Here is a 113,870-nt window from a genome sequence, read left to right as displayed (position 1 = left end):
ACAAGATCCTGAATCGGCAGCTTGGCACCCTGCGCGTCTTCTACCATGCGGATGATTTGGGCCAGTGTCGTATCATCCCCGACTTTGGTTGCGCGAAACACCAGCGCGCCGGTACCGTTGAGGGTACCACCTACCACCTCTGCGTCGGGGCCTTTTTCAACTGGGACAGGCTCTCCGGTGATCATGCTTTCATCGACATAAGACGTGCCACGCAGGACGATCCCGTCGACCGCAATCTTTTCACCGGGACGCAGGTGGATCACATCCCCCTGCATGATCTGATCCACCGGTGTTTCAACGGGTTGAGCATCACGTTCAACCAGCGCGGTTTTCGCGCGCAAGCCTATCAGTTTTGCAATCGCCTGACCCGTGCGCCCCTTTGCGCGGGCTTCCAGATAACGGCCCAAAAGGATCAGCGTGACAATCACGGCGGCCGCTTCAAAATAGACAACCCGTGTGCCGGCGGGCAGCAGGGATGGGGCAAACAACGCAACTGTCGAAAATGCCCAAGCCGCACCTGACCCCAACGCGACAAGCGAGTTCATGTCTGGCGCGCGTTTTAATAACGCGGGTATGCCTTTGAGATAAAACTGTCGACCTGGCCAAAGAAGAACAATGGTGGTGAGCACGAACTGGATGGTCCAACTGGTTGCCATGCCAAGCGTGTTCATCACCCAATGATGGATCGCGGGCACCGCATGGCTACCCATTTCCAGAATGAATACCGGCAGAGTGAGCACCGTTGCCAAAAGCATCATGTGCCATAGGTGGGCTGCCTCAGCGGCCTTGCGGTCTTCCGTGTTCGTTGCATCGGTCTGATCGGTGATCAGTGTTGCGCGGTACCCTGCCGAGGTTGCGGCAGCTGCGATGGTCGAAGACGTGGTTCCCAATGCCTTGACTGTGGCTTCTTCGCTGGCAAGATTGACCGAGGCCGAGATAACGCCCGGTACAGCCGTCAATGCGCGTTCGACCCTGCCGACGCAGGAGGCACAAGACATGTTTTCTACGGAGAAGCGGAAGGTGTCCGCCCGCGCTGGATAGCCGGCCTCTTTCAGTGCAGCCTCGATTGCTTGGGCGTGAAGGTCCTCGTTTCCACTAACGCGAACAGTCTCATTGGCAAGGTTCACTTGCGCATCTTGCACTCCTTGCACAGCCAGCAGCGATTTCTCTACCCGCCCTACACAGGATGCGCAGCTCATGTTGCTTACATGAAAGCTAAGGGAATCTTCGATGCTCATTTTGAGCCTCCATTGTCTTTTATGAAGCAAAGATAAGGGTTCCAGTAAGGGGAAGGTCAAGGGCGCAGAGATACATCGACGTCAAATTAGCCGCAACGAATGCCCGCTGCGCGACAGGCGGACACAAAGGGGGCTCCGAACTCTTTATGACGAAGCTGTTCGGCAGGGCTTGGCGACCTCAAAAAGGGGCGCTATCACGGTCCTCCGATCCCGCCTCAGGAGATAGCCATGACCCTTGCTACAGACCGTATTGCCCGAACCATAGCCGAAGACATCGGCGCGCGGGTGGAGCAGGTGAATGCCACGGTTTCCCTTCTTGATGGTGGGGATACAGTGCCATTTGTCGCGCGTTACCGCAAAGAAGCGACAGGAGGGCTTGATGATACCCAATTGCGCAAACTGGCAGAGCGGCTGGAATATCTGCGTGATCTGGAAAAACGACGTGCGAGTATTCTGGGTGAGATCACCTCGCAAGGTAAACTGACAGATGCGCTGGCGCGTTCAATCGCGGCCGCTGATACGAAATCCGTTCTCGAAGACCTATACCTGCCGTTCAAGCCAAAGCGTCGCACGAAAGCAATGATCGCCCGTGAAAATGGACTGGAAGCACTGTTGCGCGCCATTATGGAAAACCGCAACGCCGACCCTGTCACGCTGGCCGAAAGCTATCTTGGCGAAGCGGTGCCCACCACCAAAGAGGCGTTGAATGGCGCGCGCGATATTCTGGTAGAGGAACTGGGTGAAAACGCAGCACTGCTGGGTCGTCTGCGGGAATTCATGCAGCAAGAGGCACTGATTACCGCGCGTGTGACCGCTGGCAAAGAAGAGATTGGGGCGAAATTCTCGGACTATTTCGATCACAGTGAAAAGTGGTCCGCGATCCCGTCACATCGCGCTTTGGCGATTCTACGTGCGGCGAAAGAAGAGATCGTGACCGTGAACATCGCACCTGAACCAGAGGCCGGTTTGCCGCGCGTCCACGCCATCATCGGGTCCGAAATTGGTATCGCGGGGCAGGGCGCTGGCGATGTCTGGCTGCAGGGGGTCGCGGTTTGGGCGTGGAGCGTTAAACTCAGCCTTTCGATGTTCATGGATCTGATGACTGATCTTCGTCGACGCGCCCATGATGCGGCGATTGATGTCTTTGCGCGGAATTTGCGCGATTTGCTGTTGGCCGCACCTGCAGGGGCGCGGGCCACCTTGGGTCTAGATCCCGGCATCCGCACGGGATGCAAGATTGCCGTTGTGGATGAGACAGGAAAGCTGCTTGATACCGCGACGATATATCCGTTCCAGCCCAAGAATGATCTGCGCGGCGCCGAAGAAACTCTCAACCAGATGATCCACCGGCATGGCATTGCGCTGATCGCCATTGGCAACGGTACAGCCAGTCGTGAATCCGAGCGGTTGGTTGCAGATGTCATCAAGAGGCTACCCGCAGGCACGCAGCGTCCCACGCCTGTCATCGTCTCGGAAGCTGGCGCATCTGTCTATTCGGCGTCCGAGCTTGCCTCGCAGGAATTTCCTGACATTGACGTGTCCTTGCGCGGTGCAGTTTCGATTGCGCGACGTTTGCAGGATCCGTTGGCCGAACTGGTCAAGATCGAGCCGCAGGCGATTGGCGTGGGCCAGTATCAGCATGACGTGGACCAGCGCCGTCTTGCGCAGTCCCTTGCGGCTGTTGTCGAGGATGCAGTGAACGCGGTTGGCGTTGATCTGAACATGGCCTCGGCGCCGCTGTTGTCGCATATCGCGGGCCTTGGGCCATCGCTTGCACAGGCTGTAGTTTCGCACCGCGATATCAATGGCCCATTCGCGAGCCGCAAGGCGCTGCTCAAAGTGGCGGGTCTTGGCCCCAAAGCCTATGAGCAATGCGCGGGCTTTTTGCGGATCAATAACGGGACCGAACCCTTGGATGCCTCCTCGGTGCATCCCGAAGCTTATGGTGTGGCGCGGAAAATTGTGCAGGCTTGCGGTCGGGATATCCGCGCAATCATGGGGGATAGTAGCGCGTTGTCAGGTCTGCGTGCTGAGCAATTCGTTGATAAAAGCTTTGGCTTGCCGACAGTGCGCGATATTCTGGCAGAACTTGAAAAGCCAGGTCGGGACCCGCGCCCGACGTTCAAGACTGCTACATTCGCGGAAGGGATCGACAGCATCACCGACCTTAAACCGGGAATGTCGCTGGAAGGGACTGTCACCAATGTGGCGGCTTTCGGCGCATTCGTGGACGTTGGCGTGCATCAGGACGGGCTTGTCCATGTCAGCCAGTTAGCTGACCGGTTTGTCAAAGATCCGCATGAAGTTGTGAAGGCCGGCGATGTTGTGCGTGTCCGGGTTACCGAAGTTGATGTGCCGCGCAAGCGGATCGGGTTGAGCATGCGCAAGGATGGGGGCGCCGCTTCTTCTCCGCGAAGCGATGCGCCGCAGAAGCCCAAACAAACCCGAACGCCAAAATCCGCTAGCGCGAAACCAGCGCGGTCTGAAAGTCAGGGCGCTTTCGGATCAGCCTTGGCTGATGCGATGAAGCGCACGAAAGGCGGCGGCTGACGCAAACGTCTATCGAAATACGCGCAAACCTGATAAGATAGGCGGTGTTACATCCGCTCTATGATGCCGCATATTCATAGAGATTTTTTGGCTTTCATTTTTGATGAATTTGGATATGTTAGCGCTAACTTAATTTTGATCTCGGGAGAATATCATCGTGAGCCTGAATGCCGAATTGACCAAGATCACCGATCGTATCGTTGCCCGCAGCGCCCAAAGTCGCGAGGCCTATCTTGCGCGGATGCAGGCGGCGCGCCGTCAGGGGCCGTCGCGGAGCCATCTCTCATGTAGTGGACAGGCGCATGCTTTTGCCGCAGCCGGCCCCGATCAGGGAAAGCTTGCCTCGGGGCAGGGCGGTAATCTGGGGATTGTCACAGCCTATAATGACATGCTCTCCGCGCACCAGCCGTATGAGAAGTATCCCAAGTTGATCCGCGATGCGGTGCGGGCGAAGGGTGGCACTGCGCAGGTCGCAGGCGGCGTTCCGGCCATGTGCGATGGGGTGACCCAAGGCGAGGCTGGCATGGAGTTAAGCCTGTTCTCACGCGATGTGATTGCAATGGCGGCTGGCGTGGCGCTGAGCCACAATACTTTTGATGCGGCCGTGTTCCTTGGTGTCTGTGACAAGATCGTGCCGGGCCTTGTGATCGGCGCACAGGTTTTCGGCCACCTTCCTGCAGTGTTCATTCCCGCAGGCCCGATGACCAGTGGTTTGCAGAATGATGAAAAGGCAAAGGTTCGCCAGCAATTCGCGGCGGGTGAGGTTGGTCGCGATGCACTGATGGCGGCAGAAATGGCGGCCTACCACGGGCCAGGCACGTGCACATTCTACGGCACAGCCAACACCAACCAGATGCTGATGGAATTTATGGGCCTGCACCTGCCTGCCTCCAGCTTCATTAACCCGGGCGAGCAAATTCGCGATGCGCTGACGGTTGAGGCCGCGCACCGCGCCTTATCGATGGGTGATCTAGGTGAAAACTACACGCCCGTTTGTGACATTCTGACGGAAAAGGCCTTTGTAAACGGGATGGTCGGCCTGATGGCCACGGGCGGTTCCACAAATTTGCTGATCCACCTTATCGCGATGGCGCGGGCAGGCGGTATCATCCTCGATTGGCAGGATTTCTCGGACGTTTCAGACATCGTGCCGCTTTTGGCGCGGGTCTATCCAAATGGTCTGGCTGATGTGAATCATTTTCATGCAGCAGGCGGGCTTGGCTATATGATCGGGCAGCTGCTTGAGGCAGGGCTACTGCATCCTGACACCAAAACAGTCGCGGGCAATGGGCTGCATCACTACACACAAGAACCGTTCATGGACGGCAGCGCGCTTGCGTGGCGCGACGGCACTGCCGAGAGCCTCAATAAAGGAATTCTGCGCCCCACGTCCGAGCCTTTTGCCACATCAGGTGGGCTTAAGCGTCTTTCGGGCACCCTTGGCACCAGTGTGATCAAGATTTCTGCTGTTGACCCTGCGCACCACGTGATCGAAGCGCCTGTTCGGGTCTTTCATGATCAGGATGAGGTGAAAGCGGCGTTCAAAGCGGGCGAATTCACCGGTGACGTCATCGTTGTTGTGCGTTTTCAGGGGCCGAAGGCCAATGGGATGCCAGAGCTTCACAGCCTCACGCCGCTTTTAGGTATTTTGCAGGGGCGCGGTTACAAGGTCGCGCTGGTTACCGATGGCCGCATGTCCGGTGCATCAGGAAAAGTACCTGCTGCCATTCACGTAAGTCCCGAAGCGCTGGACGGTGGGCCGATTGCCTACCTGAACGACGGCGATATCTTGCGCTTGGATGCCGCTGCTGGCACGCTTGAAATCCTCACCGACGGCGTTCTGGACCGCGCGGCTGTGACTGCCGACATGAGCCACAATCACTACGGTACGGGGCGCGAACTTTTCGCACCGTTCCGCAATGCCGTCGGCACCGCAGATACCGGCGCCTCTGTTTTCGGGAACTGAACTATGAAGAATGACACTGCTTATATTCGTGAACTTGCCGGTTTGGCGCCGATCATACCGGTACTGGTAGTTGAGGATGTTGCGCATGCTATCCCACTTGCCGAAGCACTGGTGCGGGGCGGTTTGCCCGTGCTCGAAGTCACTCTTCGAACAGATGCCGCCTTGGACGTGATGACCGCAATGGCCAGCGTAAAAGGCGCGCGTGTGGGTGCTGGCACCCTTGTTACTGCCGAAGACGTGGCCGCAGCGAAAGCCGCAGGCGCCACATTCGGGGTAAGCCCGGGGGCTCCGGCCGCATTGATTGACGCCTGCCTTGAGGCTGGGCTGCCGTTGCTGCCCGGTGCCGCCACAGCAACCGAAGCCATGACGTTACAGGCGCGTGGATTTGAGGTGTTGAAGTTCTTCCCGGCCGAGGGGGCTGGGGGCGTTAAAGCGCTCAAAGGTCTGGGCGGACCTTTGCCAGGTATTTCGTTCTGCCCGACAGGTGGTGTCACGCTACAGAACGCGCCTGAATATCTTGCGCTGCCCAACGTGGTCTGTGCCGGGGGTAGCTGGATTGCGCCTTCTGATCTGGTCAACGCAGGCAAATGGGATGAGATCGAAGAACGCGCGCGTCAGGCTGCTGCCTTGCCACGATAGGTACCGTTAATACTGCCCTCGTGTGCATGGAAACTACCGTTCTTTCGCTTGGAATCCGGCGATGCGTCCAATTTAACTGTTGTGCCGGAAGCGGCATGATGGCTCATAGTTAGATTATGACGCCAGACAAAAGATCCAGCCCTTTGCGCCGCACGAACCGGTCCCTTCCGATCGCTCTTTTACGTGCGCGCGAGGCTGTTATGGGGCCTCTGCGCGAAATGTTGGCCGACAGCCCCGTGAATGAACAGAAGTGGCGGGTGCTACGTGTTCTTGATGACGGCGGACCAGCGGATCAAAACACCATCGCCCAGCAGGCATGCCTGCTGTTGCCTAGCCTCACGCGCATCTTGCAGGTGATGGAAGAAGACGGGTTGATCTCACGGCGCGCTGACCAGAGTGACCGTCGCCGCAGCATTGTCACGATCGAGGCCGCGGGGCGCAAGGTGCTGGAGTGTCACGGAGAAAGAGCGGCCCTGCTGGTTGAGCAACTGCGCGCGCAGTACGGTGAGGACAAATTCGAGAAGCTTCTTGATCTGCTTGAAGATTTGCAAGCGTTGAACGCAAAGAGCTAGCTATCTGTGTCCGGACTATGGTTCTGGCGGGCAGGGCCGACATACTTGATCGTCAGTTCTTCGGGCACTTCGCTGCCGTCATAGAGAAAGGGCAGAATGCCTTTCCGCCCAGATGCGCCGCGCATCGCCTTGATGTCATCTTCGGATCTGGTCACCCGCTGTGACAATCGTCGGCCCCACTGCGCAAGCAACGCGTACAGGCGATCAATTTCCGCCTTGTGGCTGTCGCCTTTGGCAAGGTCAAAAAATTCATCAGGGTCTTCTGTCAGGTCAAACAGCATCGGGCGGAAGCCACCCTCGGCGTGCATCAGTTTGTAGCGACCGTCAAACACCATGAATAATCGCGCCTCGCGCGGTTCTAGCCCCAGTTTCACGCATTGCGGCGTGGCTGAATAATCATATTCGGAGATCACAAACGCGCGCCACTCAGGCTGTTCTCCGCGCAGCCATGGCAGCAATGAACGCCCTTCGATGATGTGATCTGGCACTTTCCCGCCCGCCGCATCGACAAACGTCGCCGCCAGATCAAGGCTTTCTACCAGCGCGTCGCAGGTGGTGCCGCGTGTCGCATTGGCAGGGGTACGCGGGTCATAAATAATCATCGGCACTTTGACTGACTGCTCGTGAAACAGGTCTTTTTCACCCAGCCAGTGATCGCCCAGATAATCGCCGTGATCAGAGGTCAGCACAATCATCGTATCTTTGAGAGTGTCTGTCGTCTCCAGATGGTCCAGCAGGCGCCCCAATTGGTCATCGCACTGCTTTATCAGCCCCATATAGGCCGGGATGACCTTTTCGCGCACTTCATCGCGCTGGAAAGCTTGCGCGATTTTATTCTCCATATATGCGCCAAAGACCGGATGGGGGTCTTCCTGCTCTGCCGGATGGCGACAGGCCTGCGGGATTTGATCAGGGCCGTACATTGCGTGGTATGGGGCAGGCACAATGTAGGGCCAGTGGGGTTTGATAAAGCTAACGTGAGCGCACCATGGCTCTTTGGCTTGCGCCATAAACTCAAGGGTCTGGCTGGTCAGCCAAGGTGTTTCGCTGTCTTCCTCACGAATGTTCGCCGGCCTGTCTGCATTGCGGAACATCCAGCCCGAGGCGATCTGCGCATCCGAGACACCGGCATTGGCATAATCAGCCCAAGGATTCTCACCATCATAGCCTTTGGATTTCAGGTACTCGTTATAGGGAGAACGTTTCTCATCGTAATAGCCATCCGGCCCCTGACCCCAAAGCCCGTCATCACGCACCCATGCATCAAAGCCACATTCAGCTTGCCGTGCCCCGATAGTGCTGTCGGGTGAGAGCCCCAGGCGTTCCATGCCTTCGACATCTGCTTTCATGTGGGTTTTACCCAACAGCCAGCAATCCATACCCGCCTTCCGCAAGTGATCGCCCAATGTCTGTTCCCCGACGCGCAGGGGAAAGCCGTTCCATTGCGCTCCATGGCTTGAGGCATAGCGCCCCGTGTAAAAACACATGCGACTGGCACCACAGATCGGTGATTGCACATACGCGTTGGTAAACCTGACGCCCATAGCCGCGACGCGATCAAAGTTCGGCGTGTGCAGGTGGGGATGGCCAGCACAACTTAGGTAATCGAACCGCAATTGGTCGTACATGATGAACAGAATATTCATGGCAGTGGCTCCCTCGTCGCCAGTAAGCATGACTGTTGTTCGGGTTTCCAGAGGCAAAGCGTTGTAACAATGCCGCAATCAGCTTTAGATGGAATAGGCGGACAAGTCGGCCCTTGGCTCGAACCGTTCAACAAGTCTATCAAGAGGGCCGCTGTGGGGGCGGTTTTGACAGGATTGTCCAATGGTTAGACACGTGGCCGGCGCAGCGATTGCGTTCGCAGTATCACTTTTGATGAGTGCCCCTGTGGCAGATGCTGCTGAGCGCCAAAGCCTTGGCTTCGGACGTCTGCTGAGCAATGATTACTTTGGCGATGGAAAAGACCGCTGGCGCACTGGTTCGTGGACGCTGTCCAAGGTTTGGGGAACTGGCTGGGACGGTCAGGCACCGAGCACATTTGGCGATTTGATCGAACTGCGTTTGTCGTCCGAAATAATCGCGCCTGACAACCTCGCTAAACCCTCCGCAGGTGACCGGCCTTATGCAGGCGCATTGTCAATTGGCGCGCACACGCATTTTCAGTGGCAGGGTCTTGAGACAGCTTTGGGTGCCGATCTGGTGATGACGGGATCTGGCACAGGCCTTGGTAGCTTTCAGCGTGCGGTTCACAAGATTCTAGGCGTGCGGAAACCATCCAGTGATACATTGGACCAGCAAATCCAAGGCGGTGTGCATCCGACATTGGTCGGGGAGTTGGGCCGCACCTTGTCGCTTGCGCCCGGCGTCCAAATGCGCCCGTTTCTTGAGGGGCGCGCGGGTGCCGAAACACTGGTGCGCGCTGGCGTCGACTTTACCTTCGGGACCGTGGGGACAGGAGAGCTGCTCGTGCGTGAAAGCGTGACAGGACATCGCTACCGCGTAATTACAGATGATGCAGTGACTGGCTTTACGTTTCTTTTGGGGGCAGACATCGCGCAAGTCAGCGATAGCATCTATTTGCCTGAAGATCGCGGGTATGAATTGACCGACAGCCGTGACAGGTTACGCGCTGGCCTGCATTGGCAAGGTTACAGGGCTGCGGCATTTTACGGTGTGACCTATTTGGGCGAAGAATTCGAATCACAAAAAGAAGGTCAGCTTATTGGCTCGATCCGAATCGACCTGAGCTTCTGAGCGGGTCAATACGCAACACTCATATTGAAACCATGATTCTCTCTTTCCAGAACGCCTGTGTTTTGTTAACGCTTGTTTAATAAAAAAATAATGAGGCAGGCGAAGCAGTAAATGGGAACGGGCTTTAAAGGCACGTTCGTCATCTCCTGGTCGCAAACGGAAATTGATGGTCTTGATGCTGCACCCGTGCAGTCATTGAGCGTAGGTGCCGCTTGGGCATGGCGTGGGGACGCTGTGCGTGTTGACGGGCCATCGGATGTTTTGCGGCTTGACGAGGCGGACGGGGCAGAGAACTTACGTAAACGCGCGGCACGTATGGTGCACCGTCTTGTCGGTGCAGCGCTTGAACGCGATACCAGCGGCCATTCGTCGGCGAAGTGGGATGAAAACTCTCCTCTTATGGACAACAGTTTTGTCGTTACCGACGGCGGCAAAAGCTATAGCGTGACGCTGATTGAGGTCGGCGGTGGCAGTCAGCCGCTGCTGATGTTCCTCAATGAAATGCCGCCGCGCAACTGTGATCTGTGGATTGTTCATCATACGTTGGGCACAACGCGGGCGACAGATGTTGGCCCGCAGCAAAGCGGCGTAATTTGTTTCACCCCGGGCACACGCATCCAGACCGGTGACGGCGCACGGCTGATCGAAGACCTGCGTGAGGGTGATCTGGTTCAAACGAAAGACAATGGTTTGCAGCCGTTGCGGTGGATCGGTAAGCGCCGCATGACGGGTGCACGTCTGTTTGCGATGCCCAAACTGCGGCCGATCAGGATTGCGGGTGGGGCGCTTGGGTTGGATCAACCTGATGCCGATTTGCTTGTCTCGCCTGAGCATAGAATGCTGATAAAAGGGGCGGCTGCGCTGAACCTTTTCAACACGTCCGAAGTTTTGGTGACAGCAAAAGACCTGATCAATGGAAAGACAATTACGGTTGATACGCAGGTGCGCGAGATCACGTATATTCACGTTCTTCTGGATCAGCATCAAATTGTCTGGGCCAACGGTCTGGAAACAGAGAGCTTTCATCCGGCCTCGGCGGCACTCGCCGCCCTTGCGGAAAATGACAGGACGCGTTTGCTGTCATCCTATCCAGAGCTGGAATTTGATCCTCACACCTATGGCAGCTTTGCGCGCCGCACGCTGTCAGCTTCGGAAGCGGCAATTCTCAACCACGCAGCCTAGGCTTTCGGCTGCGTGGTCAAAAATCTTTCGCATAAAAATGAGGCTGGAATTCGTTGGGAAATTCCTGCGGTTAGCTTTTTGTATGCGCTGCAATCAATGTCTTGATGACATTTTTCGCGCTGTCGCTGGCCCAGTCGGCGTCGCCGCGCAGACGGGCGATCTCTTTGCCCGCGGGATCAATCAGGACCGTAATTGGTAGGCCGAAAATACCCATTTGGCTTGCCAGCGCTTGCTTTGGATCCTGATGGCGGGGCAGATTGCTAATCCCGACCTCCTTGAAGAACTTTATGATACCTTGCGGAGAATTGCGCCCCGTTGCGATGGTCAGCACCTCAAAGTGTTCACCGCCAAATTCACTTTGTAACTCTGAGAGATGTGGCATTTCTTTGCGGCAGGGTGCGCACCATGTCGCCCAGAAGTTTACTAGTACATATTTTCCACGGTAGTCCTCCAAGGACGCACGCCCTCTCTCATCAGCCAGCTCAAAGGGGGCAGAGGACGTAGCCTTGGGTGCTTCATGAACCACCAGCTTTTTCAGGTCGCCTTCGAGCAGCGGCAAGATGATATCGGCATCGGCAGCCAGCGCAGGGTTTGCACCTGTTGTCAGGGCCGTATAGACGAGGGCAAGCAACAGTTTCTTCATGGGTCCCTCCGGGGAATAGGCAAATGACTGACAAGACTTCGAACAAAATGTGGGGCGGCCGTTTTGCTGCTGGTCCGGACGCGATCATGGAGGCAATTAATGCCTCTATCAGCTTTGACAAGCGTATGGCTGCCCAGGATATTGCCGGGTCTCGTGCCCACGCAGCCATGTTGGCTGCCCAAGGCATCATTAAGGATAGCGATGCGGACGCGATACGGGAAGGCCTGCTCACGGTCTTGTCAGAAATCGAGGGCGGAAGTTTCGAGTATTCTACCGCACTGGAAGACATTCACATGAATGTAGAAGCACGCCTGAAGGAAGTAATCGGAGAGCCTGCGGGACGATTGCACACCGGACGGTCGCGCAATGATCAGGTGGCAACCGATTTTAAACTTTGGGTGCGCGACCAGTTCGATGCGGCCGAGGCCTCATTGCTCGCGCTTATTCGCGCTTTGCTTGTGCAGGCAGAGGCTGGTGCGGATTGGGTGATGCCGGGCTTTACGCATTTGCAGACCGCGCAGCCGGTGACATGGGGCCATCATATGATGGCCTACGTCGAGATGTTTGGCCGTGACCTGAGCCGTATGCGGGATGCGCGGGCGCGGATGAATGAAAGCCCGCTTGGTGCGGCCGCACTTGCAGGCACGTCCTTTCCGATTGACCGCGAGATGACGGCACAAGCTTTGGGCTTTGACCGGCCTTCAGCCAACAGTCTTGATGCAGTGAGTGATCGTGATTTCGCGCTGGAATTCCTTGGTGCGGCGAGCATTTGCGCCATGCACCTAAGCCGGTTCGCCGAAGAGCTGGTCATCTGGTCCTCCGCGCAGTTCCGCTTTGTGACCCTGTCTGACCGTTTCTCTACCGGTTCCAGCATCATGCCACAGAAGAAGAACCCTGATGCGGCAGAGCTGATCCGCGCCAAGATCGGGCGGATTTTCGGGGCGAATGTGGCGCTGATGATGGTGATGAAGGGCTTGCCGCTGGCATATTCCAAAGACATGCAAGAAGACAAAGAGCAGGTCTTTGATGCGGCCGACAACCTCATGCTTGCGCTTGCTGCGATGGAGGGGATGGTGCGTGATATGACCGGAAACCGTGACAATCTGGCCGCCGCAGCGGGCAGCGGTTTTTCAACAGCGACCGATCTTGCCGATTGGCTGGTCCGAGTGCTGGGCCTGCCATTCCGCGATGCGCACCATATCACCGGATCGCTGGTAGCTATGGCCGAGGCACAGGGCTGCGATCTGCCCGATTTGACACTGGAGCAGATGAAATCCGCCTATGACGGGATCACGCAAGACGTATTCTCCGTGCTTGGTGTGGAAAATTCGGTAAACTCACGCATGTCTTATGGTGGAACCGCGCCTGCGCAGGTGCGCGCGCAGATCGCACGCTGGAAGGAAGTGCTGGGATGAGAAAACTGATGGCTCTGGCGACGTTGCTGGTTGCTGCCTGTGGTGTAGATGGAGAACCGGTCCAACCGTCCGGCGGTGTGGATGTGTCGCTGTCTTCCTCAGGCGTGGGGCTGGGGGCCAATGTCGGGCTGACCAAGGGCCCACTGCGGGTTGGATTGGGACTTTGAAGGTCGCGGCTGCATTTGTCTTGCTGGTGTTGACGGCTTGCGGTCCAACGCTGAAAAATGTGCCGCGTGAAGTTTCGCCACATCAGCAGCCAACGGTTACAACGCCGGGCGTACACGTGTCGGGCTATGCCAATGTCGGCGCAAGGCGGAGGTTCTGATGTCCTTCTCCAGAATGATATATCTGGCGCTGGCCATTTGGGGTGCAATCCACCCGATGTATTATTTCGTCCAATGGTTCCAGAAAAACGGCTGGGACATCATGGCGATGGTCGACGCATGGCACGCCAACGCCGCCTCAAGCGGCTTGGTCTGGGACCTGACAATCGCTGCCGTGGCACTGACATTCTGGATCATTGTCGAAGTCGCAACACGCCGCAACTGGGGCGCTTTGATTGCAATTCCCGCAACTTTTTGTATCGGGGTAAGCTGCGGTTTGCCACTGTATCTGTTTCTGCGTTCTGCGCCTGTCCGTTAGGGCAGACACCACGTCTATAAGGCAAAATAACTATGGATCACTTCCTCTATCGCGACGGCGCACTTTTTGCCGAAGATGTCCCTGTCGCCGAGATCGCGGCAGCCGTCGGGACGCCGTTCTACGTCTACTCCACCGCGACATTGCTACGCCATTACCGTGCTTTTGACGAAGCATTGTCAGGCATGGATCATCTTGTGTGCTACGCAATGAAAGCGAACTCCAATCAGGCGGTATTGCGTACGCTGGCGCAGGCCGGTGCCGGTATGGATGTCGTCAGCCAGGGTGAATATCTGCGCGCGAAAGCGGCTGGCGTGCCGGGCGACCGTATCGTCTTTTCGGGCGTGGGCAAAACCGCAGAAGAAATCCGCGTGGCGTTGGAGGGTGGCATCCGACAGTTCAATGTCGAGAGCGAGCCCGAGATGGAAGTTTTGAATGCTGTAGCGCTTGAACTGGGTAAAGTTGCGCCGATTACGGTGCGCGTAAACCCTGACGTAGACGCCAAAACCCATGCGAAAATCGCAACGGGTAAGTCCGAGAACAAATTCGGCATCCCGATCGCGCGCGCGCGCGAGGTTTATACCATGGCGGCATCGATGCCGGGCTTGCAGGTCATTGGCATCGACGTGCACATCGGCTCACAGCTTACTGATCTGGCCCCGTTCGAGCTGGCCTATCAAAAAGTTGCGGAATTGACCAAACAGCTGCGCAGTGACGGTCATACGATCATGCGGTTGGACCTTGGAGGCGGTTTGGGCATTCCCTACTACGCCAGCAACGAAGCGCCGCCACTGCCGAGCGACTATGGCGCAATGGTTGAGCGGACGCTGGGCCACCTTGACTGCGAGATCGAGATTGAGCCAGGGCGCCTAATTGCCGGCAACGCTGGTCTGATGGTCAGTAAGGTCATTTATGTGAAGTCAGGCGAAGGGCGCGACTTTCTGATCCTTGACGGTGCGATGAACGATCTGATCCGCCCAGCAATGTATGATGCGCATCATGACATCGTACCAGTGGTCGAACCTGCAGCCGGTATCGTAAAACAGCCCTATGACATCGTCGGTCCTGTTTGCGAATCCGGTGACACATTTGCCAAACAGCGCGACATGGCGCCCTTGGCAGCAGGTGACCTTGTGGCTTTCCGAAGTGCTGGTGCTTACGGCGCTGTTATGGCGTCAGAGTATAATTCGCGGGCACTTATCCCCGAAGTTCTGGTCCATGGGGATCAATTTGCAGTTATCCGCCCACGCCCTACCTTTGACGAAATGATAAATCGGGATACCATCCCTGAATGGCTTGAGGCGCATCCCGCGACCTGACAGCCTACCCGAGAGGTTTATATGGTCCAGTTCACTCCAGAAGATCTGAAGCAAACTGTTGATGGATTGCGCCGCCCGCTTTGGTTGACGCGTCTCGGGATGCGGGCGGAAGTTGTCGTTCGCAGTCTGTGGCCATTGATGACGGTGATTTTGCTTGCACTCGCTGCCGCGATGCTGGGCCTGCACGAAATAGTCCTGCTTGAGGGAGTATGGATTGCGCTGGGTCTCACGGTAGCTGCGGCTATTTGGGCACTTGTTTATGCGCTGCGTCGCTGGTCTTGGCCCTCTGATGCTGATGCGATGGTTCGCCTTGATCGCAGTATGAAGGGGCGTCCGCTAACGGCACTTCTGGACGATCAGGCGATTGGTGGCGGTGATGACGCGTCTGCTGCTGTCTGGCGCGCGCACAAACGCAGAATGGCTGAGCGTGCGGCAGCTGCTAAAGCGGTACCCGGTGATTTGCGCGTATCGTCCAGTGACCCCTATGCATTGCGCTATGTTGCGGTGCTTGCTTTTGGTATGGCTCTATTGTTCGGATCGGTGTGGCGTGTCGGGACAGTGTCGCAAATGGCAATCGGCGGCAGCACGGCGTTGGCGTCCGGCCCCGTCTGGGAAGGCTGGGCAGAGCCACCGCGCTACACCGGCAAACCAACGCTGTATTTGAATGATCTTGCTGAGGGAGCGTTGGAGCTTCCCGTCGGAACGCTGATTTCTATGCGCCTTTACGGCGAAGTCGGCGCGCTGACAGTAACAGAAGGCGTTTCTGGCGTACCATCGGGTGTTGATCCCGAAGCGCCACCGCAAATGGCATTCGATTTCAAAGTGAACCGGAGCGGTAGCATCGCGATTGACGGACCGGGCGCGCGCAGCTGGGATGTCACGGTCCGCGCTGACCAAGCACCGGAAATTGTGATCCTTGGCGCACCGGAGGTTGCCGCACTTGGTGAGATGCGTCTGCCCTTTGCCGCAAAAGATGATTACGGCGTAGAGGCAGGAGAAGCGCGGATCATGCTGGAGCTTGCTGCGGTGGATCGCCGCTATGGTCTGGTGGTTGAACCGGACGCGCGACCGGAAATCACCATTCCGCTGCCTATGCCTATCGCAGGCGATCGGGTGGCCTTTGAGGAAAATCTGATTGATGATTTCTCTGAGCACCCTTGGGCTAATTTGCCGGTTACAGTGGTGATGACAGCCTTGGATGCAGCAGAACAGCAAGCGCAAACAGCACCTATGCAGATGATCCTGCCAGGGCGGCGGTTCTTCGATCCAACCGCTGCGGCTGTCATCGAGATGCGTCGTGACATACTATGGAGCCGCCGCAATGCGTTGCGCACTGCGCAAGTCTTGCGTGCTGTAAGCTACCTCCCGAAAGACGCTTTTCGCTCGGAGACAACTGCACTTCGCCTGCGAAAGCTGATTGGACGCATTGAGACCTTTGCACGTTTTGGCCTTGAAGAGGAAAACCGCAACAAGCTGGCGCAAGACATGTGGGATTTGGCGCTGGAGCTGGAAGAGGGCGATCTGGAAGATGCCCGTGAGCGGATGCGCCGCGCACAAGAGCGCCTGAACGAAGCAATGAAAAACGGCGCCTCTGAAGAGGAAATTGCCGAGCTGATGCAAGAGCTGCGTCGTGCTACTGAAGATTTCATGCAGCAGTTGCAGCGCGAGCAGGCCGAGCGTCAGGATGGTGAGCAACAGCAAGGCCAACAGCAGCAGGGCGAGTCTATGCAGATGACGCAGGATGACCTGCAACGCATGATGGACCGCATCCAAGAGCTGATGGAACAAGGCCGCATGGCCGAAGCGGAGCAAGCCCTGCGCGAGCTGCAGGAAATGATGGAAAACATGCAGGTCACGCAAGGCCAGCAAGGCGAAGGTGGTCAATCACCGGGCGAACAAGCCATGGAAGGCCTTGCCGAAACGCTACGTGAACAGCAGGGTCTGAGCGATCAGGCGTTCCGCGATCTGCAAGAACAGTTCAACCCGAATGCCCAAACGGGTGAAAATCAGGGTAACGAAGGCCGCAATGGTGGCCAAGGGCGCGGTGAAAGTCATGAGGGCCAAGAGGGCCAAGGCGACAGCCAGCAAGATCAGCAAAGCGGTGAACAGGGCGGCGGCGGTGAACAGCGTCCGGGTGAGGGGCAGGCCCAAGGGCAGGAACAAACCCTTGCCGAACGTCAGCAGCAATTGCGTGATGAGTTGAGCCGTCAGGAAGGCCGCATGCCCGGTCAGGGTACACCCGAAGGAGATGCCGCTCGGGATGCGCTGGACCGTGCAGGACGCGCTATGGATGACGCCGAGCAAAGTCTGCGGGATGGAGACCTTGCCGAGGCGATCGACAATCAGTCTCAAGCGATGGAAGCGTTGCGCGATAGCATGCGGTCGCTTGGTGAAGCATTGGCAGAAGAACAGCGCAGCCAGCAGCCGGGACAGGGCACTCAGGAAGGGGACCGGCGCGCAGAAAACCGCGATCCTCTGGGGCGTAGCCAAGGCAGTAATGGCGCAACCGGCAGCGACAACGACGCGGATCTTAACGCGGATGCGCAAAGCCGCGCACGCGAACTGATTGACGAAATTCGGCGTCGCTCAGGTGAAACAGCCCGTCCCGAGGTTGAACGCGATTATCTCAACCGTTTGTTGGACCGGTTTTAAAGCGGATAGGGCGGCGTTAGTTAGCGCTGTCCTGCGCGACTGAATCAAGCGATTTAAGTGCGCTTTTAAGTCCGTTATCGAGCCATACGCGCAACTGATCCACCATGAAAACATAGCTGTTCAACAGGTCCTTCAATGCGGGTACAGATTCAGCCAAACGGGGCGCAATGACATAGAGCACCCCAAGAACAATGAAAATCGTAAGCACTGTCAGGAACCCGACCCGAAAGCCGCGGCGCGCACGCTGGTGCGTCGGAGCTTCGATTTCAGGGCCTACATCGGCTGCGCCGACGCCTGTACGGGCACTGGTCGACCGTAGCGTAGAATTGATTTCTTCAATATCAGGAAGCAGGTCCCGCCGAGAACCCAGTGCTGCGGCTACTGGCTCCATATCTGAGCTCTGATCATCGAATTGCTCTTGCCCCCGCAAGCGCGCCATACGGTCACGCGCCTCATTTGCGCGGCGCTCGGACGCCTCTTGCGGTTCTTGATGCTCAAGGTCCATGCCCAAATCAGGCTGGCTTTCAAGGCTGGCCGTTCGGCTTGACAGGCGTGCTGCTTGTTCTGCTTCGGCCTCTTGGCGCAAAATATCAGCGACGGCAGGGTCAAGCTTCTTACGCTCGGGGGCTGATGGCGCGGGAGGAGGAGGAGGCGGTGGCGGTGGTGCGACTTCCTCATCGGGAGTAGGCAAATCTTGCGGGTCCGCATCATCGTCGGGCGTGTTGTCAGGGTGGTGCTGAAACCATGTCTGACCACAGTTCGAGCACTGCACATCGCGGCCTGCTGCGGGCAGAACCTCATCCGGCACTTCGTACTGTGCATCGCAATTTGGACAGATAAGTCTCATCTAACGCCCCGAAAATTCGGTCTTTGACCCGTTTACCACTCAATGACACTACCATAAGAGTTAAGACATGGCGCGAAAAGTGCAATCTAGCCCGTTTGGTATATCCGCATGGATTGAAACCCAAGCGATGCTCAGGCACAACAGGCCAACAAAAGGGGCGAGCCGTGATCGAGCTGGAAAATGTGGCCTACAGCTATGGTGGGGGGGAGTTGTTGTCAGACATCTCACTTAAGCTAGCGCCCGGATCTTTTCATTTTCTCACCGGGCCATCAGGTTCGGGAAAGACAACTTTGATGAAGCTGTGCTACGGTGCGCTTCTGCCGACTGCGGGCCACGTGCGGCTGTTCGAGCGGGATGTGCGAACGCTGACGCGGGATGATGTTGCATTGTTGCGGCGCCGCGTGGGCGTTGTGCATCAGGATTGCCAGTTCCTTGACCATCTTCCGGTCGCCGAGAACATCGCCCTTCCCCTTCATGTATCGGGCCGTAGCGCAGAGGCGCAGGGCGAAGATTTGAGTGATCTGATGCATTGGGTTGGTCTGACCGAACGCGCCACAGCAACCCCGCCAGAGCTGTCCGGAGGTGAACGCCAGCGCGCGGCCCTTGCGCGTGCTGTGATTATGTCGCCGGATGTTGTGCTTGCAGATGAACCAACGGGGAACGTTGATTGGGATATGTCACAGCGCCTGTTGCGTTTGTTGATCGAACTGAACCGGATGGGTAAGACAGTGCTTGTTGCTACCCATGATTTGAGCCTGATCCGTGCGACTAAATCGCATGTTCAGGCGCGTGTTTTGCGCATTGCGAACCGCCGCATTCAATTGGCGGGGGCGGATCTTTGAATAAAATGCAGTTTATCTTCAAGCGGTTGATGCATTCGGACGCACAAGCTGACCGCGTTGTGCCGCCATCGGGCTTTACCGCGCAACTGACATTGTTTGCCGCGGGCTCCATGGCGTTTCTAGCGGTCTTTGCGCTTGCCCTATCTTTGGCCGCAGGTAGGCTCGCGACCCAATGGGGCGAAGAGCTTGCACGCTCTGCCACGATCCGCATCGCGGCGCCAGACGAACAGCAGCAAGCCCAGACAAATGCCGCTTTGCGTATTCTTGAGACCACCAAAGGCGTCGCGCAGGCCCGCGCGCTGAGCGATGAAGAGCAGGCCGCGCTATTGGCTCCATGGTTTGGTTCAGAGCTGCAACTGGATGCCTTGCCTGTGCCGCGTTTGATCGAAGTGATCGAAACGTCTGACGGAATGGACGCGGCGGGTTTGCGCCTGCGGCTTGCAGCAGAGGTGCCGGGCGCAGTTCTGGATGATCACAGCCGGTGGCGTGGGCCGCTTGTCAAAGCGGCCTCGCGTCTGCGCTTGTTGGGCTGGGCCTCAATCATTCTGATTGCTGCTGTGACGGCGGCCATGGTGACGCTGGCAGCAAACGCGGCCCTTGCGGCGAACGCGCAAGTGATTGCAGTGCTTCGACTGGTTGGTGCAACGGACGATTACATCGCGCATGCTTTCATCCGCCGCTTTACCCTGCGGGCGCTGATCGGTGCGGCTGCTGGTATGGTGCTGGGAATGATTGCGGTGCTGTTTATGCCGCGCGGGGGCGATGAAACTGCAAGCTTTCTTACCGGATTAGGTTTTCAGGGCGTTCATTGGCTGGTGCCATTGCTGATACCGCCATTGGCTGCGGCCGTAGCGTTTGCCGCGACCCGGCTGGCGGCGCGACGTACTTTGGAAGGACTGTCATGAATCTTTTGCAATGGGTCCGGTCGATCCTCTTTTCGACACAGGCGACTATCATGCTACCGGTGATCGGGCTGCTTTATGCGCCTTGGGCTATGGTGTCAAAACGCGGTGCCTATGCGGGATGCCGCGCTTATGCGCGCTGGGTGATCTGGACCGCAAAGTGGATGATCAACCTGCGCTGCGAAGTGCGCGGCACTGTTCCCACGATAGAAGCGTTGGTAGCTGCAAAACACCAGTCATTCCTTGATATCCTGATGATCTACAACGCGCTGCCTGCGTCTAAGTTTATTATGAAAAGCCAACTGCGCTATGCTCCCTTTCTCGGGCAATATGTCACGAAAATGCAATTTGTCTTTGTTGATCGTGGCAAAAGAGGTGCTGCGATTACCAAGATGCTGGCAGACGTGAAAGCGGGCCTGCGTGATCCGGGGCAGCTTGTGATCTATCCGCAGGGCACGCGGTCTGCGCCGGGCACAAAGATGCCTTACAAAGTCGGCACTGCAGTTCTGTACGAACAGCTTGGACAACCTTGTTATCCGGTGGCGACGAATGCAGGCGTGTTTTGGCCACGGCGGGGACTATACCGCCGCCCCGGTGTTGCTGTCGTAGAGTTTCTCGAACCTATCGCTTCTGGTCTGGGCCGAAACGAATTTGTGGCTGAGCTGGAAAAGCGGATTGAAACAGCGTCTGATGCGCTGCTGGAAGAAACCGGCGTCGCGCATCAATACTCAAATAATTAGAATTCTGAAAATTTTGTGGTCCACTGCGCGGTTCTACGTTTTGTAGACTGATGCGGCAGGACAAAACAGAAATTAGGGCAGACCTTTGATAAAGGTCTGCCCGCTGTCGTCAGACAGTTTTACATGTGGATCGCGCCGTCACCACAGGCAAGCGCTGCTTCACGCACCGCCTCTGAATAGGTGGGGTGGGCGTGGCATGTCATCGCAAGGTCCTGCGCCGAGGCGCCGAACTCCATCGCAACGCACACTTCGTGGATCAATTCTCCGGCAGAGGGGCCAATGATATGGCAGCCTAGAATGCGGTCGGTTTCTTTGTCCGCAAGCAGCTTTACAAACCCATCACCGGAGAAGTTCGCCTTTGCACGGGCGTTGCCCATAAAGCTGAACTTGCCGACCTTATAGGCCCGACCCGCGGCTTTGAGAGTTTCTTCTGTTTCGCCAACATTTGCGACTTCTGGATGGGTATAGATCACACCCGGGATCAGAGAGTAGTTCACATGTCCGTGCTTACCGGCGATCTGCTCGGCGACTGCCATGCCTTCGTCCTCAGCCTTATGCGCAAGCATCGGACCTTCGATGACATCACCAAGGGCATAGATGCCCTTTACGGAAGTTTCCCAATGGTCATTCACAGCGATCTGGCCGCGCTTGGTCATGGTGATCCCGAGGTTATCAAGGCCAAGGCCTTCGACATAGGGGCGCCGACCTGTGGAAACCAGAACGGTATCGGCGTCCAGCACGTGTTCGGAATCGTCGCTGCGTAATTTATAAGTGACTTTGGCCTTTGATTTGGTGGCCTCTGTCTTTTGCACGGCAGCCCCCAAAACAAATGTTATGCCCTGCTTCACTAGCATCTTCTGAAACTGACGGCTTATTTCAGAGTCCATGCCGGGGGTGACGTGATCCAGATATTCGACCACGGTGACCTCTGATCCGAGGCGGGCATAAACTGACCCAAGTTCAAGCCCGATAACGCCGGCACCGATCACCACAAGCTTTTTGGGCACCTTGCCAAGCTCAAGCGCACCGGTCGATGTAACAACTACGCTTTCATCCACTTCCACACCTGGGAGCGTGGCAGGCTCTGACCCTGAAGCGATGATGATGTTCTTGGCAGTGTGGACGTCATCACCAACTTTGACTTTACCAGCTTCGGGAATGCTGGCCCATCCTTTGATCCAGTCGACCTTATTCTTCTTGAACAAGAAGGCGATGCCCTTGGTATTGGTGTCCACGGTGGATTGCTTGTACTTCTGCATCTGTGGCCAATCGACTGACGGGCTTTTGCCCTTCAGGCCCATCTCGGCAAAGTTGTGTTCCGCTTCATGCAGCATGTGGCTGGCATGTAGAAGCGCCTTGGACGGTATGCAGCCCACGTTCAGGCATGTACCCCCCAATGTGTCACGTCCTTCAACGCAAGCTGTTTTCAGGCCAAGCTGAGCGCAGCGGATGGCTGAAACATAGCCGCCGGGGCCAGATCCGATGATGATGACGTCATAGTCTGACATGAAATTCTCCTTTGGAAAGATCGTTTGTCACATAGGGTACACCACGCGAGCACCGCGCGGCCATACCGTGAAAAGTTATACGAGGGCTGCCATCAACATGGCGAGCGTCGCCAGAAAGCCAGCAGACCAGATCAGTGAGCGCCACGGCTTCCACCCCAATGCATAGGCTGGAATGTAAGCGACGCGTGCAGCCAGATAGACAACGGCACACCCGGCAGTAAAGCCGGTGTTCTGACCGGACATCTGGATTACTCCGACGGCAATTGCGAACAGGATCAACCCCTCAAAGTGGTTGTCAAAAGCGCGGCCAAGACGGGCGGTTTTCGGTGTCATTTCCCTGCTCGGTTCACGGTCACGTGCCGACATGGTGTATCCGCTGCCCAGCTCCAAGTTGGCGGGTACAGCGTACAGACCGAACTGTATGACCTGCAAAAGACCGGCAAGGGTGAGGGCGGTTAACTCTATGCTCATCACGCGGTCTCAATAAAGAAATGGCTGGCATGGGTAACGGTAGAAGCATCGTCCGAGCTGAGCGCGTTCGACCGGGTGATCCATTGTTCGGCACGGGGGCGGTCGTTGACGGACAGCAGGACGAAAGCATGTGTTGTGCTGTCGGCATCGCGCCAGATTTGCAGAACGCCAAGACCCGCATCGCGGCGTGCTTCGTCATCGGCGCTAAAGGCAGTTTGCCATGTGGCAAAATCGGTGACTTCGTAGTGGCATATCATCTGCATGGTCATCGTCTCTCCTTATGGCTCGTGCCATTCACCTTTTCGCCAGAATTGAAAAAGGCGTACTGCGGTAAGCAGGAAGCCCAGTAAGCTTAAAAGTATCATTGCCCCATGACCTCTTGTTTGCCAGTCATAAATGTAGGCGAGACTTGCAAACATAAGCAGGAAAAAAGAACTCAGTAACTCGCTCCAAAAATCTCTTTTCGTCGGGTTGTTCAACCAATCCGAAAAGCCGCGTTTCTCTCTCCTGTCGAGTTCTCTATGTTTCCGCAATGATCGCCGGATATTTTTTTCTGCTTCTACGATAGTTTTACTGAGGTTCTTACGCTTCGTTGGGCGTGTCAAAGTCGTGAGTTCCAGAAGCTTGTGACAGCCCCTCAACCTTCGCCAAGTTAAGGGGCTGGCTCATTTCAGGAGTTTCGATCAAAGATCCATCAACAGGCGGCGTGGATCTTCCAGCGCTTCTTTTACGCGAACAAGGAACGTAACGGCGCCTTTGCCGTCCACGATGCGGTGATCGTAGCTGAGTGCAAGGTACATCATCGGACGGATAACAACCTCACCGTTGATCGCCATCGGGCGGTCCTGAATTTTGTGCATGCCCAGAATACCGGACTGCGGTGGGTTCAGGATGGGCGAGGACATCAGCGAGCCGTAGACACCACCGTTGGAGATGGTGAAAGTGCCGCCTTGCATTTCGGCCATGCTCAGCTTGCCATCACGGGCGCGCGCGCCTTTTTCAGCAATCGCTTTTTCAATGCCCGCGAAGGACATGGAATCCGCGTCACGGATGACAGGCACCACAAGGCCCGTGGGCGTGCCAGCGGCGATGCCCATGTGCACAAAGTTTTTGTAGACCACGTCCGTTCCGTCGATCTCGGCGTTGACCTCTGGCACTTCGTTCAGGGCGTGCACGCAGGCCTTGGTGAAGAAGGACATAAAGCCCAGTTTCACGCCGTGCTTTTTGAGGAAGAGGTCTTTGTACTCGTTGCGCAGGGCCATCACCTCGGTCATGTCGACCTCGTTGTAGGTGGTAAGCATGGCGGCAGTATTCTGGCTCTCCTTGAGGCGGCGCGCGATGGTCTGGCGCAGGCGCGTCATCTTCACGCGCTCTTCACGGCTCGCATCATCGGCGCTGACAGGCGCGCGCGGCGCACTTGGTGCTGCGGCGGGTGCCGCTGATGTTCCAGCAGCAAGTGCCTTTGCCACATCGTCTTTCATCACACGGCCATCACGGCCTGTTCCAGTGACCTGATCACGGTTCAGCCCCGCTTCGGCCATCGCCTTTTTGGCGGATGGAGCGTCTTCAACATCCTTACCGGTAGACGTTGCCTTTTGCGCTGCCGGCGCTGGTGCTTCTTCGGAGGCTGGTGCGGCGGCTGCAGCACCTGCACCCGAAGCGATAACTGCCAGCTTTGCCTTGGCGTCAACAGTTGTGCCTTCGGCAGCAATAATTTCTGTCAGAACGCCTGCTGCCGGGCTTGGAACTTCGACAGAGACTTTGTCAGTCTCAAGCTCGCAAAGCATTTCATCCTGTGCGACCGTATCGCCGACCTGTTTGAACCACGTACTTACGGTGGCTTCGGTCACAGATTCACCCAAAGTTGGTACCATGACATCAACTGGTGCACCGCCTTCGGAGGCTGCCGGTGCTTTTTCTTCATTGGTATCCTGCTTGGACGCCTCTTTGGCTTTCGGCGCATCGGCCGTGCCTGCATCACCTTCGGAAACCATCGCCAGCAATGCATCGACACCAACGGTCTCGCCTTCGGCGGCGACGATTTCGCTGAGTGTGCCTGCCACCGGGCTGGGAACCTCGACGGTGACCTTGTCGGTCTCCAGCTCGCAGAGCATTTCGTCAACGGCGACGGTATCACCGGCCTTTTTGAACCATGTAGCCACGGTTGCTTCAGTAACGGATTCGCCCAGTGTGGGCACGCGGACTTCGCTTGACATGGTTTACGATCCTTTGACTGTCAGCGCATCGTTCACGAGCGCTGTTTGTTGTGCTTTGTGTTGTGAGGCAAGGCCTGTGGCAGGCGATGCCGCCGTGGCGCGGCCGGCATAATCGGGGCGCTTGTGTTTGGCCTTGATACGACCCAGAACCCATTCGAGGTTCGGCTCGATAAATGTCCAAGCGCCTTGGTTCTTTGGTTCTTCCTGACACCAGACCATTTCAGCATTCTTGAAGCGCTCCAGCTCCTTGACCGCGGATTGTGCGGGGAAGGGGTAGAACTGTTCAAAACGCAGGATGTAAACATCCTTGATGCCACGCGCGTCACGCTCTTCAAGCAGGTCATAATAGACTTTACCCGAGCACATCACGACGCGCTTGATCTTTTCGTCCGCCACCAGTTCTGTGTCTGAATTGCCTTGCTGTGCATCATCCCACAGTACGCGGTGAAAGCTGCTGCCTGTGGTGAATTCTTCTGCTTTGCTGACGGCCAGCTTGTGGCGCAGCAGCGACTTTGGCGTCATCAGCATCAACGGCTTGCGATAGCTGCGGTGCAACTGGCGGCGCAGGATATGGAAGTAGTTGGCCGGTGTCGTACAGTTCGCCACGATCCAGTTGTCGCCGCCACACATTGTCAGGAAGCGTTCCAGACGCGCGGAGGAGTGTTCGGGGCCTTGGCCCTCGTATCCGTGTGGCATCAGGCAAACCAGACCGGACATGCGCAGCCATTTGCTTTCACCAGAACTGATGAACTGGTCAAACATGATCTGCGCGCCGTTGGCGAAATCACCAAATTGCGCTTCCCACAGCGTCAGTGCGTTCGGTTCGGCCAGCGAATAGCCATATTCAAAACCCAGCACTGCATATTCTGACAGCATAGAGTCGATGACTTCGTAGTCGGCCTGACCTTTGCGGATATTGTTAAGCGGATAGTAGCGTTCTTCCGTCTCCTGATTGATCAGCGCGGAGTGACGTTGCGAGAATGTCCCGCGCGCACTGTCCTGTCCCGCAAGACGTACCTTGTACCCTTCGGTGAGCAGGGAACCAAAGGCGAGCGCCTCTGCAGTGGCCCAGTCAAAACCTTCGCCGGTATCAAGCATCTTAGCCTTGGCTTCCATCAGGCGATCGATGGTTTTGTGTACCGGATAGTCCTCCGGCACGGTGCTGATCGCCTTGCCCACTTCTGCCAGGGTCTTGGCTTCAATCGCGGTTTTGCCGCGCTGGTATTTCTTTTCCTTGGCTTTTTCCAGGTTGGACCATTTGCCATCCAGCCAGTCAGCCTTGTTGGGGCGATATTCTTTGCCAGCCTCGAACTCTTCGTTCAACTTTGCTTGGAATTGCGCCTTCATATCCTCGATCTCGCCCTCGGGGATGAGGCCATCTTTTACCAGACGCTCTGTATAGAGGGTGAGAGTGGTTTTCTGTTTTTTGATTTTTTTGTACATAACGGGGTTGGTGAACATCGGTTCATCCCCCTCGTTATGGCCAAAGCGACGGTAGCAGATCATGTCGATCACCACGTCTTTGTGGAACTTCTGACGGAACTCTGTCGCCACGCGGGCAGCGTGCACAACCGCCTCTGGATCGTCACCATTGACGTGAAAAATAGGTGCTTCAACCACCAGAGCGTTGTCGGTGGGATAGGGCGAAGAACGCGAGAAATGCGGCGCAGTGGTAAAGCCGATCTGGTTGTTCACCACGATGTGCATGGTTCCGCCGGTACGGTGGCCGCGCAGGCCGGACAGCGCAAAACACTCGGCCACAACGCCCTGACCCGCAAATGCGGCATCGCCGTGCAGCAGAATAGGCATGACGGCAGTGCGGTCCTTATCGCCCAATTGGTCCTGTTTCGCGCGGACCTTGCCGATCACAACAGGGTTCACCGCCTCAAGGTGGGAGGGGTTGGCCGTTAGGGACAGGTGTACTGTGTTGCCGTCAAACTCACGGTCAGAGGAAGCGCCAAGGTGGTACTTCACATCGCCGGAGCCATCCACGTCTTCGGGTTTGAAGCTGCCGCCCTGAAATTCGTTGAAAATGGCGCGGTAAGGTTTCTGCATGACGTTGGCCAGCACGGACAGACGTCCGCGGTGCGGCATCCCGATCACGATATCGCGGACACCCAGATTGCCGCCTCGCTTGATGATCTGTTCCATCGCTGGGATCAAGCTTTCGCCCCCATCAAGGCCGAACCGCTTGGTGCCCATGTACTTAACGTGCAGGAATTTTTCGAAACCTTCGGCTTCGACCAGCTTGTTCAGGATCGCCTTGCGGCCCTGTTTGGTGAAAGCAATTTCCTTGCCGTAACCTTCGATACGCTCCTTGAGCCATGCCGCTTCTTCCGGGTTGGAGATGTGCATGTATTGCAGCGCAAAGGTGCCGCAATAAGTGGCTTTCAGGATGTCCGTGATCTGGCGCATGGTCGCAATCTGCAAACCCAGCACGTTGTCGATAAAGATCGGGCGATCCATGTCGGCTTCGGAAAAACCGTATGATTTCGGTTCCAGCTCAGGATGCGGAGTTTGATCACGCATGCCCAGCGGATCAAGATCGGCAACAAGGTGACCACGGATGCGGAAAGCGCGGATGATCATCAACGCACGGATGGAATCCAGCACAGCGCGCTGGATCTGATCATCTGTGATTTCAACGCCTTTGGCGGCAGCCTTTTCGGCAATCTTGCCACCGGCTGCCTTTGCCTCAACGGGCCATTCGCCGGTCAGCGCTGCGGTCAGGTCATCGCCGGGCATTGGTGGCCAGTCGCTGCGCGCCCAAGAGGGGCCTGACGCCTCAGCCTTCACATCCTGTTCAGCATCACCAAGCGCTTCGAAGAACGCTTGCCAGCTTTCATCAACTGCCGAAGGGTCGTTGGCATAGCGGGCGTACATCTGCTCCAGATACTCGGCGTTGTGGCCTTGCATGAAAGAGGAGGCATGGAATTGGTCGTTGGCAGGGTGGTCAGTCATTTGGAAGACCTCATCGGTTCGGTGATTGCTGCTGGGCAGAAGGCACAGCCATTTGTGAGAAGAGGGCGGAGCCTGTCATTAGGCCCAGAACGAGATTGCGAAGGCTGAAAAGCAATAGGGGTATTGCGCCAAGCCAAAAAAGGATCATGACGGTGAAACCGGCAGGACCATCTGCACCCTGTGACCATTGGTTGTTTGCCCAACTGTTTAGAGATGTCAGCAGATACAAAGACACGCACAAACCAATTAAAGAAGTAACTGGAACCGTAAGGCCTGATACCTTTGCGCCGCTGTCTCGTAGTCTGCGTGTTGAAACCGCAACCAGCGGGCTGAGAAATGCGACAAACCCCACCAAGCGCAGCAGCAGTGATGTATTCAAGACAGATGGTGATGAAAGCCACAGCCAACTGAGGGGGACGGCGAGGCCGACAGGCAGGAACCACCAGTATTCAGGCCGTTTTGCGCGACCTGAATACTGAACGGATTTCCTGAACCCTGTCTTTATGGCCTCTGTAGGTCCCAATCATTTAGCCTTTATTGGTCGCTTCTTGGACGGCTTCGCCCAAAGTTGCAGGGCTATCGGCCACGACGATACCCGCTTCGCGCATGGCGTTGATCTTGGACTCTGCGTCGCCTTTGCCGCCTGCAACAATCGCGCCTGCGTGGCCCATGCGGCGGCCGGGAGGGGCTGTGCGGCCTGCGATGAAACCGGCTGTTGGCTTCCAACGGCCTGCGCGGCGCTCATCGGCGAGGAACTGTGCGGCTTCTTCTTCGGCTGTACCACCGATTTCACCGATCATGATGATCGATGTTGTTTCCGGATCTGCAAGGAACATTTCGAGGATGTCGATATGCTCGGACCCTTTGATCGGGTCTCCACCGATACCAACAGCAGAGGACTGGCCCAGACCCAGATCAGTGGTCTGCTTGACCGCCTCATAGGTCAGTGTGCCGGAGCGGGAAACAACACCGCACGAGCCGCGCATGTGGATGTGGCCGGGCATAATGCCGATTTTGCAGGCATCAGGTGTGATAACGCCCGGGCAGTTGGGGCCGATCAGACGGGATTTGGAGCCGTCCAACGCGCGCTGGACGCGCATCATGTCCAGAACAGGAATACCTTCGGTGATGCAGACAATCAGTTCCATTTCGGCGTCGATGGCTTCCAGAATGGAATCCGCTGCGAAGGGCGGTGGCACGTAGATCACTGTCGCGTTGGCTTCGGTCACGTGGCGTGCTTCGTGGACCGAGTTGAACACGGGCAGGTCCAGATGCGTCTGGCCGCCTTTGCCGGGTGTTACGCCGCCAACCATTTTGGTACCGTAAGCAATCGCCTGTTCGGTGTGGAATGTACCCTGCGAACCTGTAAGGCCTTGGCAGATGACTTTGGTGTTTTCGTCGACAAGTACGGCCATTATATTTGCTTTCTTTCGTTATTCGTATGTGTGTGCGCCGGTTGCGGCGCGGTGAGGAGGCGAGGGACGAAGGTGAGATTCATGCTCTGCGCCCCGCTGAACTGCTTAGATAAATCGCGATGCCAAACATCAGGGGGATACCCATTTCACCGACTTCCTCGAGAACAGAGAAGGTCTGGTTCGTCGCACTGGAAAAGGAGACGCCAAATGGCTCAAGTTTGCGGTCAAGCCCGTCGATCGTCTTGCTTAGAACGGCAAAAACCAAACCCGCAAGAACTGCAATGCTTGCTGAACGACGCGCCGCTATTCCACGTATAAACGCTGCGGTTTCAAATCTGATTAGAGCCAGGCAGGTGGTTACGATTGCAATTAGCAAGGCCAATGAGATCATGAATTCAGGCGTTGAAACCGTGTCGCCGGTGTATTGGCGTGCTTTTAACAAACCCTCGGTAAACGGCTTCTTGTCCAAGTCGAGCTCACGGGCAGCGCAGAGCGCCATGACAACGTAGAAGTACCAATGAGAGCGCAACGACATTGGGCCCCAAAAGACGAGCATTGCGGCCATGCACAAACCATACCCGACAACAGCAAGGACTTCGAAGAAATCGCCTTCCTTGATGAGGTTGTTCTGAAGCTCGACCGCCATCAGCAATACCGCCAATGCCATCACAATGATAGAAATGACACCGCCAGCAACGAGCCAACTGCCAGACTTGCTATGATCTGCCGCAACATTCATTTCAGAATGCCTTTCAAAAAAGGCGCACTGGCCATCCCCGAAGGGATGTCCAGCTTTGCCGCGTCAGATATGCGAGCCGACAACATGACAATCAGCCTTTGACCGCTTTCACGATCTTCTGTGCGCCGTCTTTCAGGTTATCCGCTGCGATCACATCAAGGCCGGAATTGTTGATGATGGCTTTACCTTCTTCAACATTGGTACCTTCAAGGCGCACAACCAGTGGAACTTTCAGGCCGACCTCTTTAACCGCAGCCACAACACCTTCTGCGATGACGTCACAGCGCATGATGCCACCGAAGATGTTCACGAGGATACCTTTAACCTGTGGGTCCGAAGTGATGATCTTGAACGCTTCGGTCACTTTCTCTTTTGTTGCGCCGCCACCCACATCAAGGAAGTTGGCTGGCTCGGCACCGTAAAGCTTGATGATGTCCATCGTCGCCATGGCAAGGCCCGCACCGTTCACCATGCAGCCAATTTCGCCATCCAGCGCGATGTAGTTGAGGTCATATTTTGAGGCCTCAAGCTCTTTTGGGTCTTCTTCGGTGGTGTCGCGCAGTTCTGCAATGTCGGGCTGGCGATACATCGCATTGCCGTCAAATGATACCTTTGCGTCAAGCACCTTCAGATCGCCGCTGTCGGTGACGATCAGCGGGTTGATCTCAAGCATTTCCATGTCTTTTTCAACGAATGCTTTATAGAGCAGGCCCATCAGTCCAACGCATTGTTTGACTGCCTTGCCTTCCAGACCCAACGCGAATGCAACGCGGCGACCGTGGAACGCTTGGAAGCCTGTCGCAGGATCAACCGAAAAGTTGATGATCTTTTCAGGTGTGTTTTCGGCAACCTCTTCGATGTCCATGCCGCCCTCAGTGGAGCAGACAAAGCCAACGCGCGATGTTTCGCGGTCAACCAGCAGCGCGAGGTAAAGCTCGGTCTCGATGCCGGAGCCGTCTTCGATGTAGATACGATTGACTTGTTTGCCGGCAGGGCCAGTCTGATGCGTGACCAATGTGCGGCCCAGCATCTTCTTCGCTTCCTCGGCAGCTTCGGCCACGGATTTTGTCAGGCGCACACCGCCGGCTTCGCCTGCGTCTGCTTCCTTGAATTTACCTTTGCCGCGTCCGCCAGCGTGGATCTGTGCCTTGACTACCCACAGCGGGCCATCAAGTTCGCCAGCGGCGTTTTTTGCATCTTCAGCTTTAAGGACAACGCGCCCGTCGGAGACTGGTGCCCCGTAGCTGCGCAGGAGGGCTTTGGCCTGGTATTCATGGATGTTCATAAGAGACGGTCCCGTCTTTGGTTCTGATTAAGCGATGTATACGCGATATACGTAACTTTTCCTGAACAGCATTTCGCAGGTGGAATGTTAAATCTACCAAAAAGCGACATTTGTGATCACACGTCAAAAACCTGTGATCACAAATTTGGTCGTGAGATGGAGAATCAGTCTGGTATAGAAAGAAAACGCGTTGGCGGAGGGTATAGATTTTGCGAATATGTCTCAAATTCACCGGAAAAGTAAATTTGACCGCTCTTCGCGCCAGATGTTCGCTGGTGTGATTGCGGGATTCGGGCCACTGCAATCCATGGAAATGTGACCCTCCCCGCTGAAATCGTGCTTCCGGCGGAGAGGGTAAACAGGAGTCTTAAGTGGGGATCAACGCCCAGTAGTCGAGATCCAGCAATACCGACGGAAGGTACTTTCCATCCTCGCCGCGCAATTCAAACGGCTGGCCGCCTTTCGTTGCCACAAGGCGAAGGCGGATTGCGCCCACGCCCGGTGCTGCTGTCTCCGCCTTATCCAACACCTCGGTCCATGCACGGATGGTATCGCCCGCAAGACAGGGGTTCGCGTGGGCGCCGCCGTTCAGGCCGACAACCATCTGTGCATTTGCCAGACCATTAAACGAAAGCGCCCGAGCCATAGAAATCACATGGCCGCCGTAAATCAGGCGGCTGCCATCTGGACGGGCAGAGGTATCAAAGTGCACCTTGGCCGTGTTTTGCCAAAGGCGCGTGGCCATCATATGCTCGGCTTCTTCGATCGTAACACCATCCACATGGTCGATCTTTTCGCCAATTGCATAATCGCCCCAGCGGTGCGGCTCACCTGCCAGATCGAAGTTGTAGCCGGTAAAGTCGAGGCCCTTCGGGATCACCAAATCTGCAGGGTCAATCGCTTTGGGCAGATCAGGAACAACAGTGTCCGGCGCAGGTGCATCCACATCTCGTTTGCGCACCATGACCCAGCGGACATATTCAAGGACCGCCTCGTCATGTTGGTTCAGGCCGGTGGTGCGTACGTAAACCACACCGGTTTTGCCGTTCGAGTTCTGCTTCAAGCCGATCACTTCGGATTGGCTGCGCAATGTGTCACCGGGCCAGACAGGCAGCAGCCAACGCCCCTGCGCATAGCCCAGATTGGCCACCGCGTTCAATGAAACGTCCGGCACGGTTTTGCCGAACACCACATGGAAGGCGATCATATCATCCAGTGGGCTAAAGGGTAGGCCGCAGTCCTGCGCAAATTGGTCGGAAGAATAGAGTGCATGGCGTGCAGGGTAGAGCGCGTGATACAGCGCCCGTTCACCCATCTTTACGGTGCGTGGCACCGCATGGGTAAGGATCTGCCCTACGCTGTAATCCTCAAAGAAGTTGCCTGCGTTCGTTTTGGTGGCCATTTCAGTGCGCTCCCAGCTTTGTCTCGGGGGTGTATGTTCCTTCGACTTCTTTGACGACAGACTGGCCGCAGCGCATTACGCCTGCGGCATGGTCCCATGTCTGGGTCGGAGAGCCATAAAGCTCCCATCCCTTATTCAGAGCGTCGGTGACTTTGTGGCAAAAGGCGGAGGTGTCTTCCTCCGACAGGAAACGATAGAGTTTCATGAGTGCTCCGTTACGTTCAGGAGAATGGATTGACGCCAAGGGCGATGTGGATGCCGACCGTGATGCTGAAAAGGACCAGCGAAATTACAGCAAGGCGGATATAGGTCGCGCGACCCGCAGGGGCAGGTGCGGTCCAGTCAGGCTCTGCGCGATTGATCATGATGACTGAGCCTACAGCCCAAGCCAGCATGCCGCCAAAAAGGATGATCGATGCAAGATCCCCATTCACCAGCAGGTGCGCGGCGGCCCAGATCTTGACCGCGGTTAACTGCGGGTGGCGCAATTTGTAGGCAGGCCATGCTTTGGCGCCCTTTGCAGCGCTAGACCCGAAGACCCAAAAGGCCAGCAACATACTAAGATTATTGATGCCTGTGAAAAACGCAGGCGGGTTCCAGACCGGAATGAACGCGGCCATCCGGTAACCGATAATCATCAGGATCAGCCCCGCAACGATACCCAAAGTCACGACCCCTTTGCCGCGTTCTCCCATCGCGCTGCGCTGGGCTGGCATCAGGCGTTTGAAGTAGTGTGAACCACTCCACAGGATCAGTCCAAGGATCAAAAGGGTCATGAGTAGTTACTCCGCGTTGAGGGCTGCTATGGCCTCAACCTTTGCCAGTGTTTCGCGTGCAGTAGCAACATGTAGATTCTCGACGATCTTACCGTCAACTACTGCAACACCCTGTCCGGTGGCCTCGCATTCCTCGAATGCGGCGATCTGGCGCTGCGCCAACTCTACCTCCGCATCAGAAGGAGAGAATGCGTCATTCGCCACATCCAGTTGAGCAGGGTGGATTAGCGTTTTGCCGTCAAAACCCATATCGCGGCCCTGATCACATTCAACGCGCAGCCCGTCGTCATCCTTAAAAGCGTTATAAACGCCGTCAATCAGCGCCACGCCATGCGCTTTGCCAGCCAGCACGCACAGTCCAAGACCCGTCAACAGCGGCAGGCGATCTGCGCGAAAGCGGGTTTGTAGATCTTTTGCCAGATCATTGGTGCCCATCACCATGCCTTGCAGCTTGGGATGAGCGGCAATTGCAGCGGCGCCCAACATGCCAATAGGCGTTTCCATCATCGCCCAAAGAGGGACATCACCGGTAATGGCTGCAAGTGCGTCCAGATCAGCAGGGGTATTCACCTTGGGCAGCAGAATCGCATCAGCACCCATTTCAGCAGCGGCCTTGGCGTCATCGGCGCCCCATTCGGTGTCCAGCCCGTTGATGCGGATGATCTTCATACGGCTGCCATAGCCGCCTGTTGCCAGCGCTTCGGCCAAAGTCGCGCGGGCCGCTACCTTCTCTTCGGGGATCACAGCATCTTCGAGATCAAAGATAATGGCATCGGCTGGTAGGCCGCGTGCTTTGTCCAGCGCGCGCGGCTTGGAGCCGGGGATATACAGCACGGAACGCAGGGGACGGGAAATTGAAGGCATGACGGGCTCCTTGGAGGTGTGTGACGTAATAATGTTGCGCGCAGAGGGGCATTTTTGGCGATAAACTTCAAGCCCAAACGTGCCGCACCGCAGCAAGAAACCGTTGTGCAACGGTGTGCGGACGCGGTGTTAACCTTGTTTTCAATCTAGGCGGGGCAGGTTTGGTGTGTTGCCAAAGCATCGTAAGGGCCGCCATCGGGGCCGTCCGGCATGAGATGAATAATGTGCAACGGAACGGATCAACCGGGGGGCTGTCGCTTGCTTTCACGCTTCCCCATCACTGGAAGGGCACTGCTATGACACGGACTGCAAAGATTCTTCACCTTGCTGCGCTGACAGCTGCAGCGACGCTGTATATTATTTCAACCTCAGCGGCTTATGCGCAATCACGCGCAAATTGCGGGCCCCGTGACGCAGTTGTGCAGCGGCTCGCCGAGGGATACGGCGAAACGCGGCAATCTGTGGGTATCGGCTCAAACAATGCCATGGTCGAGGTATTTGCGAGCGACGACACAGGAAGCTGGACGATCCTTGTCACCATGCCAAGTGGTGTAAGCTGCCTTGTGGCGTCTGGTCAGTCCTTTGAGCAGGTGGCAGAGGCGCTGCCCGCGAAAGGCAGTGACGCGTAATCTCAGGTTAAGCCATCCCAGATCAATTTAACGCCTGTAACGGTCAACAATACATAGGTAAGGGCGAAAAAAGCGCGTTCCGGTACGGCCCGGTGCGCGCGCACGCCAATCCACGCACCAGCCAGGGCGAACGGCGAAAGGACCAAATTGGCCGTCGCGGTTTCCAAGGTAAACATGCCCAAAAATGCGTAGGGAATAAATTTGGCGATATTCACAGCCCAGAAGATCAGGACAGAGGTCGCCTGATAACCCGTCTTGCCAAGATTGCGTGAGAGCAAAAACACAGCGGCGGGCGGGCCGCCTGCGTGGCTAACGAAGCTTGTGAAACCAACGGCAATCCCTGCCAATAGACCGGCTCCGTCTGGCATCGGTTTTCCGCCGATCCGCAACCAGCCTCGCTTCAAGCTGATTTGCCAAGCAACGAATCCCACGGACACCAAGCCAATAAGCAGTCGCAAGAAATCCGGAGATGCAACATGGTAGAGCGCAGCGCCCAGCGCCACACCGGGCAATGCGCCTGCAATAACCAGAAGCGCCTCTCGCAGATGCCAGCGTCCCCAGTAGGGTTTCAGCGATGCCAAATCGATCAGCATCAGCAGCGGCAACATAACGCCAAGCGCCCATCCAGGATCGACGACCAGAGCCAGAACCGAAGCAGAGGCGAAGGCTGCACCTGATCCGAAGCCACCCTTAGAGATGCCTGCAAACAAAACCGCCGGTCCGGCAACCGCGAAAAACCATAAATTAAGTTCGAGCATATGCGCCTCTTGAATTGGCTCCCGTGCGTCCGTGTTTGACACCAAGCGGCGACAGCTCCAACTGCTGATTTGATGCTCTTGCGACATGCCGTGCCGGACCTCTGGCATGTCGGCCGCTTGGGGCCGCTGCAACAGTCAGGCGGGTTTGGTGCATGGGTGCCGTATTCTGGAAGACGCGTGTGCCATCACCAATCACGGACCTTTGCCACCAAGAAAAATGCAGGAAGGTTGATGGCTTTGCAGGACGCGGATCATCAATGCGATTCATCTGGCAGGCCCTAAACATCATCCGCAAAAAGAACCAAAGAAAATTGTGAACAATGCTGGAACCAATTTCGACAACGGTGAGTTGAGTAGGCAGAAGAAGTTAAGCTTTAACAAATAGCTAGGAGAAATCGAAATGAAACGTATTCTTGCAACGACAGCCATCGTACTTTCCATGTCCGGCGCGGCTTTGGCCGAGTCCCACAGCACTTCCATGGCCAAAGGTGCCTTCGGTTCCGTAGAGGCGTCACAGTCCGACTTTTTCGCATCCGACCTGATTGGCATGCGTATCTACAAAGTCGAAAAGGACATGGACGAAACGCAACCAATCGCAGACGGTGCTGAAACCGAATGGGATGATATCGGTGAGATCAACGACCTGATCGTCGACGCCGACGGCAATGTGACTGCAGTAATCCTGGGCATCGGTGGTTTCCTCGGCATAGGCGAACGTGACGTCTCTGTATCGATGGACGCAATCAAGGTTCTGCGCGAAGATGGCGACAGCGATGACCGTTTCCTTGTTGTGAACACGACCCGCGAAGAGCTCGAAGCGGCACCCGAATTTGATCGCGACATGGACGAAGAGATGGAAGCTGACGCAGAAGCCGCAGCTGAAAACACCGAAGCCGAAGCTGAAGCAGCGGTAGATTCAGACAAAGATCGCGAGATGCTGATGCGTCCAGCGGTTGAGCGTGACGGCTATGTCGATGCAGACTATGCCACGCTGACTGCCGACAAGATGGAAGGTGCACGTCTGTACGGGGTTAACGACGAAGACGTCGGCGAAGTAGAGACCCTCATTCTTGACGACAGCGGCAAGATCACACACGTGCTGGCCGACATCGGCGGTTTCCTGGGCATGGGTGAGCGCACCGTCAAGCTGTCCTTCGAAGAACTGCAGGTTGTACGTAACGAAAGCGGTGACGAATTCCGCATCTACGTAGACAGCACAGAAGAAGCACTGGAAAATCTTCCAGAATATGCTGACTAAAATCTGATTTTGGTTATCAAACGGAAGGGTCGCCCACAGGGGCGGCCCTTTTTTGCGTCTGCATGGCCCTCTATCAGTCGTCTTGCGCGCGGAAGCCGATGGGTTTATCCCCCCTCCCAACGCAAACCTCATGGAGTACTCCAACATGGCACGAGCTAAAATTGCGCTGATCGGCGCGGGTAATATCGGTGGCACGCTGGCCCACCTCGCAGCTGTTAAAGAACTGGGTGACGTGGTGATGTTCGACATCGCTGATGGCCTGCCTCAGGGCAAGGCGCTCGATATCGCTGAATCCGGCCCGTCCGAGGGTTTTGATGCGGCCATGTCCGGCACATCGGATTATGCAGATATTGCTGGCGCAGACGTATGCATCGTGACCGCTGGCGTCGCGCGCAAACCCGGCATGAGCCGTGATGACCTGCTGGGCATCAACCTCAAAGTTATGAAGTCCGTTGGCGAAGGCATTGCGAAGCACGCGCCAGACGCTTTCGTTATTTGCATCACCAACCCGCTGGATGCGATGGTCTGGGCGCTGCGCGAATTCTCTGGCCTGCCACACGAAAAAGTCTGCGGCATGGCTGGCGTTCTTGATTCGGCACGCTTCCGTCACTTCCTTGCGGAAGAGTTCAGCGTATCCATGCGCGACGTGACAGCATTCGTTCTGGGCGGCCACGGCGATACAATGGTGCCGCTGACGCGTTATTCCACGGTTGCAGGTATTCCTCTTCCTGACATGGTGAAGATGGGCTGGACCACACAAGAGAAACTGGACGCCATCGTTCAGCGTACCCGCGATGGCGGTGCAGAGATTGTTGGCCTGCTGAAAACGGGTTCTGCCTTCTACGCGCCTGCGACATCCGCGATCGAGATGGCCGAAGCCTACCTCAAGGACCAAAAGCGCGTTCTGCCTTGTGCCGCCTATGTTGATGGCGCTTATGGCCTGAACGGTTTTTACGTTGGCGTTCCGACAGTAATCGGCGCCGGTGGTGTTGAGAAGGTCGTGGAAATTTCCATGAATAAAGATGAGCAGGCGATGTTTGACAACTCCGTCAACGCGGTCAAAGGCCTTGTTGATGCGTGCAAAGGCATCGACGGTTCTCTGGCCTGATCTTTAAACAGACTGCTTTTGAAAGGCGCGCCACGACTGGCGCGCCTTTTTCTGTTTCAGGGCTGATTGTGTTGAGGCAATCGGTTTTAGCACCATCCTAGCCCCTGAACCCAATCAGTATCGACGCCCGTGATCACAAAAATATTGCTGTGATCACAAAAATACCGTGCTGAGGTAGTTTTATGGAAATTTACGTACATGAAGGCGGCATTACCCTGCTTGCACACGTGACAGCGCCGAAAAAAACGCTAGTACTAATGGCAAGTAGCCACAAAGGAGCCTGATATGGCCGATGTGAACCGGGGTAACCGCCCTCTCTCGCCTCACTTGACGATCTACCGCCCACAGCTGACATCCATGACATCGATTCTGACGCGGATCACCGGAAACGCAATGCTGATCACGGCACTGCTGATTGTTTGGTGGTTTCTCGCGGCCGCCAGCGGGGCTGCATATTTTGATTTGGTAAACGGGTTCCTGACCAGCTGGTTTGGCGACCTGATCATGTTCTTCTCTGTGTTGGGGCTGTGGTATCACACGCTTGCCGGTGTACGGCACCTGATCTGGGACAACGCTGTGATGATGGACATTCCTACGGCCGAGAAACTGGGCTGGGCATGCATTGGTGGCTCGGTGCTGCTGACGTTGATCACAGTCATCGTGGTATAAGGAGAGCATCATGGCCTATTTAACAGACCGCAAGCGCGCCACAGGTCTTGGCTCTGCCAAGTCGGGAACGGCACATCACTGGTCCATGACCATCAGCTCGGTAGCGCTGCTGATCCTGCTGCCGTTTTTCGTATTCACGTTCGGCTCGGCGCTGGGCGGGACATACGAAGAAATCGTTGCCTATTATTCACGCCCGTTCCCAGCGATCATTGCGGCGCTGACCATCGCGGTCACGTTCAAGCACTTCAACGACGGGGTGCAGACGCTGATTGAGGATTACGTTCACGGCCTTGCGCAGAAGATTGCGATCGTTGTGATGACCTGCATCAGTTATGGCGCTGCCGCGGTTGGCATTTTCGCAATTGCGCGACTGGCGCTTTAAGCGTCCTGCGACAAAACGGCTGGCAAACAGGCCTTTGCGCTCCTGCCACCCGTGCTAGTTTTGAGAAAAGAGGCGGATTGCTCCGTCATTAGGGAATACCGCAAGGTCAGGCGCGTGACGCGCTGCAGATACAGACAGGGTCGGGACCGGTATGACGGGCAGACCCCAAGCTTGAAGAGGGCACGAAATGGCTGCTTACGAATATGAAACCCACGAATATGACGTTGTCGTTGTAGGGGCGGGTGGTGCCGGATTGCGCGCCACACTTGGCATGGCGGAGCAGGGGCTGCGCACGGCATGTATCTCCAAAGTATTCCCGACACGGTCGCACACGGTTGCGGCGCAGGGCGGCATCGCGGCCTCGCTCAGCAACATGGGCCCCGATAATTGGCAGTGGCACATGTATGACACTGTAAAGGGATCTGACTGGTTGGGCGATACGGATGCGATGGAGTACCTCGCCCGTGAAGCTCCCAAAGCAGTTTATGAGCTTGAGCATTACGGCGTGCCGTTTTCGCGCACCGAAGAAGGCAAAATCTATCAACGTCCATTTGGCGGCCACACAACAGAATTTGGTGAAGGCCCCCCCGTGCAGCGTACCTGCGCCGCGGCAGACCGGACGGGTCACGCAATCCTGCACACGCTTTACGGTCAATCGCTGAAGCATAACGCAGAGTTTTATATCGAATACTTCGCCATTGATCTGGTGATGTCCGATGATGGCGTCTGCCAAGGTGTTCTCTGCTGGAAGCTTGATGATGGCACAATGCACCTGTTCAGCGCCAAGATGGTTGTGCTGGCGACAGGCGGCTATGGCCGTGCCTACTTTAGCGCGACATCTGCCCACACCTGCACAGGTGATGGTGGTGGTATGGTGGCCCGTCAGGGTCTGCCGTTGCAGGATATGGAATTCGTCCAGTTCCACCCAACCGGTATCTACGGCGCGGGCTGCCTGATCACAGAAGGCGCACGCGGTGAAGGCGGGTATCTGACCAACTCCGAAGGCGAACGTTTCATGGAACGTTATGCGCCAACTTACAAAGACCTCGCGTCCCGCGATGTTGTCTCGCGTTGTATGACGATGGAAATCCGCGAAGGCCGCGGCGTGGGCGAGAAGGGGGATCACATCCACCTGCACCTCAACCACCTGCCGCCAGAAACATTGGACCTGCGCCTGCCGGGCATCTCTGAATCTGCGCGCATCTTTGCGGGTGTTGACCTGACCAAAGAACCGATCCCGGTTTTGCCCACCGTGCACTACAATATGGGCGGTATCCCAACCAACTATTGGGGTGAGGTTCTGAACCCGACTGCTGACAATCCTGACGCAGTTTCCCCCGGTCTGATGGCTGTGGGCGAAGCAGGCTGTGCGTCTGTTCACGGTGCGAACCGTCTTGGCTCCAACTCTCTCATCGACCTTGTGGTATTCGGCCGCGCTGCTGCCATTCGTGCCGCTGAGATCGTTGATCCTAAATCGGCTGTCCCTACGCCAAACAAAGCGTCAGTCGAGGCAGCATTCGCCCGCTTTGACGGTCTTCGTTATGCTAAGGGCGGCACGCCAACGGCTGAACTGCGCCTGGAGATGCAGCAAAACATGCAGGCAGATGCGGCGGTATTCCGTACCGATAAAACGCTGGCCGAAGGCGAAGAGAAGATGAAAGGTGTTGCTGCGAAAATGGCGGACCTCAAAGTCACCGATACGTCGCTGGTGTGGAACTCTGATCTGATGGAAACGCTCGAGCTTACCAACCTGATGCCAAACGCAGTTGCCACAATCACAGCCGCTGCTGCGCGCAAAGAAAGCCGTGGCGCACATGCGCACGAGGATTACCCTGATCGCGACGATAAAAACTGGCGTAAGCACAGCCTGATCCGTTTCGACGGTGATGCGGCTGCACTTGATTTCCGTCCCGTTCACCTTGACCCGTTGAGCAAGCAGGAAGACGGTGGGATCGACCTCAAGAAAATCGCGCCAAAGGCACGGGTTTATTAAAAGTGACCGCAGCGGTGCAAACGCAAAACACATGGCCACAGGCGGGGTTCTCTCCCGTCTGTGCGTTTCAGGTGTTTGGCATGCGCCGCTCTGGAAACCACGCCATCATTGACTGGATCATGCGCAATGCGCCTGAGGCGGCTACCGGAGGCGTGTTCTTTAACAACTGTAAGTTTGGCAAGAACCCGCAGAATGCCTACGGCTCGCTTGATATCTATGATCCCGCGCATCAGGTGATGCCGCACAAGGACATCCCGAATGCCAAGCGGATTGAGCAAGCGGGCAAGACGCCCATGGTTGTGGTGTCTTATGAAGACCGTATGCCGCAATCGGCAGGTCAGCTGCAAAAGGCAAGCCACGGTATGGCCCAAGGGCAGTTCAGCCAGCAGATCATCATTTATCGCAGCTTTCTGAACTGGTCCGCGTCGTTGCTGGCCAAGATCAAAAAGAACGCGGGCTTTGGTGCAACCGACCGTATGCGGATTATGACATTGGCTTTTGCCACTTACGTGCAGGGTTTGGATCGGGTCGCGGTTGGCAAAGGCATTACCGCTATTTGTTACGACACATGGATGACATCCGAAGCCTACCGCGCCAGTGTTCTGGAAAAGCTGGGCCTGCCGCAACGCGATTTGAGCCGTGGCAAGGTTCAGCGTTATGGTGGTGGTTCGTCCTTCCAGAAAAAGGCCACGGATGTCGAAGACCTGAATACCGTGGACCGCGATGCGGCCATGGCGGACGATCCTGAATACCAGCTTTTGCTCTGGATCGCCGCCCATGACCTGCCGTTCATGGAACGTATTGTCGCGCATTTCGAACACGATGCAGAACGGCTTGCCACTTTGGCAGAGACTGCGAAACTGCACCTGAAACTACCACCAAGAGAGGCCAGAGCATGATCCGAGCCGTTATCCTTACCAGCATTCTTGCACTGGGTGCATGCACCGATGTGCAGAACGCGGCAGACCGGACGGGGCGCAAGGCTGCCACCTCTGCCGTGACTGAAACGATCGCAATCAATTTCCCGCAGGTGCCAAAGCCGCTGATCGAGGCCTTCACCGGCTGCGTTATTGACAATGCACAGGCCGTAGAAGTCCGCGAACTGGCAAAAGCCTCAATCGTAGGAATTGACGATGATACCGTTGCGGTTGTGCGCAATGTCTTGTCGCGCCCTGAAACACAAACATGCTTGCGCAACCGCGCAACCCTGACACTTTGACGAATTTCCGGCCCTAGGCCTGTAGACCTGAAGGAACAGCATCATGGTACAACTGACGCTCCCCAAGAACTCCCGCATGACCAGCGGCAAGACATGGCCCAAGCCCGAAGGCGCCAAGAACCTTAAGGAATTCCACATTTATCGGTGGAACCCCGACGATGGCAAAAACCCGTCGGTGGATACATATTTCGTGGATCTGGACGATTGTGGCCCGATGGTTCTGGACGCGATCATCAAGATCAAGAACGAAATCGACCCGACGCTGACATTCCGCCGGTCTTGTCGTGAAGGCATCTGTGGTTCTTGCGCGATGAACATCGACGGGATCAATACCCTTGCCTGTACCTACGGCATGGCCGAGGTCAAAGGCGTCGTGAAAATCTATCCTCTGCCACACATGCCTGTGGTGAAGGATTTGATCCCTGATCTGACCCACTTTTATGCCCAGCACGCCTCCATCAAGCCATGGCTTGAGACAGAGACACCGGCCCCCGTGAAAGAGTGGAAGCAAAGCATCGAGGACCGCACCAAGCTTGATGGTTTGTATGAGTGTATCATGTGCGCCTGCTGCTCCACTTCCTGCCCCAGCTACTGGTGGAACGGCGATCGCTACCTTGGACCCGCAGCTTTGCTGCACGCGTATCGCTGGATTATCGACAGCCGCGATGAAGGCACAGGCGAGCGTCTGGACGATCTGGAAGACCCGTTCAAGCTTTACCGTTGCCACACGATCATGAACTGCGCCAAGACATGTCCCAAAGGCCTGAACCCGGCGCTGGCGATCAGCCAGATCAAAAAGCTGATGGTTGAGCGTACGGTCTAAGTCGCCCAGATGTTTGGCTGGCTAAAGAAACTGATGGGCGGCGCGCGCGATCCTGCGCCGCCGCCCGTTCCACACGGGCCCTTGTCCGAGGCAGAGTTGAAGCAGGCGCTGGAGCGCCCTTGCGCACCGGTCGTCTTTCACAAACCTGCCAATATTGATCCTTTCACCACGATGTTCGGCAGCGTGCGCCTTGAACGCAAGGGAGAGGTCTGGCCTGTCCATAATGGCGCAGCGATGTGGCCGCTTTGTCAGATTAACCTGACAGCAGCGCCTGTGGTGCCGAAGGCGCTGCAAGATCTTGCGCTGATCACGATTTTCATCCGTGACATGGATGCCTTTACGCCAACAGAGATCATCGACACGCGCAAACCCGATCCCGCCGCAACATGGGCGCTGCGCAGCTACACTTCGCTGGACGGGCTGACCATCCCGAAGGCTCCGCGCCACGGGAGCCCTCTTTCGCCGCGGCTGGGGGAATGGGAGGACACACGTTCTGACTACGCCAACCATGATCTTGCCGGACATGTGATTGATACCGAGCATAACGATGTCTATGCCTTTGACTGGTGTGCGACCCTCGCGCAGACCAAGATGGGTGGATGGCCTGCTACCGTGCAATCTGAACCCTGGTGGGACTACAAGCGCTCAGACGATACATGGGATTATGTGATGCAAATCGAGAATGAGCCGAAGGCCGGTTGGCACGGTTGGGGCGACGGTGCAGCCTACCTTGCGCGCTCGCGCCAGCGTCCGCATCTGTGGGCCATTGATGTGCAGTTCACCTGATGCTTCTTATTCTCGCTCCGATCATTTTTGGCGTTGTCGCCTATCTTGCATGGCGTGGTCGCGCAGTGCGGGGCTGCCGCTGGCGCGCTGATAGCAATGGTAACAAGGGCGCGCTGCGGATGTACCGTTGCATGGCTTGCGGTGCCGAGGCCTTTACCGCGACGAAAGGCCCGCCGCAAAGCTGCAAGAAGGGTCTTGATGCACCATCGTTGTGAACCTTGCGTCAGGCTCGACACACCGTAGGTAGGGAGTGTAGCTTTTTCCAAACCATAAAGGGACGGAAAACATGAGCGACTTTACACCAGATGTGATCATCATCGGTGCTGGCCTTGCTGGTATGACTGCCGCCCATGAGGCGATCCTGCGTGGTCGCCGTGTGCTGTTACTGGATCAGGAGGGGCCGCAAAGCCTTGGTGGGCAGGCGTTCTGGTCCCTTGGCGGATTGTTCCTTGTCGACAGTCCCGAACAACGCCGCCTTGGCATAAAGGACAGCGCCGAACTGGCGTGGAGCGATTGGCAAGGATCGGCACAGTTCGACCGTGAAGAAGATGCCAATCCGCGCCTCTGGGCAGAGAAATTTGTAGAATTCGCGGCTGGTGATATGCGCAGCTGGCTGCATGGGCTTGGCATGCGTTGGTTTCCGGTTGTCGGATGGGCCGAACGGGGGGGCGCTCTTGCTGGGGGGCACGGGAACAGCGTGCCGCGGTTCCACATCACTTGGGGAACCGGCACCGGTGTGGTGAAACCCTTTGCAGAGCTGATGGTGCGCCATGCTGCGGACGGTAAGCTGAAGATTGGCTTTCGCCACCGTGCCAATAATCTGATTGTAGAGAATGGTGCCGTCAAAGGCGTCAGCGGTGATCTGCTGGAAGAAACCGCAGCGGCGCGTGGTAAATCAACATCGCGCAAGGTCGTGGGCGCGTTCGAGCATTGCGCGCAATCCGTCGTTATCACCACAGGGGGCATTGGCGGAAACCACACCATGGTGCGCAAACATTGGCCCGCGCGACTGGGCAAGGCACCCAAGATGATGGTGGCAGGTGTGCCAGACTATGTGGACGGCCGCATGCACGGCATCGCGGCAAAGGCAGGTGCGGGTCTGATCAACGAAGACCGCATGTGGCACTATTGCGAGGGGCTGCAAAACTGGGATCCGATCTGGCCCAACCATGGCATTCGCGTGCTGCCCGGTCCGTCGTCCATGTGGTTCGACGCCAATGGCGACAGGATGGAGGCTCCGTTTCTGCCGGGATTCGATACGCTAGGCACACTCAAACGCATCCTAAGCGTGGGAGAGCACAGCTGGTTCATCCTGACCCAAAAGATCATCGAAAAGGAATTCGCCCTTTCGGGATCAGAGCAAAACGCGGACCTGACCGAAGGTGGCTGGCGCGAAGTGCTCAGCGCGCGTCTGGGCAAAGGGGCGACCCCTGCAGTAGAGGCGTTCAAGGAAAAAGGGGCGGACTTTATCGTTGCGGATGATCTTGAGACATTGGTGGACCGCATGAATGCGCTTACCCCGCAGACTCCGGTAAAGCTTGACCATATACGATCCCAGATTCGCGCGCGTGATTTGCAGCTTGGCAATCGTTTTTGCAAAGATGCGCAGATCACCGCGATAAACGGTGCGCGCACCTATAAGGGAGACAAGCTCATTCGGACCGCAAAGCCGCATGCTATTCTTGATCCGGACAATGGGCCGTTGATCGCTGTGCGCCTTAACGTGATCACCCGCAAGTCATTGGGGGGGCTTCATACCGATATTCAGGGTCGGGTCCTGACCCCGCAAGGTGAGGTGCTGGAAGGTCTCTATGCCGCGGGCGAGGCCTGTGGCTTTGGCGGTGGCGGATACCACGGCTACAATGCGCTGGAGGGAACGTTCTTGGGCGGTTGTCTGTTCTCGGGCCGCACCGTGGGGCAAAACGCATGAGCGCGCCGTCCGACGCCGATGCGCGCCGCGCCATCCCGCCGGTCATCTGCTATCCCGTAGAGACCTTGCCAAAACCCGATATGAAGATGCTTGATGCAGCGCGGGCCACTCTCACTAAAACCGGTGAGGTCATCGTACCTGCGCGCGATGCGGCCTGCTTTCGCGTACCCGCCGGTCATTTTTTCCGGATAAGCAGCGTAGAAGGATCACAGGTTGGCGATTTGAACCTGTGGAATGCCAATGATCTGACAGAGCGGTTCTACTCGGGCAAAACCCGTGCGCTGCATGGGACGCACATCACACGCGGACAGCAGATGTGGACCAGCTTTCCCGCGATACGGCCCATGGCCACGCTCACCCACGACAGTCTTGAATGGTACGGTAAGGACGCATTCGGCGGTTCGGTGCATGATGTGATCGGTACGCGTTGTGACCCCTACACGCATAATCTGCTTTCCGGCGGGCAATACCACCATTGCTGCCATTCCAACCTGACGCGCGCGCTGGCCGATCACCTGCAAATCCCGCGCGATCAGGCAGAGCCGCATATCCACGATGTTCTCAACGTCTTTATGTGCACAGGCTTCACCCGCGACACTGGCCAGTATTTTATGAAAGCGAGCCCCGTACGTCCGGGCGACTACCTTGAGTTCTTTGCTGAAATTGATTTGCTCGGGGCGCTAAGTGCCTGTCCGGGGGGGGATTGCAGCACTGTGCATTCCTCAGACACAGCGCAATGCCATCCGCTGCTGGTTGAGACGTTTGCCCCCGGCCCAACAGCCCTGAAAAACTGGTCCCCGCCACCGCGCAATGGCTACGATCGGAGCCACGGCGCGTGAACCAGTATCGTTGTTGGTGTAGACGGGCGAAATTAAGCGCCCGTCTATAGACCTAGCCTTCGTTGAATGCGGCTTCCAAGGCGATTTCCACCATGTCGCCAAAGGATCGCTCGCGGTCTTCCGAAGGCAGTGCTTCGCCAGTTTGCAGATGGTCGGACACTGTCAGGACCGCCAGCGCACGCCGGTTATGGCGCGCTGCCAATGTGTAAAGCTCGGCCGCTTCCATTTCGACGGCAAGAATACCGTGACGGACCATTTGCTCGTCTAGATCGGGTCGCTCGGCATAGAAAACGTCTGAACTGTAAATCCCGCCAACGTGTGTTTTCGTGCCCTTTGCCTCTGATGCAGCGACGGCTGCCCGCAGGAGCTCCCAGTTTGCGCAGGGGGCGTAGTTCAGCTCCCGCAGGATGCCGGAAGAAGGCGAAGTGATTGTGCTGGCGGTCATCGCGATGATGACATCACGGATGCCAACATGAGGCTGCATCCCGCCACAGGAACCAATGCGGATAAGGGTTTGCGCGTCATAGGTTGAAATCAGCTCGTTCGCATAGATGGATAGGGAAGGCATACCCATACCAGAGCCCTGAATCGTCACCCTGTGACCGCGCCACGTGCCCGTAAATCCCAACATGCCGCGCACTTCGTTGACCAGTTCTGCGCCTTCCAGAAATGTCTCGGCTGCCCAGCGCGCACGATAAGGGTCACCCGGCATTAATACGGTTTCAGCAATTTGGCCGGGTTTGGCGCCAATATGAACGGTCATGTCTGTTTCTCCTGTGAGTTTGATGTGCAAGATGCCTACCCTGTGCAATGGGGGCAAGTTCCAATGGTGGAATTCCATACTCGCTACATTCCAGCGAATAGCATTTGATTGCCGGGCAACAAATGCGAAGGAAATAACATGCGTATATTGAGTATGCTTGCTACGATTGGTCTATTGGGACTGTCGGCCTGTGATGTCAGCCATCCGGTTGCGGTCGTGGGGCCGGGCAATACGGTTTTCAAAGGCTCCGCTACGGCGACCTTTCTGGAAGGCGGCTGGTTTCAGGCAACCAACGGCACGACAAGCTGTCAGGGCCGATACCGTCCCGCATCGCAATCCCGCACAATTACCTTTCCTGTCACCTGCTCAAATGGGTTGAGCGGAATTGGCACGGCTACTTACGAAACACCGCGCGCAGGAGGAGGTGAAATTGTGATGAACGATGGCAGCCGCTGGAAATTTATTTTCGGTCGCGCGGCGCTCGCCGTATAGCGCTTCTCGCGAGGGTAGCGAATTGCCGCTACCCTTTCCCGCAAAAAGAGAAGTGGTTTTAAATCTCCAAATCGCTTGGGGCGATTCCTTTTTCCACCGCTGCGCGAAACCAATTAGGCTGACGGCCTTTTCCAGTCCATGTGCGGGACGCATCAGCAGGGTCTGCGTATTTCGGCTTGGACGCTTTCACTGCCTTCTTAGGGGCCTTCGCCTTTTTCTGTTTTGCTGGTGCGTCTTCTCCCAACTCATTGAGAGAGAAGCCAAATTCAGCAGCAGCTTTTTCAGCAGCCTTGCGCGCGTCGCGTCGGTCACGTGACTGGGCCGTCTGTAGCGCTTTCTTGACATCAGCCAAGAGCTTTTCAAGCTCTTTGCGGGTCATGGATTTAAGGTTTGCGGACATGTGAAGGAACTCCTCTTAAACTTTGCTTGGCCTTACCTCAAACAAATGGGAATTGCAGTCTTAATTTTGCTCCGCTTCCCTATTCAGCCGCAACAGCTTCCGGATCGGCCAGCGTAACAATATCAGCCATAATGGTGTTTAATTCGAAGTCTTTTGGCGTGTAGACCCGCGAAACACCCATTGCCAAAAGACGTTTTGCATCCTCGTCTGGAATAATACCGCCCACAATTACAGGAGTGGCACCAAGGCCTGCTTCGCGCATTTGGGCCATCAAATCTTCGACCAATGGAATGTGAGAACCCGACAGAATAGAAAGCCCGACAACATGCGCTTCATCAGCCAGAGCAGCGGCAACAATTTCCGACGGGGTGAGGCGAATACCTTCATACGAGATATCCATACCGCAATCCCGCGCGCGCACGGCAATCTGTTCGGCACCGTTGGAATGGCCGTCCAGACCCGGTTTGCCGACAAGGAACTTCAAGCGGCGGCCAAGACGGTCGCTCACGGCGTCAACAGAGGCACGTAGATCATCCAGACCTTCTGTTTTGTTCGAGCGGCCTGTCCCCACGCCTGTGGGGCCACGGTATTCACCATGTACGGCACGCATCTCGGCGGCCCATTCGCCCGTCGTCACGCCCGCCTTGGCGGCAACGATAGACGCGGGCATGATGTTGCGCCCTTCGGCAGCAGCGTCGCGCAGGTCTTTTAGCGCGGCTTTCACTTCGCCTTCGTTACGCGCGGCGCGCCATGCATCAAGGCTGTTAATCTGTTCGGCTTCTACGGCAGGGTCCACGACCATAATGCCACCGTCGCCTGTCATAAGCGGCGATGGTTCGCCTTTTTGCCATTTGTTGACGCCGACAACGATGGTTTCACCGGCTTCAATGCGGCCCAAACGGTCTGCATTGCTCTCAACCAGCCGTGATTTCATATAGTCGATGCCGTCAATCGCGCCGCCCATGCTATCGATATGGGCAAGCTCTGCGCGGGCGCCCGCCTTGAGTTCTTCTACTTTGGCATCGACAGCGGGATTGCCGTCAAACAGATCGTCGAATTCCAGAAGATCGGTTTCATACGCAAGGATTTGTTGCATGCGCATGGACCACTGCTGGTCCCATGGGCGCGGCAGGCCAAGCGCTTCGTTCCAAGCAGGCAACTGCACGGCGCGGGCGCGTGCCTTTTTACTCAGCGTCACGGCAAGCATTTCGATCAGGATGCGGTAGACGTTATTCTCGGGCTGCTGTTCTGTCAGGCCGAGGGAGTTTACCTGAACCCCGTAGCGGAAGCGGCGATACTTGGGGTCGGTCACGCCATAACGCGTTTCGCAAATCTCGTCCCACAGATCGACAAAGGCCCGCATCTTGCACATCTCTGTCACAAAGCGGATGCCGGCGTTTACAAAGAATGAGATACGGCCAACGAGGGCGGGGAAATCTTCTTCAGCCACCCGGGGGCGAAGCTGGTCCAGAACGGCGGTGGCTGTTGCCAATGCAAAAGACAGCTCTTGCTCCGGCGTCGCACCCGCTTCTTGCAGGTGGTAGGAGCAGACGTTCATCGGGTTCCACTTCGGCACGGAGGTATAGCAATACTCCGCCACGTCCGCGATCATCTTCAGTGACGGGGCAGGAGGGCAAATATACGTGCCGCGCGACAGGTATTCTTTGATCAGGTCGTTCTGCACGGTGCCTTGCAACTTGGACACGTCAGCGCCCTGTTCTTCGGCAACCGCGATATAGAGTGACAACAACCAAGGCGCTGTTGCGTTGATCGTCATAGAGGTGTTCATCTGTTCCAGCGGGATATCTTTGAACAAGGCGCGCATGTCGCCCAAATGCCCGATCGGCACACCAACCTTGCCAACTTCGCCACGGCTCAGAATGTGGTCACTGTCATACCCGGTCTGCGTTGGCAGGTCGAACGCCACCGACAGGCCCGTCTGACCTTTGGCCAGATTGTTGCGATACAGCTCGTTCGAGGCTTTGGCAGTGGAGTGACCTGCATATGTGCGGATGAGCCAAGGGCGGTCTTTCTGGGGAGCATCGGTCATGGCGGGCCTCTCTGAGTCTGGTTGGCAACATTCTTGCGTTCAAGGCTAGGTATAAGAAACTTTCTGCAAGTGTCAATTCGCTGCGTTGCGGCATTGCAGGTTTATGCTGCTCAAACGATTTGTAGCAAACAGTAAAACTTCTAGAGCAGCGGGGCAGATAGGGCTATCAGGCGCGTAATCACATATAATGTGACCTTGCGTGCCAAAGTTGTTTTGCTGCGCCAAGCCTCTACCAAAATATCGTAACGCGCACCCGTGCACGTGTCTTTCGTGACGCAAATTGGGCTATCAGGTGTCAGTCCGAGATGAATTCTTTATTGCGCCACAGGGATCGGGCCTGCAAGGGTGTGTTCTATGACGCAGACTGTACAGCTTCCACTTTGGCTTTTTGTCCTGATCGTGCTTTTTGCCGCTGTAACAGCGCTGAGCCATTTCCTGCTTCCATCTGTGCGCTGGTTTTTCCGGCGCAGGTTTGAACGTGCGGTGGCGCGCCTGAACCAGCGCCTCAAAAGGCCGATCCAGCCCTTCAAACTGGCGCGGCGACACGACATGATCCAGCGCCTGATCTATGATCCCGAAGTCAGCCGAGAGATCGCAGTCTATGCCGAAGAAAACGAGGTGCCCGAAGCGGTGGCCTTTCAGAAAGCACAGGAATACGCCCGCGAGATCGTCCCGAGCTTTTCAGCTTTCGCCTATTTCAGCTTTGCTATGCGGGTGGCCAAGATATTGGCTGAATCAGTATACCGCATCCGCACTGCGCCACAGAACGACGTGGTTTTTGCCAATATCCCCGATAATTCAACGGCAGTGTTCGTAATGAACCACCGCAGCAACATGGATTATGTGCTGGTCACCTATCTGACCTCCAAGACATCAACACTGAGTTATGCGGTGGGGGAATGGGCGCGGGTCTGGCCGTTGTCTTCACTTATACGGCTTTGGGGTGCGTATTTTATTCGCCGACGCTCTGGCGGGGCGCTCTACCGCAAGGTGCTTTCACGCTACGTGCAAATGGCCACAAATGGTGGCGACACCCAGGCGTTCTATCCAGAGGGCGGGCTAAGCCTGACCGGTGCGCTGCAACCGCCTAAAGTAGGGTTGCTCAGCTATCTGGTCGACGGCTTTGATCCTGAAGGGGAGCGTGATCTGGTGTTTGTACCGGTGGCCATCAATTATGACCGTGTGCTGGAAGACCGCGTGTTGATTGCCGCGCACGCCCGCGGGGATCGTCGCTTTGGAGCGCGTATTTCTGTTGTGGTGAAGTTTATTCTGCGCAAGTTCTGGCAACGGCTGCGTGGGCACGACACCCGTTTCGGGACCGCGGCTGTCGCCTTCGGTGATCCGATCAGCTTGCGGGGTTTCGGAAAGGCCGAAAACGTCGAAGGTCTGTCAGCTGAATTGATGAAGCGGATTGAGACGGTGATGCCAGTGCTTGGGGTCCCGCTGGTGTCAACTGCGCTTACAGATAAAGGCCCGCTTGGCGTGATGGAATTGGAGGCGGCGGTTGCCACGCTGATAGCGCGTGTTCCTGCGCGCAGCATCGCGGTTGATACAGATGCGCTTTCGCGAGAGGTGAAGCGATCATGTATGCATATGCAGCAACACGGCTTGGTCGAGGTGCGCGATGGTGTCTGGTCAATCATGGCAGGACAGGAAGATGCGGTTAAATTTTACGCTAATTCCATCGCGCATTACCTGCGAGAGAGACATAATGATGCTAATGCTGCGGCTGCAAAGCAACTTTCTGCACCTGCGGGGTCATAAAATTACAAAACAAGCCCTCTAGAGGTTGCAATGTTTCGCGGTGAGTCTTAATCAGTCTCATGACGCCGCGATTCTGCACTGCGGCACCCATCAGTTCCTCAGGAGGGCGACATGGCACTGGACACAACAATCGCGCAGTATGAAGCGCCGGAAAAAGACCTTTACGAAATGGGTGAAATCCCACCCATGGGATATGTGCCAAAGCAAATGTATGCTTGGGCAATCCGCCGTGAACGCCACGGCGAACCAAACACTGCAATGCTTGAAGAAGTAGTTGAAGTGCCAGAACTCGATAGCCAGGACGTTCTTGTTCTCGTTATGGCCGCTGGTGTTAACTATAACGGTGTCTGGGCCGCTCTTGGCACGCCGATCAGCCCTTTCGACGGGCACAAGCAGCCCTATCACATCGCCGGTTCCGATGCCGCTGGTATCGTGTGGGCTGTGGGTGATCGCGTCACGCGCTGGAAAGTCGGCGACGAAGTGGTTGTACACTGCAACCAGGATGACGGTGACGACGAAGAGTGCAACGGCGGCGATCCGATGTTCTCTCCTACCCAGCGCATCTGGGGCTATGAGACGCCCGACGGGTCATTCTCGCAGTTCACACGGGTACAGAGCCAGCAGCTGATGCCGCGGCCGAAACACCTGACGTGGGAAGAAAGCGCGTGCTACACGCTGACGCTTGCCACAGCGTACCGTATGCTGTTCGGCCATGAGCCACATGACCTCAAGCCCGGTCAGAACGTTCTGGTTTGGGGCGCTTCCGGTGGCCTTGGTTCCTATGCGATCCAGCTGATCAACACGGCAGGCGCCAACGCGATCGGCGTGATCTCGGATGAAAGCAAGCGCCAGTTTGTGATGGATCTGGGCGCAAAAGGTGTTCTGAACCGCAAGGATTTCAATTGCTGGGGGCAAATGCCCACGGTGAACACACCCGAGTATAACGATTGGCTGAAAGAAGCGCGCAAATTTGGCAAGGCGATCTGGGAGATCACGGGCAAAGGCGTCAGCGTTGATATGGTGTTCGAACACCCCGGCGAAAGCACCTTCCCTGTCTCGACACTTGTGGTCAAAAAAGGCGGCATGGTTGTGATCTGCGCGGGCACCAGCGGGTTCAACTGTACCTTTGACGTCCGCTATATGTGGATGCATCAGAAGCGCCTGCAAGGCAGCCACTTCGCCCACCTCAAGCAGGCATCAGCTGCCAACAAGCTGATGATGGAGCGTCGTCTGGATCCGTGCATGTCCGAAGTCTTTGCGTGGAACGATCTGCCCGAGGCGCACATGAAGATGCTGCGCAACGAGCATAAACCAGGCAACATGTCAGTGCTGGTTCAAGCGCCCATTACAGGGCTGCGCACCCTCGAAGATGCGCTGGACGCGCGCAAATAACTTCGGCCACTGAGCTAAGAATTAACGCCCCGTAGATCGCCATCGGTGACTGCGGGGCGTTTACGTTTCTGAAACCAGTTTAATGCGATCAAAGCGATAGAAACCCGGCACCCGCTATTATTGGGGAGTGGGAATACGTGAATAGGAATGCAACCTTAGGACGTGTTAATATCATGTTAACCTTTTGTTAACTATTTGTGAGGAAAATCGAGATGCGGAATGACTGGATATTGGATGTTCTTGCCGATTTGAGGAGTTTCGCGGCGTCGAATGATCTGCCGTTACTTGCAGAACAGCTTGACGATACTGCATTGGTGGCTGTCGCTGAGTGCAATGCAAGAAATGAGAGGTCAGCGAAGCAAGAGCATGGCCGAAACAACGAGCCGACTGGACTACATACTGTCAACCTTGGAGCAGGCGGAGTCTCTTGATGGTATGCAGCGTGCTGTAGAGGCGCTGAGAGAGCACTTTGGAATCAATCATTTGGTCTATCATTGGGTGGACTCAAAAGGTGATCAGTACGGGTGCGGTACATACTCTGACGAATGGCAACAAAAATACCTTGAAGAAAACTACCTGCGCGTGGATCCAGTTGTTATCGGATGCTATCAGCGGTTCCACCCCGTTGATTGGAAGCGGTTGGATTGGTCGAGCCGCGCCGCGAGGGAATTCTCGAAGGTCGCTGCAGAATTCGGGGTCGGCAATCAGGGATTTTCCGTTCCTGTGCGTGGCCCGAACGGCCAGTTCGCATTATTTACCGTCAACCACAGTTGCGATGACGAAACTTGGGCGGATTTTACCGAAGAAAACCGGAGCCAGCTCATACTCATCGCCCACTTCTTCAACGAGAAAGCACTCGACCTTGAGCCGGGTCGTAAGCCCGAACAAAAGCAGGCACTTTCCCCCCGTGAGGTTGACGCCATGACGCTTTTGGCGGCCGGATATAGCCGCGCGCAGGTTGCTGATACGCTTTCAATTTCCGAACATACCCTGCGTGTGTATATCGAAAGCGCACGTTTTAAACTGGGGGCTGTCAACACAACTCATGCAGTCGCACGCGCGATCAGCCGTGGTTTGATCGTCGTTTGAACCCTTATAATAAACCACTCTGGCGCGTGTATTCGAGCTAACGCTCTAGCCGTTAACGCATTTTTAAGCGGCCGTTAACTAATATCTCCAGACAAGTAATTATCATCTGGGGACTGAAAAATGCTGCGCTATTTATATGCTGACGACTTAAAAAATTATCCGCGTCTTGCCAATGAAATGTTCATTCACCGGGCCGACCAATTCCGCACGCGACTGGGCTGGGATGTCAAGGTTGATGCCCGCGGCCATGAGCGAGACGAATATGATGACCTAAACCCGCTGTATGTCATTTGGGAAACGCCCGAAGGGGGGCACGGTGGTTCAACCCGGTTTTTGCCGACGACGGGACCGGTCATGGTCAATGACCACTTTGGCCACCTTATTGATGCGCCGGTCCGCAGCCCTTTGATTTGGGAATGTACGCGGTTCTGCATGTCGCCTGGGCAGGGCCCGAATGTCGCGGCAGCCCTGATGCTGGGCGGTGGCGAATTGATGAAAGGATTCGGTGTGCGCCACTTTGTCGGCGTGTTTGACGCCCGTATGGTTCGGATTTACAGCCGCGTTGGTTCTTCGCCAGAGATTCTGGGCAGCATCGGTGAGGGCCGCGAACAGATCAGCGTAGGTTTGTGGGAGTTTGAGGCCGAGGCTCAGAAAAGGGTCGCTAGCCGTGCAGGCATACCACCAGCACGTAGCCGCGAATGGTTTGAGCGTTCTTTTGGCTACGCACCACAGATGGAATTTGCGGTAAGCGCTTGAACGGCACTGGCCCCTGTCGGGTCATGGGCCTAATGTCTGCCCATGACCAAAGATATCTCCAAAGACCTCATCTACTCTGACGATCAGGCCGCCGCCCATGATGCCGTCTGTGCCATGCTGAAATCAGCTGGCATCAGTCTTGAAGATGATCTGCTGATGCCGCCCAAAGGCGGCAAAGCGCAAGTTATGGCTGTGACTGGTAAGGCGGGGTCTGGCAAGACTTTGCTGCTGGCCGAACTCTACCGCGCCTTGGAGCAGGCGGGTGTCGATATCGTGTCAGGCGATTATGAAGGTAAGAAGCGCAAAGACAAACGCACGCTCGCGATCCTTGCACCCACGAACAAAGCGGCAAGCGTGCTGCGTTTGCGCGGCGTGCCTGCCACCACGATTCACCGAATTCTGTACACGCCGGTCTATGATCCCGAATATGAGCGGATTGCAGAATGGTTAGCAGGAAACGGAGAGCGTCCCGTAGATGTAGAAGGGCTTACCGATATCGCGCTAGACCGCGCAGAAGCCTTTTATCAAGGTAACAAATCCATCCCCGGTGCGCTGGCAGCGGCCGGTTTGCGCGGCAGTGATTTCATCACCGGATGGAAGCGCCGCGAGGAACCTTTGGATATCGGGTTTGTGGATGAATCCTCGATGCTGGATGACAAACAGTTCGAAGACCTCAAAGAAATCTTCCCGACTCTGCTCCTGTTCGGTGACCCTGCCCAGCTTGCGCCCGTGGGGCAGTCCGGCACGATGGTATTTGAGAAATTGCCAGAAAAACGCGTGATGAATCTGAACCGGATCTTCCGGCAGGAAGCGGACAACCCGATTCTGGATCTTGCTCATGCGTTGGCGGACCCCGATATCGGTTTTGAACAGTTCGAGCGAATGGTCGAAGACGCATCCAAGCACGATGACCGCGTCGTCTGGGGCCAGCGCGTAGAGGTGGATTTGATGGCGCGCAGCCCTGTGCTGGTCTGGCGCAACGCCACGCGTATCCGGCTGATCAACGCATTCCGCAACGTCCATGGTGCGCCAGAGGATGCGCTGGTAGAGGGGGAGCCGCTGATTTGTGACGGGATTGAATTGCCTTTGAAACATCGCAAGAAACGGTTGGACCTTGAAGCGCGAGGCCTGATCAAGGGCGCGCAGGTTGTCTATCTTGGGGCAGGGCGAAAGCCGGGGTTCTCGCGTCTGCACGTCATGGGGGCCGAAGACCCGCAGGTAAGCGCAGCCAGCATTGTGAAAATCGAAAAGCCCGACGAGGAAGAGCCATTTATCCCCTTTGCCGCGCGCATGGGGGCGACATTTCTGCATGGCGCGGCAGTCACCATACACAAAGCACAGGGCAGCCAGTGGGACACAGTGCAAGTTTTTGCACCTGACCTTTATGCTGCCGCGCGTATGGGCCGAATGGAAGCGGGCCAACCGCTCTGGAAGCGGCTGGCCTATGTTGCCATCACCCGCGCACAAGAACGCTTGATCTGGGTGGTCCGGAACCGGCTATCCAAACCATCCTATGCACTGACCGTTGATGATCTGCGTGCAGCACCGGTTGCCGCGCTCACGCTTGACCCCACTGAAGAGGAGTACGGATGAAATCTGTCATCGTCACAGGCGCAAGTTCGGGCATCGGGCGCGCCACTGCAGAGGCGTTTCTTGAAAACGGCTGGCGGGTCGGCCTGATCGCACGCCGAGAAGCACAATTGCAAGAGGTTGCTGATGGCCGCGAGATGGCGGTCGTTTTACCTGCTGATGTAACGAACGCCTCCGCGATGGCCGATGCATTCGCGCGGTTCGGCGAAGTGGATGTGCTGTTCAACAACGCGGGTATCTTCGGCCCGTCAGCACCGATAGATGAAGTCGCGCTGGAAGACTGGGCGCAGGTCTTGGCGGTTAATCTCAACGGGATGTTCATCGCAGCACGGCTGGCCTTTGGGGCGATGCGCGCGCAAGGGCGCGGCGGTAGGATCATCAACAACGGCTCAATCTCTGCACATACGCCGCGCGAGAATTCGGTCTGCTATACCACCACCAAACACGCAATCACCGGGCTGACAAAGTCGCTGGCACTAGACGGGCGGCCGTTTGATATCACTGCGGGCCAGATCGATATTGGGAATGCTGAAAGCGAGCTTGTCGCGGGGTTGAAGGCCGCGAACCCGGATATGCACACGATGGATGTCCGGCACGCAGCGCAGTCGGTTCTGCATATGGCCGAATTACCGCTTGGCGCGAATGTTCCCTTTATGACCGTGATGGCGACTAAGATGCCCTATCTGGGAAGAGGCTAGCGGCGCAGAAGGCCGAAGACGGCTGATGCCCCCCAGCCGGCCGCGATGGCAATCGCCAAGGAGAGCAGCCCGTAAAAGAAGGACTGTTCGCGGCTAATGGTGAACAGCCAACGCTCCAGCCCGACTTTGCGCACATAAATGCTTGTCTCATATTGCGAGACGACGTTGCCGCCACGAGTGAGAAAAATTCGTGTCTTGTAATCGCCTTCGGTCAGCGCGGCTGGCAGGGCAATGGCGGTCCGAAACAAGGTTTCTTCATCCACACTAATGGTGCTTTGGTTCAGCTGGTACTGGTTAGACTTTGATTTGATGCGGATCAGCGCTTGGGTAAATGTCTCGCTGTCTGCGATGCTGGCAGGCGCTCCTACCGAGCGGATCGCACGGGGAATCGAGATTTTGTGGCGCACATCCTCGGTAAAGCTAAGCGCCTCATTCAGGGGGGCACTGGTCGATACGGCATAGAAGCTGGGCGCGCTGTCGATCTCCACCGCGTCCGTATTCACCCAAATGCCAAAGCGCTTTTCTTTGCGGCGAACAGTTTTCGTCTCGGACGGTCCGGCCACTGTGACAATAACCTCCAGCGGCGGCTCCGCCGGAATAGGGGCTTCACGCTTGACCGCACCAAAAATCAGGATCTCGGAGCCATCAAAGTTGGTGTTGATTGAGACAGTGTCACTGCTCAGCCCTAGCACAACCACTTCGGCCATCGCCGGAAGGCTGGCGAGTGACAGACAAAGAGCCGCGATGAGAGAGCGCATCAGTGGCCCCCCGCCGCAATTGTATAAAGCTCGGCTGGTTCAAGCAGCAGTTCAAGGGCAAGCTTGCCGCAGACGATAAGGACCATAAGGGCCAGCAGGATGCGCAGTTGCTCGGCCTTCATTTTAACACCAATGCGGGTCCCTATCTGAGCGCCAACCACACCGCCCAAAAGCAGCAGAACCGCCAACACGATATCGACGGTGTAGTTCGTCGTCGCGTGTAGCATGGTGGTGAAAGCGGTCACAAAGATGATCTGGAACAAGGATGTTCCTACCACAACCTTAGTCGGCATGCCCAATAGGTAAATCATGGCAGGCACCATGATAAAGCCACCCCCGACACCCATAATTGCAGCAAGGATACCAACGGCGACCCCCACAATCAGCGGCGGGATGACAGAGATATACAGCCCCGATACGCGAAAGCGCATCTTGAGAGGTAGACCGTGAATCCAGTTGTGTTTCTTGCGCTTGGGCGCTTTGCCTTTCTTCACGTTGCGGATCGCGTTCAGGCTTTCGAAGAACATCAGCCCGCCGATCACACCCAGGAAGACAACGTAGCAAAGCTTGACCAGCAGATCGACCTGACCCTGCGCTTTGAGGTAGTTAAATACCATCACACCGAGGGCCGCACCGAACAGGCCGCCGATCAGCAGCACTGTACCCATCCTCAGATCCACCGTCTTCCTCTTAAAATGTGCAAGCACGCCGGAGAATGAGGACGCAACGATCTGGTTTGCTTCGGTGGCAACAGCAACGGCGGGTGGAATGCCGATAAAGAACAAGAGCGGCGTCATCAAGAAACCGCCGCCCACACCAAACATACCTGACAAGATGCCCACAATCCCACCGAGCCCCAACAAGAGGAAGGCATTAACCGACACTTCGGCGATGGGAAGGTATATTTGCATGGCTCGTCCTTAGGCCTCGCTGTCAGTTAAATCAATGATCGAAACGTTGCACAACTGTCGAGGTCTTATCACTTGTCGTGATCTGGCCTTATCGCTCTTTGACATAGGGTTCACCTCCTGCGCGGGGCGGAATGGCTTTGCCGACAAAGCCAGCTAGAATGATCACGGTCATAACATAGGGCAAGGCGGCAAGCAGTTGGCCTTGTACCTTCATGCCGATCAGCGCTTCGATGACATCGGGTCGCGTTTCAAGGGCACCGAACATACCGAAGAGCAATGTCGCATAAAGCGCGTGCCATGGACGCCATTTGGCAAAGATCAAAGCAGCAAGCGCAATGAAGCCCCGTCCGGCGGCCATGTCTTTGACAAAGCCAGCCTGCAACGCTGTGCTGAGGTATGCGCCGGCAATCCCGCAAAGGATGCCGCAAATGCCCACAGCGGCAAACCTCAGCCCCACCACTGATACACCTGCGGTATCGACAGCAGCGGGGTTCTCACCCACTGCACGTAAGCGTAGGCCGAACCGTGTGCGGAATAACAGCCACCACGTGAAGGGGACCGCGGCAAAGGCGACATAAACAAGGATCGAATGGCCAGAGATCAGTTCAAAATAAAGCGGGCCGATCACCGGAACGTCGCGCAATGCGTCTGCAAATGGCAGGGTGATAGGCTCAAACCTGCCTTTACCGATCAAGGAGGGCGTGCGCCCACCCTGTTTGAACCATGCCTGTGCGATGAGAACTGTCAGGCCAGCGGCAAGGAAGTTGATCGCCACACCGGAAATCAATTGGTTGCCGCGGAAGGTGATGGAAGCGATGCCATGGATTGCGCTCAGCGCCAGAGATGCTGCAATACCGGCCAATAGCCCGATCCAGACAGAGCCCGTCATGGCTGCGATCGCGGCAGAGAAAAATGCTGCCGCCAGCATCTTGCCTTCAAGCCCGATATCGAAAATGCCTGCTCTTTCGGAATAGAGACCGGCGAGACATGCCAGAAGCAGCGGCGTGGCAAGCCGCACGGTTGAGTCGAGAAGCTGGAGGAGGGTGAGATAATCCAAGGCTCAGGCCTCCTTCTTGCGCAGAGCAAGGAACAGGCGTTCCAACGGCATACGCACCATATTGTCGAGCGCGCCGGTGAAAAGGATCACCAGTGCTTGAATGACCACGATCAGCTCACGCGGGATAGATGTCCAAAGCGCCAGTTCGGCACCGCCCTGATACAGAAACCCGAACAGGATCGCTGCGAAAAACACGCCCAAAGGATGAGAGCGGCCCATCAAAGCAACGGCGATACCGATAAAGCCGGCACCTTCCACAGAGTTGAGAACCAGACGTTCGGCTTCGCCCATCACATTGTTGATGGCCATCATCCCCGCCAGCGCGCCCGAAATCATCATGGTGACCATGATGATCTTCACCGGCGGCATGCCAGCATAGCGCGCAGCTGATTCAGAGAACCCGAAGGAACGGATTTCATATCCCAACCGGGTGCGCCAGATCAGGAACCAGACGAAAACACAGGCCAGAACAGCGACGATCAGCGACACGTTTGCCGGTGCAGATTTGGAAAATGCGATGCCGAAAGGCGCCAGCATTTCATGCAGGGTGGGCAGGTGGACCGTTTCCGAGAAGCGCGCCGTGGCGGGGTCCATTGACCCTTTGGGGCGCAGGACGTTGACCAGCACATAGTTTAGCAATGACGCCGCGATGAAGTTGAACATGATCGTCGTGATAACGATATGGCTGCCGCGTTTCGCTTGAAGCCACGCAGGAATTGCAGCCCATGCCGCCCCGAAAAGACCCGCAGCAACCGCAGCGCCGATCAACGCCAAAGACCAGTGCGGCCAAGGAATGTACAGACAGGCGAGTGCCACACCCAAACCACCAAGTGCCGCTTGCCCTTCACCGCCGATGTTGAACAAACGTGCGTGGAAAGCCACGGCTACAGCTAATCCGGTGAACATGAAATTCGTGGCGTAATAGAGGGTATACCCCCAGCCATAACTTGATCCGAGCGCGCCTGTCACCATGAGCTTGACCGCCGCAATGGGGTCTTCGCCAATCGCGAGGATCACAAGCGCCGATAGCAACGCCGCCAGCAAAAGAGAAATCAGCGGCACAAGGATCACCTCGGCCCATTTTGGCATCACATCCATTGCTCAGGCGCTCCCTTCGCCGACATGGGCAAGGCTCGCCTGAACCTCCTCCACTGTGTGCGGCTTTTGCGTGTCGGTGATGCCTGCCATGAGCAGACCCAGTTCTTTTTCGTCAGTTTCCGTGGGTAAACGTTCCCCCATGATCTGACCGTCAAACATTACAGCGATGCGGTCGCTGAGCGCCATGATCTCTTCCAGCTCAACCGAGACCAGCAGCACCGCTTTGCCTTTATCGCGCAGGGCGATGATCTGTTCGTGAATGAATTCGATTGCGCCAATGTCGACACCACGGGTCGGCTGGCCAATGAGCAGCAGATCGGGATTCCGTTCGATCTCGCGGGCCAATACGATCTTTTGCTGGTTCCCGCCGGAAAAGTTTTTGGCGGCCAGTTTCGGATCGGGGGGACGCACGTCAAAACGCTCCATCTTGCCAGCCGCGTCCTCGCGGATGGCGGCGTTGTCCATCAGGATGCCGGATTGGAACGCAGGATCGTTGTGATAGCCGAAGGCAACGTTTTCCCATGCGGAGAAGTCCATGATCAGTCCTTCGCGCTGGCGATCTTCTGGAACATGCGCAATGCCCCGCGCGCGGCGCGACTGCCCGTCAGAGGATTTTCCCGTGAGGTCCAGCGGCTGGCCGTTGACAGTGATGCTGCCGGTGCCATCCGCATAGCCGCCCAGAACCTCCAGCAGTTCTGACTGGCCGTTGCCTGCAACGCCCGCAATTCCCAGCACTTCGCCGGCGCGGATCGATAGGTTGATCCCCTTTAGCCGCTCCACACCTTTGTCGTCGCGCACGTGCAGGTCTTTGACTTCCAGCACAACATCTCCCGGGGTTGCCGGGGTCTTGTCCACCCGCAGCAGAACCTTCCTGCCAACCATCAGCTCAGCCAGTTCGGCGGGCGAGGTCTCTGACGTCTTTACGGTTGCCGTCATCTCGCCACGGCGCATCACGCTGACAGTGTCGGTGATCTCCATGATCTCGCGCAGTTTATGGGTGATTAGGATAATTGTTTTACCCTCTTCGCGCAGACGGCCCAGAATGCGGAATAGCTGATCGGCTTCAGCTGGTGTCAGCACGCCCGTCGGCTCGTCCAGAATAAGAATGTCGGCCTGACGGTAGAGCGCCTTCAGGATCTCAACGCGTTGTTGCATGCCTACGCCAATGTCTTGAACCAGCGCATCCGGTTCAACGTTAAGACCGTAGTCATCAGCCAGCTCAAGAAGGGTGCGACGGGCTTTGGCAATCGACGGCTTGAGGAGCCGGCCATCTTCTGCACCCAGAATGATATTTTCCAGAACAGTGAAATTTTCCACCAATTTGAAATGTTGGAAAACCATGCCGATACCGGCGGCAATCGCGGCCTGACTGTCGGTGATATTGGCCTTCTGACCACTCACAAATATCTCTCCCTTATCGGCTTTGTAAAAGCCGTAGAGAATAGACATGAGCGTTGATTTGCCCGCGCCGTTTTCGCCGATGATGCCATGAATCGTTCCGGGCATTACGCGGATTGAAATATCCTTGTTGGCCTGCACGGGGCCGAAGGCTTTTGAAATGCCTTTGAGTTCAATCGCAGGAGCGTTGGTCATAAGGGCTGTCCTTCACACCGGGTGGCGGCGAGGCCGAAAGTCTGGGGTTAATTGAATAGGGCCGCGTTGAAATGTCAACGCGGCCCCCAAGTTAGTGTGTCCGCAGCTTAGAAGTCGAGCGCTGGGCAGCTGTCGTTGGCGTAATAGGAAGTTACTTCCACATCACCTGCGATGATTTTCGCGCGCGCTTCATCAACGGCCGCTTTCATCTCTTCCGAGATCAGCGAGGCGTTGTTTTCATCCAGAGCGTAGCCAACACCATCTTCGGCAAGGCCAAGAGTGAAAACGCCTGTTTCCACATCGGTGCCTGCTTTCAGCGCGTCATAAACCGCAACATCCACACGCTTGAGCATGGAAGTCAGCACTTTGCCCGGGTGCAGGTGGTTCTGGTTGCTGTCTACACCGATGGACAGGATGTTGCTATCGGCAGCCGTTTGCAGGACGCCAACGCCTGTACCGCCCGCAGCCGCGAACACCACATCGGCACCCTGAGAGATCTGGGCGGTCGTCAGCTCGGAGCCTTTTACCGGGTCATTCCAAGCGGCAGGCGTGCTGCCTGTCATGTTGGCAACAACTGTGGCGTCTGGATTGGCAGCCTTGACGCCTTGGGCGTAGCCGCAGCCAAAGTGACGGATCAGCGGGATATCCATGCCGCCGATAAATCCGACTGTGCCGCTTTTTGTGGCCATGCCGGCAAGCATACCAACCAGATACGAACCTTCATGTTCGGCAAAGCCGATCTGGCGGATGTTTGGCGCTTCCAGCCATGTCACGTCGATGGCGACGAACTTTGTGTCCGGATAGTCAGGCGCAACAGTCGACAGCGGATCTGCCATCGCAAAGCCCATGGTGATGATTGGGTTCGCACCCGATTCAGCAAAGCGGCGCAGGGCCTGCTCACGCTGTGCTTCGGACTGAAGCTCGATCTCGCGGTATGCTTCACCGGATTCTTCCGCCCAACGCTGCGCACCAGAGTAGGCTGCCTCGTTGAAGGATTTGTCGAACTTGCCGCCAAGGTCAAAGATCAGGGCCGGTTCGGCCAATGCTGCACCGGCGCTCAGCGCGGTCGCAGCGACTGCGCCGAGGAATTTTGTCATAAGGGTCATAGATGTCTCCCAGTTTTTGTTGGTGGGGCCGGGGCCATTTAATTGGCTCTGCTGCCCGTTATTGCACGCTTGCGCGCCGCTGCGGTAAAGTTTCGGCGCGGATGGGGGCAGGGTCAACCGGATTCTGGTGCTGGACGCGCTTCGGGCATGTATTAACCTCGCGTAAGCGCCTTTGTCATTAGCACAGCGTCTGCTGCGGGGCCGCCTGCGCGCGCATAGTAGGCTTTTCGCAGGCCGCTACGCGTAAAACCGCTTTTTTGATAAAGTGTTAGCGCGCCAAAATTGTCAGCGGCGACCTCTAGAAAAGCGACGTCTGCGTGCTGGCTTGCTGCTGAAATCCACTCAGCCAAAAGACTGTGCGCAATACCGTGACGTTGATGGTCTGGCGACACCGCAAGGGTCAAAAGCTCTGATTCTCCGGCGAGCGTTCGCGTGAGCGCGAATCCGTCCGGCCTGAAAATCACATCAGTATGGGGCTGGGCGGCAAGAGCCGCAAATTCATTTCTGCTCCAGCCACGGTCGTGCACAAAGGCAGCCGCATGGATCTGCGCCATGCGTTCTGGCGTCACGGGACGATCTGCGGTGGTGCGTCGCGCGCAGGGGCGGCATCTGCGGCGCGCAGATAAAGCGGCGCAGGCGCGTCAGTGGTTTGCGCAAATCGCGTTGCAGTGATCCTGGCGATCGCGACTGCCACAGGAAGCGAGGGGTTTGCGCCGTTTGCGCCAATCACAGGCACGTCTGACGGTAGGTCCGCGAAGTGGACCAATGCGGGTGAGGCCAACGTGTCGGTCTCATAGCCTTGGGCAAAAACCGTTTCCCGGCGTGCATCGACAGTGCAGATTGCTGGACCATGCGATCCAAGGCGCAAAGCGTCAAACGCGCTGACGCCCACCGCCGGGATGTTGAGCGCAAGCGCCAGACCACGCGCGGCGGATACTGCGATGCGAATGCCCGTGAAATTTCCCGGCCCTATGCCCACGCCGATGGCGTCAAGCTGATGCATCTGCACGCCTGCTTCGGCCAGCAGTTCTTCGGCAAGCACAAGCAGCCGCTCGGCCTGACCTTTGGCCATCGGTTCTTGTCGGCTTGCCAACACGTCATCGCCAGCAATAACCGCCACGGCACAATGTGCGGCGGCGGTATCAAGAGCAAGTATTAAGGGAGCGCGCATGAAATCCGGTCAGGCGACGGGACGAACTTCAGTCACTTCGGGGATGTAATGCCGCAGCAGGTTTTCGATGCCCATCTTCAGCGTCAGCGTGGATGAGGGGCAACCGGCGCAAGCGCCCTGCATATGCAGATAGACCACGCCACGGTCAAACCCGTGAAACGTAATGTCGCCACCATCTTGCGCTACGGCCGGGCGGACGCGGCTGTCGAGCAACTCTTTGATCTGGCCGACAATCGCGCCGTCTTCGCCGTCATGCTCAGCATGGCCTGAGCTGGCAGTGTGATCCGCAGCCATGACAGACTGACCCGACTGGAAATGCTCCATGATCGCGCCCAGAAGGCCGGGCTTGAGGTGATCCCACTCAACGGCATCTGCTTTGGTGACGGTCACGAAATCCGTTCCGAAAAACACGCCGGTAACACCTTCTACGGCGAAAAGGCGCGTGGCCAGCGGTGAGCCGGAGGCCGTATCGGGCGTTGGGAAATCAGCGGTCCCCATTTCCAGGACCGTCTGGCCTGGCAGGAACTTGAGCGTTGCAGGGTTCGGTGTGGATTCTGTCTGGATAAACATTGGGCGTGGCCTCCGTCAGGGTTCCTTCTGATATGCGGATGCACCGAAGGGATGTCAAGGTGTCTGGAATCGTTCTAAACTGATAGGCGTCAGGTGATGGCTTCCAGCTTTTCTTTGCTTAGGTCGCCCGGAACGATGGTGATGGGCACAGGAAGGTTGCCCGCAGTGCGACTGAGTTGGGATACCAGCGGACCCGGTCCTTTGCCATCCGTGCCAGCGCCCAGAACAAGCACACCGATGTCGGGGTTCTCCTTGATGTGGGCCATGATTTCGTCCACGGACTGTCCCTCGCGGATAACCAGCGTGGGTTCGACACCCTGCCGGTCGCGCATCCACTTGGCAAATACTTCGTAATGCACTTCGATCCGTTCACGGGCTTCTTCGCGCATGATGTCGCCGACCCCGATCCAGTGGTTGAACTCCTCCGGTGGAATCACAGCCAATACTTCGACGCCGGCACCGGTTTTCGACGCGCGCATCGCAGCAAAACGCATGGCGTTCAGACACTCTCGGCTGTCATCGAGGATCACAAGAAACTTGCGCATGGTATTCTCCCTGGTTCGCTGCAGATCATGGCGCGCAGCACAGCGTCATGCAATTGGCTTTTACAGGTAACGCCGCGCAATGCTGAATTCGCGCGGCGTGGGCCTTGCACCAAGCATATCTGTTTTTGGTAATCAGGCGGGTTCGGAAGCGGCCCAGTCCCAATACATCTCGCGGACGCGTTGGGTGACGGGGTTGCCGTTGCCTCCGACACGGTAGGTCGTATCGTCGAACGCCTTTATCGGTGTGACCTTCATCATGTTGCCGGAAAGGAATACTTCATCCGCGGCATGAAAATCCTCAAAGCTTAGCACGGCTTCATGCACCTTTAGCCCCTCGGCACGCATGTTGACCATATGTCTTGCGCGCGTGATGCCGGCAAGGAATGTGCCGTTAGGCACAGGTGTGAACACTTCGCCGTCTTTGACCATAAACACATTGGCAGACGCGGATTCGGCCACGTTACCGATTGCATCGGCCACCAGCGCATTGCCGAAGCCCTTGCTTCTGGCCTCGGCCATCATGCGGGCGTTGTTGGGGTAAAGACAGCCTGCTTTCGCATTCACAACATTGTCTTCCAGCACCGGGCGGCGGAACCGTGTCCGTGTCAACGTGGACGCGGCCTCTGGCGGCACCATCGGTATCTGCTCCAACGATATGGCAAATCCTGTCGCATCCTTAAGCGGGACAATCCCAAGCTCGTCTCCCGCAAGTGCCCAATACATGGGCCGGATATAGACCGCAGCATCGCGTGGATATTGTGCAAGGCCTTCGCGCACGATCTCTACCATCTTCGCGGTTTCGACAGTGGGCGTGATCATCAGCGCGCGGGCAGAGCGGTTGATACGTGCGCAATGGGCTTCCAGATCAGGGGCCAGCCCGTCGAACAGCCGCGCGCCGTCAAATACTGTGGTGCCAAGCCAGGCACCGTGATCAGCCGCTTTCATCACACTTAGATCGCCGTTGTGCCATGTGCCTTCGAAATAGGTGCGGATGTTGGTGCCGGTGGCCATAAGACTGTCCTGTTGATGTGCGCCTAAGGCGCGCTGTGATAGATGCCTTCGGGCAAATTTAAAGCTGCGGCTAGGTCACGCAGCTGGTTTGGCGATAAGGTGATCTTGCACAGGCTGTCGGTCTTCGGGTCCCATTGCTCGATCGTGATCTGGCTGGCAAACGCATTCAGAACTACGTCCTCTCGCAAGGGGGTTTCGCCCTCGTCGACAAGGGTAATTACGGAGGCGTCAAATTCGTGCTCAATTGTAAACATGCAGAGAGGATATCTTATCACAGGCCGCTTGCAAGCGCCTGATTGCAGCCGTGCTTTGCGGCGCAACGTCGCGCATCGTTGTAACCGTAGCGTGATCGGGCTGGTTCCCGTCGCAGGGCGTGCTAAACTAATGCGCGAATAAACTTTGCGCCGGACGATCAGCGCTTTTTTGAATTTTAAGGAATACCAACGGATGATATCGCGCTTTTTTGTGGTCCTGGGTCTTTTGGCAGCACTTGCCGGGTGCGAAGTAGTACCAGTCGGCTCCACCGGTCCGGTCGCGACCACGACGCCATCGCAACCGGTTGTACGCAGCAGTGCGCGTAGCTTTGTTCAGGTGGTTGAGACGTTAGAGCCTGTCGCCGAGCGTGAGTGTCGCGCCCGCACGCAGAACATGAACTGTGATTTCAACATTGTCGTGGATGACCGCCCCGGTCAGCCTGCGAACGCCTATCAGACTGTTGACCGTCAGGGCCGCCCGATCATCGCGTTTACCCTTGCGCTGATTGCGGATGCACGCAACGCCGACGAGCTGGCTTTTGTTATGGGGCATGAGGCTGCGCATCACATTTCCGGCCATATTGCCCGCCAACAGCAAAATGCCGTTGCCGGCGCCGTGATTTTTGCGGGGCTTGCCACGCTCAGTGGGGGAGACGCAAACACGGTCCGGTCCGCGCAAGAGTTGGGCGCGCAAGTTGGTGCGCGCAGCTATTCAAAAGACTTCGAGCTTGAGGCGGATGCCTTGGGCACGATCATCACCAAAAGAGCAGGCTTTGATCCGCTCCGCGGTGCTGAGTTTTTTACGCGTATCCCCGATCCGGGCGATAAATTCCTGGGCACGCACCCGCCCAATGCATCACGCATTGACACCGTGCGCCGGACTGCTGCCGGGCTCTGACCGGCGTTTGCGGGATCGCCTCAGGTGCAGCGCGATCCCGATCAAAGACATGGTGATCCAGAATATCTGGATCATTGCAGCGGCGAGGTTGAAGCTTGTTGTCAGACCGATAAGGACTGAGCTGGCAGCCGTCAAATTCATGAGCAGATACTTAAGCGAATGGCCTGAAATGACCCGTAGGGTGAGCAGCGAGTAGGTCAGCACGTACAGGCAAAATCCGCCAATACCTATCAATTCGGCCGGAGCCGTTGTTGCGATATCAAAAGGCATGTATTCTGATCCCGATATTAAATGTTGATCTTAAAAAGGGTCTTTGAAATCGGTAGTTCGAAAGGCGAAGTTAAAATATTCTTCGCCCTTAGCGAGAAGTATCGCGCAAAAGCCTATCTCGACCAAGTAGGGTATTCCTGACCATGCGTAAGTGCGGCGTCATTCTGACGGATCGAGGCAGTAAATACGCGGTTTCAGGATGTCCGGTGACCAGCCGAGCCGAAATTGACGCAGCTGTCAAAGCGCTCAAACGCGACAAATCCTATGCCAAAGCCACGCATAACACGTGGGGCGCATTGTTGCCCGATGAGGGGCCGATCAAGGCAGATGATGGAGAAAGCGGCGCAGGAATGGTGATCTTACGAATGCTAGAACGCGAAGATTTCACTGGCCATCTTGTCGTCGTCACCCGCTGGTACGGCGGCAAGCACCTTGGCGGAGACCGCTTCCGCCACGTGCAGACTTGTGTGCGTCATTACCTTGATGCGCTTTAGGCTTAAACTCCGCGAACGCCGCTCTCTCTAGGGCATTTTGCGTTTCTGCCGCACAAGGTGCCATCGGTACAGCAGCGGAGCCAAGACAAAATCATAAAGCTTACAGGCCAAGAAATGGACGCCGGGCAGATTCACCACCGTTGCCAGCCATCGCATTTGGGGAATCTCACGCCACAGCAGGACAAAGGCGGGAATGCCGCTGTAAATCTGCCCACCTTTGCGCAGATGCAGACGCTTTGCTGCGTCTTTTTCCGAAATACCCCAATCGGCCAATTGCTCGGCGCTGCCCAGATCATGGTACCCGATAGAGAGGTTCTGTCGCGTGCTAAGCTTTGCGTAATGGTCAACCTCCCGCCGACAGATCGGGCAGGAGGCGTTGTACAGAACTTCGACTTTATTACTCATACCCCAAACCTAGTGTAAGTCTGGGGCGATACCAGCACTAGCGTGCTTTATGATGATCAATCCACCGCGACATGAGCGCACGGTCGCGGAAACACTCAGGCGGTACCTGCGTATGCTTCAGCCGTGCAATCCGCTCCGCAAAGCCGACCTGCTTGGAAGAGGGGTAATCGTTGAAAGCGCTCGGCGCGGGCTTATGCGCGTCGATCCATTTCGAAAGCCGCGTTCGGTCTTGCATGATGTCTGCGGGCAGGGGGGATTTGGTTTTTTCCGCAAGCACCTTCGCGTACTCAATTTGCTTTTGGGTTGCTGCAACAGGTTTCGGCAGCGGTAACTCTGCCTGTTTAGCAGGTGTCACAGCCTCGAAAAGATCGTCAAACGTCGTTTGGTAGGACATGGGGTGCTCCCTGTTCTTGCTATTGTTAATATAGAACATAGGGGGAACATTTCAAGGTTTATCGTTAATACGCTCATTCAGAGGGGGTGGATATGGCGTGAAGTAGCCGAAGAAATTTGTGCATCGGAATTTCCGAAGCACAATTTAGTTAGGATTTGGATGTGTTTAGGTGAACGCGTACTTAGGCGTGAACGTGTCGCTAGATGACGCGCCCCCACAGATCATATTCGCCTGCTTCCTCAACTTCGACCGTCACAATGTCTCCGACTTTCAGCTCTTCAAAGCCTTCGTCGATGAACAGGTTACCGTCAATTTCGGGGGCATCGGCCTTGGTACGGCAGGTGGCTGCGTCTTCGTCGATCTCGTCGATGATCACGTCCATACGTTGGCCAACTTTTGCTTCCAGCTTGGCTTCGGAAATTGCTTGTGCCTTTTCCATAAACCGGTCCCAGCGCTCTTGCTTGACCTCGGCAGGGACATGATCCGGCAAGGCGTTTGACCGCGCGCCTGCGACGTTTTCGTACTGAAAACAGCCGACCCGATCAAGCTGGGCTTCGTCCATCCAGTCCAGCAGCGTCTGGAATTCGGCCTCCGTCTCACCCGGATAGCCAACGATGAAGGTCGAGCGCAACGTGATGTCGGGGCAAATGTCGCGCCACGCCGCAATCTCGTCCAGCGTTTTTGAGGCTGCGGCCGGACGCGCCATCCGTTTCAGAACATCCGGATGGGCGTGCTGGAACGGGATGTCCAGATAGGGCAGCACCAGCCCGTCGGCCATAAGCGGGATCAGCTGGCGCACGTGGGGATAGGGGTAGACGTAGTGCAAGCGCACCCATGCGCCAAGCGACCCCAGATCCCGCGCCAGATCGGTGATATGAGCGCGGTGTCCGCGATCTTCGGCGTGCTTGATATCGACGCCGTAGGCTGACGTATCCTGAGAGATCACCAACAGCTCTTTTACGCCATTATCCACCAGCTTTTCGGCCTCGCGCATGATGGCGTGGGCGGGACGGCTTTGCAGACGGCCACGCATATCGGGGATGATACAGAACTTGCATTTGTGGTTACAGCCCTCGGAGATCTTGAGATAGCTGAAGTGGCGCGGCGTAAGCGAGACACCGGAAGCGGGCAAAAGATCGATAAACGGATCTGGTGACGGCGGCACGGCGGTGTGCACGGCGTCCAGCACCTGTTCGTACTGGTGCGGACCCGTCACAGCAAGGATGCGGGGATGGTGTTCGCGGATATAGTCAGGCTCTGCGCCCAGGCACCCTGTTACGATCACTCGGCCATTTTCGGTCAGTGCTTCGCCGATGGCATCAAGGCTTTCTGCCTTTGCGCTGTCCAGAAATCCGCATGTGTTCACAATCACTGCATCTGCACCGGAATAGTCCGGTGAAATTGCATATCCTTCGGCGCGCAGGCGCGTCAAAATCCGTTCGCTGTCCACCAGTGCTTTGGGGCAGCCAAGGCTGACCATGCCAATGGTTGGCTGGCCGCTGCGCTTGGGCTCGGAGAAGGTCGCGCGTGGCGCGAGGTCAGGGCGGATGTTCGGAGGATTTGTGCTCATCCCTGCGCTATAATCCAACCGCCGCAGTTGGGCAATTGGTCACGCATCCGCCACGGGCAGGCCCAAGGCGAGCCAGCCCGGTCCCGCGCCAGAGCCAAGCATTCCTTCGGGAACGTCCACGACGTTGAGAAAACCAGCGTCTGCCAGACGTTTGGCAAAACGGCGTGAACGCACCCCGCGCGCGCAGATCAGCGCAACCGGCGCTGTCTTGTCTGGGACCAGACCCAAAAGTTTTTGAACGAAATCAGGGTCACGCATGTCTAAGGGTGTAGCCCCTTCTGGCACGCCGGTGCGGGCCCATTCGTCAGGGCGTCGGATGTCCACCAATGTAACGGCTCCGGATACTGCCGCTGCATGGGCCTGCTGAACGCTCAACGCGCCGCCCTCAAGATTGCCACTGGTGTTATACCATCGTGCAGCCGCAATTCCGCCTACGGCCAAGGCGCCAAACAGTACACCCCGCCGCGCAATCGCGCGACGAGGTGACGGCCGATCAGGAGAGGGGACACCTGATGTCACAGGTCAGCCTTTTGGCGCTGCTGACGAGAAGTCCGGAATGGGATTTTCCGAGGCGGGCTTTGGATCAAGGCTGGGCCAGTTGCCTTCGGACAGCGTCAGATTGCCGGGAATGTCCTCTTCCCAGAAACCAACCACGTTTTTGGTGATGTTCAGATACAGCTTGTCGTCAATGATGCGCCACAGGTTCGGATTGCCCGGAACTTTGCCACCCTTTGCCACGCCGTAAGCGCAGTGGCCGTCATATTGCGGAACATATTTGTCGGGGTCGGCCAGAAACGCTTCGCGGTTTGCTTCCGTTGAAAAGGCAAAAGTGGCGCCATTGTAATCGGCTGTGATCGCCTTGTTGCCCGCAACAGGCGCTGGCTGTGTTTGGCCCACTGGATTTTGCGGCAGTGAGAAATACGCAACGACATCATATCCCGACACGGCAAAGCCTGTGTCATCCACGAATTGCTCACCTGCAAAAGAGGCGCTGGCGATCGCAAGCGCGGTCGCGGCGGCGGCGATGGAAAAGGCAAAACGGTTCATTTAACTCTCCTGATGCTGGACTTCGTTGTCCTATGCTCAGGAAGGTAGGGAGGGTCGGGCGCGTTTGCATCTCGCATTTGCGTGATCTCTCGCACCCGTGAGCGGGTGTGTGCCGAAGCCGCCCGATTATTTCAGAATTGGCGGCGCATCGGGGTCGTTGCCCGGCATACGGGGCGTTTTCTGTAACGTCTCCATCTGTGGCAGATCGAATCGCAGACCAACACGGGTGAGTTTTGCAACAGTTGGATCAGTGTGATTGAAGAATCCTACATCCATTGCGCCAGCTTCAATGCCAGAGAACGTCAACGCTTCTGATGCGGCACGTACAAGCGCATCCTGCGCGCGCGGAATTGCGTCAATGAAAGCCAGCAAATGCCCGCGGCCACCGCCAGAATAGGCCACGCCGACCAAAAACGCATTAGCGGCCATGCCTGTCGCCGTCGCAAGCTTTGCATCGATGGCTTCGATCAGGCTTTCGGGCAAACCTTTGGGGGGGAGCACCGTTTCGATCTTGGCCTCAACTTCTGCCGCTTGATGTGTCAGCGTTTCCCGCAGCCATTCCACAGCTGTGTCAGGTAGCAGGATCGCGGAGGGGGCTACATCCATGTTCAGCGCAATGCCTAAAGGTTGCCCTTCCAGCATGGCGGCCACGTTGCGGCCCGACAGGGCAACATAGGCCGCCGCATCACCTGCATATTGCGCAAGGCGCTGAGCCCGATCAAACGCCAGCAAATATTGCGCGCCGGCCAGTTCCAGCAACTTAGGGTTGATCTGGTCGTCCTGCGGTTCCTGCTCAAGCAGCAGGTACAGTTCCACATCTGCCATCCTTTCATAAAACCGCAGACGGGCGGTGTCGTTCTCGGGGGTGGCCAGCATGGCGGCGTGGGCTGTGTCCAGCGGAGTCGGTTCCATCTACATTACCTCGGCAACAGCGGCTTGCAGGCGGGGGATGACCTCTGCCTCGAACCACGGATTTTTCTTTAACCAACCCGTATTGCGCCATGACGGGTGTGGCAAGGCGAAGGTGCCCGCGGGGTGCTGATCCCAATCGCGCACCGCTTGGGTGACAGTTGTGAATTTCGGCAGATGATAGCGCATGGCGTGACCACCGATAAGAACGGTCAGGCGCACATCGGGTACCATTTCCAACGCCTGCTTGCGCCATGTTTGCGCGCAAACCGGCGGTGGCGGCAGGTCACTGCCTTTTGCATTGTAGCCTGGAAAGCAAAAGGCCATCGGGATTATGGCGACCCTGCTTCGGTCATAAAAGGCGTCTTCGTCCAGCCCCAACCAAGTGCGCAGGCGGACGCCAGAGGCATCCCAGAAAGGCGTGTTCGCCTTATGCACCTTCATACCCGGTGCCTGCGACGCAATAAGAAGCCGCGCTCCGGACTCAAACCAGACCACCGGATTGGGCCGGTGTGAAGTGGCGGTTAATGCAAAGCGTTCGGCGCACAGGGTACAGCCGCGCAGATCGTGGCGGATATCATTCATACCTTGCTAGGTAAGGGAGCAGATCACTTTGCCAAGGGCAGAAGATTTCCCAATCCCTGAAATCGCCTTGAAGATGCCTTTCATTTCTATATTTTTAGAAATATGAAACTGGAATCATCAATCAATGAAGTCACCCTCGCCGCATCCGGCTTTGCCGCCCTCGGGTCCGAACAGCGCTTAACGGTCTTGCTTGCGCTCGTGCGCGCAGGTCCGTCCGGCCTGAGCATCGGGTCGCTGGGGGATGTAACAGGTGTCACCGGCTCAACTTTGACCCATCACATGAAAATCCTCGCAGCGGCCGGGCTGGTAGAGCAGACACGTCAAGGCCGCAGCATCATCTGTGCGGCAATCGCCTATGAGCGGGTGCGCAGCCTGTCGCATTTCCTGCTGACCGAATGTTGCGCGGACGCAGAAATCCCTTGTCCCGATCACGCACAAACCAAAGGAAAACCCTGATGAGCAAGTCTCACCATCATCACCACCACCACGTTGATCCGGACGCGGGAGATGCAAAGATCGCGCTGGCTGTCGGTGTGAACTTGCTGCTGACGCTGGCGCAAATTGTTGGCGGAATATTCGCCGGTAGCCTGTCGCTTATCGCCGATGCTCTGCACAACCTGTCTGATGCCGTGTCGCTTATTATCGCCTTTGTCGCTCGTAAAATAGGACGCAGACCAGCGGATGCTCAGATGACTTTCGGCTATGGCCGGGTCGAAGCAGTGGCCGCGTTGATCAATTACACCACTTTGATCGTTGTCGCACTTTATCTAGTCTTTGAGGGGATCATGCGTTTTTTCCAGCCTTCCGAAGTGACAGGCTGGATCATTGTGGTGATTGCGGGGGTTGCGCTGTTGATCGATCTGATTACGGCGGCGCTGACTTACCAGATGTCAAAAACCAGCATGAATATCCGCGCTGCGTTTCTGCATAATCTTGCTGATGCGCTGGGCTCTGTTGCGGTGATCGTGGCTGGTACGCTTGTGATCTTGTTCAACTGGCACTGGGTAGATCCTGTGGTGACGCTGCTCATCGCAGGCTACATTCTATGGCAGGCGGCGGCTGAGATGCCTGCCGTGATGCGTCTGCTGATGTTGGGCGCTCCGCCAGATCTCAATGCGGTAGATGTGATTGATGCCATGTCGGAGCACGCGGGCGTCGCGTCAGTACACCATGTGCATCTTTGGATGATGGGCGAGCATGAAAACGCGATCGAGGCGCATGTCGTCTTGGCCGCACAAGGCGACCCCGCTCTGATCCGGACGGGTTTGCAGCAGATGCTCAAGGACCGTTTCGAGCTTGGCCACAGCACGCTTCAGATCGAAGAAAACGGGTTTGTCTGCGCACAAAGCCAACGTCGGCTTGGCCATGCATGATCAACAGGTATTTTCCCCGCAGGCGGCGTTGTACATTTGTTTCCCCATGAGACATAATATCGTCAAAATCCGAAGATAGATAAAGCGAGATCCTCCGCAGAAGAGGACCCCGACCCACACCGCAAGTCGAACCGGAGCAGGCGCGCAATGCTGGAATTTCGTAACGTTTCCAAGTCCTTTTGGACTGGTACGCAACACAAGGTCATTCTTGACCAAGTGTCTTTTCGCGTGGAATTGGGCAATTCGATGGGTATCCTCGCGCCGAACGGAACCGGTAAGACCACGCTGATCAACATGATGGCAGGACTTGAAAAGCCCGATGAGGGTGAGATCGTGCGCGCGTGTAACATCTCTTTTCCTCTTGGTTTCATGGGGGGGGTGGTCGGCAAGGTTTCGGCGATGGAAAATGCGCGTTATATCGCGCGGTTGTATGGGCTCGACCCCGACTATGTGGAAAGCTTCTGCCGCTGGCTGTGTGGTCTTGGCGAATATTTCGATCAACCCCTCGGCACTTATTCAGCCGGTATGCGCGCAAGGTTTTCATTTGCGCTTATGTTGGCGCTGGATTTCGATATGTACCTGATCGATGAGGGCATGCCGTCCACGACGGATGTCGAATTCAATCGGAAAGCAGGCGAAATCCTGCAAGAACGCCTGCGGACGACCACGATCGTGATTGTGTCGCACCAGGCGGAAACGCTAGAAAAATTCGCGCGTACTGCCGCGGTTCTGATGAACGGGCAGCTGAACGTATTTGACAGCTTGGAAGAAGCGAAGATGTTGTATGACTACCAAACCCAAAGCTAGAAAATTCCGGATCAAGCGTAGTCCGAGCGCGGCAACAGAGGGCGCAACGCCCCAGCCGGAAGCGCCCAAGGCTGCCGCGCCTATTGCCATGCCAGAGCCTGCGCGCCCGTCCGCGCGTCCGCAAACAACTGGTGCGGCAAAACCCGCACCGCAGGCCGAGGCGCCCCAGCCGACGGCCCAGGAGGGCGAAGTGTCATCGGCACAGGAGGTGGACGGCGAGCAGGATATGGACGCGATCCGCCGCGAAGGCCTGACAGGCCGTCAACTGCGCATGGCACGGCGCGTAGCGCAGAAACATGGTTTGCCGGCCACGTCAGATTTTGATGCGGTGCGCCTGCTGCGCGCCAAGGGGATTGACCCGTTCCAACGCTCCAACATGATAGAATTGGTGGTGCCGCAAGCGGGGGGCGCACAGCATGAAGGTGGGCCCGGCAATGCGCTGGCTGAATTGCCTGCCCAACAGGGGGGCGCTGGCGCTGGTCGGGTGCAATTGCCGCAGACTATTCCGGTAGGGAAGGGAACGCTGCCCTCCACCGAGGTGAGCCCGATGGAACGCCGGATGCGCGAGATTTCAGACATCCAGCAAGATATCACGCGCCGCCGCCGCAAAAAGATGGGGCTGCTTATCGTCCGGTTGGCGTTCTTCGTCCTGATCCCGACGTTCTTTGCCGGATACTATTTCTATAAGGTAGCGACCCCGATGTACGCCACCGATAGCCAGTTCCTGATTATCCAGAACGAAGGCGGTGGCGGTCCCAGCCCGTTCGGTGGCCTCTTGCCCACGCAATTCGCCAACTCGGCTGACAGTATTGCAACGCAGGCCTATCTACAGTCCAAGGATGCGATGTTGCGACTGGACGAAGATGCGGGTTTCAAACGCCACTTTACGGATGAAAACATTGATCCGATCCAGCGCCTGAACGAAAATCCGACCAACGAAGAAGCCTACAAGCTGTACAAAAAGAACATCAAAATCGGCTATGATCCTACCGAAGGTGTGATCCGCATGGAGGTCATCGCCGCAGATCCACAGGTTGCCACGAACTTTTCACAGCGGCTGCTGCAATATGCAGAAGACCGCGTGAATAGCCTCAGCCAGAACAAGCGTGAAGACGGGATGCGCGACGCCCAGATTGGCTTTGACAAAGCGACAGCTGCGCGGCGCGATGCCCAGCAGCGGCTGATCGAATTGCAGGTCGAAAACGGTGTGGACCCGGAGGCGGTGATTGCAGCTGTCCGGACGCAGATCACCAACTATGAAACGCTGTTGATCGAGAAACAGCTGGAGCTTGCTGCCTTGCTGGACAACGCGCGGCCCAACAGTGCCAAGGTCGAAGGGGCACAGGGTGACGTGCGCCGTCTGGAGGCCGCGTTGGCGCAACTGAATGACCGGATGAATAATGCAACAGCCGGTCAGAATTCATTAGCCAAGCAGGCCGTGACCTTGCAGCTGGCGCAGGCTGATCTGGTGAATGCGGACACGAACCTGCAACTGGCCCAGACCGGGCTTGAACAGGCGCGCACAGAAGCAGGGCGTCAGGTGCGATACCTGACTGTTGCCGTGCGCCCTGTGCCAAGTGAGGAGCCCAGCTATCCGCGCAAGTTCGAGAACACCATTCTGGCGTTTCTGATCTTTGCAGGTATCTATCTGATGTTCTCGCTTACTGCGTCCATCTTGCGAGAGCAGGTAACCTCGTAACCACATTGTAATAGCCGTGATATAGAAACGCCCGCAGGATTACTCCTGCGGGCGTTTTTGTGTTTGTGATGTTTCGAAGGGCTGAAACCTATTCAGCAGGAGCTTTCGGCGTAGCAAGTGCAACCGATAGGCGCTCCCGTTCCCGCATTGCTTGGCGAACAATAGCAGGCTCACGCAAGGTGTAGGGGCTGTCCAACCGGAATGTTGCTGGTGCACGGTTTGAAATTTGCACGCCTGACAGCGCCGACAACGGCACAGCCAGCACAAGGCTGGCAATAATTGGCACCAACCAAAGCGAAATCAGGCCAGCCATCAGACCGCTGAGCAGCAAAAGCCCAAGGATCATTTCAAGCCAGTGGAATTTCAGCAATGTGCCCCAACTATGCTGTCGCGCGTCGCGTGATTGCGGCGCCCATGCTTCGCTACCAGTGGTGTATGCGCGCACGACGGCCTTGGTCTGCTGGATCATCATGATGGGTGCGTAGGCGATGGAAAGCGCGACTTCGACAAGGAAACTGCCCAGAAACGGACCCACGCCGCCAAACACCCGTGCGGCGCGGGGGGTGGCTGCGATGATGCCTGCACCCGCGATCTTCGGCGTCAGCAGCATGGCGTACATGATCACCAGAAACACCGCACTGTCGATATGGCTCATGGCAGGGGGCCAGTCCGGGAACAGCGGGTTTGCTTCGTTGAAATACCGGATCACATTGGTCTCGCTGTCTTTGCCCAACAGCGCCCAGATCACCAGCAGGAAGAACCAAGCGGGGCTTAGCAGATAGGCCACGGCACCGTGGAAAAGGTGAAACCGCGATACAGGGTGTAAACCCTTGGTCCCGAGCAGTCGCAGGTGTTGGAGGTTCCCGCGGCACCAGCGACGATCGCGGATCACATAATCGATGAGCGTTGCGGGTGTTTCCTCAAAGCTACCTGTCACACGTGGCAAAAAGCGTACGCCCCAACCGGCACGGCGTAACAGACCAGCTTCAACAAAATCATGGCTCAGGATCAGTTCGTCACGTCCACCCCGACCGCGCAGGTGCGGAAGCATCGCGCTGGAGGCAAAGGCACGTGTGCGAATGATCGCGTTATGCCCCCAGTAATTTCCTTCGGAACGTGCCCATGTGGCCAAACCTTCGGCCAGCAACCAGCCATAGGCAATATTGGAGAACTGCTGAAGCCGCGCAAATACAGTCTGTGCACCGATCAGCATGGGGAAGGTCTGGATCAAACCCGCGTCTGGATCGCTGGACAGTTCGGAGGCCAGACGATCAATTGCGCGGCCGCTCATCAGGCTGTCGGCGTCAAGTACCACCATACCTTCGTATGCCGCACCCCATCCGCGCGTCCATTCTGCAAGGTTGCCAACCTTCTTGTCTGTGTTGGTGCTGCGTCGGCGGTAATGCACGTCAAAGCCTTTTGGCGCACGCGCCGCAAGGTCTTCAAACGCCTGCCACTCGATCCCTGCAATGGTATCGTCGCGCGTATCGGATAGAACGAATAGCGTATAGCGATGGGGGCCAGCGCGGTTTGCCAAATCTTGCAGCATGGCAGCAGCATTGCCAAAAACGTTCTGCGGAACCTCGTTATAGACGGGGACCAGCAGCGCGACATCTATGCCCTGCACCGCGCGTGTGGGGCGTGCATCTGCCTGATCACGGGCCAGCAGGCCGGCAATGGCGACCCCGACCGTGCTGACCGAAAGTGCCACCCAAATGAAGGTCGCACCGATCATGCTGAGCAGGGCCCATTCCATCCCGCTCATCCCGCCCTGAGCCAGCCAACCGTAAAGACCATACACCAGAAGCGCGGTACCGATGACCGCTGGCACAAAGGTTGCCGCCCGCCATCCGGTCGCAGGGACAGGCGGAATATGCGCCGCGCGTTGTGGGCGCTGGCCAAGCAATTGTTCCTGTGCGTCCAGCGGAGCAGCTGGCGGCATGGAAGAGGGGAAATTGCAATCACTCATCCTGTTTTCGTCCAACGATATAGCCATATTTCACTTAAAGCGGTGCCACCGGCGTGAAGTTGCACCCTGAATTCGGATACGTCTGCACCTTCTGGTTGAAAGGTGAACGCAAGTCGGGGCCCGTTGGTTTCAGGGTTTCGCTGCAAGATGCCGGGCGTCGTGGTGCCCGCACTGGTGCGCAGGGTAACGTCGACCGTGCTTAGGTCTTCCGGTACTGAATCAGCGTTTTCGAAATCGATCACCATAACCTGCCCGCCTTCGGGTCTGCCGCCCATGGCAGAGCCAAGAACGCGCAGCAGCTCTGGCGTTTGGGGGGCAGGGTTGGCGCCCCATTGCAAACGGTAGCGCAACGGGTGTTCCGCTCCGGCGGGGATCGGTTCATCGGGGCGCCAGTAGGCGACTACGTTGTCATAGATTTCCAGGTCAGCGGGAATTTCGACCAGCGTCACCGCACCTTGGCCCCAATCACCGCGTGGGGTGATCCAAACGGATGGGCGCTGGTGATAGAGCGCTTCAAGATCGTTGAAATCGCTGAAGGCACGTTTGCGCTGCATCAGGCCAAAGCCTTTGGGATTATTATCATAGAAAGAGCTGATTTGCAGGCTGGTGGGATTTGCCAGTTGTCGCCAGATCACCTCGGTGGCGCCATTGTGTATCAACAACCCGTCGCTATCATGCACGTTGGGCCGGAAATCCGAGAACCGCGCACGGTTGGTGCTGTCGAACAGGAACATGGAGGTCAGCGGTGCGATCCCCACGTGCGACATCTCGGTGCGGGCGAAAAGCGTGGCTTCTACTTCCATATCCAGAACTTCGCCATGCGTGATCTCGAAGCGGAACGCGCCTGTACAACTCGGGCTATCCATCAGTGCATGCACGGTGATGGACTTATCCGCAGGGGCAGGCGTCTCTACCCAAAAGGCGGTGAAATCGGGAAACTCTTCGCCCATCGGGTCGCCGGTCTTTAGCGCAAGACCACGCGCCGACAGACCGTATGTTTCACCCGTACCAATGCCGCGAAAATAGCTGGCACCCTGAAAAACCGCATATTCTGTGTACTTGCCACTGCCCAACAGATCAGCCCGCAGGCGTAGTCCGGCGTAGCCCATATGCTCGTTCAGCGGTAGTTCAGGGAACTGGTCGGATTTGTCGAACACATCCAGATCAAACAGCAGCGGGCTTGCGGTGCTGTCCTCGATGATATTCACCTCGACAGCCCGTGGGAAATAAAGACCGGGTGGGAAAACATCCAGCCGGTGTGGCCGCTTGGTGTTCTCCCACAGGGCGTTGCGCGTATCGAACCAGATCTTGCGATACTGGTCATAGCTAAGGTTCTGCCATTCTGCGGGAATGGTCGGGCGCGGTTGGTAGTCGTTCCCGGCCAGTTCGCGCGCGCGATTGGGCACTGTCTGGTTGTTGAACGGCGTTCCGGCGCCGGTTTGCAACGGTGCATCCTCCGCCAGTGCTGCCGAAGGGATCGCGGCCAAAGCGGCCAGTGTTTGCAAGACTTCGCGACGCAGCATCAGTTTGCCCTCTTCCATGGATTAGATTTGAACCATCCCGCGCCGTAGGCTGTGGCGACCAGAATGATGGCACCAGCCAAGTTAACCAGCAATGTTGTGGTTGTGGTGCGGCCGGTAAGGTCCATCACAAAGCCCATCACCTGCGCGAGAAACATCGAGGTGACAAAGACGGCCAGTGATTGCTGACCGACCTTCAGGATAACTTTGAGCAGTTGGTCCCAGATTTGCGCGGCGATCCCGCTGCCCTTTGCAAGCAGGTTGTCGCCTTTGTCACCTGCAAAGACCCACGCGAGGTAGGCGAGTGACAGGAAATGCACAAAGCGCAGGATGCCGAAGTCGGTTTTGTCGATGAGCGCGCTTATTGACAGGCGGAAATCAATCACGGGATTGCCGACCGCAGTCTCAAAGAACCAGTCCTGCGCCACAGCGCGCACGCCGATATTGCTGACCGGAATGATTGCAATGACAATGACTGCCGCGATGGCGACCAGAACGGGATGAACAGGCGGCTTTGGTATCCAGCCCCGCATCAGCGCAAAGCCGGTAAAGAAAATCAATTGCCACGCAAACGGGTTAAAGAACCAGTTACGTTCTGACCATGGTTCTGCGGGAAAGGCGATGTGCGCAGGCCCCCACAGGGAATCCTGTGCGGCGAGCCATATGATGATCATAAAGGCAAAGACCAGCCCAGTGTGCACCCGCTGCAACGCGATGACGATCGGCATCATTGCAAGAACAACCATATACATAGGAAGAATGTCGAAATAATTCGGCACGTAAGAAAGTGTCACAAGGCCTACAAGAGGCACGGCAGGCTCTTCAAAGAACTTCCACAGGTTCAATGAGCCGATGTAGTTTTTGTCATATCCACCGTAGAAATCTATGCCCGCCATCAGTGCGGCAATAGCAATGAACAACCCGATGTGTGCCCAGTATACTTGCCAGATGCGAAAGGCCACGCGGGCGGTGCCCAATCCCCAGCCTGCGCGCTGGAACGCGCCGCCAAAAGCGATCGCAGAGGCCATGCCGGAGCAGAATACAAACATCTCTGTCGCGTCCGAAAACCCCCAGCGCGCAGGAATCCACAGCGTGAGAAAATTACCCGGTGTGTGGGCCACCAGGATGATGAACATCGCAATGCCGCGAAAGAAGTCTAGGCGCAGATCGCGCACGCGCGGTTGCGCTGCGGCCACAGCAGAAGAGCCGGCGCTAGTTTGGTAATCAGGAACAGCAGTAGAGACGAGCGTCATATGGGCAAGGCATCCGGTTATTGCGCGGCGATGCCGCGGGCAGTGTTGAGTTTGTAAAAGCGGGTTGCGGCGAAACGGTCGATGGTACCTCCGCGCTGGGCGAGCCTGTCACGCAGGATCGCGGCGGTAGCATCATAGCGGCCTGCGCGCAGGCCTGAGTCGATAATTATGCGCTCGAATACATCACGTTGTGCGCGGCTACCACCAATTGTTGACATCAAAGGGCGCGCCGCAGCAAGATTCAGAAATGCAGCATCATACCGTCCTTCGGAAAAGGCATTTAGCCCTGCAAGGGCAGCCATTCCAGGGGCGTCGACACGGACAGCCATCTCACCAGATTTGGCGGCATCGCGGGCAAAACGGGCTTTCATCTTTTCGCGCGCATCACCACGTTCTGCTCCGACAAGCGCAAGAAGATAATGCAGATCGGCAAACACCAGACAACCGTCTTCAACCCGCGCTTCCGAGAAGTCAGCCAGCTCTTCCCATCGCAGCCCGACGTCCATTCCCTCCAATTCCAATCGCATCAAAAGCGATGTGGCATTAGAAATATCGCGGTAATCGTCGGTTTTGTCGGCACGTATCTGGGCATCATAAAGACCCAAAGCTATGTCCAGCTCACCACGTTCCATGTGCAGCAGCGCCTTGTGCCACCAGACGTGGTAGCGGAAGTTGTTCGATCCCTGCCACGCGGCAGTGTTCTGGTCGATCAGGGCGATGCCATTGTCGGGCTGAGCAGTCATGTCATAGACGTGAGCTACTGCATGCAGGCCCCATGCATCATCCGCGGCAAGCGTTAAACCTTCGCGACCCGCCTTTTCTGCCAGCGTATATTCGCCGGTTTCTTCCAGCGTGAAGGCGTGGCAACCCAGCAGATATCCGCGACACGCGTGATCCGTGCCATGGGCAGGCAAAACCCGCTCCACCGAAGCACGCATGCCTTGGCTATCGCCAAGCATAAACCGGATGCCATGGCTCAGTTTGGCTGAAACTGTATCGTGGGGTAGGGCGCGTAAAATCTGTTCGATCACTTCGACTGCGGCTGTGGGGGCACCGTCCAGCCAATGCGCCAGCGCGGTGATCCAACCCTGCTCGCGTGTGGTGATCCGGTTTGCGGATGCGCTGCGACGTGCTTCTTGCAGCGCGGTTCTGGCCGCTGGAATGACTTCCGCACGACCCGTCATCAGGCAAAACAAACCGCGCGCTGCATAACCCATGGCAAAGTCGGGCTCGGCTTCCATCAAGCGCCCCAGATGGTTTGGCGTCTCTCGACCGTGCGACAGAACACCCAAGACAACGCCGTTCCAGTCCTCCAGCGCGCTGGAAGAAGACAGAGTGACGGGGCAATGGCAGATATCGGTCTGGGTCACGTAAACAACACCTTCAAGTCAAATGTAGCGCGCAATAATCGCGCGGCCTTTTCAAACTCTACCTGTGTATCGGGGCTCAAGTCAGCTTTGGGGGCGATCTCACACGTCAAAGTGAACCTGTCCACATGTTTCGTGAGCAAGCTGTGATCAGGCTGTAATAGTGCCGAAATTTGAGCGTGGTTCTGCCATAAGGTCAGGGTTTAAGCGCACTATCGCTCAGAGACACCGCCGAGCCATGTTTCAAAAACCTCGTCCGTATCCTGCCCGAAACGGGGTGGGGGCCGGTTATATTTGACCGGTGTTGCCGAAAATTTCAGCGGATTTCCCAACAGGTGCAGATGGCCGCCTTCGATGCCGGATGCCGCCACTTTCTGGACAGCGCCGCGCGCAATCGCCTGATCAGAGGTCAGCGCCTCTTTGATCGTGTTGATCGGTCCGGCTGGCACTTTGACTGCGCGCAGGGCGTCGAGGATAGCGGCTTTGGTCCACTGCTTCAGCGGCGGCTTGATATGCTCCATCAAGGCCAAGCGGTTTTTGATACGTGCAAGATTGGTGCGGTAATCCGGATCAGCGGCCAGATGGGACAGATCCAGCACATCGCAGAACCGCGCAAACTGTGCATCATTGCCAACAGCCAACAGAAAGTGACCGTCCGCGACCTCAAAAGAGTCATAGGGCACGATGTTAGGGTGCGCATTGCCGCGCCGTTCGGGCAGAGTGCCGGACGTGAGATAGTTGAGACCTTCGTTGACCAGCCACGCCATCTGCGTGTCGATCAGAGCGACTTCGACGTGTTGGCCTATGCCGGTTTTATCACGGTGGCGCAGCGCAGAAAGGATGCCAATGGTCGCGTACATACCGCACATAACATCCGCGATACCAACGCCCACTTTTGTCGGGGCACCGTCCGGTTCGCCTGTGATGGACATGATACCACCAAAACCTTGGGCCATCAGGTCATAGCCTGGCTTGTCGTGGTTTGGACCGGTCTGGCCGAAACCCGAAATCGAACAATAGACCAGACCGGGGTGGGCGGCGCGCAAGGTTGCATGGTCCAGCCCGTATTTTACCAGCCCGCCGGGTTTGAAGTTCTCCACGACGATATCGGCGCGCGCGGCAAGGCGGCGAATGATGTCCTGCCCCTCCGGTGTGGCGATATCCACCGAGACCGAGCGTTTGTTGCGGTTAGAAGACATGAAGTAGGCCGACAGGTCAGACGCGCTGCCGTCTTCATTGCGTGCGTAATGTGGACCCCACCCACGGGTATCATCCCCGCCAGTTTTCGGGTTCTCCACTTTAATAACGGTCGCGCCCAGATCGCCCAGCATCTGCGTGGCCGTTGGCCCCGCAAGAATGCGCGTCAGGTCGAGAACAAAAACACCGTCCAGTGCGCCGCTGGTGTCAGATGCGTCCGTCATATGCGCCCCGTTCGATAATGCAGGCAATAACACTAAACGTGCCAGCGTTCTGCGCAGCATTCAGTGCTGCCTCAAGCTCGGCGCGGTTGCGTGCTGTATGTCCCGCACCGCCAAAGGCGCGGCCCATGGCGGCAAAGTCGTGCTGGCCGAAATCGACCGCCGCATTGCGCAGCTGGCGTTGACGTTGTTTGATCTCGATCAGCGCAAGCGAGGCATCGACGAAAACCACAAAGATGGGTTTGATACCCAGCTCCTTCGCCGTGGCAAGCTCCCCCGCTATCATCAGGAAGCCGGCATCTCCTGAAAAGGAAACAACCGTGCGGTCCGGTGCGCAAAGGGCTGTTCCCATTGCCAAAGGCACAGCGCAGCCCATGGTACACAGAGCCGAGGATTGCAGCAGACCGCGTGGTGTCGGACATGTCCACATTTGTGACAGCAAGATGCGGTGTGCGCCGCTGTCGGCTGTAGCGACTGTGTCGCCCGGTAGGGTATTGCGGCAGGTATCAATGATTGCAGCTGGTCCCCAGTCATCGCCCGTGGGAAACGCTGCGGCCAATGCCGTTTTCACCGCCGCAATCTCTGCGTCGGGCCACGTGCGGGCGGGTTCGATACCCGCGCCTATGGCTTCAAGGCTGGCGCTGCAGTCGGCTATCACAGAAAGGGTAGACTGATGCATGTAGTGGTGGTTCGGCGCAGCGGTGACGTCGATCACCCGCGTGTCGCGTGGATCCCAGATGTCGCGCCAACCGGTGCGCATCTCGATCGGATCATAGCCGATGCAGAGGATAAGGTCTGCTGACTGGATGAAAGGCAGCAAATGTCGGTCAGCCAAAGGTGACAGACCAGCCCCGCCAAGGGATAGCGGGTGGGTTTCGTCCAACAGGCCTTTAGCCTTGTAGGTGGTAATCACTGGGACGCTGAAGCGTTTGGCGAAGTCCGTCAGAGCGGCCCCCGCGCATTGGTTGACCGCATCCACCCCCGCGATAATCACAGGTCGACGTGCTTCTGCCAGCCATGTGCGCGCCTGTTCCAGATAGGTGCCTGCCGGTGCTGTCGGCGCTGCATTGCTTCGCTGGGCGGGTGGCGTTGCCGCAATCTGTGCGTCGGCTTCAGAGATCGGCACATCAATGTGCACAGGTCCGGGCCGTCCTTCCAGTGCGATGCCTACAGCCTTATCTGAGATGATATGCGCGGCACCAGCATCAAGCCGGAATGTCGCCTTGGTGATCGGACGCAGGACTGATTGTTGGTCCAGCACTTGGTGAGTATATGTCTCGGCCTCTGCTGCATCTACACAACCCGAAAGGACGATCAAAGGCACGCGGTCCTGATGGGCATTGGCAATCGCGTTGACGCCGTTCAGAATGCCCGGCCCGATCGTCGCAACCATGATGCCCGGCGCCCCGTTCTGGTGCCATGCGGCTTCCGCCATGAAACCTGCAGCATTTTCATGTTTACACAACACAAAGGTGATGCCGGCCGCTTCGAGCGCATCAACAAGCGTGAGAACCTCACCACCCGGCATGCCAAAAGCATAGCGACATCCCGCCGCGTAAAGACGGCGTGCAATTGCATCGGCGGCGCGGATCGTATCGTGAACAGTCATGGGTTACCCTGTCTTGCCTTTGGCTAGGGACAAACCACAGGGACCAAAACCCTGCAAATCAAGACTGCGTGGCTATTGTTACACGGTACAAAAAACACGGGCCGGAATTTCAGTGAAATTCCGGCCCGATGCCTGTTTGGAAATGTTGCCTGAGCTTAGCGGCGGCGGTCGCGGCGTGCGCTCATGGGTTGGAATGCAACGCCGACATGTGCCTCGCAATAGGGTTTTCCCTGCTTGACCGGCAGGCCGCAGAACCAGAAATCTTCTGTTGCAGGGTCGCCGACGGGCCATTTGCATGTCCGCTCGGTTAATTCCATCAGGCTCAACTTTTTGGCCTTCTTTTCGATCTCGTTAACCTTGGCAAGCGCTTCGGGGCTGATTTCGTTGGCGGAAGGCTGTGGTGGCAGGGGTTGGCCTGCGGGGATGATCTGGTTGCGCGCAGGGCGTACCGCATTCGGCGAAATGGCAGGCTCCGTCTTTAGGTCGGGCTTGCTCGAAGCAGGCGCCGGGGCCGGTTCGGGCTCTGCAGCGGCTGCGGGTTTGGCCTTTGGTGCCGCTTTGGGCGCCGGCTTTGCTTTTGGCTCTGCCTTGGCGGCAGTACCTGCTGTGGTGCGGTTTGACAGTCCCAGACGGTGCACTTTGCCAATGACAGCGTTTCGTGTGACGCCGCCCAGCTCTTTTGCGATCTGGCTTGCGGACTGGCCTTCGCCCCACATTTTCTTCAATATTTCAACGCGGTCATCGGTCCAGGACATGGAAGCTTCCCTAGTGTAAAAAGCGGCCCTTATCGGACCGCTTTGGCAAATTCAGTGTCCTATAGTAATGGCTGTGTCGGCAGGTGCAAGGGATCACAGGGAAGAAGGCGCAGGCGGCACCGGCTTTTTCAGGCGCGCCTCGCGCAATGCGAGCCACAGCGCTCCGGTCAAAATGATCGCTGCGCCCAGATATGTGATTGCATCCGGCCGGACACCATAAAAGGCGGCATCATAGGCTGCGGCAAAGACCAGCGTGCCGTAACTGAACGGCGCAACAAAGCTCGCGTCAGCGCGCGCCATGGCATTTACAAAGCAGGTTTGCGCCACGGCCATGCACAATCCGATCCCTGTCAGCACAGCCCACTGCGGACCGGTTGGCATGTGCCATACCGGAAAAACCGCACAGGTAGCGATGCCCAATCCGATCAAATTGTTGACCAGCAAAATCTGGAAGGGGTTTTCACGACCAGCGAGTTTCTTGATGAAAATCAACTCCATACCCATTACTACAGCAGCGCCAAAGGCCAACATCGCGGCAGGTTGAAAGCTTTGTGGCGTTGGACGCAGCAAGACGACGGCGCCAATCAGTGCTAGCCCGGCAGCAGACCAGCGCACGCGCCCGACCTGTTCCCCAAGAAGCGGGATCGCAAGCATCATTGCAAACACCGGATTGAGGAATGATATCGCAGTTGCATCGGCCAACGGAATGAACGCGACAGAGGCGAACATCAGCGTCACGCCGGCCCAGCCGAAACTGGTGCGCGCGAAATGCAGCCGCCAGTTCGGGCGTGACAGACGCGGCCGCAGAACACATGCTGCAAGGCTTAGGCCCATAAAAGCAAATAAAAATCTGCCATGGCTGATCTGTAATGCAGGCAAGGGCGTACCCAACGTACTGGTGCCAAGGCTTTTCGCCATCAGGGTGGTTGCAGCAATAAAGGCTGTCGCGCAGAGAATCAGTGCTGCAGCAACCGCATTGCTTTGTCGGCGGGGTGTGTACATGGCGTTTCTATGGCGCGGATGTCACCATCTCACAAGTGGATTGCACAAACTGTTGCAAAGGTGCGCAAACCCGCTATGCATCGCTTATGAACATGCAAACTGATATCCTGTCCCGACGACGCCGTAGCTGATCTATTGCTTCTTTCCCCGCGCCTTCTGCGGGGTCGTGACTGGATGCGTCGCATGCGCATCTTCCCCAAATTCCCTTGACCCGCCGCACCACCCATGGCCTTTTGTGCTTTTGCGGCTTGCCCCTTGAAAGGATGACCCAGATGATTTCTTCTGTCTTGCCGACGTATTCCCGTGCGCCTCTTAGCTTTGTCAAAGGTGAGGGGGCATGGCTGATCGAGGCAGATGGCCGACGCTTTCTGGACCTTGGGGCCGGTATTGCGGTTAACGCTTTGGGCCATGCCAACCCCGCGCTGGTTGCCGCTTTGACGGAGCAGGCAGGCGCGCTTTGGCATACCTCAAACCTCTATCAGATCCCGCAGCAAACCGCGCTTGCGGATAAACTGGTCGAACATACCTTTGCTGACACGGTGTTCTTTACCAATTCAGGCACCGAAAGTTGTGAGCTGGCTGTAAAGATGGCGCGCAAATATTTCTATGACAAAGGCATGCCAGAGCGCGTCGAGATCATTACCTTCTCGGGCTCTTTCCACGGGCGCTCCTCTGCTGGTATCGCTGCCGCTGGCTCAGAGAAGATGACAAAGGGCTTCGGCCCGCTTCTGCCGGGATTTGTGCATCTGGAATTCGGCGATCATGACGCCCTTACGGCTGCCATCACGGATAAAACCTGTGCGGTTCTGGTCGAGCCTGTGCAAGGCGAGGGCGGCATTCGCCCCTTGCCGGATGCCTGCCTGAAAGGGCTGCGCGATCTGTGTGATGAGCATGGCATTCTGATGATATTGGATGAGGTACAGTGCGGCGTTGGTCGGACGGGCAAGCTGTTTGCCCATGAGTGGGCTGGTGTAACCCCGGATATCATGATGGTCGCCAAGGGCATCGGAGGCGGTTTTCCTCTGGGCGCGGTCCTTGCCACGGAAGATGCCGCAAGTGGTATGACTGCGGGGACCCACGGCTCTACCTATGGCGGAAACCCGTTAGGCTGTGCTGTCGGGTCGGCTGTGATGGATATTGTGGCCGATTCCGCCTTTCTGGCCGAGGTGAACCGCAAGGCAGGTTTGATGCGCCAGAAGCTCGAAGCGCTTGTTGCCGGACACCCGGATGTCTTCGAAGGTGTGCGCGGATCTGGTTTGATGCTGGGGCTGAAGTGCAAGGTTGCTCCGGCGGATGTGGTCAATGCAGGTTATGCCGAGCAGGTCATCACAGTGCCTGCGGCTGATAACGTCGTGCGCCTGCTGCCGCCCCTCAATATTTCTGACGAAGAAATCGCCGAAGCCATCAGCCGGCTTGATCGTGCTGCTGGATCACTTGGCGCGGCCTGATCCAGTTTTCCAATCTCATCGCCGGAGAGACCTCTCCGGCGTCTACCTCTGAAATAAAGACTGACAAATGAAACATTTTCTAGATATCCATACGACGGCGCAAACTGAATTGCGTGGCATCATCGACAATGCAGCCGCGATGAAGCAGTCCCGCATTGGACGCCCGCGCGGCGCGCCGGACGATGACCAGCCGCTCAAGGATCATATGGTCGCGCTGATATTTGAGAAACCCTCGACACGCACACGGGTTTCCTTTGACGTTGGCGTCCGCCAAATGGGCGGGCAAACGATGGTTCTGTCCGGCGCGGACATGCAGCTGGGCCACGGTGAGACGATTGCCGATACGGCCCGCGTTCTGTCGCGCTATGTCGATCTGATCATGATCCGCACATTCGAGGAGCAAACCCTGCACGAGATGGCCGAATACGCCACAGTGCCGGTGATCAACGGCCTGACCAACCGCACCCATCCGTGTCAGATCATGGCAGATATCATGACCTTCGAAGAGCATAACGGACCCATTAAGGGCAAACGCGTGGTCTGGTCCGGCGATGGTAATAACGTCTTTGCCAGCTTTGCCCATGCCGCCAAGCAATTCGATTTCGAACTGATCTTCACCGGCCCTGAAACACTGGAGCCAGAGCGTGCGCTTGAAGGGCTCTACACCTCGGTGCGCGACCCGAATGAGGCCGTCAAAGGGGCTGATCTGGTGGTCACCGATACTTGGGTCTCTATGCATGATCCGCAGTCGGCACGTGAGCGGCGGCACAATCAGTTGCGCGGCTATCAGGTCAATGAGGCGCTGATGGCCAAGGCCAAGCCGGATGCATTGTTCATGCACTGCCTGCCGGCCCACCGCGATGACGAAGCGACAAGCGCTGTTATGGATGGCCCGCATTCGGTTATTTTTGACGAGGCCGAAAATCGCCTGCATGCACAAAAAGCTGTGATGCGGTGGTGCCTTGAAAAGTAAAGCGACTACTGGCCCCCACATTGTGATTGCGGGGGCTGGTGCCATCGGCTGTTATGTCGGTGGCATGTTGGCCCATGCGGGCCATCAGGTCAGCTTTCTGGGCCGTCCACGCGTGCTGGATCAGCTCCGTTTGAATGGTCTGCGACTAAGTGACTATTCGGGCTTGGGCGTGTCACTGTCGCCAGAGGCGCTTGACCTGCACGAAAATCCCGAGATCATCTCACAGGCTGATCTGATCCTTGTTTGCGTCAAATCGGCTGCAACGCCAGAGGTCGCAGGCCAGATTGCAGCACACGCGCCGCCGCATGCGGTGATCGTGAGCCTGCAAAACGGAATGGGCCACGCAGAAACGCTGAGCGCGGCACTTCCATCCCATGATGTTCGTGCGGGCATGGTGCCATTCAACGTAGTCCCCATTGCGTCAGGGCATTATCACCGCGCCACCAGTGGCGATATCGTGATTGCTGCTGGTCCGGGCGCTTTGGATGCAACGATGAGCGTTGAAGGTCTGGTCGTCACCCAAACCCAAGAGATCGAAGCGGTGCAGTGGGGGAAGTTCCTGCTTAACCTCAACAATGCGCCGAACGCGCTGTCGGGACTGAGTCTGCATAGCCAACTACTAAGCCGCCCGTGGCGCCGTTTAATGGCTGACCAGATGGCAGAAGCGCTGCGGGTGCTGTGTGCCCATGACTGTCCCATTCGCCCGACAACGCCGGTGCCTGTGGGGCTGGTGCCGCATGTTCTACGGTTGCCCACACCCCTGTTCAGGCGTGTGGCGGCAAAGATGCTGACAATCGATCCCCAGGCCCGCACCTCGATGGCGCATGATCTTGAGGCGGGGCGGATCACCGAAGTTGATGCGCTTCAGGGCCGTATTATCGAAATGGGGCGTGCAAAATCAGTCCCCACGCCGCTGAACTCATCGATACATGCGGCGGTGAAGGCCGCAGAGCAGGGCGGCAAGACCGGTTTTACGCCCGAGCAACTGCGCAAATTCAAATGCTGACCCTAAAAACACCTTGTGCCTTTGACTTGCACAGCGGGGCCAAAACGACGACCCTTTGAGCAAGTTTTGAATTTTCAGGAGCGTGCCAATGACACAAGCCAAAGCGGATATTGGCGTATACGGCTTGGGGACAATGGGCAGCGCGCTGGCGCTGAACTTTGCAGACAAGGGATTTCGCGTTGCTGTCACCAACCGAGAGACGGATTGGATCGCCCCTTTTGTCGAAGAAGCGGGGCCGCTTTCATCCGCCATTGTGCCCGCGCAAACCCTGCCTGAATTCGTGGCTTCGCTCAAAACTCCCCGAACGATCCTGTTCATGATCCCTTCCGGTGCTCCGATGGATGCGATGATCGAAACTGTGCTGCCGCTACTGGATGAGGGCGATACGATCATTGACGGCGGAAACGCGGATTTCCACGACACCCGCCGCCGGTTCGATCTACTCAGCGGTACTGGAAAGCATTTTGTCGGTATGGGTGTCTCGGGTGGTGAAAAGGGCGCGCGGCACGGTCCCTCGATGATGGTCGGCGGGACGGATCATAGTTGGGCACAGCTTAAACCAATGGCCGAAGCGATTGCCGCGCGATTTGACGGCAACCCGTGTGTGGCGCATCTGGGGTCCGACGGGGCGGGGCATTTTGTCAAAACTGTTCACAACGGCATTGAATACGCGGATATGCAGATGATTGCCGAGGTCTACGGCATTCTGCGTGATGGTGCCGGATGGACCGCGCCGCGCATCGGACAACTGTTTGAAAACTGGCAGGACGGTCCGCTTGCTTCCTATCTGATTGAGGTTACTGCGGCTGCCCTACAGGCGACGGACCCGGAAACAGGCCAGCCCATGGTCGATATGATTAAGGATCGCGCAGGTCAGAAGGGCACCGGACGCTGGACTGTGATTGAGGCGCTGAAGCTGGGGCAATCCGCCAATGCCATCGAAGCAGCCGTAGGCGCACGCGGTTGGTCATCCGAAAAAACGGCACGGCAGGCAGCGCAGCCGCTGCTGACGGCGGGATTGATAGACTCGGATGTGCCCACGGCAGATGATCTTGCAGATGCGTTGCTGGCCGCGCGTATCCTTGCCCATGCGCAGGGCTTTCGCTTGCTGGCGGCCGCGTCCGATGAATTCGACTGGTCCCTTGATTTTACACGTATCTCCGAGATTTGGCGCGCGGGATGCATCATCCGCTCTGCGTTGCTGGACGATTTCGCCCAAGCGTTCCGTGGCGCACTGCCGCATGATCATTTGATCCTTGCACCGGCGATTTCCGCGAAGCTGGCTGATGCTGTTCCTGCATTGCGGCGCACGGTTGCGGCGGGTGCCGCGTTGGGCACGCCGCTTCCGTCGCTGTCGGCTGGGCTGGCTTGGTATGATAGCATGCGTCACGGGCGTGGCACGGCGAACCTTATTCAGGCCCAGCGTGATTTCTTCGGGGCGCACGGGTTTGAACGCACAGACAAGGACGGTAAGTTCAACGCCGTCTGGCCTGACCTGAAATAACCTAGGTGCCGCGCGGTTTGGCGCGCAATGTGGGGTCGGCTGCGCGGGGATCTTCGGGCCATGGGTGGCGCGGATATCGTGCGCGCATGTCTTTGCGCACGTCTGCATATGATCCGTCCCAAAAGCCGGGCAGGTCCATCGTCACCTGAACAGGGCGCTGGGCGGGTGACAGAAGCGTCACCTGAAGCGGTTGCCCCGCAACGCTGGGGTGGCGTGTTACGCCAAACATCTCTTGCAGACGCACAGCGATCTGTGGCGTCTCTCCGTCATAGTCGATGGCAATGCGCCGACCAAGCGGCGTTTCGAAATGGGGCGGTGCCAGACGGTCAAGCTGTTGTTGCTGGTCCCAGTCCAGTCGCGCACGCAGGGCTGGCAGAAGATCAAACCGCTTCCAGTCTGCTGTGCTACGGGTTGCGCCAAGATGGGGTAGCAACCACTCTTCAAGGGTCGCCATAAGGTGCGCTTCGGAGAAGTCGGGGAAATCGGGTTGATCTGCCATCAGCGCGGCGCGGCGCAGGAACCGTGCGGCCGCTGCATCCGGCCGCAGGCCCAGCTGTGCTATTCCTTCAAGCATTGCTTGCGCGATGCTTTCCTGCGGGGCATCCGCCCATGTACGGTCATCCAGAACCAAAGCGCCAAAGCGTTCTTGTCGCCGTGTCTCGACCCGTCCTTCGCGGCGTGACCATGTGCAATGGTCATGCCAGGCAATCTGATCGGCGAAGGCTGCGCGCAGGGCGCTTTCGGATATCGGTGTGCCCTGCCGGATGCGGGCTTCGCGCGGATCACCGTCCAGATCGGTTGCAACAATCAGGCGCTCTCCTGCCAAGGGATCACCGTCAGGGATCACAGCCCCCTTGCCGCCGGACAGCACAAACCGCGCAGCGTCTCCTTTGCGCCGCAGCCCGATCCGGTCAGGATAGGCGAGTGCTGCAAGAGTACCGATGTCTTCCGGTCCGTTTGGAGCAGTGGCTCTGGTAAGGCGCTTTGCTTCTTGGCGGATGCGGGCAAGAGAAGCGTGATGGAGCTCTCCGGGGGTATGCTCACCCGCGACGGCACGCATCCGGTGGCTGAGGTCCAGCGGTGCACCACGCAACGGGTCACGCTCTGCCAGAATTGCGGCCAGTGTAGCGGCAGGTCGTCCTCCAAGGGCCACCATATGCGCAAGGCGCGGATGCAGGGGCAGTTTCGCAAGGCTGCGACCATGGCGCGTGATCAGTCCATTTGCATCAAGCGCGCCCAGCATGTGAAGCAAAGCTTTGGCTTCTTGCAGCCGCCCTGCGTGGGGTGGTGTGACGAAGGCCAGATCATCAGCTTGCGCGCCCCAAAGCGCGAGTTCCAATGCAAACGAACTCAGATCACCGCTTTCGATTTCGGCGGGCGGGTAAGCGGCCAATGCGCCGTCTTCGCCTCGGGTCCATAGCTTGAAGGCTTCACCAGCGCTCATCCGGCCCGCGCGGCCTGCGCGCTGGGTTGCCTCGGCCTGCGTGATGCGCGTAGTGACGAGCCGCGACATCCCCGAGGACGGGTCAAATTCGGCCCGCCGTGCGCGCCCACCGTCCACCACGATGCGAATGCCTTCGATGGTCAGCGACGTTTCAGCGATAGATGTGGCAAGGACGATTTTGCGCCCAGACGGGGCCGGATTGATGGCGGCGCGCTGGGCCTTGAAATCCATCGCACCAAAAAGGGGGGCTATCGTGCAATCCGCAGGCACATGACGTGACAGCAGGCCTTCAACGCGCCTGATCTCGCCTTCGCCGGGTAGAAACACCAGTGCAGAGCCTTCGGCCTGCATCATTGCATGCAAGACCAGATCGGCGACGGCCTGTTCATATCGGACATTTTTGGCCTGCGGCTTATCCAGCCAATGAGGCGTGACAGGAAAACTTCGGCCCTCGGAGGTGACAATCGGCGCCTCCATCAGCGTGGCGACCGGGCCGGCATCCAGTGTGGCCGACATTGCTACAAGCATTAGATCAGCCCGCAGCGCGCCTGCGATCTCAAGGCACAGGGCCAGCCCCAGATCGGCATTAAGCGAACGTTCGTGAAATTCGTCAAAGATCACCGCGCCGATGCCGGACAATTCGGCATTGTCCTGAATCATGCGCGTCAGGATGCCTTCGGTCACGACCTCGATCTGTGTGACCTTAGAGATGGCAGAGGCGCCGCGCACGCGGTAGCCCACTGTCTGACCCACGTCTTCGCCCAAGGTTTGCGCCATCCGTTCGGCTGCTGCACGCGCGGCAAGACGGCGTGGTTCCAACATCAGGATGCGGCCTTTGATCAGGTCTGCCTCAAGCATTGCCAGCGGCACACGGGTGGTTTTACCCGCGCCGGGGGGGGCTTGCAAAACAAGGCGGCCATGGTCGCGCAGAGCGTCCAGAACTGCGGGCATCACGTCATCTATGGGCAGAAGTTTTTGCATGGGCTCCTTATCAGGCTTGGCGCGCGGTGGGGCAAGGCTGGACATTCGCGCAGCATCACGTGAAAAACGCTGGAACAACCGCGGGGACTTCGCATGGACATCACTGATATGGCACGGCGCATTGCTGCGGGCGAACGGCGCGCATTGGCGCGGGCGATCACGCTGGTAGAAAGTGGGCGCAGCGATCACCGTGAACAGGCGACTGCGCTGCTGGCCGCCCTTGGCCAAAATCGCGAGGCGTTGCGCATTGGTCTTTCGGGCACGCCGGGTGTGGGTAAATCGACCTTCATCGAGAGCTTTGGCTTGATGCTCACGGGGCAAGGGCTTCGCGTGGCCGTGCTGGCGGTTGATCCCAGCTCGTCCCGCTCTGGCGGTTCGATCCTTGGTGACAAGACACGGATGGATCTGCTGAGCCGTGATCCCATGGCCTTTATCCGCCCCAGCCCCAGTCAGACACACTTGGGCGGTGTCGCGCGGCGCACGCGCGAGGCGGTTGCCCTGTGTGAGGCGGCAGGCTTTGACGTTGTGTTGATTGAGACCGTTGGCGTTGGCCAGTCAGAGACTGTGGTCGCGCAGATGTCTGACCTGTTTTTGCTGCTGCTTGCGCCAGCAGGGGGCGATGAACTGCAAGGGGTCAAGCGCGGCATCATGGAAATGGCTGACATCATCGTCATCAACAAGGCAGATGGCGATCTAAAGCCCACCGCGATCCGTACCCAAGCGGACTATGCCGGTGCGCTGCGCCTGATGCGCAAGCGCCCGCAAGACCCCGAAGGCTATCCATGCGCCATGACTGTTTCCGCGCTGGAGCAGCGTGGACTGCCCGAGGTGTGGGAGGCGATGCAACGCCTGACAGAATGGCGGCGTGAGAATGGGTTTTGGGAACAAACACGGGCCACACAGGCGCGCTACTGGTTTGAGGATGCGGTCAAAACAGCCCTTCTTGCGCAGCTTGAAACGCCGCACGCCCGCAAGGCTCTCGCTGTGCTCAGCGACGCTGTGGCGGATGGCGCGCAAGAGCCTGCAGCCGCTGCCGCTGCGTTTGTTCGTGAATTGCGCAGTGATGGCTGATAAAGCCACGCCAGCGGGTTGACCTACCGCGCGATTCCCCCTAAAGCCTGCGAACCAATTTAACGGTCGCCGGTGGTGCGGCCTGCTTAGCTGTGGTGCCAAAGTCAGAGCACCGCGTTGAACCAAGAGGATGAACCCATGTCGCGCCGTTGCGAATTGACCGGAAAAGGCCCGATGTCGGGCAACAACGTATCCCACGCCAAGAACCGCACCCGTCGCCGGTTCCTGCCAAACCTGAACGACACCACGCTTCAGTCCGAATCGCTCGGTCGTGGTTTCAAACTGCGTATCTCCGCAGCTGCCCTGCGCAGCGTGGATCACCGCGGCGGTCTGGACAAGTTTCTGGCGAAAGCCAAGGACACTGAACTGTCCGACAACGCGTTGAAGATCAAAAAAGCGATCGCAAAGTCCAGCACAACAGCTGACGCACTTTCCTAAGTCGCGATAACGTCTTTTCGGAAGCGACCCCGTCCTGATTACAGGCCGGGGTCGTTTTCATTTTCGGGCGACGAAACCGTGCAGTCAGATGCGGACCAGCAGGAGGATTTTTCATGAAAAAACCAAAAGCAGCGATGGGAATTGTCGTCGCCTTCGCACTGGCCGCGGTCGTCATGGCAGTGGTTTCGGTAAAGATGTCCCCGCTCGACAAAACTGCGTTCGTGGTGGAGCAGCCCTATTTGCGCAGCAGCCTTCCCACCTCGACCTCTGCGGCGGCATTTCTGGTGCTGCGCAATGAGACAGGCAGTGATGACCGCCTGATCGCTGTGCGGTCGGCCCTGTCAGGTCGCGTAGAGCTTCACAGCCACACACAGGACGCCAATGGCGTGATGCGCATGGGCCCGATTGAGGGGGGTGTACCTCTGGCCAAAGGGTCTTCCCACAGCTTTGTCCGTGGCGGCGATCACCTGATGTTCACAGGGCTGGAAGCCCCGCTGGAGCAAGGGCAGTTGGTGCCTGTCACATTGGTCTTTGAGAAGGCCGGTGAAATAGAGATCACCGTACCAGTGGATCAGGAGCGCTAGCGCCTCAATCCCTTCGTAGAATGCTGTCTACCCAAGCCGGAACAGTCTGGGTCGCAGGGCCCAGCTGCGCCTCATCGAACTGGGCGCCCACGGCTGATCTTTCCAGATTGATCTCAAGCGTTTGTGCGCCTGCACGCGCAGCTTCGGCAACGAAGCCTGCTGCTGGATAGACGTTCCCAGACGTCCCAATGGCCACAAAAATATCCGCGCGGCTGATGGCGTCGAAGATGCGGTCCATCTGATAGGGCATCTCGCCAAACCAGACGATATCGGGGCGCGCCGCCTGAGCGCCGCAGCTTGGGCAGGCTGCCCCCACCTGCATAGTTACGGGGGCGTCCCAGCGGTGTTGACAGACCGCACAGAGTGCTGAATTGAGCGCGCCATGCATGTGGATCAGGTTCTTGCTGCCGCCCCGTTCATGCAGGTCATCGACGTTTTGTGTAACAACAAGCACATCGCCATTGTGCTCTTCCTCCAAACGCGCGAGCGCCTTATGCGCAGCATTTGGTAAGGCTTCGGCAGCAAGCTGGCGGCGCATGTTGTAGAATTCTACAACAAGGGCCGGATCGCGGGCGAATCCTTCGGGCGTGGCCACGTCTTCGACGCGATGCTGCGCCCAAAGGCCGGTTTCTGCGCGAAAAGTCTCGATCCCGCTTTCGGCTGAAATACCCGCGCCTGTCAGGATAACGATCTTGCTCATGCTGTGCTCCGTTTCGTAGGGCCAAAGCCGCGTTTAAGTGGCAGAATATCACTGCATTGCGGGCGGTGCCAGACGATGGCGTTCATTGCCCTTGCCGCGCCTTGGTGGGGCAGGCAGGGTGGCGCCAGATGCCAACGCTCCGGAGTCGCCAGATGAAAATTGCTACCGCCGCCTATCCGCTCGATATTCTGAGTTCCTGGTCGCAATACGAGGAAAAGATCGCCCGCTGGGTGGGGGAGGCCGCAGGCGCCGGGGCGGACTTGCTGGTGTTTCCGGAATATGGCGCGATGGAACTGGCCACGCTCGACGGGATGGAGATTGCCGGTGATCTGGAGCGGTCTCTTTTCTCTGTTTCTGACAAGCTGGCGGCGGCGGATGGGGTGCACGCCAAGTTGGCGGCGGAATATGGCGTACACATCGTTGCAGCCTCTGCGCCTGCAGCGACAGCAACGCGCCCTGTTAACCGCGCGCGGCTGATAACGCCTGACGGGCAGATTGGTGTGCAGGACAAGCAAATCATGACACGATTCGAGCGCGAAGAATGGGGCGTAATCGGTGGCGGCCCGCTGCAAGTCTTTGAGACTGCTCTGGGCCGGATTGGTATCCTGATATGCTATGACAGTGAATTTCCCCTGCTGGGCCGTGCGCTGGAAAGCTGTGACATCATCGCTGTGCCTAGTGTGACCGAGGCATTGGCGGGCTACTGGCGCGTCCGCACCGGTGCGATGGCACGCGCGCTAGAGAATCAGTGCGTTACGGCAATGTCGTCGGTGGTCGGCGATGCGGATTGGTCTGACGCTTTGGGCACTTGCGTGGGCGCCGGCGGCATTTTCTGCCCGCCTGACACGGGTTTTCCGTCCACTGGTGTTTTGGCTGCTGCCGAAATTTGCGTGCCCGGTTGGACCTATGCCGATGTAGACCTGAAAACCATTGCCAATGTGCGCGCTGACGGCGTTGTATTGAACCGCGCGCATTGGGAAGAGCAACTGGGCCGCGACAAGCCTGCGTTAAATGTGCCGCTGAATCGCTTCTCCTCTTGAAAAACTGCGCGGAAGCGCTCATTTAAGCGCGTGTCCCCGAGGTGGGGATGTTTTTACAGGAGAAACCATGGCCAAGGAAGATACGCTCGAATTCCCCGGTGTCGTTAAGGAACTCCTGCCGAATGCGACGTTCCGGGTCGAGCTTGAAAACGGCCATGAGATCATCGCACATACGGCAGGCAAAATGCGCAAGAACCGCATCCGCGTTCTGGCAGGCGATAAGGTGCAGGTCGAAATGACCCCCTATGACCTGACCAAAGGTCGGATTAACTACCGTTTCAAATAACAAATTCCCCCGCCTGCCCGGAAGGCCGGGCGAGGAGCATCTATGAAATTTATCCTCGGATCAGGATCACCACGCCGCAAGGAATTGCTGGCGCAAATCGGCGTTGTCGCCGATGATATCCGTGCACCCGATATTGATGAAACCCCGTACAAGGCAGAACTGCCACGCCCTTACTGCGCGCGCATGGCGCGCGAGAAGGTAGCCGCAGTTGTCGCAGACGCCGATGATATCGTGCTTTGCGCAGATACTACTGTCGCTTTGGGGCGCCGGATCTTGGGTAAGCCCGCTGATCGTGCAGAGGCAGAGACGTTTCTGCGCGCGCTCTCTGGGCGACGTCATAAGGTTATCACTGCCGTTGCCATCAAACGCGGCGAACGCCTGTGGGAACGTGATGTGGTCAGCACTGTCCGGATGAAGAATCTGGATACGCAGGAATTACGCACTTACCTCGATTCCGGTGATTGGGAAGGCAAAGCAGGCGGTTATGGCATTCAGGGGCCTGCCGGCGTTCTGATTCCGTGGATCTCCGGCTCATTTACAGGCATTGTCGGTCTTCCTTTGGCCGAAACTGCAAATCTGCTGCGCGCGGCAGGCTACCCACTATATGGAGAAGGCTCATGAAAGGCCGCACTATCATTCTGGACCATCTCGGCGATGTCGAAGCTGCCGCGCTGATGGTGGACGGACATCTGGACGATTTGCTGGTGGATACGCCCGATGCCCCCCGTGTTGGCACCATCTATCGGGCCATCGCGGATCGACCTGTAAAAGGGCAGGGTGGTATGTTTCTGAAAAGCCCCGATGGTTCTGCCTTTTTGCGCCAGATCAAAGGGCTCGCACCAGGGCAGCCCATCCTTGTTCAGGTCACTGGTTTTGCCGAAGAAGGTAAGGCGATCCCTGTAACGTCCAAGCTGCTGTTCAAAAGCCGCTACGCGATCATTACGCCCGAGGCCCCCGGCTTGAACATCTCGCGCGCGATCCGCGATGAGCCAGAGCGTGACCGTCTGCTGGAAATTGCGCATGAGGCGATGGATGGCGCGGAATACGGTTTGATTCTGCGCTCTTGTTGTTCTGGTGCCGACGGGGAAGCCATTACCGAAGATATCGAGGCGATGCTGAATTTGGCGCATGCCGTGCTGTCGGATACCAGCACTGATATGGAAACGTTGGCCGAAGGCGACGGTCCGCATGTGCTGGCATGGCGGGACTGGGTAGAACCCGCCGAAATCGTCACAAACGAAGGCGGATTTGAAGAACATGGCGTTCTGGATGCCCTTGATGGTCTGATGGAAGATATGGCGCCGCTATCTGGCGGTGCATCAATGTATATTGAGCCGACACGCGCGCTGGTGGCGGTGGATGTAAACACCGGAAGCGATGTCTCTCTTGCTGCTGGTATCAAAGCCAATATGGCCTGCGCGCGCGCGTTGCCGCGTGCCTTGCGCCTTCGCGGCCTTGGGGGGCAGATTGTGCTGGATTTGGCGCCCATGCCAAAGAAAGACCGTCGGCCCTTTGAGACCGCTCTGCGCGCTGCGTTTCGAACCGACGACGTTGAAACGGCTTTGGTCGGCTGGACGCCGTTGGGACATTATGAGCTGCAGCGCAAACGCGCCCGCGCTCCGTTGACAGAGGTCCTTGCATGAGCTGCCCGATCTGTTCTGGCGAGACAGATAAGAAGTATCGTCCTTTTTGTTCGCGCCGCTGCGCGGATATCGATCTTGCGAAGTGGTTTTCAGGTGCTTACGCATCGCCGTCGCAAGACCCTGAAGATATTGAAAAGGCTATTGAGGCTGTCGAAAATGAGGCGTTAAAAAAGCCCCATTAGCCTCCATACACATCTTGTTGCGCTCAGACGCAAAATTGGGCTGGACACCCGTGCCGTGAAACCCTAGAACGCGCTCACCCGACCAGTTTACTGGTCCCGGTGCCCGGGTAGCTCAGGGGTAGAGCAGTGGATTGAAAATCCTCGTGTCGGTGGTTCGATTCCGCCCCTGGGCACCATTTTTACATAGCAATAACAAATACTTGCGGCCTTGGTGCAGTGTTTATCCCACAGAGCGATCTGGGTTTGGGTGTCGTATGGGTGCACACTAGCCACTCAATAAACCTCATGCGTCACTTTCAGCTCGAAACCGGTGATTGAGGCGTTCTGATTAAATCCATCCGTTGGAGTTTTCATGATTGAAAGCGATGCACGCTTTGGTTGTTGTGATGCAATCATGTAGCATTTAGCGTTGCTGAGAATACTTCTCGACTATTTCATGATGAGTTTACAATGCAATACATTGCCAATGGCCCAGATATCCCTGAAGCACTTCTGGAAGCCCACGAAGACGGAAACGTCGTGTTCTTTTGCGGTGCTGGAATATCTTATCCAGCAAAGCTGCCAACCTTCTACGGTTTGGTAAAAGCTGTTTACGACGAACTTGGGGAGGCGCACGATAGCGCCGAGGCCGAAGCACTAAAGGCGTACAAGTATGATACGACCCTTGGCTTACTGGAACGAAGGCTGCCTAACGGGCGTTTGAGAGTGCGTGAAGCTATTGCTAACGCCCTTCGACCAAATTTAGCTGGGAAGAAATCAACGCAGACACATGAGGCGCTCCTTCGACTTAGCAAGACACGCTCCGGTGCAACGCGGCTCATCACAACGAACTTTGACCGGGTGTTTGAGGAAGTCATAAAGACGAAAAAGATCCATACACCATCCCATGCGGCCCCGTTGCTACCGGTTCCAAAGAGCAGGTTGGACGGGTTGATTTACCTGCATGGTCTTTTAGACGGAACGGGCTCCGAAGCGAACCTAAATAGTCTCGTTGCCACAAGTGGCGATTTTGGCTTGGCTTACCTCATTGAGAGATGGGCTGCGCGCTTTGTGTCTGAACTATTTCGCAACTATACGGTCTGCTTCGTTGGGTACAGCATCAACGATCCCATTCTCCGATACATGATGGACGCTTTGGCAGCCGATAGCATGATGGGTGAAAATACCCGGGTCGCATATGCGTTTGGAAACTATACACCAAGCAAAAAGGATCAAACCGAATCCGAGTGGGCAACCAAAAACGTAGTTCCCATACTCTATAAAAACCACAGCCATCACTTTTATCTGCACGAAACGCTCCATGCATGGGCCAACAGCTATCGAGATGGCATCAATGGCAAGTCGGCTATTGTGGCGCGTCATGCACACCACAAACCAAGTGGAAGCACAGTGCAGGATGATTTCGTGAAGCGGATGGTTTGGGCGCTAAGCGATCCAACAGGTCTACCCGCGAAGCATTTTTCACAACTCGATCCTGTCCCACCGATCGATTGGTTAGAGGAGTTTTCCAAACGGAGATTTGGCATTGATGATCTCCCGCGATTTGGTGTGCCAAGGAGTGATCTCTTCAACACAAGCCATAACCCAGAGTTCAAATTCAGCCTTCTGTCCAGACCTTCGCCATCCTATTTAGCTCCTCCAATGTCGCTGGTTGATCCCAATGTTGGACGTGGACCGGATTGGGACAAGGCAATGGAAGCTCTAGCTAAGTGGTTGGCAAGGCATCTGGAACAACCCGAAGCCCTATTCTGGGTTATTGGGCAAGGTAGCAATCTAAGCCCCCGTTTCGAATGGCACCTTAAAAGAGCGTTGGAGGATGCAAACCACCTTAAACCGGCCATGCGAAAGCTTTGGGAATTTGTAGTTTCAGGGTACGCCCGATCACGCCACTACAATGGCGGTCTTTACGGGTGGGAAGATCGCTTCAAGAAACACGGGAATACACCGATTGTAAGGCAGGAATTCAAGGATGCACTGCGCCCCTCACTGAAGATATCACGTCCATACTCTTTCAGAACAGATCGTTCCGGTGATACTAGTGAAAGGATCTCTACGATTGCCAACGTCGACGTGGCGCTGGCATCCGATCACGTTCATTCAGCATATGAGCGCATTCTGAAAATCGAACAATTCGAAGGATTTCTAGCACATATCTTGACCGACATGTCGGAGCTGTTGTCAGAAACGCTCGGGCTTATGTGCGAAGCTGAGATTTCATCCGAGCTTGACGACTACAGCTACATTCAACTCCCGTCGATTTCAGACCATGATCAAAACAAGGATTACAACGACTGGACACTCTTGGTGACCCTGTGCCGCGACGCTTGGTTGGCGACCGCAGATCACAACAGCGAAAATGCGAAAGCGATGCTAACGATCTGGGCAAGTTCTAAGCATCCCGTATTTCGTAGGCTGGTCTTTTTTGCGTTGGCGCAGAGACCTGACCTAGTTTCGTTTGAGACATCGATGTCGTGGCTCTTGAATGACGGCGGACATTGGCTTTGGTCAACCTCCACAATGCGAGAGGTGATGCGCTTGCTGGTTGCATTCGGTCCAACTTTGACTGCTGATCACATGCAGAGGCTCCAAGGTGCGATAGTCGATGGACCTCCTAGATCGCGTTTCAGAGATGATATTGGCGATGATGAGTTTGAGCGTTTTTCAGATCGAATGCGCTGGTTGAGATTGAAAAAACTCCTTTCAAATGGGGGGACCGCTACAGGAAACGTAGACGCTTTCATGGCATCGGCGGAAGAGCGCTATCCTGAATGGCAATTGGCGCCTGATGACCGCGATGAATTCCCTATGTGGAGTTCCAATGGTGAAGAGCAACCGATCGAACTATCGCCCAAGAACATAAAGAGTCTGGTTGAATGGCTTCGAAACAACCCTTCATCTGAAGGTGTTCTCACTGGAGACAACTGGTCTGAGCGGTGTCGCGACGACTTTAGACGATCGTTCTTAGCCCTTAAAAAATTGGCAAGCGAAGGTGTGTGGGTCCCTCAACGATGGGCTGAGGCCTTGTACGCGTGGTCTGGTGACGAGCTTGTACGCCGTTCATGGAAACATGCTTCCTCAATTATTGTAAGCATGCCCGACGAACACTTCGTTGATGCTCTCCATGCGATTGCTTGGTGGGTAAGTCGGATATCAAAAAACGTTGGGGAGCATGAAGAGGCGTTCCTCGCGCTTGTTGATCGAATTATAGAAACCGGCACCAATACCGTCGAAGCTTCCGACGATTTTTCGCTCAACCACGCCATAAACCATCCAGTTGGCCATGCCGCAAGTTCACTCTTGAACTGGTGGTTCTCAATGAAACTGGAAGATGATCAAGGACTTCCGGATGAGCTGAAGTGTCGATTTGCAGAGATGTGCAATGCCGACAATCAGCCCCTTTGGATAGGCTCAGTTATTCTTGCGCAACAAATCATCCCATTACTGCGAGTGGATCCGGATTGGACCAAAGAGTATTTGATACCAGCGTTTGAATGGGACGCAGACGTTACAAAAGCCGCTGCGATGTGGGACAGTTTTTTGCATGCCCCGCGAATCTATCTACCACTACTTGAATTACTAAAATCGCCATTTTTAGCAGTTCCCGACTACATTGATGTTCTGGAAGAACAGTGCCTGAAGCAATACACGAGGTTCTTAACCCACATTGCCCTAGGCGAAGCTTCAGTTTTTAGCTCCACGGAGCTTAAGGACGTATTTTCAAAGCTTCCTGCCGAATACCTCAATACTGTCGCAGAGGCTTTGTTCCAAGCCTTGCAGGGAGCAGGAGATCAACAGGCTGAGTACCTGAAAAATCGGATCATTCCATTTATGAAAAGGTTTTGGCCTAGCAAACCGGAAGCACGAACACCGGAGACCTTCCGATATTTTGCACAAGTATGCGCTATTTCCTCAGGTGAGTTACCATCAGCTTTTGAGTGCTTTAAAAACCACTTGGGGCAAACAGATCACTTCGGATATCTCCTTCACTTACTTACTGAAGGAGGTGTCGCTTCGGACCATCCAAGTGAAGTCTTGCATATTTTGAACGCCACCATTCCTCAACAGGTCCCGTATTTGCACGATGATCTGGAGCCGCTGTTAAACGCAATTCGGCTAGCTAGTCCGGACCTCATAGAAAGCCCGCAATTCGATCGGCTGTCGATCCTTTCGCAACAGCACCAAAATTAGCAAGTAATGGCTTCAAAAAGTGGGTGGCCCCGAAGGCGGACCATCGCCCATGGTTACGCTCCGCTGCTAAAGTGGATATCAGGTATTGGTCACCATGCAGGTAGTTGGTCTCTACTTTGTGCTTAGCATTTGCCTCGCTTCAGCAAGGCTCCTCGAACCTTTTACCCATTGCCACGGTGTGCGTGGCCTACGTGCTTTCGCGAGTTCAGGGTTCGCCTTTGCGTCGCCAACGGCAGCACGTAGCTTCTCGCGGGCCTCGCGCGGGTTTATCTTGAGTTCTTCGCAAAGGGCTTTCAGTGTGATGATGTCGGGCATGTCGCTCTCCTAGGTTTCTGATGCAGATGGATAAGACGAGGTCGCCTGCATGTCAGGGACAACCCCACAACAAATCCCTAGAGCGTACGGCATTAAACGCGTGTGACAATTGGTAGTTTTGGAGAGCCTTTGAAGACCCGCTTTGTGACGCTTTTAAACTGACACAGAAATGTTGATTTTGTCTGGCGTGGTTCTAAAATGAACGGCCAAACGCCGCTTTGCTTCATCTGGTGTTATCGCTTGCAGCTCAATGTTGTAGCGGTACGCTTCGAAGCGTGTTCCAAGGCCCGACAATGACCAAGTTGTGTTGCTACGGTTTTCTGGATCTTCATCCATCCACTTGCGTTGGTGAGTGCGGAATTCATCTTCAACAGTTCCTATCGGAACTAGGTATGCAGATAGACTTCCAACGGCACCAGTGACTGCTAGGACGTGATCCACATCATCCGCAAACCCACTTATCACGGCGTCTTCTGGGTTAGGTACATCTGTTTTGACCATAATATTGTCGTTCAAACTGGTCTTGAGCATCGCTCGCTTCCCATCGGCAAGCTGGATTACCCAGCGCTGCCCGTTCCCAATTCGGGTGGCTCCCGACAGCATGGCAAGAATAGCGTGTTTACGTTCGGTTGCGGTGTATGTGACAGCCATTATCTGTATTCCTCGGTAAATATAACGTATACGTGGCTAGGTATGAGTAGGTAGTCAACGCTAAATGGCTATGTGCTTGCTGTAATTCATGTCTAAAATGTGAGCGATGGCTTGTGAATTAGGGGAAGCCGTTCAAAAGACCCACAACAAATCCCCGAAACATACGGCGTTAAGCGCGCGTGGCCGCGTTACATTGAGCCAGAAGGCCTCGTGGACGTGACGAACAACGTGTTGCGACGGAAGCGCCGCTGACGCCAGTGTTGGCCCCTGTGCGCCGCGCAGACGTTCAATGATCTAGGAATTACCCTGACGCCCATCACTGCTCGATCTTATTGCGCTGTTGCAGCCGCAATCAGAAAAGGAGACCACAATGGTCATTCGGGCAACATGGAAATTTAACGGGCAGGAGAAAGTCATACTCGGAAACTGGCACCGATTATGGTGTCTGCTATTCGGTCCTCTGTACTATCTGTTCAAGGGGATGTTCCTGAGGTCGATCTTGTCGTTGATCACAGCCAACGGCTTGTGGATTGGCTTCCCGCTTTACAACCGTGCCATCGTGCTGCGTCACTTCCACCGCAAAGGCTGGGAGCAAAACTGATGTCACAAGCGCGTAAACACAGGGCACCGATCCACCCAAGCAACACCCAAAGCTGCGATGGGGGATTGACGTCTATAAGTGCCAACACCGCATGGCCCATTCATGTGATCGAACAGCTTCCCAAACGGCGCGATGGACGTTCTAGCCAGTGAGTAGACCCACCCACGCGGCACCCAAATCAGTGATGGTCGATTGTCGTAAATGCGGACCCATTGAAAAGACTGAGATATTTGGCTCTGCTGCACCTCCAACAGCCTGATCAATAGTCCGCGTGTCGGTCTCGAGTGCATCTGGCCGCACCTACGGAGGCGAAGGCAACAGGTGACCACAGGGGGATGGGGGGAGTTGTTTTTTTATTGGCGCTAGCCCTGTAGACGGACAAGTGGTCATATCGACTGCCGAGATTTTCGGTCTCTAGCCGAGTGGCGCATTTGCCTGAGGTCGATCACTTCGATCACATCATCACATTCGAGTCGCCAAAGTGATTTTGTGATCAAAGTGATCGCACATGCTCGGTTCACGGCAATTGATACTTACCGCGCCTTGGCTTTTTGACTTCGCCGTTGGTCGCCATGCTTAAGAGCAGTTGGCGCACATTCTCCTGTTGCCACTTTAGCGCCTCGGCGATTTCTTTCGGTCCCATCGGCTTTCCAGCATTTCGGAGCAAGTCGATAATTGACCTGCGTTCACTCGAAATCCTCACGGTGTCGGTATCGCCCAAAATTCGCCAAAGACCATCGTCGAGTTCCACAGCGACGTCGATGTTTTCCATCTCGCGACCTCGCCCATACAGCGTGGCACCATCGGCTTTCCGATCAAGGACGAGTACGTTGTCTACCGACCCGGTCAATCCTGTGGTTCCCGACACCATATCCAAGGGATCGTCGCCACTCATCTTGCGAAGATGGTGAATGACGATGATCGCGATGCCATGCTCGCCAGCAAGTCTTTGAAGAGGTGACAAGGCTGCATAGTCGGCCTCGTACTCATTTTTGCCTTTCACCTTTGGCCGAACGCAAACCAGCGTGTCGATGATGATCAAGCTCGGGCGATGCTCTTCGATGAAATCTTCAAGCTGTTCGAGACCCCCATCGTCCAGCTTGTTCAGCCGTATCGAAAAATGAAAATTCTCGGGCCAAGAGGTCTGATCACCGTAGTTCTTGATCATTCGCCTTCGTAGACGTCTAGGGTTGTCCTCAAGCGCGCAATAAAGCGTGGCACCCTTCTTGCAGGCCCTGTCACAAAGCGCTTCACAGCCAATGGCCACCGACATCGCCAAATCCAGCGCCATCCATGACTTGCCCATCTTGGGTTTGCCAGCCAACAGCGTCAGGCCTTCGGTGATCAGCCCCTCAACCACAAATTCGAGGGGTGGGAATTCCATGGCTTGTAGGTCGTTTGCTGTAAACGTTGTCAATTTGTTAGATGGTTTCGGCCGATCCGTCTTTTTTTTGGGAAATCGGGTTACGCGGAGTTTCGTTGAATTTCGACGGCTCATTGGGCGGCCTCCAGCTTCGAGACCACGCGCGTGACTTCAGCGTCCAGTCGATCAAGGTGGTACCCGTGTTTCTCGATGAAATAGGGGTTGTGCCAAAGGATGCACCCGATCTCGTCCGGTGACGCGCCCACTTCGTGCAAACAAGCGATAATGAGATGGATGCAGGACGAACGGTCCTTTTCTTTCACGCGTGTATGCCTGATCAGAGTACGCGCTTTCGCATGAAGCTGTTTCTGGTACTTCTCGAATACCCCCTTCGGATCATGTGCATCTGGGTTGACGAAATCACCAACCTCCATCGCACGGGCAATTTCCGGCAAGGGGGGACGGTCGCTGATCCTGTTCCAGTTGCGATGAACCAGCTGAACGAAAGGCTCGTCATACTGGGGTTTGTGGTTCACAGAGCCGGGAACGCGAAGCATCTTGGTGATTGTCCAGCCACTATCTCCATCATGGCGATCAGCGAGGGAACGCGAGTAGCTTTCTGCTTCTTCGCGGCAGTGCCAGCCGTCCCATAGCCAAGCGCCCTGAAAACGACCCGGTGATGTCTCCCAGACAAGGCTGGCTTCAGGCCGAAAGGCGTAAGGGTCAGCTTCATCGATATCACACCAGCCAAGTCGTGTTGGCCGCGCGAATTCTTTCTTCCTTCGGTCTTTGAAAAACGGGTTGGGACAGAAGTACAGGTTGAAGTCCCACCGAGAATGCTGGTGAAAGAACCTGTTCAGGCCGACCGTGATGTTGTCGCCGTGGACGACATGCTCTCGCCATTTCTTGCCGTCGGGGTCCGAGGTCGCGAGAAAGAAGCAGCTATCACAAGGCGCTCCTTTCCAGATGCTTTCCAGAAAGCCTACCATGCTTTGGTGGATATTGCAGTCGTCTTCATAGTCCTTGAATGCGTAGGGGTGTCCCTTGCGAGGGCGAGCGGTATGGTTCACGCGATTTCGCATGTTGTGTCCTTTCGAAATTTACGGGGAAGACGGGGCGCTAGTCGCCCCATCTCATTTTTCTGTGCTAGTCGAGCTTGGGGGGCAGGCGATCAATATTGACCAACAACCATTCCAACACCTCTTGGGCGATCCAAACACGGGGTTCGACCTGCTTTGGGAAGCGCCCACGGTTTTCTAGATCGACTAAATCTTCGTAGCTGTGGTGGATGCCGAGCTTTTTCAGGCCCTCATAGGAGAAGCCAAACATAATAGGTTTTCTCATGATCAGCTCGCATCCGCATAATGCCAAGTGTCACGTTCAACGGCGCGCTCAGCGAGCCACTGTTCGATCTCATTCAGCAACCAAGCGACACTGGTGCCAGCGAGGCGTACCCGGCGAGGGAAACGCCCACGGGCCTCCCAGCGCAAAAGCGTACTATTGCTTACGATGATGCCAAGGCGCTTAAGATCAGCGCGTGTAGCAAGGGCCTTTTGCCCGTTCGATATATCCATTGTCATTTTCCTTCTGCATTGTTGCGTTTGCGAAGGAGCGCTCCGACAAGACAGAAGATGGATCAGGTTGGATCATATTGCGAGCGAAGGTCCTGAAGCCCTCAACTCGATTTGGATTGGGATTTTCAAGCGGCTTACATGTTCGCCTGCATTGGCCCGTCAAGCTGCTCGTGTTGCCCTGTGGTTTCGAGAAAGATGCGACGTACGAAATCGGGTGTCGCACCTGTCGCGACTTTAATTTCTTTGTCCCAGTTCCCTCTTGATAGCTTGAGATTTGGGTAGCATTCACGCAGTTCGGACAAGCAAACGTGGACAATGTAATATCTAATCTCGTGAGTGTGCGTGACTTTGCCTGCCTTTTCGCCAGAGATTTCATCTGCAAATTCGGCCTGCAAGTGATTAGCCCTTCTCTTCAATTCAGCTAGGCTGGCGAGAAGCGTTTCGTTTGCAACTGGTTCGACATCGCCATATCGCTCCCAATGTGCAAACTGGGGCGCGTTCTCAACGGCTAGCGCCGCTTCAAGCGTCTCGATTGGTTTAATAATCTTTCGTTGAAGCCACGTTGAGCGCTGCGTCAGCGACATATCGAACGGCGCAAGCCGAAACCCATTTGGTGACGTCTCCACGCCACGGCGAACTTTCAGACATTCATCGCGCAATCGAGTCCAGAAATGGGAGAAGGTTTCATCATCTGGGATGTTTAATATCTCTAGGACGTCTCTTCTGCATTGGTCGTCGAAGGCTTCTGTGTAATCTTCATCAATTCGTTTGCCCATTGCTCCAATGCCTCACGCTTCTCGTTGAAATACGTGTAGCGATTGTAGGTTGCGCCGACGCCGGACACGACCCCTGATTTATGGTTGGTCACGGCGTCGATCACATGAGGTGCGACGCCGATCTTCGCCATTCCTGTGGACGCGGTGCGCCTGAAATCGTGAAAACGCCAGTCCGGCGTTCCATCAGGCATGGCCGCGTCGATGCGTTCTTTAAGTCGCCCGAAGCCAGATATTGCAGAACGCCCCGTCGTGGTGAACACAAAATCACTGTCGAGAAACCTGTGAAGGGATCGCAATATGTCCACGGCCTGTGGAGGTAGGGGAACGATGTGTAAACGGCCGTTTTTCACACGGTTCGCAGGAAGTTCCCAAATACCTTCATCGAGATTGAGTTCCGACCAGCGCATGGCGGCCACCTCCGTCCGTCGCTGCCCCGTCATCATCAGCAACTTGAGGAATGGCCCAAACGGGTAGCCCTCTTTTTCGCTATGCCGCCATATTGCACGAATTTCGTCGTCATTGAGCACGCGATCACGTGGAATCTCGGGCGTAGGTGGCCTGAGGAGAGCCACGGGCGACGTTTCAATGTCGCCACGCATAACATACCAGTTCATGAGTTTTTTGATCGCCGAGAGCGCCCGGTTAGCGCGTGTCGGCGTGCCGTTGGCGATGATGTCGTCCAACACCTTGCTCACATCCTGCCGTTTGATCTGGTCAATAGGCCGGTTCTTCAAGCCGTCGAACTTGTGCAAAACGCTCTGGGTGCGTTTCCAGTCTTTGTTGCGAGGTTTGGCGTAGAGCTCGATAAATTGTGGAATCGCCTCACCTAGAGTTGGCGCGGTTTCCACGGGAATGTCCGGCGTCTTGTCGAATTCACCCAACTCAACGTCACGCGCGATTTCCATCGCTTTTCGTCTTGCGTCGGCGAGCGAGACCACAGGATATGGGCCGATTTTGATACGCTTGCGCGATCCGTTCGGGCGCACCATCGTGTAGAACACTTTGGCACCTGTGGTCGACACACGCACGTGCAGGCCATTTGTTTTTTGATCGCGCACCTCGTACCGTTTGGTGGTCGCAGGAGGCAATGCGTCGAGTGATTTTGTTGTCAGCATCTGTGTCATACGAACACTGTAAGACACCCAGAATCCGCGTGTCAGGGTATGGTTAGGGGTAAGATGGAGGAAATTTTACAAGCTGCTACAAGTTGCGAAGTAATTGCCTTGCGATAAGCTCCACCTTTCTTGATGTTGCAATCATTGGGAGAACACCTGAGAGGATTCATTTGTGAACTCGAATTGACTTAGTTTTCCTCCCTCTCAGTCCGGATTTACCCTTTTAGAACGTGTGAAGTACCCAGAAAGCCGAGTAGTTATTGTGCAAAAAACAAAAATGAGCACCGCCGCCGAACCAGAATGGAAACAGGCAACTGATCTATTGTTGGAACGGCTAGTCAAACTAGACGCTGCTGGAGACAGTGGCTTTGAGGGACTTATGCGCGACATGTTGGTCGAGCTGACAAACATGCCCTTTAACCTTGCCAAATCAGGTCCCCAAGGCGGCTCCGATGTAAGGTCCGAGCCGTCGAATTTCTTCAATATTGGACTAGAGGCCAAACGGTACCGGAAGGGTACCAAGCTGCCAGTTGACCAATTAAAGGCAAAGATAACAGAAGCCGCTCGCGCCGATCAACCAATCGACTTGTGGATTTTGGCAGCATCTCGACCAATTTCAGTGACCGACCGTGAAGACCTTA

General features: G+C 56.6%; 114 protein-coding genes and 1 tRNA gene (2 of these 115 running past the window's edge). 56 read left to right on the top strand and 59 right to left on the bottom strand.

What is annotated here, in order from left to right:
* On the bottom strand, nt 1–1,238 hold the start of the coding sequence (locus K3757_RS14495) for a heavy metal translocating P-type ATPase (RefSeq protein WP_259996527.1). Its footprint begins 1,261 nt before the window's first position; only the first 1,238 of its 2,499 coding nucleotides appear in the window; its start codon is at nt 1,236–1,238; its stop codon lies beyond the left edge, outside the window.
* Nucleotides 1,239–1,466: 228 nt separating this feature from the next.
* Between K3757_RS14495 and K3757_RS14490 the strand changes: the two genes are divergently transcribed.
* From K3757_RS14490 to hpaR, 4 genes are all read left to right on the top strand, one after another.
* A complete protein-coding gene (locus tag K3757_RS14490; protein WP_259996526.1) occupies nt 1,467–3,788 on the top strand; it encodes a Tex family protein in 2,322 nt (773 codons plus the stop codon).
* A gap of 157 nt (nt 3,789–3,945) precedes the next feature.
* Complete coding sequence (gene edd, locus K3757_RS14485) at nt 3,946–5,754, top strand: phosphogluconate dehydratase (protein ID WP_259996525.1); 1,809 nt, start codon at nt 3,946–3,948, stop codon at nt 5,752–5,754.
* Nucleotides 5,755–5,757: 3 nt separating this feature from the next.
* Nucleotides 5,758–6,393 (top strand): bifunctional 4-hydroxy-2-oxoglutarate aldolase/2-dehydro-3-deoxy-phosphogluconate aldolase, encoded by a 636-nt coding sequence (gene eda / locus K3757_RS14480; protein ID WP_259996524.1) that lies wholly within the window; start codon nt 5,758–5,760, stop codon nt 6,391–6,393.
* A gap of 143 nt (nt 6,394–6,536) precedes the next feature.
* Complete coding sequence (gene hpaR / locus K3757_RS14475; RefSeq protein WP_311201737.1) at nt 6,537–6,965, top strand: homoprotocatechuate degradation operon regulator HpaR; 429 nt, start codon at nt 6,537–6,539, stop codon at nt 6,963–6,965.
* On the opposite strand, the gene K3757_RS14470 is transcribed toward hpaR, so the two are convergent.
* Complete coding sequence (locus K3757_RS14470; protein ID WP_259996522.1) at nt 6,962–8,611, bottom strand: sulfatase-like hydrolase/transferase; 1,650 nt, start codon at nt 8,609–8,611, stop codon at nt 6,962–6,964. The genes hpaR and K3757_RS14470 overlap by 4 nt on opposite strands.
* Nucleotides 8,612–8,792: 181 nt before the next feature.
* Between K3757_RS14470 and K3757_RS14465 the strand changes: the two genes are divergently transcribed.
* Together K3757_RS14465 and K3757_RS14460 are read left to right on the top strand one after the other, a co-directional pair.
* Nucleotides 8,793–9,722 carry a lipid A deacylase LpxR family protein gene (locus tag K3757_RS14465; protein WP_259996512.1) on the top strand — a complete coding sequence of 310 codons (930 nt, stop codon included), beginning with the start codon at nt 8,793–8,795 and terminating at the stop codon, nt 9,720–9,722.
* A gap of 111 nt (nt 9,723–9,833) precedes the next feature.
* Nucleotides 9,834–10,904 (top strand): Hint domain-containing protein, encoded by a 1,071-nt coding sequence (locus K3757_RS14460; protein WP_259996510.1) that lies wholly within the window; start codon nt 9,834–9,836, stop codon nt 10,902–10,904.
* Between the two features lie 70 nt (nt 10,905–10,974).
* Here K3757_RS14460 and K3757_RS14455 read toward each other — a convergent pair whose 3' ends face one another.
* The gene (locus K3757_RS14455) at nt 10,975–11,547 is read right to left on the bottom strand and encodes a TlpA disulfide reductase family protein (RefSeq protein WP_259996508.1); all 573 of its coding nucleotides are present in this window, start codon (nt 11,545–11,547) and stop codon (nt 10,975–10,977) included.
* Nucleotides 11,548–11,570: 23 nt separating this feature from the next.
* Here K3757_RS14455 and argH point away from each other — a divergent pair, with 23 nt between their 5' ends.
* The 5 genes from argH (at nt 11,571) to K3757_RS14430 (ending at nt 17,572) form a co-directional block, all read left to right on the top strand.
* Nucleotides 11,571–12,962: an argininosuccinate lyase gene (gene argH, locus K3757_RS14450; RefSeq protein WP_259996506.1), complete on the top strand. Its 1,392-nt coding sequence runs from the start codon at nt 11,571–11,573 to the stop codon at nt 12,960–12,962.
* A complete protein-coding gene (locus tag K3757_RS14445) occupies nt 12,959–13,129 on the top strand; it encodes a hypothetical protein (protein ID WP_259996505.1) in 171 nt (56 codons plus the stop codon). The genes argH and K3757_RS14445 overlap by 4 nt, the downstream gene beginning before the upstream one ends.
* A 157-nt stretch (nt 13,130–13,286) precedes the next feature.
* Complete coding sequence (locus K3757_RS14440; protein WP_259996503.1) at nt 13,287–13,604, top strand: DUF2834 domain-containing protein; 318 nt, start codon at nt 13,287–13,289, stop codon at nt 13,602–13,604.
* Between the two features lie 32 nt (nt 13,605–13,636).
* Nucleotides 13,637–14,920: a diaminopimelate decarboxylase gene (gene lysA / locus K3757_RS14435; protein ID WP_259996501.1), complete on the top strand. Its 1,284-nt coding sequence runs from the start codon at nt 13,637–13,639 to the stop codon at nt 14,918–14,920.
* A gap of 21 nt (nt 14,921–14,941) precedes the next feature.
* Nucleotides 14,942–17,572 (top strand): TIGR02302 family protein, encoded by a 2,631-nt coding sequence (locus K3757_RS14430; protein WP_259996500.1) that lies wholly within the window; start codon nt 14,942–14,944, stop codon nt 17,570–17,572.
* Between the two features lie 16 nt (nt 17,573–17,588).
* On the opposite strand, the gene K3757_RS14425 is transcribed toward K3757_RS14430, so the two are convergent.
* Nucleotides 17,589–18,419, bottom strand: coding sequence for a zinc-ribbon domain-containing protein (locus K3757_RS14425; protein WP_259996499.1), 831 nt, complete (start codon nt 18,417–18,419; stop codon nt 17,589–17,591).
* A gap of 164 nt (nt 18,420–18,583) precedes the next feature.
* Between K3757_RS14425 and K3757_RS14420 the strand changes: the two genes are divergently transcribed.
* Genes K3757_RS14420 through K3757_RS14410 form a run of 3 tightly spaced genes read left to right on the top strand, consistent with a single transcriptional unit; the run spans nt 18,584 to nt 20,903 of the window.
* Nucleotides 18,584–19,261, top strand: a complete 678-nt coding sequence (locus K3757_RS14420; protein WP_259996498.1) for a cell division ATP-binding protein FtsE — start codon at nt 18,584–18,586, stop codon at nt 19,259–19,261.
* 5 nt (nt 19,262–19,266) lie between these two features.
* The gene (locus K3757_RS14415) at nt 19,267–20,166 is read left to right on the top strand and encodes an ABC transporter permease (RefSeq protein WP_260001284.1); all 900 of its coding nucleotides are present in this window, start codon (nt 19,267–19,269) and stop codon (nt 20,164–20,166) included.
* Nucleotides 20,163–20,903, top strand: a complete 741-nt coding sequence (locus K3757_RS14410; protein WP_259996497.1) for a 1-acyl-sn-glycerol-3-phosphate acyltransferase — start codon at nt 20,163–20,165, stop codon at nt 20,901–20,903. Before K3757_RS14415 ends, K3757_RS14410 begins: the two co-directional genes overlap by 4 nt.
* A gap of 119 nt (nt 20,904–21,022) precedes the next feature.
* Here K3757_RS14410 and lpdA read toward each other — a convergent pair whose 3' ends face one another.
* From lpdA to K3757_RS14350, 13 genes are all read right to left on the bottom strand, one after another.
* Nucleotides 21,023–22,411, bottom strand: coding sequence for a dihydrolipoyl dehydrogenase (lpdA, locus tag K3757_RS14405; protein WP_259996496.1), 1,389 nt, complete (start codon nt 22,409–22,411; stop codon nt 21,023–21,025).
* Nucleotides 22,412–22,486: 75 nt separating this feature from the next.
* Complete coding sequence (locus K3757_RS14400) at nt 22,487–22,882, bottom strand: MAPEG family protein (protein ID WP_259996495.1); 396 nt, start codon at nt 22,880–22,882, stop codon at nt 22,487–22,489.
* On the bottom strand, nt 22,882–23,151 hold the full coding sequence (locus tag K3757_RS14395; RefSeq protein WP_259996487.1) for a hypothetical protein: 270 nt from the start codon (nt 23,149–23,151) through the stop codon (nt 22,882–22,884). Before K3757_RS14395 ends, K3757_RS14400 begins: the two co-directional genes overlap by 1 nt.
* Before the next feature lie 414 nt (nt 23,152–23,565).
* The gene (gene odhB / locus K3757_RS14390) at nt 23,566–25,098 is read right to left on the bottom strand and encodes a 2-oxoglutarate dehydrogenase complex dihydrolipoyllysine-residue succinyltransferase (RefSeq protein WP_259996485.1); all 1,533 of its coding nucleotides are present in this window, start codon (nt 25,096–25,098) and stop codon (nt 23,566–23,568) included.
* Nucleotides 25,099–25,101: 3 nt separating this feature from the next.
* Nucleotides 25,102–28,059, bottom strand: a complete 2,958-nt coding sequence (locus K3757_RS14385) for a 2-oxoglutarate dehydrogenase E1 component (protein WP_259996483.1) — start codon at nt 28,057–28,059, stop codon at nt 25,102–25,104.
* Between the two features lie 10 nt (nt 28,060–28,069).
* A complete protein-coding gene (locus K3757_RS19135; protein WP_409202546.1) occupies nt 28,070–28,582 on the bottom strand; it encodes a DUF805 domain-containing protein in 513 nt (170 codons plus the stop codon).
* A gap of 4 nt (nt 28,583–28,586) precedes the next feature.
* Entirely contained in the window at nt 28,587–29,474 is an 888-nt protein-coding gene (gene sucD / locus K3757_RS14380; protein ID WP_259996481.1) for a succinate--CoA ligase subunit alpha, read from the bottom strand.
* Nucleotides 29,475–29,553: 79 nt separating this feature from the next.
* Nucleotides 29,554–30,213 carry a hypothetical protein gene (locus tag K3757_RS14375; RefSeq protein ID WP_259996479.1) on the bottom strand — a complete coding sequence of 220 codons (660 nt, stop codon included), beginning with the start codon at nt 30,211–30,213 and terminating at the stop codon, nt 29,554–29,556.
* Nucleotides 30,214–30,304: 91 nt separating this feature from the next.
* On the bottom strand, nt 30,305–31,498 hold the full coding sequence (gene sucC, locus K3757_RS14370; protein ID WP_259996477.1) for an ADP-forming succinate--CoA ligase subunit beta: 1,194 nt from the start codon (nt 31,496–31,498) through the stop codon (nt 30,305–30,307).
* A 367-nt stretch (nt 31,499–31,865) separates the two neighbouring features.
* Entirely contained in the window at nt 31,866–32,900 is a 1,035-nt protein-coding gene (locus tag K3757_RS14365) for a MaoC family dehydratase (protein ID WP_259996475.1), read from the bottom strand.
* A gap of 1 nt (nt 32,901) precedes the next feature.
* Nucleotides 32,902–33,105, bottom strand: a complete 204-nt coding sequence (locus K3757_RS14360; RefSeq protein ID WP_259996472.1) for a DUF1737 domain-containing protein — start codon at nt 33,103–33,105, stop codon at nt 32,902–32,904.
* A gap of 16 nt (nt 33,106–33,121) precedes the next feature.
* Entirely contained in the window at nt 33,122–33,676 is a 555-nt protein-coding gene (locus tag K3757_RS14355) for an NnrU family protein (protein WP_259996471.1), read from the bottom strand.
* Between the two features lie 6 nt (nt 33,677–33,682).
* Nucleotides 33,683–34,540, bottom strand: a complete 858-nt coding sequence (locus K3757_RS14350) for a CoA ester lyase (protein ID WP_259996470.1) — start codon at nt 34,538–34,540, stop codon at nt 33,683–33,685.
* 296 nt (nt 34,541–34,836) lie between these two features.
* Here K3757_RS14350 and K3757_RS14345 point away from each other — a divergent pair, with 296 nt between their 5' ends.
* Nucleotides 34,837–35,169: a hypothetical protein gene (locus K3757_RS14345; protein ID WP_259996469.1), complete on the top strand. Its 333-nt coding sequence runs from the start codon at nt 34,837–34,839 to the stop codon at nt 35,167–35,169.
* A 2-nt stretch (nt 35,170–35,171) separates the two neighbouring features.
* On the opposite strand, the gene K3757_RS14340 is transcribed toward K3757_RS14345, so the two are convergent.
* Nucleotides 35,172–35,927, bottom strand: coding sequence for a sulfite exporter TauE/SafE family protein (locus K3757_RS14340; RefSeq protein WP_259996468.1), 756 nt, complete (start codon nt 35,925–35,927; stop codon nt 35,172–35,174).
* Nucleotides 35,928–36,327: 400 nt separating this feature from the next.
* On the opposite strand from K3757_RS14340, the gene K3757_RS14335 reads away from it, so the two are divergent.
* From K3757_RS14335 to K3757_RS14280, 12 genes are all read left to right on the top strand, one after another.
* Nucleotides 36,328–37,185, top strand: a complete 858-nt coding sequence (locus K3757_RS14335) for a PRC-barrel domain-containing protein (RefSeq protein WP_259996467.1) — start codon at nt 36,328–36,330, stop codon at nt 37,183–37,185.
* A 145-nt stretch (nt 37,186–37,330) separates the two neighbouring features.
* Nucleotides 37,331–38,293 carry a malate dehydrogenase gene (gene mdh / locus K3757_RS14330; protein ID WP_259996466.1) on the top strand — a complete coding sequence of 321 codons (963 nt, stop codon included), beginning with the start codon at nt 37,331–37,333 and terminating at the stop codon, nt 38,291–38,293.
* A gap of 285 nt (nt 38,294–38,578) precedes the next feature.
* On the top strand, nt 38,579–38,962 hold the full coding sequence (sdhC, locus tag K3757_RS14325; RefSeq protein ID WP_259996465.1) for a succinate dehydrogenase, cytochrome b556 subunit: 384 nt from the start codon (nt 38,579–38,581) through the stop codon (nt 38,960–38,962).
* A 10-nt stretch (nt 38,963–38,972) separates the two neighbouring features.
* Nucleotides 38,973–39,344: a succinate dehydrogenase, hydrophobic membrane anchor protein gene (gene sdhD / locus K3757_RS14320; RefSeq protein WP_259996464.1), complete on the top strand. Its 372-nt coding sequence runs from the start codon at nt 38,973–38,975 to the stop codon at nt 39,342–39,344.
* A gap of 187 nt (nt 39,345–39,531) precedes the next feature.
* Nucleotides 39,532–41,337 carry a succinate dehydrogenase flavoprotein subunit gene (gene sdhA, locus K3757_RS14315; RefSeq protein ID WP_259996463.1) on the top strand — a complete coding sequence of 602 codons (1,806 nt, stop codon included), beginning with the start codon at nt 39,532–39,534 and terminating at the stop codon, nt 41,335–41,337.
* A gap of 80 nt (nt 41,338–41,417) precedes the next feature.
* A complete protein-coding gene (locus tag K3757_RS14310) occupies nt 41,418–42,236 on the top strand; it encodes a hypothetical protein (protein ID WP_259996461.1) in 819 nt (272 codons plus the stop codon).
* A complete protein-coding gene (locus tag K3757_RS14305) occupies nt 42,233–42,556 on the top strand; it encodes a hypothetical protein (protein WP_259996459.1) in 324 nt (107 codons plus the stop codon). Before K3757_RS14310 ends, K3757_RS14305 begins: the two co-directional genes overlap by 4 nt.
* 43 nt (nt 42,557–42,599) lie before the next feature.
* Nucleotides 42,600–43,379, top strand: coding sequence for a succinate dehydrogenase iron-sulfur subunit (locus K3757_RS14300; RefSeq protein ID WP_259996457.1), 780 nt, complete (start codon nt 42,600–42,602; stop codon nt 43,377–43,379).
* Between the two features lie 9 nt (nt 43,380–43,388).
* The gene (locus K3757_RS14295; RefSeq protein WP_259996455.1) at nt 43,389–44,165 is read left to right on the top strand and encodes a DUF1963 domain-containing protein; all 777 of its coding nucleotides are present in this window, start codon (nt 43,389–43,391) and stop codon (nt 44,163–44,165) included.
* On the top strand, nt 44,165–44,380 hold the full coding sequence (locus K3757_RS14290) for a hypothetical protein (RefSeq protein ID WP_259996453.1): 216 nt from the start codon (nt 44,165–44,167) through the stop codon (nt 44,378–44,380). The genes K3757_RS14295 and K3757_RS14290 overlap by 1 nt, the downstream gene beginning before the upstream one ends.
* Before the next feature lie 71 nt (nt 44,381–44,451).
* On the top strand, nt 44,452–46,095 hold the full coding sequence (locus K3757_RS14285) for an FAD-binding dehydrogenase (RefSeq protein WP_259996451.1): 1,644 nt from the start codon (nt 44,452–44,454) through the stop codon (nt 46,093–46,095).
* The gene (locus tag K3757_RS14280; protein WP_259996446.1) at nt 46,092–46,934 is read left to right on the top strand and encodes a DUF1989 domain-containing protein; all 843 of its coding nucleotides are present in this window, start codon (nt 46,092–46,094) and stop codon (nt 46,932–46,934) included. The genes K3757_RS14285 and K3757_RS14280 overlap by 4 nt, the downstream gene beginning before the upstream one ends.
* Nucleotides 46,935–46,986: 52 nt before the next feature.
* Here K3757_RS14280 and deoD read toward each other — a convergent pair whose 3' ends face one another.
* Entirely contained in the window at nt 46,987–47,697 is a 711-nt protein-coding gene (deoD, locus tag K3757_RS14275; RefSeq protein ID WP_259996445.1) for a purine-nucleoside phosphorylase, read from the bottom strand.
* 138 nt (nt 47,698–47,835) lie between these two features.
* On the opposite strand from deoD, the gene K3757_RS14270 reads away from it, so the two are divergent.
* Entirely contained in the window at nt 47,836–48,189 is a 354-nt protein-coding gene (locus K3757_RS14270; protein ID WP_259996444.1) for a hypothetical protein, read from the top strand.
* Nucleotides 48,190–48,247: 58 nt separating this feature from the next.
* On the opposite strand, the gene K3757_RS14265 is transcribed toward K3757_RS14270, so the two are convergent.
* Entirely contained in the window at nt 48,248–48,589 is a 342-nt protein-coding gene (locus tag K3757_RS14265) for an H-NS histone family protein (protein WP_259996443.1), read from the bottom strand.
* A 79-nt stretch (nt 48,590–48,668) separates the two neighbouring features.
* The gene (locus K3757_RS14260; protein WP_259996442.1) at nt 48,669–50,639 is read right to left on the bottom strand and encodes a protein meaA; all 1,971 of its coding nucleotides are present in this window, start codon (nt 50,637–50,639) and stop codon (nt 48,669–48,671) included.
* Between the two features lie 354 nt (nt 50,640–50,993).
* Between K3757_RS14260 and K3757_RS14255 the strand changes: the two genes are divergently transcribed.
* The 6 genes from K3757_RS14255 (at nt 50,994) to K3757_RS14230 (ending at nt 57,928) form a co-directional block, all read left to right on the top strand.
* The gene (locus K3757_RS14255; RefSeq protein WP_259996440.1) at nt 50,994–52,403 is read left to right on the top strand and encodes a 1-acyl-sn-glycerol-3-phosphate acyltransferase; all 1,410 of its coding nucleotides are present in this window, start codon (nt 50,994–50,996) and stop codon (nt 52,401–52,403) included.
* A gap of 111 nt (nt 52,404–52,514) precedes the next feature.
* Nucleotides 52,515–53,795, top strand: coding sequence for a crotonyl-CoA carboxylase/reductase (ccrA, locus tag K3757_RS14250; RefSeq protein WP_259996438.1), 1,281 nt, complete (start codon nt 52,515–52,517; stop codon nt 53,793–53,795).
* A gap of 366 nt (nt 53,796–54,161) precedes the next feature.
* Nucleotides 54,162–54,884, top strand: coding sequence for an autoinducer binding domain-containing protein (locus K3757_RS14245; RefSeq protein WP_259996436.1), 723 nt, complete (start codon nt 54,162–54,164; stop codon nt 54,882–54,884).
* 120 nt (nt 54,885–55,004) lie between these two features.
* Nucleotides 55,005–55,640 (top strand): acyl-homoserine-lactone synthase, encoded by a 636-nt coding sequence (locus K3757_RS14240; protein ID WP_259996434.1) that lies wholly within the window; start codon nt 55,005–55,007, stop codon nt 55,638–55,640.
* Between the two features lie 42 nt (nt 55,641–55,682).
* Complete coding sequence (locus K3757_RS14235) at nt 55,683–57,233, top strand: ATP-dependent RecD-like DNA helicase (protein WP_259996433.1); 1,551 nt, start codon at nt 55,683–55,685, stop codon at nt 57,231–57,233.
* Nucleotides 57,230–57,928, top strand: a complete 699-nt coding sequence (locus tag K3757_RS14230; RefSeq protein ID WP_259996432.1) for an SDR family oxidoreductase — start codon at nt 57,230–57,232, stop codon at nt 57,926–57,928. The genes K3757_RS14235 and K3757_RS14230 overlap by 4 nt, the downstream gene beginning before the upstream one ends.
* Here K3757_RS14230 and K3757_RS14225 read toward each other — a convergent pair.
* From K3757_RS14225 to K3757_RS14170, 12 genes are all read right to left on the bottom strand, one after another.
* The gene (locus K3757_RS14225) at nt 57,925–58,686 is read right to left on the bottom strand and encodes a TIGR02186 family protein (protein WP_259996431.1); all 762 of its coding nucleotides are present in this window, start codon (nt 58,684–58,686) and stop codon (nt 57,925–57,927) included. The two genes, K3757_RS14230 and K3757_RS14225, sit on opposite strands and share 4 nt — an antisense overlap.
* Complete coding sequence (locus tag K3757_RS14220) at nt 58,686–59,597, bottom strand: sulfite exporter TauE/SafE family protein (protein WP_259996430.1); 912 nt, start codon at nt 59,595–59,597, stop codon at nt 58,686–58,688. Before K3757_RS14220 ends, K3757_RS14225 begins: the two co-directional genes overlap by 1 nt.
* A gap of 88 nt (nt 59,598–59,685) precedes the next feature.
* Nucleotides 59,686–60,654 (bottom strand): ABC transporter permease, encoded by a 969-nt coding sequence (locus K3757_RS14215; RefSeq protein ID WP_259996429.1) that lies wholly within the window; start codon nt 60,652–60,654, stop codon nt 59,686–59,688.
* A gap of 3 nt (nt 60,655–60,657) precedes the next feature.
* Complete coding sequence (locus tag K3757_RS14210; RefSeq protein WP_259996428.1) at nt 60,658–61,752, bottom strand: ABC transporter permease; 1,095 nt, start codon at nt 61,750–61,752, stop codon at nt 60,658–60,660.
* Between the two features lie 3 nt (nt 61,753–61,755).
* Nucleotides 61,756–63,345 carry an ABC transporter ATP-binding protein gene (locus K3757_RS14205; RefSeq protein ID WP_259996427.1) on the bottom strand — a complete coding sequence of 530 codons (1,590 nt, stop codon included), beginning with the start codon at nt 63,343–63,345 and terminating at the stop codon, nt 61,756–61,758.
* A gap of 107 nt (nt 63,346–63,452) precedes the next feature.
* Complete coding sequence (locus tag K3757_RS14200) at nt 63,453–64,451, bottom strand: BMP family protein (protein ID WP_259996425.1); 999 nt, start codon at nt 64,449–64,451, stop codon at nt 63,453–63,455.
* A 152-nt stretch (nt 64,452–64,603) separates the two neighbouring features.
* Entirely contained in the window at nt 64,604–65,020 is a 417-nt protein-coding gene (locus K3757_RS14195) for a GNAT family N-acetyltransferase (protein WP_259996424.1), read from the bottom strand.
* Nucleotides 65,017–65,622 (bottom strand): tRNA (adenosine(37)-N6)-threonylcarbamoyltransferase complex dimerization subunit type 1 TsaB, encoded by a 606-nt coding sequence (tsaB, locus tag K3757_RS14190; protein WP_259996423.1) that lies wholly within the window; start codon nt 65,620–65,622, stop codon nt 65,017–65,019. The genes K3757_RS14195 and tsaB overlap by 4 nt, the downstream gene beginning before the upstream one ends.
* Nucleotides 65,623–65,631: 9 nt before the next feature.
* Entirely contained in the window at nt 65,632–66,192 is a 561-nt protein-coding gene (locus K3757_RS14185) for a NifU family protein (RefSeq protein ID WP_259996422.1), read from the bottom strand.
* An 89-nt stretch (nt 66,193–66,281) separates the two neighbouring features.
* Nucleotides 66,282–66,737, bottom strand: coding sequence for a universal stress protein (locus K3757_RS14180; RefSeq protein ID WP_259996421.1), 456 nt, complete (start codon nt 66,735–66,737; stop codon nt 66,282–66,284).
* A gap of 132 nt (nt 66,738–66,869) precedes the next feature.
* Nucleotides 66,870–67,748, bottom strand: a complete 879-nt coding sequence (locus K3757_RS14175) for a branched-chain amino acid aminotransferase (RefSeq protein ID WP_259996420.1) — start codon at nt 67,746–67,748, stop codon at nt 66,870–66,872.
* A gap of 23 nt (nt 67,749–67,771) precedes the next feature.
* Entirely contained in the window at nt 67,772–68,002 is a 231-nt protein-coding gene (locus K3757_RS14170) for a hypothetical protein (RefSeq protein ID WP_259996419.1), read from the bottom strand.
* A gap of 193 nt (nt 68,003–68,195) precedes the next feature.
* Between K3757_RS14170 and K3757_RS14165 the strand changes: the two genes are divergently transcribed.
* Complete coding sequence (locus K3757_RS14165) at nt 68,196–68,900, top strand: M48 family metallopeptidase (RefSeq protein WP_259996418.1); 705 nt, start codon at nt 68,196–68,198, stop codon at nt 68,898–68,900.
* Here K3757_RS14165 and K3757_RS14160 read toward each other — a convergent pair.
* On the bottom strand, nt 68,859–69,170 hold the full coding sequence (locus tag K3757_RS14160; RefSeq protein ID WP_259996417.1) for a CBU_0592 family membrane protein: 312 nt from the start codon (nt 69,168–69,170) through the stop codon (nt 68,859–68,861). The two genes, K3757_RS14165 and K3757_RS14160, sit on opposite strands and share 42 nt — an antisense overlap.
* 143 nt (nt 69,171–69,313) lie before the next feature.
* On the opposite strand from K3757_RS14160, the gene K3757_RS14155 reads away from it, so the two are divergent.
* Nucleotides 69,314–69,664 (top strand): YigZ family protein, encoded by a 351-nt coding sequence (locus K3757_RS14155; RefSeq protein WP_259996415.1) that lies wholly within the window; start codon nt 69,314–69,316, stop codon nt 69,662–69,664.
* Between the two features lie 27 nt (nt 69,665–69,691).
* Here the strand turns inward: K3757_RS14155 and K3757_RS14150 are convergent, their stop codons facing one another.
* The 7 genes from K3757_RS14150 to K3757_RS14120 all read right to left on the bottom strand — a co-directional run bounded on the left by K3757_RS14150 (nt 69,692) and on the right by K3757_RS14120 (nt 74,574).
* Nucleotides 69,692–70,069: a thiol-disulfide oxidoreductase DCC family protein gene (locus K3757_RS14150; RefSeq protein ID WP_259996406.1), complete on the bottom strand. Its 378-nt coding sequence runs from the start codon at nt 70,067–70,069 to the stop codon at nt 69,692–69,694.
* A gap of 37 nt (nt 70,070–70,106) precedes the next feature.
* A complete protein-coding gene (locus tag K3757_RS14145; protein ID WP_259996404.1) occupies nt 70,107–70,463 on the bottom strand; it encodes a hypothetical protein in 357 nt (118 codons plus the stop codon).
* A gap of 199 nt (nt 70,464–70,662) precedes the next feature.
* Nucleotides 70,663–72,033, bottom strand: a complete 1,371-nt coding sequence (gene rimO / locus K3757_RS14140; protein WP_259996403.1) for a 30S ribosomal protein S12 methylthiotransferase RimO — start codon at nt 72,031–72,033, stop codon at nt 70,663–70,665.
* A gap of 39 nt (nt 72,034–72,072) precedes the next feature.
* Nucleotides 72,073–72,552, bottom strand: a complete 480-nt coding sequence (locus K3757_RS14135) for a rhodanese-like domain-containing protein (RefSeq protein ID WP_259996402.1) — start codon at nt 72,550–72,552, stop codon at nt 72,073–72,075.
* 3 nt (nt 72,553–72,555) lie between these two features.
* Complete coding sequence (locus K3757_RS14130; RefSeq protein ID WP_259996401.1) at nt 72,556–73,080, bottom strand: YHS domain-containing (seleno)protein; 525 nt, start codon at nt 73,078–73,080, stop codon at nt 72,556–72,558.
* 126 nt (nt 73,081–73,206) lie between these two features.
* The gene (locus K3757_RS14125; protein ID WP_259996400.1) at nt 73,207–73,992 is read right to left on the bottom strand and encodes an SseB family protein; all 786 of its coding nucleotides are present in this window, start codon (nt 73,990–73,992) and stop codon (nt 73,207–73,209) included.
* Nucleotides 73,993–74,574 (bottom strand): uracil-DNA glycosylase family protein, encoded by a 582-nt coding sequence (locus K3757_RS14120; protein ID WP_259996399.1) that lies wholly within the window; start codon nt 74,572–74,574, stop codon nt 73,993–73,995.
* Between the two features lie 102 nt (nt 74,575–74,676).
* Here K3757_RS14120 and K3757_RS14115 point away from each other — a divergent pair, with 102 nt between their 5' ends.
* The 4 genes from K3757_RS14115 to K3757_RS14100 all read left to right on the top strand — a co-directional run bounded on the left by K3757_RS14115 (nt 74,677) and on the right by K3757_RS14100 (nt 78,453).
* Nucleotides 74,677–75,030 (top strand): helix-turn-helix transcriptional regulator, encoded by a 354-nt coding sequence (locus K3757_RS14115; protein ID WP_259996398.1) that lies wholly within the window; start codon nt 74,677–74,679, stop codon nt 75,028–75,030.
* Nucleotides 75,030–75,947: a cation diffusion facilitator family transporter gene (locus tag K3757_RS14110; RefSeq protein WP_259996397.1), complete on the top strand. Its 918-nt coding sequence runs from the start codon at nt 75,030–75,032 to the stop codon at nt 75,945–75,947. The genes K3757_RS14115 and K3757_RS14110 overlap by 1 nt, the downstream gene beginning before the upstream one ends.
* A gap of 147 nt (nt 75,948–76,094) precedes the next feature.
* The gene (locus K3757_RS14105) at nt 76,095–76,754 is read left to right on the top strand and encodes an ABC transporter ATP-binding protein (protein ID WP_259996395.1); all 660 of its coding nucleotides are present in this window, start codon (nt 76,095–76,097) and stop codon (nt 76,752–76,754) included.
* Nucleotides 76,732–78,453: a capsule biosynthesis protein gene (locus tag K3757_RS14100; RefSeq protein WP_259996394.1), complete on the top strand. Its 1,722-nt coding sequence runs from the start codon at nt 76,732–76,734 to the stop codon at nt 78,451–78,453. The genes K3757_RS14105 and K3757_RS14100 overlap by 23 nt, the downstream gene beginning before the upstream one ends.
* Before the next feature lie 88 nt (nt 78,454–78,541).
* On the opposite strand, the gene mdoH is transcribed toward K3757_RS14100, so the two are convergent.
* The 8 genes from mdoH to K3757_RS14060 all read right to left on the bottom strand — a co-directional run bounded on the left by mdoH (nt 78,542) and on the right by K3757_RS14060 (nt 89,346).
* Nucleotides 78,542–80,422, bottom strand: a complete 1,881-nt coding sequence (gene mdoH, locus K3757_RS14095; protein ID WP_259996393.1) for a glucans biosynthesis glucosyltransferase MdoH — start codon at nt 80,420–80,422, stop codon at nt 78,542–78,544.
* On the bottom strand, nt 80,419–81,945 hold the full coding sequence (locus K3757_RS14090) for a glucan biosynthesis protein (RefSeq protein WP_259996392.1): 1,527 nt from the start codon (nt 81,943–81,945) through the stop codon (nt 80,419–80,421). Before K3757_RS14090 ends, mdoH begins: the two co-directional genes overlap by 4 nt.
* Complete coding sequence (locus K3757_RS14085; RefSeq protein WP_259996391.1) at nt 81,945–83,195, bottom strand: OpgC family protein; 1,251 nt, start codon at nt 83,193–83,195, stop codon at nt 81,945–81,947. Before K3757_RS14085 ends, K3757_RS14090 begins: the two co-directional genes overlap by 1 nt.
* 17 nt (nt 83,196–83,212) lie before the next feature.
* Nucleotides 83,213–84,565: a tetratricopeptide repeat protein gene (locus tag K3757_RS14080; protein WP_259996390.1), complete on the bottom strand. Its 1,353-nt coding sequence runs from the start codon at nt 84,563–84,565 to the stop codon at nt 83,213–83,215.
* Between the two features lie 209 nt (nt 84,566–84,774).
* Nucleotides 84,775–85,983: a CaiB/BaiF CoA-transferase family protein gene (locus K3757_RS14075; protein ID WP_259996389.1), complete on the bottom strand. Its 1,209-nt coding sequence runs from the start codon at nt 85,981–85,983 to the stop codon at nt 84,775–84,777.
* Nucleotides 85,967–87,589: a thiamine pyrophosphate-binding protein gene (locus K3757_RS14070; protein ID WP_259996388.1), complete on the bottom strand. Its 1,623-nt coding sequence runs from the start codon at nt 87,587–87,589 to the stop codon at nt 85,967–85,969. The genes K3757_RS14075 and K3757_RS14070 overlap by 17 nt, the downstream gene beginning before the upstream one ends.
* A gap of 155 nt (nt 87,590–87,744) precedes the next feature.
* Nucleotides 87,745–88,344 (bottom strand): GcrA family cell cycle regulator, encoded by a 600-nt coding sequence (locus tag K3757_RS14065; RefSeq protein ID WP_259996387.1) that lies wholly within the window; start codon nt 88,342–88,344, stop codon nt 87,745–87,747.
* Between the two features lie 93 nt (nt 88,345–88,437).
* Nucleotides 88,438–89,346, bottom strand: coding sequence for a DMT family transporter (locus K3757_RS14060; protein WP_259996383.1), 909 nt, complete (start codon nt 89,344–89,346; stop codon nt 88,438–88,440).
* Between the two features lie 272 nt (nt 89,347–89,618).
* Here K3757_RS14060 and K3757_RS14055 point away from each other — a divergent pair, with 272 nt between their 5' ends.
* From K3757_RS14055 to gndA, 4 genes are all read left to right on the top strand, one after another.
* Nucleotides 89,619–90,794: an aspartate aminotransferase family protein gene (locus tag K3757_RS14055; protein WP_259996381.1), complete on the top strand. Its 1,176-nt coding sequence runs from the start codon at nt 89,619–89,621 to the stop codon at nt 90,792–90,794.
* Nucleotides 90,795–90,861: 67 nt separating this feature from the next.
* Nucleotides 90,862–91,767: an ornithine carbamoyltransferase gene (argF, locus tag K3757_RS14050; RefSeq protein WP_259996380.1), complete on the top strand. Its 906-nt coding sequence runs from the start codon at nt 90,862–90,864 to the stop codon at nt 91,765–91,767.
* Entirely contained in the window at nt 91,757–92,773 is a 1,017-nt protein-coding gene (locus K3757_RS14045) for a 2-dehydropantoate 2-reductase (protein ID WP_259996378.1), read from the top strand. Before argF ends, K3757_RS14045 begins: the two co-directional genes overlap by 11 nt.
* Before the next feature lie 88 nt (nt 92,774–92,861).
* A complete protein-coding gene (gene gndA, locus K3757_RS14040) occupies nt 92,862–94,277 on the top strand; it encodes an NADP-dependent phosphogluconate dehydrogenase (protein ID WP_259996377.1) in 1,416 nt (471 codons plus the stop codon).
* A 1-nt stretch (nt 94,278) separates the two neighbouring features.
* Here the strand turns inward: gndA and hrpB are convergent, their stop codons facing one another.
* Nucleotides 94,279–96,702, bottom strand: coding sequence for an ATP-dependent helicase HrpB (gene hrpB / locus K3757_RS14035; RefSeq protein ID WP_259996376.1), 2,424 nt, complete (start codon nt 96,700–96,702; stop codon nt 94,279–94,281).
* Nucleotides 96,703–96,795: 93 nt separating this feature from the next.
* Here hrpB and meaB point away from each other — a divergent pair, with 93 nt between their 5' ends.
* The 3 genes from meaB to K3757_RS14020 all read left to right on the top strand — a co-directional run bounded on the left by meaB (nt 96,796) and on the right by K3757_RS14020 (nt 98,795).
* Nucleotides 96,796–97,773: a methylmalonyl Co-A mutase-associated GTPase MeaB gene (meaB, locus tag K3757_RS14030; protein WP_259996375.1), complete on the top strand. Its 978-nt coding sequence runs from the start codon at nt 96,796–96,798 to the stop codon at nt 97,771–97,773.
* 138 nt (nt 97,774–97,911) lie between these two features.
* Entirely contained in the window at nt 97,912–98,211 is a 300-nt protein-coding gene (rpmB, locus tag K3757_RS14025) for a 50S ribosomal protein L28 (protein ID WP_259996374.1), read from the top strand.
* A gap of 113 nt (nt 98,212–98,324) precedes the next feature.
* A complete protein-coding gene (locus K3757_RS14020) occupies nt 98,325–98,795 on the top strand; it encodes a copper chaperone PCu(A)C (protein ID WP_259996373.1) in 471 nt (156 codons plus the stop codon).
* A 4-nt stretch (nt 98,796–98,799) separates the two neighbouring features.
* Here the strand turns inward: K3757_RS14020 and K3757_RS14015 are convergent, their stop codons facing one another.
* Nucleotides 98,800–99,495: an NAD-dependent deacylase gene (locus tag K3757_RS14015; RefSeq protein WP_259996372.1), complete on the bottom strand. Its 696-nt coding sequence runs from the start codon at nt 99,493–99,495 to the stop codon at nt 98,800–98,802.
* A gap of 152 nt (nt 99,496–99,647) precedes the next feature.
* Here K3757_RS14015 and K3757_RS14010 point away from each other — a divergent pair, with 152 nt between their 5' ends.
* The 7 genes from K3757_RS14010 to dsr1 all read left to right on the top strand — a co-directional run bounded on the left by K3757_RS14010 (nt 99,648) and on the right by dsr1 (nt 106,834).
* Nucleotides 99,648–100,535 (top strand): carbon-nitrogen hydrolase family protein, encoded by an 888-nt coding sequence (locus K3757_RS14010; RefSeq protein ID WP_259996371.1) that lies wholly within the window; start codon nt 99,648–99,650, stop codon nt 100,533–100,535.
* Between the two features lie 67 nt (nt 100,536–100,602).
* Nucleotides 100,603–100,821, top strand: a complete 219-nt coding sequence (gene infA / locus K3757_RS14005) for a translation initiation factor IF-1 (RefSeq protein WP_005978431.1) — start codon at nt 100,603–100,605, stop codon at nt 100,819–100,821.
* Between the two features lie 42 nt (nt 100,822–100,863).
* On the top strand, nt 100,864–101,442 hold the full coding sequence (locus K3757_RS14000; protein ID WP_259996370.1) for a nucleoside triphosphate pyrophosphatase: 579 nt from the start codon (nt 100,864–100,866) through the stop codon (nt 101,440–101,442).
* On the top strand, nt 101,439–102,464 hold the full coding sequence (locus K3757_RS13995) for a ribonuclease E/G (protein WP_259996368.1): 1,026 nt from the start codon (nt 101,439–101,441) through the stop codon (nt 102,462–102,464). Before K3757_RS14000 ends, K3757_RS13995 begins: the two co-directional genes overlap by 4 nt.
* Nucleotides 102,461–102,646 carry a DNA gyrase inhibitor YacG gene (locus K3757_RS13990; protein WP_259996367.1) on the top strand — a complete coding sequence of 62 codons (186 nt, stop codon included), beginning with the start codon at nt 102,461–102,463 and terminating at the stop codon, nt 102,644–102,646. Before K3757_RS13995 ends, K3757_RS13990 begins: the two co-directional genes overlap by 4 nt.
* A gap of 101 nt (nt 102,647–102,747) precedes the next feature.
* Nucleotides 102,748–102,822, top strand: a tRNA-Phe gene (locus tag K3757_RS13985).
* A gap of 274 nt (nt 102,823–103,096) precedes the next feature.
* Entirely contained in the window at nt 103,097–106,834 is a 3,738-nt protein-coding gene (gene dsr1, locus K3757_RS13980; RefSeq protein ID WP_259996366.1) for an anti-phage defense-associated sirtuin Dsr1, read from the top strand.
* Nucleotides 106,835–106,945: 111 nt separating this feature from the next.
* Here dsr1 and K3757_RS13975 read toward each other — a convergent pair whose 3' ends face one another.
* Both K3757_RS13975 and K3757_RS13970 read right to left on the bottom strand, forming a co-directional pair.
* On the bottom strand, nt 106,946–107,149 hold the full coding sequence (locus K3757_RS13975) for a hypothetical protein (protein WP_259996365.1): 204 nt from the start codon (nt 107,147–107,149) through the stop codon (nt 106,946–106,948).
* 153 nt (nt 107,150–107,302) lie between these two features.
* Entirely contained in the window at nt 107,303–107,800 is a 498-nt protein-coding gene (locus K3757_RS13970; RefSeq protein ID WP_259996364.1) for a hypothetical protein, read from the bottom strand.
* Nucleotides 107,801–108,170: 370 nt separating this feature from the next.
* On the opposite strand from K3757_RS13970, the gene K3757_RS13965 reads away from it, so the two are divergent.
* On the top strand, nt 108,171–108,401 hold the full coding sequence (locus K3757_RS13965) for a hypothetical protein (protein ID WP_259996362.1): 231 nt from the start codon (nt 108,171–108,173) through the stop codon (nt 108,399–108,401).
* Nucleotides 108,402–108,918: 517 nt separating this feature from the next.
* Here K3757_RS13965 and K3757_RS13960 read toward each other — a convergent pair.
* The 6 genes from K3757_RS13960 to K3757_RS13935 form a co-directional block, all read right to left on the bottom strand.
* Complete coding sequence (locus tag K3757_RS13960) at nt 108,919–109,899, bottom strand: helicase RepA family protein (protein WP_259996361.1); 981 nt, start codon at nt 109,897–109,899, stop codon at nt 108,919–108,921.
* Entirely contained in the window at nt 109,896–110,846 is a 951-nt protein-coding gene (locus K3757_RS13955; RefSeq protein ID WP_259996360.1) for a RepB family DNA primase, read from the bottom strand. The genes K3757_RS13960 and K3757_RS13955 overlap by 4 nt, the downstream gene beginning before the upstream one ends.
* 64 nt (nt 110,847–110,910) lie before the next feature.
* Nucleotides 110,911–111,108 carry a hypothetical protein gene (locus K3757_RS13950; protein ID WP_259996359.1) on the bottom strand — a complete coding sequence of 66 codons (198 nt, stop codon included), beginning with the start codon at nt 111,106–111,108 and terminating at the stop codon, nt 110,911–110,913.
* 2 nt (nt 111,109–111,110) lie between these two features.
* Nucleotides 111,111–111,338: an AlpA family transcriptional regulator gene (locus tag K3757_RS13945; RefSeq protein WP_259996358.1), complete on the bottom strand. Its 228-nt coding sequence runs from the start codon at nt 111,336–111,338 to the stop codon at nt 111,111–111,113.
* Between the two features lie 134 nt (nt 111,339–111,472).
* Nucleotides 111,473–112,114, bottom strand: a complete 642-nt coding sequence (locus K3757_RS13940; RefSeq protein ID WP_259996357.1) for a hypothetical protein — start codon at nt 112,112–112,114, stop codon at nt 111,473–111,475.
* Nucleotides 112,048–113,238: a site-specific integrase gene (locus tag K3757_RS13935; protein ID WP_259996356.1), complete on the bottom strand. Its 1,191-nt coding sequence runs from the start codon at nt 113,236–113,238 to the stop codon at nt 112,048–112,050. The genes K3757_RS13940 and K3757_RS13935 overlap by 67 nt, the downstream gene beginning before the upstream one ends.
* A 268-nt stretch (nt 113,239–113,506) precedes the next feature.
* Between K3757_RS13935 and K3757_RS13930 the strand changes: the two genes are divergently transcribed.
* Nucleotides 113,507–113,870, top strand: partial view of a hypothetical protein gene (locus K3757_RS13930; protein WP_259996355.1) — the 5' portion only. Its footprint extends 3,992 nt past the window's final position; only the first 364 of its 4,356 coding nucleotides appear in the window; its start codon is at nt 113,507–113,509; its stop codon lies beyond the right edge, outside the window.

Origin of the sequence: Sulfitobacter sp. S223 (assembly GCF_025143825.1) — a bacterium.
GTDB lineage: Bacteria > Pseudomonadota > Alphaproteobacteria > Rhodobacterales > Rhodobacteraceae > Sulfitobacter.
The sequence above is the reverse complement of the archived record's forward strand: the minus strand, read 5'-3'. Positions and strand labels throughout refer to the sequence as shown.

Coding starts and splice junctions, on each gene's coding strand:
- sdhC (WP_259996465.1), top strand. CDS start 38,579: ATGGCCGATGTGAACCGGGGTAACCGCCCTCTCTCGCCTCACTTGACG.
- K3757_RS14310 (WP_259996461.1), top strand. CDS start 41,418: ATGCGCCGCTCTGGAAACCACGCCATCATTGACTGGATCATGCGCAAT.
- K3757_RS14100 (WP_259996394.1), top strand. CDS start 76,732: ATGACTACCAAACCCAAAGCTAGAAAATTCCGGATCAAGCGTAGTCCG.
- K3757_RS14210 (WP_259996428.1), bottom strand. CDS start 61,752: ATGGATGTGATGCCAAAATGGGCCGAGGTGATCCTTGTGCCGCTGATT.
- K3757_RS14015 (WP_259996372.1), bottom strand. CDS start 99,495: ATGAGCAAGATCGTTATCCTGACAGGCGCGGGTATTTCAGCCGAAAGC.
- K3757_RS14200 (WP_259996425.1), bottom strand. CDS start 64,451: ATGACCCTTATGACAAAATTCCTCGGCGCAGTCGCTGCGACCGCGCTG.
- K3757_RS14105 (WP_259996395.1), top strand. CDS start 76,095: ATGCTGGAATTTCGTAACGTTTCCAAGTCCTTTTGGACTGGTACGCAA.
- K3757_RS14150 (WP_259996406.1), bottom strand. CDS start 70,069: ATGAGTAATAAAGTCGAAGTTCTGTACAACGCCTCCTGCCCGATCTGT.
- K3757_RS14280 (WP_259996446.1), top strand. CDS start 46,092: ATGAGCGCGCCGTCCGACGCCGATGCGCGCCGCGCCATCCCGCCGGTC.
- sucD (WP_259996481.1), bottom strand. CDS start 29,474: ATGGCCGTACTTGTCGACGAAAACACCAAAGTCATCTGCCAAGGCCTT.
- K3757_RS13995 (WP_259996368.1), top strand. CDS start 101,439: ATGAAAGGCCGCACTATCATTCTGGACCATCTCGGCGATGTCGAAGCT.
- K3757_RS14110 (WP_259996397.1), top strand. CDS start 75,030: ATGAGCAAGTCTCACCATCATCACCACCACCACGTTGATCCGGACGCG.
- K3757_RS14400 (WP_259996495.1), bottom strand. CDS start 22,882: ATGAGCATAGAGTTAACCGCCCTCACCCTTGCCGGTCTTTTGCAGGTC.
- K3757_RS14465 (WP_259996512.1), top strand. CDS start 8,793: ATGGTTAGACACGTGGCCGGCGCAGCGATTGCGTTCGCAGTATCACTT.
- K3757_RS14240 (WP_259996434.1), top strand. CDS start 55,005: ATGCTGCGCTATTTATATGCTGACGACTTAAAAAATTATCCGCGTCTT.
- K3757_RS14245 (WP_259996436.1), top strand. CDS start 54,162: ATGGCCGAAACAACGAGCCGACTGGACTACATACTGTCAACCTTGGAG.
- K3757_RS14180 (WP_259996421.1), bottom strand. CDS start 66,737: ATGCGCAAGTTTCTTGTGATCCTCGATGACAGCCGAGAGTGTCTGAAC.
- argF (WP_259996380.1), top strand. CDS start 90,862: ATGAAACATTTTCTAGATATCCATACGACGGCGCAAACTGAATTGCGT.
- K3757_RS14395 (WP_259996487.1), bottom strand. CDS start 23,151: ATGACCATGCAGATGATATGCCACTACGAAGTCACCGATTTTGCCACA.
- K3757_RS14295 (WP_259996455.1), top strand. CDS start 43,389: ATGTTTGGCTGGCTAAAGAAACTGATGGGCGGCGCGCGCGATCCTGCG.
- K3757_RS14440 (WP_259996503.1), top strand. CDS start 13,287: ATGTCCTTCTCCAGAATGATATATCTGGCGCTGGCCATTTGGGGTGCA.
- K3757_RS14460 (WP_259996510.1), top strand. CDS start 9,834: ATGGGAACGGGCTTTAAAGGCACGTTCGTCATCTCCTGGTCGCAAACG.
- K3757_RS14345 (WP_259996469.1), top strand. CDS start 34,837: ATGACACGGACTGCAAAGATTCTTCACCTTGCTGCGCTGACAGCTGCA.
- K3757_RS14260 (WP_259996442.1), bottom strand. CDS start 50,639: ATGACCGATGCTCCCCAGAAAGACCGCCCTTGGCTCATCCGCACATAT.
- K3757_RS14010 (WP_259996371.1), top strand. CDS start 99,648: ATGAAAATTGCTACCGCCGCCTATCCGCTCGATATTCTGAGTTCCTGG.
- K3757_RS14000 (WP_259996370.1), top strand. CDS start 100,864: ATGAAATTTATCCTCGGATCAGGATCACCACGCCGCAAGGAATTGCTG.
- K3757_RS14365 (WP_259996475.1), bottom strand. CDS start 32,900: ATGGCCACCAAAACGAACGCAGGCAACTTCTTTGAGGATTACAGCGTA.
- K3757_RS14445 (WP_259996505.1), top strand. CDS start 12,959: ATGAGAAAACTGATGGCTCTGGCGACGTTGCTGGTTGCTGCCTGTGGT.
- K3757_RS14415 (WP_260001284.1), top strand. CDS start 19,267: ATGCAGTTTATCTTCAAGCGGTTGATGCATTCGGACGCACAAGCTGAC.
- K3757_RS14170 (WP_259996419.1), bottom strand. CDS start 68,002: ATGTTTACAATTGAGCACGAATTTGACGCCTCCGTAATTACCCTTGTC.
- eda (WP_259996524.1), top strand. CDS start 5,758: ATGAAGAATGACACTGCTTATATTCGTGAACTTGCCGGTTTGGCGCCG.
- K3757_RS14075 (WP_259996389.1), bottom strand. CDS start 85,983: ATGACGGACGCATCTGACACCAGCGGCGCACTGGACGGTGTTTTTGTT.
- K3757_RS14185 (WP_259996422.1), bottom strand. CDS start 66,192: ATGTTTATCCAGACAGAATCCACACCGAACCCTGCAACGCTCAAGTTC.
- K3757_RS14230 (WP_259996432.1), top strand. CDS start 57,230: ATGAAATCTGTCATCGTCACAGGCGCAAGTTCGGGCATCGGGCGCGCC.
- K3757_RS14410 (WP_259996497.1), top strand. CDS start 20,163: ATGAATCTTTTGCAATGGGTCCGGTCGATCCTCTTTTCGACACAGGCG.
- odhB (WP_259996485.1), bottom strand. CDS start 25,098: ATGTCAAGCGAAGTCCGCGTGCCCACACTGGGCGAATCCGTTACTGAA.
- lpdA (WP_259996496.1), bottom strand. CDS start 22,411: ATGTCAGACTATGACGTCATCATCATCGGATCTGGCCCCGGCGGCTAT.
- K3757_RS14235 (WP_259996433.1), top strand. CDS start 55,683: ATGACCAAAGATATCTCCAAAGACCTCATCTACTCTGACGATCAGGCC.
- K3757_RS14205 (WP_259996427.1), bottom strand. CDS start 63,345: ATGACCAACGCTCCTGCGATTGAACTCAAAGGCATTTCAAAAGCCTTC.
- K3757_RS14385 (WP_259996483.1), bottom strand. CDS start 28,059: ATGACTGACCACCCTGCCAACGACCAATTCCATGCCTCCTCTTTCATG.
- K3757_RS14120 (WP_259996399.1), bottom strand. CDS start 74,574: ATGAATGATATCCGCCACGATCTGCGCGGCTGTACCCTGTGCGCCGAA.
- hrpB (WP_259996376.1), bottom strand. CDS start 96,702: ATGCAAAAACTTCTGCCCATAGATGACGTGATGCCCGCAGTTCTGGAC.
- K3757_RS14160 (WP_259996417.1), bottom strand. CDS start 69,170: ATGCCTTTTGATATCGCAACAACGGCTCCGGCCGAATTGATAGGTATT.
- rimO (WP_259996403.1), bottom strand. CDS start 72,033: ATGAGCACAAATCCTCCGAACATCCGCCCTGACCTCGCGCCACGCGCG.
- K3757_RS14020 (WP_259996373.1), top strand. CDS start 98,325: ATGAAAAAACCAAAAGCAGCGATGGGAATTGTCGTCGCCTTCGCACTG.
- K3757_RS14255 (WP_259996440.1), top strand. CDS start 50,994: ATGACGCAGACTGTACAGCTTCCACTTTGGCTTTTTGTCCTGATCGTG.
- K3757_RS14360 (WP_259996472.1), bottom strand. CDS start 33,105: ATGAAACTCTATCGTTTCCTGTCGGAGGAAGACACCTCCGCCTTTTGC.
- K3757_RS14090 (WP_259996392.1), bottom strand. CDS start 81,945: ATGCTGCGTCGCGAAGTCTTGCAAACACTGGCCGCTTTGGCCGCGATC.
- K3757_RS14085 (WP_259996391.1), bottom strand. CDS start 83,195: ATGACGCTCGTCTCTACTGCTGTTCCTGATTACCAAACTAGCGCCGGC.
- sucC (WP_259996477.1), bottom strand. CDS start 31,498: ATGAACATCCATGAATACCAGGCCAAAGCCCTCCTGCGCAGCTACGGG.
- K3757_RS14155 (WP_259996415.1), top strand. CDS start 69,314: ATGCGTAAGTGCGGCGTCATTCTGACGGATCGAGGCAGTAAATACGCG.
- tsaB (WP_259996423.1), bottom strand. CDS start 65,622: ATGCGCGCTCCCTTAATACTTGCTCTTGATACCGCCGCCGCACATTGT.
- K3757_RS14065 (WP_259996387.1), bottom strand. CDS start 88,344: ATGTCCTGGACCGATGACCGCGTTGAAATATTGAAGAAAATGTGGGGC.
- K3757_RS14265 (WP_259996443.1), bottom strand. CDS start 48,589: ATGTCCGCAAACCTTAAATCCATGACCCGCAAAGAGCTTGAAAAGCTC.
- K3757_RS14175 (WP_259996420.1), bottom strand. CDS start 67,748: ATGGCCACCGGCACCAACATCCGCACCTATTTCGAAGGCACATGGCAC.
- K3757_RS14165 (WP_259996418.1), top strand. CDS start 68,196: ATGATATCGCGCTTTTTTGTGGTCCTGGGTCTTTTGGCAGCACTTGCC.
- K3757_RS14125 (WP_259996400.1), bottom strand. CDS start 73,992: ATGGAACCGACTCCGCTGGACACAGCCCACGCCGCCATGCTGGCCACC.
- K3757_RS14355 (WP_259996471.1), bottom strand. CDS start 33,676: ATGACCCTTTTGATCCTTGGACTGATCCTGTGGAGTGGTTCACACTAC.
- K3757_RS13975 (WP_259996365.1), bottom strand. CDS start 107,149: ATGCCCGACATCATCACACTGAAAGCCCTTTGCGAAGAACTCAAGATA.
- K3757_RS13965 (WP_259996362.1), top strand. CDS start 108,171: ATGGTCATTCGGGCAACATGGAAATTTAACGGGCAGGAGAAAGTCATA.
- mdoH (WP_259996393.1), bottom strand. CDS start 80,422: ATGAGTGATTGCAATTTCCCCTCTTCCATGCCGCCAGCTGCTCCGCTG.
- K3757_RS14290 (WP_259996453.1), top strand. CDS start 44,165: ATGCTTCTTATTCTCGCTCCGATCATTTTTGGCGTTGTCGCCTATCTT.
- deoD (WP_259996445.1), bottom strand. CDS start 47,697: ATGACCGTTCATATTGGCGCCAAACCCGGCCAAATTGCTGAAACCGTA.
- argH (WP_259996506.1), top strand. CDS start 11,571: ATGACTGACAAGACTTCGAACAAAATGTGGGGCGGCCGTTTTGCTGCT.
- gndA (WP_259996377.1), top strand. CDS start 92,862: ATGACACAAGCCAAAGCGGATATTGGCGTATACGGCTTGGGGACAATG.
- K3757_RS14060 (WP_259996383.1), bottom strand. CDS start 89,346: ATGTACACACCCCGCCGACAAAGCAATGCGGTTGCTGCAGCACTGATT.
- K3757_RS13970 (WP_259996364.1), bottom strand. CDS start 107,800: ATGGCTGTCACATACACCGCAACCGAACGTAAACACGCTATTCTTGCC.
- K3757_RS14285 (WP_259996451.1), top strand. CDS start 44,452: ATGAGCGACTTTACACCAGATGTGATCATCATCGGTGCTGGCCTTGCT.
- sdhA (WP_259996463.1), top strand. CDS start 39,532: ATGGCTGCTTACGAATATGAAACCCACGAATATGACGTTGTCGTTGTA.
- K3757_RS14490 (WP_259996526.1), top strand. CDS start 1,467: ATGACCCTTGCTACAGACCGTATTGCCCGAACCATAGCCGAAGACATC.
- K3757_RS14055 (WP_259996381.1), top strand. CDS start 89,619: ATGATTTCTTCTGTCTTGCCGACGTATTCCCGTGCGCCTCTTAGCTTT.
- K3757_RS13955 (WP_259996360.1), bottom strand. CDS start 110,846: ATGCGAAATCGCGTGAACCATACCGCTCGCCCTCGCAAGGGACACCCC.
- K3757_RS14305 (WP_259996459.1), top strand. CDS start 42,233: ATGATCCGAGCCGTTATCCTTACCAGCATTCTTGCACTGGGTGCATGC.
- ccrA (WP_259996438.1), top strand. CDS start 52,515: ATGGCACTGGACACAACAATCGCGCAGTATGAAGCGCCGGAAAAAGAC.
- K3757_RS14130 (WP_259996401.1), bottom strand. CDS start 73,080: ATGAACCGTTTTGCCTTTTCCATCGCCGCCGCCGCGACCGCGCTTGCG.
- K3757_RS14350 (WP_259996470.1), bottom strand. CDS start 34,540: ATGCCTTCAATTTCCCGTCCCCTGCGTTCCGTGCTGTATATCCCCGGC.
- K3757_RS14270 (WP_259996444.1), top strand. CDS start 47,836: ATGCGTATATTGAGTATGCTTGCTACGATTGGTCTATTGGGACTGTCG.
- K3757_RS14455 (WP_259996508.1), bottom strand. CDS start 11,547: ATGAAGAAACTGTTGCTTGCCCTCGTCTATACGGCCCTGACAACAGGT.
- K3757_RS14115 (WP_259996398.1), top strand. CDS start 74,677: ATGAAACTGGAATCATCAATCAATGAAGTCACCCTCGCCGCATCCGGC.
- K3757_RS14335 (WP_259996467.1), top strand. CDS start 36,328: ATGAAACGTATTCTTGCAACGACAGCCATCGTACTTTCCATGTCCGGC.
- K3757_RS13950 (WP_259996359.1), bottom strand. CDS start 111,108: ATGAGAAAACCTATTATGTTTGGCTTCTCCTATGAGGGCCTGAAAAAG.
- K3757_RS14220 (WP_259996430.1), bottom strand. CDS start 59,597: ATGCAAATATACCTTCCCATCGCCGAAGTGTCGGTTAATGCCTTCCTC.
- K3757_RS14375 (WP_259996479.1), bottom strand. CDS start 30,213: ATGAATGTTGCGGCAGATCATAGCAAGTCTGGCAGTTGGCTCGTTGCT.
- sdhD (WP_259996464.1), top strand. CDS start 38,973: ATGGCCTATTTAACAGACCGCAAGCGCGCCACAGGTCTTGGCTCTGCC.
- mdh (WP_259996466.1), top strand. CDS start 37,331: ATGGCACGAGCTAAAATTGCGCTGATCGGCGCGGGTAATATCGGTGGC.
- K3757_RS14430 (WP_259996500.1), top strand. CDS start 14,942: ATGGTCCAGTTCACTCCAGAAGATCTGAAGCAAACTGTTGATGGATTG.
- K3757_RS14225 (WP_259996431.1), bottom strand. CDS start 58,686: ATGCGCTCTCTCATCGCGGCTCTTTGTCTGTCACTCGCCAGCCTTCCG.
- K3757_RS14470 (WP_259996522.1), bottom strand. CDS start 8,611: ATGAATATTCTGTTCATCATGTACGACCAATTGCGGTTCGATTACCTA.
- K3757_RS13990 (WP_259996367.1), top strand. CDS start 102,461: ATGAGCTGCCCGATCTGTTCTGGCGAGACAGATAAGAAGTATCGTCCT.
- meaB (WP_259996375.1), top strand. CDS start 96,796: ATGGACATCACTGATATGGCACGGCGCATTGCTGCGGGCGAACGGCGC.
- K3757_RS14070 (WP_259996388.1), bottom strand. CDS start 87,589: ATGACTGTTCACGATACGATCCGCGCCGCCGATGCAATTGCACGCCGT.
- K3757_RS13945 (WP_259996358.1), bottom strand. CDS start 111,338: ATGGATATATCGAACGGGCAAAAGGCCCTTGCTACACGCGCTGATCTT.
- K3757_RS14145 (WP_259996404.1), bottom strand. CDS start 70,463: ATGTCCTACCAAACGACGTTTGACGATCTTTTCGAGGCTGTGACACCT.
- K3757_RS14425 (WP_259996499.1), bottom strand. CDS start 18,419: ATGAGACTTATCTGTCCAAATTGCGATGCACAGTACGAAGTGCCGGAT.
- lysA (WP_259996501.1), top strand. CDS start 13,637: ATGGATCACTTCCTCTATCGCGACGGCGCACTTTTTGCCGAAGATGTC.
- dsr1 (WP_259996366.1), top strand. CDS start 103,097: ATGCAATACATTGCCAATGGCCCAGATATCCCTGAAGCACTTCTGGAA.
- K3757_RS14300 (WP_259996457.1), top strand. CDS start 42,600: ATGGTACAACTGACGCTCCCCAAGAACTCCCGCATGACCAGCGGCAAG.
- K3757_RS13940 (WP_259996357.1), bottom strand. CDS start 112,114: ATGGGCAAACGAATTGATGAAGATTACACAGAAGCCTTCGACGACCAA.
- rpmB (WP_259996374.1), top strand. CDS start 97,912: ATGTCGCGCCGTTGCGAATTGACCGGAAAAGGCCCGATGTCGGGCAAC.
- K3757_RS13960 (WP_259996361.1), bottom strand. CDS start 109,899: ATGAGCCGTCGAAATTCAACGAAACTCCGCGTAACCCGATTTCCCAAA.
- infA (WP_005978431.1), top strand. CDS start 100,603: ATGGCCAAGGAAGATACGCTCGAATTCCCCGGTGTCGTTAAGGAACTC.
- K3757_RS14340 (WP_259996468.1), bottom strand. CDS start 35,927: ATGCTCGAACTTAATTTATGGTTTTTCGCGGTTGCCGGACCGGCGGTT.
- K3757_RS13935 (WP_259996356.1), bottom strand. CDS start 113,238: ATGACACAGATGCTGACAACAAAATCACTCGACGCATTGCCTCCTGCG.